The organism is Arthrobacter sp. FX8 (assembly GCF_026723805.1).
In the GTDB taxonomy this organism is placed as follows: domain Bacteria; phylum Actinomycetota; class Actinomycetes; order Actinomycetales; family Micrococcaceae; genus Arthrobacter.
In genome coordinates this window covers 458,757-571,272 of sequence record NZ_CP113505.1, presented here as the reverse complement: position 1 = coordinate 571,272, position 112,516 = coordinate 458,757, and the positions used below count along the sequence as shown (strand labels likewise).

At 66.4% G+C, this 112,516-nt stretch carries 103 protein-coding genes, 8 pseudogenes and 1 riboswitch (2 of these 112 only partly in view); of the genes and pseudogenes, 56 read left to right on the top strand and 55 right to left on the bottom strand.

Annotated elements, in window-relative coordinates; translation table 11 throughout:
• Positions 1–1,219, bottom strand: the 5' portion of a protein-coding gene (locus OUO20_RS02620) for an ABC transporter substrate-binding protein (RefSeq protein WP_268002800.1). Its footprint begins 83 nt before the window's first position; 1,219 of the gene's 1,302 nt are visible here — the first part of the coding sequence; its start codon is at positions 1,217–1,219; its stop codon lies off the left edge, out of view.
• A gap of 304 nt (positions 1,220–1,523) precedes the next feature.
• On the opposite strand from OUO20_RS02620, the pseudogene OUO20_RS02615 reads away from it, so the two are divergent.
• Positions 1,524–3,811, top strand: a pseudogene (locus OUO20_RS02615) (hypothetical protein).
• 45 nt (positions 3,812–3,856) lie between these two features.
• On the opposite strand, the gene OUO20_RS02610 reads toward OUO20_RS02615, so the two are convergent.
• From OUO20_RS02610 to glyA, 10 genes and pseudogenes are all read right to left on the bottom strand, one after another.
• Entirely contained in the window at positions 3,857–4,828 is a 972-nt protein-coding gene (locus OUO20_RS02610) for a YihY/virulence factor BrkB family protein (RefSeq protein ID WP_018770222.1), read from the bottom strand.
• A gap of 58 nt (positions 4,829–4,886) precedes the next feature.
• Positions 4,887–5,591 (bottom strand): 2'-5' RNA ligase family protein, encoded by a 705-nt coding sequence (locus tag OUO20_RS02605; RefSeq protein ID WP_268002799.1) that lies wholly within the window; start codon positions 5,589–5,591, stop codon positions 4,887–4,889.
• Positions 5,592–5,595: 4 nt separating this feature from the next.
• Complete coding sequence (gene trpS / locus OUO20_RS02600; RefSeq protein WP_018770224.1) at positions 5,596–6,639, bottom strand: tryptophan--tRNA ligase; 1,044 nt, start codon at positions 6,637–6,639, stop codon at positions 5,596–5,598.
• A gap of 15 nt (positions 6,640–6,654) precedes the next feature.
• Positions 6,655–7,406, bottom strand: a pseudogene (locus OUO20_RS02595) (exodeoxyribonuclease III).
• 91 nt (positions 7,407–7,497) lie between these two features.
• On the bottom strand, positions 7,498–8,061 hold the full coding sequence (locus tag OUO20_RS02590; RefSeq protein ID WP_134164567.1) for a hypothetical protein: 564 nt from the start codon (positions 8,059–8,061) through the stop codon (positions 7,498–7,500).
• A gap of 77 nt (positions 8,062–8,138) precedes the next feature.
• Entirely contained in the window at positions 8,139–8,984 is an 846-nt protein-coding gene (locus tag OUO20_RS02585) for an ABC transporter permease (protein ID WP_144600486.1), read from the bottom strand.
• Positions 8,981–9,865 (bottom strand): ABC transporter permease, encoded by an 885-nt coding sequence (locus OUO20_RS02580; protein ID WP_268002797.1) that lies wholly within the window; start codon positions 9,863–9,865, stop codon positions 8,981–8,983. The genes OUO20_RS02585 and OUO20_RS02580 overlap by 4 nt, the downstream gene beginning before the upstream one ends.
• Positions 9,858–10,798: pseudogene (locus OUO20_RS02575) on the bottom strand (ABC transporter ATP-binding protein). The gene OUO20_RS02580 and the pseudogene OUO20_RS02575 overlap by 8 nt, the downstream one beginning before the upstream one ends.
• Positions 10,799–10,959: 161 nt before the next feature.
• Positions 10,960–11,861, bottom strand: a pseudogene (locus OUO20_RS02570) (bifunctional methylenetetrahydrofolate dehydrogenase/methenyltetrahydrofolate cyclohydrolase).
• Positions 11,862–11,864: 3 nt separating this feature from the next.
• A complete protein-coding gene (gene glyA / locus OUO20_RS02565; RefSeq protein WP_018770231.1) occupies positions 11,865–13,163 on the bottom strand; it encodes a serine hydroxymethyltransferase in 1,299 nt (432 codons plus the stop codon).
• A 146-nt stretch (positions 13,164–13,309) separates the two neighbouring features.
• Positions 13,310–13,395, bottom strand: a riboswitch (ZMP/ZTP riboswitch).
• Positions 13,396–13,438: 43 nt separating this feature from the next.
• Here glyA and purU point away from each other — a divergent pair.
• Positions 13,439–14,299 (top strand): formyltetrahydrofolate deformylase, encoded by an 861-nt coding sequence (gene purU, locus OUO20_RS02560; protein WP_268002796.1) that lies wholly within the window; start codon positions 13,439–13,441, stop codon positions 14,297–14,299.
• A gap of 115 nt (positions 14,300–14,414) precedes the next feature.
• A complete protein-coding gene (locus OUO20_RS02555) occupies positions 14,415–14,933 on the top strand; it encodes a gamma carbonic anhydrase family protein (RefSeq protein WP_018770233.1) in 519 nt (172 codons plus the stop codon).
• A 16-nt stretch (positions 14,934–14,949) separates the two neighbouring features.
• Here the strand turns inward: OUO20_RS02555 and OUO20_RS02550 are convergent, their stop codons facing one another.
• Both OUO20_RS02550 and OUO20_RS02545 read right to left on the bottom strand, forming a co-directional pair.
• Positions 14,950–16,686, bottom strand: a complete 1,737-nt coding sequence (locus OUO20_RS02550) for a flavin monoamine oxidase family protein (RefSeq protein WP_268002795.1) — start codon at positions 16,684–16,686, stop codon at positions 14,950–14,952.
• On the bottom strand, positions 16,683–18,113 hold the full coding sequence (locus tag OUO20_RS02545) for an amino acid permease (protein WP_018770235.1): 1,431 nt from the start codon (positions 18,111–18,113) through the stop codon (positions 16,683–16,685). Before OUO20_RS02545 ends, OUO20_RS02550 begins: the two co-directional genes overlap by 4 nt.
• A gap of 214 nt (positions 18,114–18,327) precedes the next feature.
• Here OUO20_RS02545 and OUO20_RS02540 point away from each other — a divergent pair.
• Positions 18,328–19,946 (top strand): annotated as a pseudogene (locus tag OUO20_RS02540) (PucR family transcriptional regulator ligand-binding domain-containing protein).
• A gap of 6 nt (positions 19,947–19,952) precedes the next feature.
• Here the strand turns inward: OUO20_RS02540 and OUO20_RS02535 are convergent.
• Complete coding sequence (locus tag OUO20_RS02535) at positions 19,953–20,810, bottom strand: nitrilase-related carbon-nitrogen hydrolase (protein WP_056393439.1); 858 nt, start codon at positions 20,808–20,810, stop codon at positions 19,953–19,955.
• A 239-nt stretch (positions 20,811–21,049) separates the two neighbouring features.
• Here OUO20_RS02535 and OUO20_RS02530 point away from each other — a divergent pair, with 239 nt between their 5' ends.
• The 4 genes from OUO20_RS02530 (at position 21,050) to OUO20_RS02515 (ending at position 26,406) form a co-directional block, all read left to right on the top strand.
• Positions 21,050–22,240: an ROK family transcriptional regulator gene (locus tag OUO20_RS02530; protein ID WP_018770238.1), complete on the top strand. Its 1,191-nt coding sequence runs from the start codon at positions 21,050–21,052 to the stop codon at positions 22,238–22,240.
• 131 nt (positions 22,241–22,371) lie between these two features.
• The gene (gene mmsA / locus OUO20_RS02525) at positions 22,372–23,934 is read left to right on the top strand and encodes a multiple monosaccharide ABC transporter ATP-binding protein (protein ID WP_018770239.1); all 1,563 of its coding nucleotides are present in this window, start codon (positions 22,372–22,374) and stop codon (positions 23,932–23,934) included.
• Positions 23,935–23,978: 44 nt separating this feature from the next.
• Positions 23,979–25,265 (top strand): multiple monosaccharide ABC transporter permease, encoded by a 1,287-nt coding sequence (mmsB, locus tag OUO20_RS02520; protein WP_018770240.1) that lies wholly within the window; start codon positions 23,979–23,981, stop codon positions 25,263–25,265.
• Positions 25,266–25,311: 46 nt separating this feature from the next.
• Entirely contained in the window at positions 25,312–26,406 is a 1,095-nt protein-coding gene (locus tag OUO20_RS02515) for a substrate-binding domain-containing protein (protein ID WP_026265927.1), read from the top strand.
• A gap of 172 nt (positions 26,407–26,578) precedes the next feature.
• Here OUO20_RS02515 and OUO20_RS02510 read toward each other — a convergent pair whose 3' ends face one another.
• A complete protein-coding gene (locus OUO20_RS02510) occupies positions 26,579–27,613 on the bottom strand; it encodes an AAA family ATPase (protein ID WP_056393433.1) in 1,035 nt (344 codons plus the stop codon).
• Positions 27,614–27,758: 145 nt separating this feature from the next.
• Here OUO20_RS02510 and OUO20_RS02505 point away from each other — a divergent pair, with 145 nt between their 5' ends.
• The 7 genes from OUO20_RS02505 to OUO20_RS02475 all read left to right on the top strand — a co-directional run bounded on the left by OUO20_RS02505 (position 27,759) and on the right by OUO20_RS02475 (position 36,150).
• Positions 27,759–29,219 carry an ABC transporter permease gene (locus OUO20_RS02505; RefSeq protein ID WP_268002794.1) on the top strand — a complete coding sequence of 487 codons (1,461 nt, stop codon included), beginning with the start codon at positions 27,759–27,761 and terminating at the stop codon, positions 29,217–29,219.
• Positions 29,220–29,221: 2 nt separating this feature from the next.
• Positions 29,222–29,929 carry an ABC transporter ATP-binding protein gene (locus OUO20_RS02500; protein WP_018770244.1) on the top strand — a complete coding sequence of 236 codons (708 nt, stop codon included), beginning with the start codon at positions 29,222–29,224 and terminating at the stop codon, positions 29,927–29,929.
• A 121-nt stretch (positions 29,930–30,050) separates the two neighbouring features.
• Complete coding sequence (locus tag OUO20_RS02495) at positions 30,051–31,121, top strand: Gfo/Idh/MocA family protein (RefSeq protein WP_268002793.1); 1,071 nt, start codon at positions 30,051–30,053, stop codon at positions 31,119–31,121.
• 208 nt (positions 31,122–31,329) lie between these two features.
• Positions 31,330–32,298 carry a hypothetical protein gene (locus tag OUO20_RS02490; RefSeq protein WP_268002792.1) on the top strand — a complete coding sequence of 323 codons (969 nt, stop codon included), beginning with the start codon at positions 31,330–31,332 and terminating at the stop codon, positions 32,296–32,298.
• A gap of 88 nt (positions 32,299–32,386) precedes the next feature.
• Positions 32,387–34,075 carry a hypothetical protein gene (locus OUO20_RS02485; protein ID WP_268002791.1) on the top strand — a complete coding sequence of 563 codons (1,689 nt, stop codon included), beginning with the start codon at positions 32,387–32,389 and terminating at the stop codon, positions 34,073–34,075.
• A gap of 282 nt (positions 34,076–34,357) precedes the next feature.
• Positions 34,358–35,641 (top strand): serine/threonine-protein kinase, encoded by a 1,284-nt coding sequence (locus OUO20_RS02480; RefSeq protein WP_026266154.1) that lies wholly within the window; start codon positions 34,358–34,360, stop codon positions 35,639–35,641.
• Positions 35,638–36,150, top strand: a complete 513-nt coding sequence (locus OUO20_RS02475; RefSeq protein WP_018771791.1) for a hypothetical protein — start codon at positions 35,638–35,640, stop codon at positions 36,148–36,150. Before OUO20_RS02480 ends, OUO20_RS02475 begins: the two co-directional genes overlap by 4 nt.
• Positions 36,151–36,243: 93 nt before the next feature.
• Here OUO20_RS02475 and OUO20_RS02470 read toward each other — a convergent pair whose 3' ends face one another.
• A complete protein-coding gene (locus OUO20_RS02470) occupies positions 36,244–38,463 on the bottom strand; it encodes an NADP-dependent isocitrate dehydrogenase (RefSeq protein WP_144600502.1) in 2,220 nt (739 codons plus the stop codon).
• Positions 38,464–38,791: 328 nt separating this feature from the next.
• On the opposite strand from OUO20_RS02470, the gene OUO20_RS02465 reads away from it, so the two are divergent.
• Together OUO20_RS02465 and OUO20_RS02460 are read left to right on the top strand one after the other, a co-directional pair.
• Positions 38,792–39,757 (top strand): trypsin-like serine peptidase, encoded by a 966-nt coding sequence (locus OUO20_RS02465; RefSeq protein WP_018771793.1) that lies wholly within the window; start codon positions 38,792–38,794, stop codon positions 39,755–39,757.
• Complete coding sequence (locus OUO20_RS02460; protein WP_166673078.1) at positions 39,741–39,914, top strand: hypothetical protein; 174 nt, start codon at positions 39,741–39,743, stop codon at positions 39,912–39,914. Before OUO20_RS02465 ends, OUO20_RS02460 begins: the two co-directional genes overlap by 17 nt.
• A gap of 60 nt (positions 39,915–39,974) precedes the next feature.
• Here OUO20_RS02460 and purH read toward each other — a convergent pair whose 3' ends face one another.
• Entirely contained in the window at positions 39,975–41,660 is a 1,686-nt protein-coding gene (purH, locus tag OUO20_RS02455; RefSeq protein ID WP_018771794.1) for a bifunctional phosphoribosylaminoimidazolecarboxamide formyltransferase/IMP cyclohydrolase, read from the bottom strand.
• Between the two features lie 143 nt (positions 41,661–41,803).
• Here purH and OUO20_RS02450 point away from each other — a divergent pair, with 143 nt between their 5' ends.
• A complete protein-coding gene (locus OUO20_RS02450) occupies positions 41,804–43,429 on the top strand; it encodes an MFS transporter (RefSeq protein ID WP_268002790.1) in 1,626 nt (541 codons plus the stop codon).
• 860 nt (positions 43,430–44,289) lie between these two features.
• On the opposite strand, the gene purN is transcribed toward OUO20_RS02450, so the two are convergent.
• Positions 44,290–44,883 (bottom strand): phosphoribosylglycinamide formyltransferase, encoded by a 594-nt coding sequence (gene purN, locus OUO20_RS02445; protein WP_268002789.1) that lies wholly within the window; start codon positions 44,881–44,883, stop codon positions 44,290–44,292.
• Between the two features lie 39 nt (positions 44,884–44,922).
• On the opposite strand from purN, the gene OUO20_RS02440 reads away from it, so the two are divergent.
• On the top strand, positions 44,923–45,354 hold the full coding sequence (locus tag OUO20_RS02440) for a hypothetical protein (RefSeq protein ID WP_056393416.1): 432 nt from the start codon (positions 44,923–44,925) through the stop codon (positions 45,352–45,354).
• Positions 45,355–45,368: 14 nt separating this feature from the next.
• Here the strand turns inward: OUO20_RS02440 and OUO20_RS02435 are convergent, their stop codons facing one another.
• On the bottom strand, positions 45,369–46,685 hold the full coding sequence (locus OUO20_RS02435) for a cell division protein PerM (RefSeq protein ID WP_268002788.1): 1,317 nt from the start codon (positions 46,683–46,685) through the stop codon (positions 45,369–45,371).
• Between the two features lie 434 nt (positions 46,686–47,119).
• Positions 47,120–47,974, bottom strand: coding sequence for a PRC and DUF2382 domain-containing protein (locus tag OUO20_RS02430; protein WP_018771801.1), 855 nt, complete (start codon positions 47,972–47,974; stop codon positions 47,120–47,122).
• A gap of 257 nt (positions 47,975–48,231) precedes the next feature.
• On the opposite strand from OUO20_RS02430, the gene OUO20_RS02425 reads away from it, so the two are divergent.
• Together OUO20_RS02425 and OUO20_RS02420 are read left to right on the top strand one after the other, a co-directional pair.
• Positions 48,232–49,389, top strand: a complete 1,158-nt coding sequence (locus OUO20_RS02425) for a glycosyltransferase family 4 protein (RefSeq protein WP_268002787.1) — start codon at positions 48,232–48,234, stop codon at positions 49,387–49,389.
• The gene (locus OUO20_RS02420) at positions 49,386–50,756 is read left to right on the top strand and encodes a UDP-glucose dehydrogenase family protein (RefSeq protein WP_268002786.1); all 1,371 of its coding nucleotides are present in this window, start codon (positions 49,386–49,388) and stop codon (positions 50,754–50,756) included. The genes OUO20_RS02425 and OUO20_RS02420 overlap by 4 nt, the downstream gene beginning before the upstream one ends.
• 18 nt (positions 50,757–50,774) lie before the next feature.
• Here OUO20_RS02420 and OUO20_RS02415 read toward each other — a convergent pair whose 3' ends face one another.
• Complete coding sequence (locus tag OUO20_RS02415; RefSeq protein ID WP_056393407.1) at positions 50,775–51,638, bottom strand: HAD family hydrolase; 864 nt, start codon at positions 51,636–51,638, stop codon at positions 50,775–50,777.
• 276 nt (positions 51,639–51,914) lie between these two features.
• Between OUO20_RS02415 and OUO20_RS02410 the strand changes: the two genes are divergently transcribed.
• From OUO20_RS02410 to OUO20_RS02395, 4 genes are all read left to right on the top strand, one after another.
• Entirely contained in the window at positions 51,915–52,184 is a 270-nt protein-coding gene (locus OUO20_RS02410) for a GlsB/YeaQ/YmgE family stress response membrane protein (RefSeq protein WP_056393405.1), read from the top strand.
• Positions 52,185–52,387: 203 nt separating this feature from the next.
• A complete protein-coding gene (locus tag OUO20_RS02405; RefSeq protein ID WP_018771806.1) occupies positions 52,388–54,520 on the top strand; it encodes an EAL domain-containing protein in 2,133 nt (710 codons plus the stop codon).
• Between the two features lie 356 nt (positions 54,521–54,876).
• A complete protein-coding gene (locus tag OUO20_RS02400; RefSeq protein WP_268002785.1) occupies positions 54,877–57,657 on the top strand; it encodes a response regulator in 2,781 nt (926 codons plus the stop codon).
• The gene (locus OUO20_RS02395; protein WP_268002784.1) at positions 57,654–58,562 is read left to right on the top strand and encodes a GGDEF domain-containing response regulator; all 909 of its coding nucleotides are present in this window, start codon (positions 57,654–57,656) and stop codon (positions 58,560–58,562) included. The genes OUO20_RS02400 and OUO20_RS02395 overlap by 4 nt, the downstream gene beginning before the upstream one ends.
• 119 nt (positions 58,563–58,681) lie before the next feature.
• On the opposite strand, the gene OUO20_RS02390 is transcribed toward OUO20_RS02395, so the two are convergent.
• Complete coding sequence (locus OUO20_RS02390) at positions 58,682–58,948, bottom strand: hypothetical protein (RefSeq protein ID WP_268002783.1); 267 nt, start codon at positions 58,946–58,948, stop codon at positions 58,682–58,684.
• A 241-nt stretch (positions 58,949–59,189) separates the two neighbouring features.
• Here OUO20_RS02390 and OUO20_RS02385 point away from each other — a divergent pair, with 241 nt between their 5' ends.
• Positions 59,190–59,741 (top strand): dihydrofolate reductase family protein, encoded by a 552-nt coding sequence (locus tag OUO20_RS02385; RefSeq protein ID WP_018771810.1) that lies wholly within the window; start codon positions 59,190–59,192, stop codon positions 59,739–59,741.
• A gap of 2 nt (positions 59,742–59,743) precedes the next feature.
• Here the strand turns inward: OUO20_RS02385 and OUO20_RS02380 are convergent, their stop codons facing one another.
• Complete coding sequence (locus tag OUO20_RS02380) at positions 59,744–60,094, bottom strand: DUF3846 domain-containing protein (RefSeq protein ID WP_018771811.1); 351 nt, start codon at positions 60,092–60,094, stop codon at positions 59,744–59,746.
• Positions 60,095–60,148: 54 nt separating this feature from the next.
• Positions 60,149–61,093, bottom strand: coding sequence for a homocysteine S-methyltransferase (gene mmuM / locus OUO20_RS02375; protein WP_268002782.1), 945 nt, complete (start codon positions 61,091–61,093; stop codon positions 60,149–60,151).
• 117 nt (positions 61,094–61,210) lie between these two features.
• On the opposite strand from mmuM, the gene OUO20_RS02370 reads away from it, so the two are divergent.
• The 3 genes from OUO20_RS02370 to OUO20_RS02360 are packed head-to-tail and all read left to right on the top strand — an operon-like array spanning position 61,211 to position 63,213.
• Complete coding sequence (locus OUO20_RS02370) at positions 61,211–61,660, top strand: hypothetical protein (RefSeq protein WP_018771813.1); 450 nt, start codon at positions 61,211–61,213, stop codon at positions 61,658–61,660.
• A complete protein-coding gene (locus tag OUO20_RS02365; RefSeq protein WP_056393397.1) occupies positions 61,657–62,406 on the top strand; it encodes a cyclase family protein in 750 nt (249 codons plus the stop codon). The genes OUO20_RS02370 and OUO20_RS02365 overlap by 4 nt, the downstream gene beginning before the upstream one ends.
• 30 nt (positions 62,407–62,436) lie before the next feature.
• A complete protein-coding gene (locus OUO20_RS02360) occupies positions 62,437–63,213 on the top strand; it encodes an IclR family transcriptional regulator (RefSeq protein ID WP_268002781.1) in 777 nt (258 codons plus the stop codon).
• Positions 63,214–63,220: 7 nt separating this feature from the next.
• On the opposite strand, the gene OUO20_RS02355 is transcribed toward OUO20_RS02360, so the two are convergent.
• On the bottom strand, positions 63,221–63,994 hold the full coding sequence (locus tag OUO20_RS02355) for an IclR family transcriptional regulator (protein WP_018771816.1): 774 nt from the start codon (positions 63,992–63,994) through the stop codon (positions 63,221–63,223).
• A 153-nt stretch (positions 63,995–64,147) separates the two neighbouring features.
• A complete protein-coding gene (locus OUO20_RS02350) occupies positions 64,148–65,515 on the bottom strand; it encodes an amino acid permease (protein WP_442781124.1) in 1,368 nt (455 codons plus the stop codon).
• Between the two features lie 362 nt (positions 65,516–65,877).
• Between OUO20_RS02350 and OUO20_RS02345 the strand changes: the two are divergent.
• Positions 65,878–66,929 (top strand): annotated as a pseudogene (locus OUO20_RS02345) (homoserine dehydrogenase).
• Complete coding sequence (locus OUO20_RS02335) at positions 66,922–68,340, top strand: aldehyde dehydrogenase family protein (protein WP_268002778.1); 1,419 nt, start codon at positions 66,922–66,924, stop codon at positions 68,338–68,340. Before OUO20_RS02345 ends, OUO20_RS02335 begins: the two are co-directional and overlap by 8 nt.
• On the opposite strand, the gene OUO20_RS02330 is transcribed toward OUO20_RS02335, so the two are convergent.
• Complete coding sequence (locus tag OUO20_RS02330) at positions 68,324–68,839, bottom strand: Lrp/AsnC family transcriptional regulator (RefSeq protein ID WP_018771820.1); 516 nt, start codon at positions 68,837–68,839, stop codon at positions 68,324–68,326. The genes OUO20_RS02335 and OUO20_RS02330 overlap by 17 nt on opposite strands.
• Positions 68,840–68,964: 125 nt before the next feature.
• On the opposite strand from OUO20_RS02330, the gene OUO20_RS02325 reads away from it, so the two are divergent.
• The gene (locus OUO20_RS02325; RefSeq protein ID WP_268002777.1) at positions 68,965–69,600 is read left to right on the top strand and encodes an HAD hydrolase-like protein; all 636 of its coding nucleotides are present in this window, start codon (positions 68,965–68,967) and stop codon (positions 69,598–69,600) included.
• Between the two features lie 100 nt (positions 69,601–69,700).
• Positions 69,701–70,828: a 23S rRNA (uracil(747)-C(5))-methyltransferase RlmC gene (gene rlmC / locus OUO20_RS02320; RefSeq protein WP_268002776.1), complete on the top strand. Its 1,128-nt coding sequence runs from the start codon at positions 69,701–69,703 to the stop codon at positions 70,826–70,828.
• 12 nt (positions 70,829–70,840) lie between these two features.
• Here rlmC and OUO20_RS02315 read toward each other — a convergent pair.
• Both OUO20_RS02315 and OUO20_RS02310 read right to left on the bottom strand, forming a co-directional pair.
• Positions 70,841–71,463: pseudogene (locus OUO20_RS02315) on the bottom strand (FMN-binding negative transcriptional regulator).
• A 19-nt stretch (positions 71,464–71,482) separates the two neighbouring features.
• Complete coding sequence (locus OUO20_RS02310; protein ID WP_056393382.1) at positions 71,483–72,409, bottom strand: DMT family transporter; 927 nt, start codon at positions 72,407–72,409, stop codon at positions 71,483–71,485.
• Here OUO20_RS02310 and OUO20_RS02305 point away from each other — a divergent pair.
• Together OUO20_RS02305 and OUO20_RS02300 are read left to right on the top strand one after the other, a co-directional pair.
• The gene (locus tag OUO20_RS02305) at positions 72,408–73,817 is read left to right on the top strand and encodes an aminotransferase-like domain-containing protein (protein WP_268002774.1); all 1,410 of its coding nucleotides are present in this window, start codon (positions 72,408–72,410) and stop codon (positions 73,815–73,817) included. The two genes, OUO20_RS02310 and OUO20_RS02305, sit on opposite strands and share 2 nt — an antisense overlap.
• Before the next feature lie 131 nt (positions 73,818–73,948).
• Positions 73,949–74,728 carry a hypothetical protein gene (locus OUO20_RS02300; protein WP_268002773.1) on the top strand — a complete coding sequence of 260 codons (780 nt, stop codon included), beginning with the start codon at positions 73,949–73,951 and terminating at the stop codon, positions 74,726–74,728.
• On the opposite strand, the gene OUO20_RS02295 is transcribed toward OUO20_RS02300, so the two are convergent.
• The 3 genes from OUO20_RS02295 to OUO20_RS02285 are packed head-to-tail and all read right to left on the bottom strand — an operon-like array spanning position 74,725 to position 77,653.
• Positions 74,725–75,555, bottom strand: a complete 831-nt coding sequence (locus OUO20_RS02295) for an SDR family NAD(P)-dependent oxidoreductase (protein WP_056393378.1) — start codon at positions 75,553–75,555, stop codon at positions 74,725–74,727. The two genes, OUO20_RS02300 and OUO20_RS02295, sit on opposite strands and share 4 nt — an antisense overlap.
• Positions 75,552–77,072, bottom strand: coding sequence for a GntP family permease (locus OUO20_RS02290; protein ID WP_268002772.1), 1,521 nt, complete (start codon positions 77,070–77,072; stop codon positions 75,552–75,554). The genes OUO20_RS02295 and OUO20_RS02290 overlap by 4 nt, the downstream gene beginning before the upstream one ends.
• 35 nt (positions 77,073–77,107) lie before the next feature.
• Positions 77,108–77,653, bottom strand: a complete 546-nt coding sequence (locus tag OUO20_RS02285; protein ID WP_268002771.1) for a gluconokinase — start codon at positions 77,651–77,653, stop codon at positions 77,108–77,110.
• 192 nt (positions 77,654–77,845) lie between these two features.
• Between OUO20_RS02285 and OUO20_RS02280 the strand changes: the two genes are divergently transcribed.
• Positions 77,846–78,580 (top strand): FadR/GntR family transcriptional regulator, encoded by a 735-nt coding sequence (locus OUO20_RS02280; protein ID WP_268002770.1) that lies wholly within the window; start codon positions 77,846–77,848, stop codon positions 78,578–78,580.
• 57 nt (positions 78,581–78,637) lie between these two features.
• Here the strand turns inward: OUO20_RS02280 and OUO20_RS02275 are convergent, their stop codons facing one another.
• The 6 genes and pseudogenes from OUO20_RS02275 to OUO20_RS02250 all read right to left on the bottom strand — a co-directional run bounded on the left by OUO20_RS02275 (position 78,638) and on the right by OUO20_RS02250 (position 82,953).
• A complete protein-coding gene (locus tag OUO20_RS02275) occupies positions 78,638–79,594 on the bottom strand; it encodes a plastocyanin/azurin family copper-binding protein (RefSeq protein WP_268002769.1) in 957 nt (318 codons plus the stop codon).
• Between the two features lie 438 nt (positions 79,595–80,032).
• Positions 80,033–80,236, bottom strand: a complete 204-nt coding sequence (locus OUO20_RS02270) for a cold-shock protein (protein ID WP_009372930.1) — start codon at positions 80,234–80,236, stop codon at positions 80,033–80,035.
• 201 nt (positions 80,237–80,437) lie between these two features.
• The gene (locus tag OUO20_RS02265) at positions 80,438–80,785 is read right to left on the bottom strand and encodes a PRC-barrel domain-containing protein (protein ID WP_018770411.1); all 348 of its coding nucleotides are present in this window, start codon (positions 80,783–80,785) and stop codon (positions 80,438–80,440) included.
• Positions 80,772–81,182, bottom strand: a complete 411-nt coding sequence (locus OUO20_RS02260) for a hypothetical protein (protein ID WP_268002768.1) — start codon at positions 81,180–81,182, stop codon at positions 80,772–80,774. The genes OUO20_RS02265 and OUO20_RS02260 overlap by 14 nt, the downstream gene beginning before the upstream one ends.
• A pseudogene (locus OUO20_RS02255) lies at positions 81,179–82,404 on the bottom strand (Nramp family divalent metal transporter). Before OUO20_RS02255 ends, OUO20_RS02260 begins: the two are co-directional and overlap by 4 nt.
• Before the next feature lie 42 nt (positions 82,405–82,446).
• Entirely contained in the window at positions 82,447–82,953 is a 507-nt protein-coding gene (locus OUO20_RS02250) for a hypothetical protein (protein ID WP_268002767.1), read from the bottom strand.
• A gap of 192 nt (positions 82,954–83,145) precedes the next feature.
• Between OUO20_RS02250 and OUO20_RS02245 the strand changes: the two genes are divergently transcribed.
• From OUO20_RS02245 to OUO20_RS02235, 3 genes are read left to right on the top strand one after another with little or no spacing between them, the layout of a single operon-like run.
• On the top strand, positions 83,146–83,547 hold the full coding sequence (locus tag OUO20_RS02245; RefSeq protein ID WP_144600557.1) for a TfoX/Sxy family protein: 402 nt from the start codon (positions 83,146–83,148) through the stop codon (positions 83,545–83,547).
• Positions 83,548–83,549: 2 nt separating this feature from the next.
• Positions 83,550–84,815, top strand: coding sequence for a flavin-containing monooxygenase (locus OUO20_RS02240; RefSeq protein ID WP_268002766.1), 1,266 nt, complete (start codon positions 83,550–83,552; stop codon positions 84,813–84,815).
• A 24-nt stretch (positions 84,816–84,839) separates the two neighbouring features.
• Complete coding sequence (locus tag OUO20_RS02235; RefSeq protein ID WP_268002765.1) at positions 84,840–85,664, top strand: alpha/beta fold hydrolase; 825 nt, start codon at positions 84,840–84,842, stop codon at positions 85,662–85,664.
• Here OUO20_RS02235 and OUO20_RS02230 read toward each other — a convergent pair.
• Positions 85,661–86,368 (bottom strand): hypothetical protein, encoded by a 708-nt coding sequence (locus OUO20_RS02230; RefSeq protein ID WP_268002764.1) that lies wholly within the window; start codon positions 86,366–86,368, stop codon positions 85,661–85,663. The genes OUO20_RS02235 and OUO20_RS02230 overlap by 4 nt on opposite strands.
• Before the next feature lie 393 nt (positions 86,369–86,761).
• Here OUO20_RS02230 and OUO20_RS02225 point away from each other — a divergent pair, with 393 nt between their 5' ends.
• The 3 genes from OUO20_RS02225 (at position 86,762) to OUO20_RS02215 (ending at position 88,483) form a co-directional block, all read left to right on the top strand.
• Positions 86,762–87,322, top strand: a complete 561-nt coding sequence (locus OUO20_RS02225) for a hypothetical protein (RefSeq protein WP_056393354.1) — start codon at positions 86,762–86,764, stop codon at positions 87,320–87,322.
• A 13-nt stretch (positions 87,323–87,335) separates the two neighbouring features.
• Entirely contained in the window at positions 87,336–87,662 is a 327-nt protein-coding gene (locus OUO20_RS02220; RefSeq protein ID WP_235509873.1) for a hypothetical protein, read from the top strand.
• 134 nt (positions 87,663–87,796) lie between these two features.
• The gene (locus OUO20_RS02215; RefSeq protein WP_056393352.1) at positions 87,797–88,483 is read left to right on the top strand and encodes a response regulator; all 687 of its coding nucleotides are present in this window, start codon (positions 87,797–87,799) and stop codon (positions 88,481–88,483) included.
• A 15-nt stretch (positions 88,484–88,498) separates the two neighbouring features.
• Here the strand turns inward: OUO20_RS02215 and OUO20_RS02210 are convergent, their stop codons facing one another.
• The 6 genes from OUO20_RS02210 to OUO20_RS02185 all read right to left on the bottom strand — a co-directional run bounded on the left by OUO20_RS02210 (position 88,499) and on the right by OUO20_RS02185 (position 95,563).
• Positions 88,499–90,178 carry a GAF domain-containing sensor histidine kinase gene (locus tag OUO20_RS02210; RefSeq protein WP_018770422.1) on the bottom strand — a complete coding sequence of 560 codons (1,680 nt, stop codon included), beginning with the start codon at positions 90,176–90,178 and terminating at the stop codon, positions 88,499–88,501.
• Between the two features lie 123 nt (positions 90,179–90,301).
• A complete protein-coding gene (locus OUO20_RS02205) occupies positions 90,302–90,715 on the bottom strand; it encodes a hypothetical protein (RefSeq protein ID WP_326498087.1) in 414 nt (137 codons plus the stop codon).
• Positions 90,716–90,717: 2 nt separating this feature from the next.
• The gene (gene mgtA / locus OUO20_RS02200; protein WP_268002763.1) at positions 90,718–93,024 is read right to left on the bottom strand and encodes a magnesium-translocating P-type ATPase; all 2,307 of its coding nucleotides are present in this window, start codon (positions 93,022–93,024) and stop codon (positions 90,718–90,720) included.
• Positions 93,025–93,179: 155 nt separating this feature from the next.
• Positions 93,180–93,860: a class I SAM-dependent methyltransferase gene (locus OUO20_RS02195; RefSeq protein ID WP_268002762.1), complete on the bottom strand. Its 681-nt coding sequence runs from the start codon at positions 93,858–93,860 to the stop codon at positions 93,180–93,182.
• 88 nt (positions 93,861–93,948) lie between these two features.
• On the bottom strand, positions 93,949–94,797 hold the full coding sequence (locus OUO20_RS02190; protein WP_142068195.1) for an esterase/lipase family protein: 849 nt from the start codon (positions 94,795–94,797) through the stop codon (positions 93,949–93,951).
• A gap of 361 nt (positions 94,798–95,158) precedes the next feature.
• On the bottom strand, positions 95,159–95,563 hold the full coding sequence (locus OUO20_RS02185; protein ID WP_134165592.1) for a GerMN domain-containing protein: 405 nt from the start codon (positions 95,561–95,563) through the stop codon (positions 95,159–95,161).
• Between OUO20_RS02185 and OUO20_RS02180 the strand changes: the two genes are divergently transcribed.
• Positions 95,547–95,885 (top strand): hypothetical protein, encoded by a 339-nt coding sequence (locus tag OUO20_RS02180; protein WP_268002761.1) that lies wholly within the window; start codon positions 95,547–95,549, stop codon positions 95,883–95,885. The genes OUO20_RS02185 and OUO20_RS02180 overlap by 17 nt on opposite strands.
• Before the next feature lie 88 nt (positions 95,886–95,973).
• Here the strand turns inward: OUO20_RS02180 and OUO20_RS02175 are convergent, their stop codons facing one another.
• Positions 95,974–96,756 (bottom strand): SDR family oxidoreductase, encoded by a 783-nt coding sequence (locus OUO20_RS02175; protein ID WP_056393343.1) that lies wholly within the window; start codon positions 96,754–96,756, stop codon positions 95,974–95,976.
• A 202-nt stretch (positions 96,757–96,958) separates the two neighbouring features.
• On the opposite strand from OUO20_RS02175, the gene OUO20_RS02170 reads away from it, so the two are divergent.
• Complete coding sequence (locus tag OUO20_RS02170; protein WP_268002760.1) at positions 96,959–98,548, top strand: alkaline phosphatase D family protein; 1,590 nt, start codon at positions 96,959–96,961, stop codon at positions 98,546–98,548.
• 799 nt (positions 98,549–99,347) lie between these two features.
• Here the strand turns inward: OUO20_RS02170 and OUO20_RS02165 are convergent.
• The gene (locus OUO20_RS02165; RefSeq protein ID WP_268002759.1) at positions 99,348–100,238 is read right to left on the bottom strand and encodes an alpha/beta fold hydrolase; all 891 of its coding nucleotides are present in this window, start codon (positions 100,236–100,238) and stop codon (positions 99,348–99,350) included.
• Positions 100,239–100,437: 199 nt separating this feature from the next.
• On the opposite strand from OUO20_RS02165, the gene OUO20_RS02160 reads away from it, so the two are divergent.
• From OUO20_RS02160 to OUO20_RS02145, 4 genes are all read left to right on the top strand, one after another.
• Entirely contained in the window at positions 100,438–101,163 is a 726-nt protein-coding gene (locus OUO20_RS02160) for a hemerythrin domain-containing protein (RefSeq protein ID WP_268002758.1), read from the top strand.
• Positions 101,164–101,171: 8 nt separating this feature from the next.
• Positions 101,172–101,525, top strand: coding sequence for a hypothetical protein (locus OUO20_RS02155; RefSeq protein ID WP_268002757.1), 354 nt, complete (start codon positions 101,172–101,174; stop codon positions 101,523–101,525).
• A 96-nt stretch (positions 101,526–101,621) separates the two neighbouring features.
• Positions 101,622–101,888, top strand: a complete 267-nt coding sequence (locus tag OUO20_RS02150; RefSeq protein ID WP_442781110.1) for a PfkB family carbohydrate kinase — start codon at positions 101,622–101,624, stop codon at positions 101,886–101,888.
• Positions 101,885–102,259, top strand: coding sequence for a GNAT family N-acetyltransferase (locus OUO20_RS02145; RefSeq protein ID WP_442781109.1), 375 nt, complete (start codon positions 101,885–101,887; stop codon positions 102,257–102,259). The genes OUO20_RS02150 and OUO20_RS02145 overlap by 4 nt, the downstream gene beginning before the upstream one ends.
• An 8-nt stretch (positions 102,260–102,267) precedes the next feature.
• Here the strand turns inward: OUO20_RS02145 and OUO20_RS02140 are convergent, their stop codons facing one another.
• Positions 102,268–102,711, bottom strand: coding sequence for a YybH family protein (locus OUO20_RS02140; protein ID WP_268002756.1), 444 nt, complete (start codon positions 102,709–102,711; stop codon positions 102,268–102,270).
• Positions 102,712–102,739: 28 nt separating this feature from the next.
• Entirely contained in the window at positions 102,740–103,180 is a 441-nt protein-coding gene (locus OUO20_RS02135; RefSeq protein ID WP_268002755.1) for a nuclear transport factor 2 family protein, read from the bottom strand.
• A gap of 51 nt (positions 103,181–103,231) precedes the next feature.
• On the opposite strand from OUO20_RS02135, the gene OUO20_RS02130 reads away from it, so the two are divergent.
• Together OUO20_RS02130 and OUO20_RS02125 are read left to right on the top strand one after the other, a co-directional pair.
• On the top strand, positions 103,232–103,564 hold the full coding sequence (locus tag OUO20_RS02130; RefSeq protein WP_268002754.1) for a TetR/AcrR family transcriptional regulator: 333 nt from the start codon (positions 103,232–103,234) through the stop codon (positions 103,562–103,564).
• Positions 103,501–103,872 carry a hypothetical protein gene (locus tag OUO20_RS02125; protein ID WP_268002753.1) on the top strand — a complete coding sequence of 124 codons (372 nt, stop codon included), beginning with the start codon at positions 103,501–103,503 and terminating at the stop codon, positions 103,870–103,872. The genes OUO20_RS02130 and OUO20_RS02125 overlap by 64 nt, the downstream gene beginning before the upstream one ends.
• 30 nt (positions 103,873–103,902) lie before the next feature.
• Here the strand turns inward: OUO20_RS02125 and OUO20_RS02120 are convergent, their stop codons facing one another.
• The 4 genes from OUO20_RS02120 to OUO20_RS02105 all read right to left on the bottom strand — a co-directional run bounded on the left by OUO20_RS02120 (position 103,903) and on the right by OUO20_RS02105 (position 106,156).
• Positions 103,903–104,235, bottom strand: a complete 333-nt coding sequence (locus tag OUO20_RS02120) for a hypothetical protein (RefSeq protein WP_144600577.1) — start codon at positions 104,233–104,235, stop codon at positions 103,903–103,905.
• Between the two features lie 107 nt (positions 104,236–104,342).
• On the bottom strand, positions 104,343–105,338 hold the full coding sequence (locus tag OUO20_RS02115) for a hypothetical protein (RefSeq protein WP_268002752.1): 996 nt from the start codon (positions 105,336–105,338) through the stop codon (positions 104,343–104,345).
• A 161-nt stretch (positions 105,339–105,499) separates the two neighbouring features.
• Positions 105,500–105,904 carry a hypothetical protein gene (locus OUO20_RS02110; RefSeq protein WP_268002751.1) on the bottom strand — a complete coding sequence of 135 codons (405 nt, stop codon included), beginning with the start codon at positions 105,902–105,904 and terminating at the stop codon, positions 105,500–105,502.
• A gap of 45 nt (positions 105,905–105,949) precedes the next feature.
• A complete protein-coding gene (locus OUO20_RS02105) occupies positions 105,950–106,156 on the bottom strand; it encodes a DUF4177 domain-containing protein (protein ID WP_134165583.1) in 207 nt (68 codons plus the stop codon).
• 208 nt (positions 106,157–106,364) lie between these two features.
• Between OUO20_RS02105 and OUO20_RS02100 the strand changes: the two genes are divergently transcribed.
• The 6 genes from OUO20_RS02100 to OUO20_RS02075 all read left to right on the top strand — a co-directional run bounded on the left by OUO20_RS02100 (position 106,365) and on the right by OUO20_RS02075 (position 111,168).
• On the top strand, positions 106,365–107,354 hold the full coding sequence (locus OUO20_RS02100; RefSeq protein WP_018770443.1) for a 2-keto-3-deoxygluconate permease: 990 nt from the start codon (positions 106,365–106,367) through the stop codon (positions 107,352–107,354).
• A complete protein-coding gene (locus tag OUO20_RS02095) occupies positions 107,351–108,553 on the top strand; it encodes a four-carbon acid sugar kinase family protein (protein WP_268002750.1) in 1,203 nt (400 codons plus the stop codon). The genes OUO20_RS02100 and OUO20_RS02095 overlap by 4 nt, the downstream gene beginning before the upstream one ends.
• Positions 108,553–109,557 carry a 4-hydroxythreonine-4-phosphate dehydrogenase PdxA gene (pdxA, locus tag OUO20_RS02090; protein WP_056393322.1) on the top strand — a complete coding sequence of 335 codons (1,005 nt, stop codon included), beginning with the start codon at positions 108,553–108,555 and terminating at the stop codon, positions 109,555–109,557. The genes OUO20_RS02095 and pdxA overlap by 1 nt, the downstream gene beginning before the upstream one ends.
• A 135-nt stretch (positions 109,558–109,692) precedes the next feature.
• Positions 109,693–110,466, top strand: coding sequence for a DeoR/GlpR family DNA-binding transcription regulator (locus OUO20_RS02085; RefSeq protein WP_268002749.1), 774 nt, complete (start codon positions 109,693–109,695; stop codon positions 110,464–110,466).
• A 46-nt stretch (positions 110,467–110,512) separates the two neighbouring features.
• Entirely contained in the window at positions 110,513–110,779 is a 267-nt protein-coding gene (locus OUO20_RS02080) for a type II toxin-antitoxin system Phd/YefM family antitoxin (RefSeq protein WP_026265951.1), read from the top strand.
• Positions 110,776–111,168, top strand: a complete 393-nt coding sequence (locus tag OUO20_RS02075) for a type II toxin-antitoxin system VapC family toxin (protein WP_326498064.1) — start codon at positions 110,776–110,778, stop codon at positions 111,166–111,168. Before OUO20_RS02080 ends, OUO20_RS02075 begins: the two co-directional genes overlap by 4 nt.
• Before the next feature lie 17 nt (positions 111,169–111,185).
• Here the strand turns inward: OUO20_RS02075 and OUO20_RS02070 are convergent, their stop codons facing one another.
• A complete protein-coding gene (locus OUO20_RS02070; RefSeq protein ID WP_268002748.1) occupies positions 111,186–111,665 on the bottom strand; it encodes a nucleoside deaminase in 480 nt (159 codons plus the stop codon).
• A 20-nt stretch (positions 111,666–111,685) separates the two neighbouring features.
• Positions 111,686–112,516: the 3' portion of an NAD(P)H-binding protein gene (locus tag OUO20_RS02065; protein ID WP_268002747.1), read on the bottom strand. The gene runs 60 nt beyond the window's last position; only the last 831 of its 891 coding nucleotides appear in the window; its start codon lies beyond the right edge, outside the window; it ends in the stop codon at positions 111,686–111,688.

Below are 112,516 nucleotides of genomic sequence, written 5' to 3'. Positions count from 1 at the left end.
TGTTGATCCGGGCGGTGATCTCCGAGACGGCGGTTGAACCGGTGGGGCCGATGTACGTTGGGGCGAAATCCATATTGCCGATCTGGTTGATGTACTCCGCCTCCACCTTGCCCTGAGGGGTGAGCATGTCCTGGATGGCGGCGCGCATGTCGGAGTTGCCAGGGATGCCCCGGTCGCTCTGGATGATCCTGGCCGCGGCCGGATTGTTGACCAGGAAGTTCACGAGCTTGGCGGCAGCGTCCGTGTGCTTGCTGCGTGCGGAGATGGTGTAGAACTGCGAGGACTGCAGCCAGATCCCCGGGGTGGGCTTCTCCCCCGGTAGCTTGAGCAGTTTCAGGTCTGCGCCGGAAGCTTTGCTGAGGGCGGTCAGTGAATTGCTCCACGTGAGCATCATTGCGGCCTTGCCCATGCCCATGAGGGTCTGCTCAGTGCTGACATTGAGCTTCTCCACCGTCTCCGAAGCACTCGGAGCGGCACCGGATTCACTAAGCTTCAGCGAGTAGTGGAAGTAGTCCTGCACCGTTTGCTTGCCCAGTCCCAGCTGTCCGTCCTGGGTGTACAGGGATTCGCCGCGCTGGCGGGCGAAGGCGTCCAGGGAGTCATGGGTGAGCACGGTTGCAGTTCCGTAGGTGCCCTGGGGGCTCTTGGCGGTGATGTCACCGGCAATCCTGGCGAAGTCGTCCCAGCTCCAGCTGCTGTCATCTGGCAGCGGAACCCCTGCCGCCGCGAAGACGGCGGGATTGGCCACAATGGCCAGTGCGTTGGCGCCGGTGGAAACGCCGTACTGTTTGCCCTTGACCTGTCCGTTTTCCAGGGCGCCCTGGTCGATCCTTGACAGGTCCAGTGAGCCCTGCACCGTGGTCAGGTCCAGCAACGCGCCGCGGTTTGCGTATTCGGCGGGGTAGGCGCCCCCCATGGTGATGACATCCGGCGCGTCGTTGGCGGCCATCTGGGTTGCGAGCTTGTCGAAGTAGCCGCTGATGTCGCCATATTCCGGCTTGACCTTGATGTTGGGGTTGGCGGCCTCAAACTCAGCAATGGCCTTGTTGGTCAGCTCGGCCCGGCCGGCATTGCCCCACCAGGAAAAGCGGATCTCCACGGGCCCGTCCCCGGCCTTGTTGGACGACGGGCTGGAACAGCCGGCCGTCACGGCCAGGAGGGCTGCGGCTGAGAGGACGGCAAGGGATTTACGGATTGTTCCGGTAGCAGGGCGCGTCATTGGGCAAGCTTCTTCCTTGGTGAGAAGGGTGGGTGAGCGAGAGAAAGCGGTTTCGTGAAACGTATCAACGGCGGGTAAAGCCCGTCAATAGGATCCCGTCATGGTTTCCGTACCGGTTATCGACCTGGAGTTCTCGGTGCACGATTTCACATGGCGGCCCCTTGACAGCGCTGTGGAACCCGCCAAGGATGGAATCGCCAGAAACCGCTTTCTCCCCGGTGCCGCGTTTCCGGGGAGGCGCGCTGGCCATGCCCGGACATTTCGCGGCATCAGTCACCACACACCTGTAAGGAGGGCGTGCACCGTGCACAGCCACGCCAGCACCGTACGGCCGGAGGCCACGACCACGTCCCACCGGCGGCACAAGCAGATTGACAGGAAGGCGCTGGTCCGGCGGCACAACGTTCGTCAGCAAAGTCTTGATCCGCGAAGCCCTGTCTCAGTGGGCAACGGGGAGTTTGCCTTCACCATGGACCTCACGGGCCTTCAAAGCCTGCCAGCCGAGTACCCCGTGGGGCCCCGTGAGGACTCGCTTCCCCCGGGAACGCTGCTGGGCACCCAATCCACCTGGGGCTGGCACTCCATGCCTGGCGGCGATCGTTACAGCCTGGCAGGTTCCACGGTCCTCTACGACTCCCCACGTGGTCCGGTGCCGTACGTGGACATGGTGGGGGACATCGTCAATGACCGCGAGACAGGCACCTCAACGGCCGAAGCATGGCTGCGGGCAAACCCGCACCGCCTGGATCTGGGACGCATCGGTTTCCAGCTGCTGCAGGACGGAACCAGCCGGCCCATCAGCAGCAGCGAGCTTTCCCACGCCAGCCAGATTCTTGATCTTTGGACGGGCATCGTCACCAGCACCTTCGCCATCGCCGGCCACCAGGCCACGGTCACCACAGCCTGCCATCCGGACCGCGACGAACTAGGCATTCGGGTGGAGTCACCCGCGCTGGGTGACGGCCTGGTGATCGGCATCGACTTCCCGTACGGCTCCGAGGCGTGGCACAACGGCGCCGGGTGGGATCTGCCGGGCGCCCACACCACCATCCTCAACGGACCGCAACCTGCAGTGTCCCATGCAGGGGCCAGCAGCTGGACGGTGGACCGCGAACTGGACAACGCGCGCTACCGCGTGGTGATCACCGGCCAAGGCCTGGTCGTGGAACAGACCGGGGCGCACCACCTGCGCATACGGCCGGATGTCCACTCGAGCACCGAGGCGCTGGACCTGTCCATTGAGTTCATATCCGCCGCGGACGGGGACTGTATCCCCCGGGGCGGTGCGGGCCTTTCCAGAGTGGCAGGCAAGGCGGGCGTTGGCCGCCATGCGGGTCCCGCCGTCGGGCCTTCCCCTTCAGCGCCGTCGGTTCCCAGCGCAAACCAGCCCGGCAGCAACGTTGCAGCCGCCTCCATGGACCGTTGGCCCAGGTTCTGGTCGTCCGGAGGTGCCATCGAGCTGGCTGCCACGCCGGACCCACGGGCCAGGGAGCTCGAACGCCGGATTGTCCTCTCCCAGTACCTGACGGCCGTCAACTGCTCCGGATCGCTGCCGCCGCAGGAAACAGGCCTGGTGTGCAGCTCGTGGCGCGGCCGCTTCCACTTGGAGATGCATTGGTGGCACGCCGCCCATTTTGCGCACTGGAACCGGACGGAGCTCCTCCTCCCCTCCCTGCGCTGGTACTCAACGGTGCTGGAAACGTCGCGGGAAACCGCCCGGGCGCAGGGCTTCGACGGCGCCCGCTGGCCCAAGCAGGTAGGCCCGGACGGCAGGGAGAGCCCCAGCCCGATCGGGACGTTCCTGATTTGGCAGCAGCCGCATCCCATCCATTTGGCCGAGCTGCTGTACCGGGCCAATCCGGGCCCTGACGTGCTGGAGGAGTTCGCTGACATCGTGTTCGAAACCGCCGCGTTCATGGCGGGCTTCGCTCATCGCACCCCGAGGGGTTTCGAACTTGGGCCGCCGCTCATACCCGCACAGGAGAGCTATGGGTCCATGCGGGCGAAGATCAAAAACCCGACGTTCGAACTCGCTTACTGGCAGTGGGGCCTCAGGACTGCCGCCGCCTGGCGGGAACGGTTGGGCCTCGAGCCCGTTGCATGCTGGCAGGAGGTTGCTGACGGGATGGTGCGCCCGCGCGTAGTCGACGGCGTCTATGCGGCAATGGACGTGGAGCCCTTCACCATCAGGACGGACCATCCCTCGATGCTCTGCGCACTGGGCGTCCTGCCGCTGACAGACCTGATCGATGAGGCAGTCATGCGGGCCACCCTTGAGGATGTCCTGGCCGACTGGGACTGGACCACCACATGGGGGTGGGACTACCCGGTGATGGCGATGACCGCTGCCCGGCTCGGGGACCCGGAGTACGCCGTCGACGCGCTCCTGCAGGAGGCCGGTAAGAACACAGTCCTGACGAACGGTCACAACCGGCAGACGGACTCCTTGCCGTTGTACCTTCCAGGCAACGGGGGCTCCTTGCCGCGGCCGCGCTGATGGCTGCCGGCTGGGACCACGGCCCGGACCGCCACGCTCCGGGCTTTCCGCCCGGCTGGACCGTTGCGTGGGAAGGTCTGGTGCCGGCCCCCTGACGTCGCTGTGCTGGAGGGCCGGACAATTCTACGGCCGGGCGCGCGTCAGGTTTGGGGCGTGGTTCGGCGTGCGCCGAGGATCGTCTTGCGCGGAGGAGCGTCCGACTCCAGGTCCGCTTCACGGACGGCTGCCCATCCTGCCGAGACAAGGTAGACCTGGCTGACGAGGTTGAACCAGATGAGCAGGCCGATGATGATGGCAAACGGCGCCAGGATGGGATTGCGGCTGGCCCCGCCAAGAAGTTCAGTGCTGAAGATCTGCAGTATGGTGGTGCCCACGGCTGCCAGGCCGGTGCCTTCGACCAGTGCCTGGCGGGACAGCTTGAGCCCCGCGGCCAACCGGAACATGATCAGCGCCGTGACCCAGTTCAGGACCAGCGGGACGACAATTTTGACGGAGGTGGTCAGCGGGCCGGCCAAGGCGTCGCTGAGGTGCAGGAAGTCCGCTACCCAACCCGCCAGCGTGCCGAACACCAGCGATGCACCGCCGCTGATCACCAGGGCCACGCCCAGCAGCAGCAGGGTTCCGGCGTCGCGCAGCTTCATCACGATGGGATTGACGATCAGCGGCGGCAGCTGCAGGACGCCGCGCAGGCCGTCCCGGAGGCCGTTGATCCAACCGAGTGATGTGACCACCGTTACCAGCGCACCGATGACCGCGGTCCAGCCGAGGCCGTTGGGATCCAGCATGTCCTTGGGGTCCACCAGCCCCGGTCCGCCGTTGACTTTCAGTAGGCCCGGTGCGCTGGCGGCCACGCTGCCGATAACGGTGTCCAGCAGCGCCGGCTGGCCGCTGAGGACCAGCCCGGCGATGGAGAAGCCGGTGGCCAGCAGGCCTGTGACGGAGAAAAACATGTTGAAGCCGATGCCGGCGCTCATCAGCGGCCCGTAGTGGAGGGTGTAGTGCCGGAAGGCGCGCATGGGGCGCAGGACGTTCAGGCGGGCGGTGAGCCACTGAACCAAGGCCATCAGGGCACCGAATTTTTTGCCGGACCTGCGCGCCCGGTTCCATTCCATCCGCTTTTGGATGACCTCCAGCTTCAGCCTGGCCTGCTCGGTGGGCAGCGGCTGCTGGTTACCCTGCGTCGGTTGGGGTGTCCGCGGCAGCGTCCGTGAACCGGGTGCCGGCGTTGTTGTCAGTTTCGGTCCCAAAGTCCAGCTCTTCCCGTAGCTGCCAGATGCCGTCGGCATCGTGCTCGTAGAGTCCCATGCTAACCACAGGGAAGGTGGCCTTGTAGTTCTTCAGCACCGTTTCGGCCTCGTCAAGGCTTTCCGGGGCGACGTCGTGGGCGATGGTGACGTGCGGATGGTAGGCAAAGGGCAGTTCACGGTGGAGTGGGCCCTGCTGGAGCCTGCGGTGCAGGTCCACGCAGTGCTCGAACCCGTCCTCCACATTGATGAAGACTACGGGGGAAACGGGCCGGAAAGTTCCGGTCCCGGCGATGGTCACCATGAACGGGCTCTGGCAGCGGGCCACTTCGCGGACATGCCGGAGGGTCGCTTCCCAGTCCTGGGTGGGGGTGGTGGTGACCAGCGTAATGTGGGCCGGTACCACGTCCGCCAGCGGGTCACCGAACGACGCCCGCCAGCGCTGCAGCTCTTCGGCGATGTCTGATGGAAAGCCCAGGATGACGCCCACGCTGACCTCTTCGCTGCGGGCCACCTCATGGTTCGCCGCCGCATTCCGGCCTGGCTGGTCTCCCAAGCGGTCAGCCAGGGTCTGCTCCACCTGGCCGGCAGAGCAGGCACCTCCCCTGGCGGTGACTTTTCCCGAAGACATGGCGCTAGCGGACTCCCGCGAGGCTGAGGGACGGCAGGAAGCCCATGCGCTCGTAGACCTGGGCCAGGGTGACGGAGGCGATCTCGCGGGCCCGCTCAGCGCCAAGGGCCAGCAGCCGGTCAAGCTCGGCGGGATCTGCCATCAGCTCATTGGTCCGGTTGCGCAGCGGGGTGATGAAGTCCACCACGACTTCGGCGAGGTCTACCTTGAGGTGGCCGTACATCTTGCCTTGGTACTCGGCTTCAAGCTCCGCCACGGACTTGCCCGTCAGCGAGGAGTAGATGGTCAGCAGGTTGGACACGCCGGGCTTTTCCTCAGGGTCGAAGCGGATGTCCGTGCCGGCGTCGGTCACTGCCGACTTGATGCGCTTGGCTGCGATCTTGGGATCCTCCAGCAGCTGGATGGCACCGTTGGGCGACTCCCCCGTCTTGGACATCTTGGCGCTGGGATTCTGGAGGTCGTAGATCTTGGCGCTTTCCTTGACGATCGTGGCCTCCGGAACCGTGAAGGTGTGGCCGAACCGGGTATTGAAACGCTGCGCCAGGTTCCGCGTCAGTTCCAGGTGCTGCCGCTGGTCCTCGCCGACGGGCACGAGGTCGCTCTGGTACAGGAGAATGTCCGCGGCCATCAGGGTGGGGTAGGCGAACAGGCCCAGTGTTGCGGAGTCCGCGCCGGACTTCTGGGTTTTGTCCTTGAACTGGGTCATCCGGGAAGCCTCGCCAAACCCGGTAATGCAGTTCAGCGCCCACGCAAGCTGCGCATGCTCGGGAACATGGGACTGGACGAAGAAGATGCTCTTGTCCGGGTCGATGCCGGCCGCGATGTACTGGGCAGCCACAATGCGGGTCCGCTTGGCCAGCTCGGCGGGGTCGAAGTCCACTGTGATGGCGTGCAGGTCCGGGATGAAAAAGACGGCGTCGTACTCCGCCTGCATGTCCACCCAGTTGCGCACGGCACCGATGTAGTTGCCCAGGTGCAGGGAGTCGGCGGTGGGCTTGGCACCGGAAAGGATGCGCTTCTTGGCAGTGGAGGAAGTCTGGCTGGTCATGGAAAACTTTCGGGCTTAGAGCTGGTAATCCACTACCAGCGGGGCGTGATCGGAGAAGCGGGTGTCCCAGGAGGCTGCACGGTCCACGACAGCCGAAATGGCGGAGGCCGCCAGTTCGGGGGTGGCCATGTGGTAGTCGATGCGCCAGCCGGTGTCGTTGTCGAATGCCTTGCCGCGCCAGGACCACCATGTGTAGGGCCCGTCGACATCCCCGGCCAGGGTCCGGTGGACGTCATGCCAGCCGATCTCCTCACCGAAGAACCGGTCGAAGTAGGCACGTTCCTCCGGCAGGTGCCCGGCCTTCTTGAGGTTGCCCTTGGAGTTCCTGATGTCACGGGGGTGTGCGCCACGTTGAGGTCGCCCACCACCAGGGCGTGGTCGCTGTGCTTGGTCAGTTCCGGCAGGCGGGTGCTCATGACGTCCAGGAAACGGAACTTGTCATCCTGCTTGGGCGTCCCCACTTCACCGGAATGCACATAGGCGCTGGCAACCGTGAGCTGCACGGGGTTCCCTGCGGCGTCGGGGACGCGGAAGTCGGCTTCAACCCAGCGCCCGGCGGTGGCGAAGTAGTCGTCCCCGATGCCGTTCCTGGTGGCCAGGGGCTCCTGGCGGGAGGCAATGGCGACGCCGGCACGGCCTTTTGCTTCCGCTTCCGCGTGCAGGATATGCCAGTCCTCCCCCAGCAGTTGCCGGACGACGGCGTCAGGGGCTCGGACCTCCTGCAGGCAGAGGATGTCCACTTCCCGCGGCTCAAGCCAGGCCGCCATACCGTTCTTGTAGGCAGCCCGGAGGCCGTTTACGTTGACGGATGCGATGCGAAGGTGGTCCTTGTTCAATGCCGAGCTCACCCGCTCCACTCTAGTCGATGATGGTTCCGGTCACCGGCTCCCCGCTGCCGCCGGAGGACTTGATCATGTCCCGGGCGTTGGTGGCTGTGATCTCGATGGTTTCAAGTGCGCGGTTGATCGTGTCCTGGTTGGCGGCGGCGCCCTTGGCCCGCTCCTCCTCCACCACGCGGACCTGCACCTGGACGATCTTGAAGGAATGGTCCAGCTTCAGGTCGCGCACCTCGTCTGCCTCGGAACGTTCGTAGACCACCCGGGTGCCGCCGTGGTCGGCGGAGGTGCGGGCCGGTACGCGGCCGGTGGCGGTGTTGAAGGCGCTCTGGGCTTCGGACAGCTTTGCGCCCGCTTTCCTGGCGGCCCGCTGGATGCTGAAGACCACGAACGCAGCCAGTGCCAGCCAGAAGGCGGCGATGATGGCGACAACCCAGCCCACCACGTCGTTCTGGTTTGCGGCGAAGATCACGGCCACAATGAACGCCGTCACCAGGACCATCAGGCCCGGCCCGCTGATCCGGAACATGGAAAAACCGCCCCGGGCGGGTTTGGAAGATGACGAGGAGCTGCCCAAAGTTCGCATGCAGCCATTGTCTCAAACGGCGGACTGTGCTCCCGCCGCCTTCCACCCCCGGCGAACAGGGCAGCTGGCCGGGCAGGCTATTTCAGGAACAAACTCCGCAGGCGCAGCGTGGTCAGCAGCATGCCGACGGCGGTCATCACCAGGTAGTAGCCAACATGCAGTGGCGTGGCAGCCGTAAAAGTGCCCACACTGATCTGCCGCAGCAGTTCCACCCCGTGCCAGAGCGGCATGGCCTGGATGAACCACTGGATGGGCTGTGGGTAGACGCTGAGCGGGTAGAACGTGGCGCTGAACAGGAACATGGGCAGCAGGATGAAGTTGATCCAGTCCATCTGCTGGAAGGTCTTGAGGAAGCTGGTGATGCCCATGCCCAGGCTGGCGAACCCAAAGGCGATCAGCACCGAGGCGGGGATCATCAGCAGTGCCCAGGGCGTGGTGATCAGTCCCATGATGCCCATGACCGCAGTGAAGCCGGTGGCGTAGAGCATCCCCCGCAGCAGGGCCAGGAAGATCTCGCCAAGCGCCACGTCCAGCGGGCCCAGGGACGTATACAGCATGCCCTGGTAGAGCTTGGCGAAGTTCATCTTGAAGAAGACGTTCCAGGTGGAGTCATAGACGGCGCCGTTCATCGCGGAGACGGCCAGCAGTGCCGGTGCGATGTAGGCCGCATAGCTGATGGTGGTTCCGTTGGGTCCCTGGACGCTGCCAACGATGGCGCCCAGTCCCACCCCCATGGAAAGGAGGAACAGCACCGGCTCGAAGAACCCGGACAGCATCACCAGCCAGTTGGTGCTCCGTGTGGCCATCAGCCCACGGGCAATGACTGCCCTGGCATTGCCTGAATACAGGGGCCCGAAAGTGCGGCTGCGGGCTTGCTCCGCGGCGCTCCGGGAGGCGCCGGCGGGACCGGAAAATGTGCTCACTGGCCCATCCTCAGGGCAAACCGGCGCCGCGTCAGGACCCAGCCGGTGACTGCCAACCCCGCCAGGACGGCCGCATGGAGCACGCTGAGGATCGCCGGTTCGCGGTATCCGAAGCTGAGCACCCGGCCCAGTTCGGTGCCATGCCAGATGGGCGAAATCCAGCCCACCCAGCGGACCGCCAACGGCAGGTTGTCCAGCGGGAAGAACGTCCCGGAGAACAGGAAGAGCGGCATCACGATGAACCGCATCACCAGTGCGAACTGCCCCTTGTCTTCGGTGATCGATGCGGAATATGCCATCAGCGGCAGCCCGAAGGCCAGCCCTGTCAGGGTGGCCACCAGTATCCCGGCCCAGCCCCAGCCCGACGGCGAGGCACCGAACAGTGCCACGGCCGCGAAGTAGATGGCCGACTGCAGCACCAGGCGCAGCGTCACGGCCATGACCTGCCCGGCGGCGATCTGCTGCGGCGTCAGCGGCGACGCGTGCGGGCCGTAGTAGACCCGGCGCCATTTGAACCCTGCCATGACGGGAAAAGTGAACTCGTTGGCTGCCGTCATCACGGCGGCGGACACCAGCAGCGCCGGGGCGATAAAGGCGAGGTAGGACACGCCGCCAAAGGCCGCGTTGCCGGTATCCACCAGGGTGGCCAGTCCCACCCCCATGGCGAAGAGGTACGCCACCGGTTGGCCCACGCTGTACATCAGGATGGACCAGCTGTAACCCTTCATCACCCGGAGCACCTGCTCGGCATAGTAGAAGGAGCCCCAGCGCCGCGCCCTTGCCGCCGAAACCGCCGGCGCATGCGCGCGCAGGCCGCCCGGCTGCGCGGCCCCTCCCTGCCCTCCGGTCGGCTGCCGCCCGGACGCCTGCCTATCAGTCAATGAGGCTCCTGCCGGTGAGCCGAAGGAACACATCCTCCAGCGACGACCGCCGGACCAGCGATGTCAGCGGCCTCAGGCCGCGGGCCGACACCTGCTCAAGGGCTGACTCGCCGTCGTGCGCGTACATCAGCACCCGGTCCGGCAGCACCTCAAGCCGTTCCCCGATGCCTTCCAGCCGGGACGCGATTGCGGCGTTCCGCTCGGAACCAAACCGCAGTTCCACCACCTCCCGGGTGGAATGCCCGCGGATCAGCTGCGCGGGCGAGCCCTCGGCCATGATCCGGCCCTTGTCCACCACGATCAGCCGGTCGCAGAGCTGCTCGGCCTCATCCATGTAATGGGTGGTGAGGATCAGCGTGACGCCCTGCTCCTTGAGCCGGAACAGGCGGTCCCACAGGATGTGCCGGGCCTGGGGATCCAGGCCCGTGGTGGGCTCGTCCAGCAGCAGGATCTGCGGCTCGTTGATCAGGGAACGGGCGATGGTCAGGCGGCGTTTCATGCCGCCGGAGAGCGCGTCCACCTTGGATCTCGCTTTGTCCGTCAGCTGTGCGAACTCCAGCAGTTCATCGGCCTTGGGCCTGAGGTAGCTCATGGGCAGGCCGAAGTAGCGGCCGTAGACCAGGAGGTTGTCGCGGACGCGGAGTTCCTCGTCCAGGTTGTCCTGCTGCGGAACCACGCCCAGGTGGGCGCGTACCTCGGGTCCGTGCGTGTCCGGGTCCAGGCCCATGATGGTGAGCCGGCCGGCGGACCGGCGGGTCACGCCGCCGATCATCTTCATGGTGGTGGATTTGCCCGCCCCGTTGGGCCCCAGGAGGCCGAAGGACTCCCCGCTTGCACGGTGAACGAGATGCCGTCCACGGCGGCCACGTCGCCGTAGGTCTTGGCCAGGTTTTCGGCGGAGATGACGGTGCCGGACGGCGGGCCCCCGGTCATCGTGCCGGAGGGGGTAAGGGCGTGGTTGTGCACCTGTGCAGACTAGTGGAGGCGCGGCGCAGGTGGAAGTGTGCTTGCAGTTACGTTGAAACGGACGACGGCGGCACGGCGCCTTCCCTGCGGAAGGTACCGTGCCGCCGTCGTGCACTTAGTGCCGGGGACTAGTGCGCGTTGGCTGCCGCGCGTTCGGCGGCCTCCACCACGTTGGTCATCAGCAGCGCCACGGTCATGGGACCGACGCCCCCGGGGTTCGGCGAAATCCAGCCGGCCACATCGGCGGCGGCGGGATCGATGTCGCCGTAGACGCGGCTCTTGCCGGTGTCCGGATCGGTCTCGCGGGTAACGCCGACATCCAGCACCGCCGCGCCCGGCTTTACGTCCGCGGCCTTGACGATGTGCTTCACACCGGCCGCGCCCACGATGACGTCCGCCTGCCGGAGCAGTTCTGACAGGTTCCTGGTCCCGGTATGGGTCAGGGTCACGGTGGCGTTCACCTCGCGCCGCGTGAGCAGCAGGCCGATTGAGCGGCCGATCGTGACGCCGCGCCCCACCACCACAACGTGCTTGCCTGCCAGGCTGTATCCGTTGCGCTCCAGGAGCTCGATGACCCCGCGGGGGTGCACGGCAGCGGCGTGGTGATCTTGTTGTTGACGTTCAGCACAAGCCGGCCAAGGTTGGTGGGGTGCAGGCCGTCGGCATCCTTGGCGGGATCGATGCGCTCCAGGATGGCGTCCGTGTCCAGGTGCTTGGGCAGCGGCAACTGCACAATGTAGCCGTGGCAGGCCGGGTCCGCATTGAGTTCGTCAATGAGGGCCTCCACCTGTTCCTGCGTGGCATCGGCCGGAAGCTCACGCTGGATGGAGTTCATCCCGATCTGCTCGGACTGCTTGTGCTTCATGGACACGTACAGCTGCGAGGCGGGGTCCGCTCCCACCAGCACAGTGGCGATGCCGGGCGTGACGCCCTTGGCCTTGAGTGCGGCCACGCGTTCGGTCAGCTCGGCCTTGATGGCGGCGGCGGTAGCCTTGCCGTCAAGGATCTGTGCGGTTGTGGTTTCAGCCATCGGTTACCACTGCTCGTGCTGCGGGTAGAGCGGGAAGTCGGCTGCCAGTTTGTCCACGCGGGCCTGCAGGGCCTCGACGTCGGTGCTGGTGCCTGCCTTGAGGGCGGTGGCAATGATCTCGGCCACCTCGGTGAATTCGGCGGCACCGAAGCCGCGGGTGGCCAGGGCCGGGGTGCCGATGCGCAGGCCGGAGGTGACCATCGGCGGGCGGGGGTCGAACGGCACGGCGTTGCGGTTGACGGTGATGCCCACCGAGTGCAGCAGGTCTTCTGCCTGCTGGCCGTCCAGCTGCGAGTTGCGAAGGTCCACGAGCACCAGGTGGACGTCCGTGCCGCCGGTGAGGACGGAGACGCCGGCCTCTGACACGTCGGCCTGGTTCAGGCGGTCGGCGATGATCCGGGCGCCTTCCAGGACGCGCTCCTGGCGCTCCTTGAATTCCTGCGTGCCGGCAATCTTGAAGGCCACGGCCTTGGCGGCGATGACGTGCATCAGCGGCCCGCCCTGCTGGCCCGGGAAGACGCTGGAGTTCAGCTTCTTGGCCCACTGTTCCTTGGCCAGGATCACACCCGAGCGGGGCCCTGCCAGGGTCTTGTGCACGGTGGAGGTGACGACGTCGGAGTGCGGCACCGGGCTCGGGTGCAGTCCGGCGGCCACCAGGCCTGCGAAGTGTGCCATGTCGGTCCAGAGCAGCGCGCCCACTTCATCGGCGATGGAACGGAAGGCAGCGAAGTCCAAGTGGCGCGGGTAGGCGGACCAGCCGGCGATGATGACCTGCGGCTTTTCGGCGATGGCCTGCTCGCGGAGCTTGTCCATGTCGATGCGGAAGGTGTCTTCCTCAACCTGGTAGGCGGCCACCTGGTACAGCTTGCCGGAGAAGTTCAGCTTCATGCCGTGGGTCAGGTGCCCGCCGTGGGCCAGGGAAAGGCCCAGGATCTTGTCGCCCGGGGTGATCATGGCGGAGAGGGCGGCGGCGTTGGCCTGCGCGCCGGAGTGCGGCTGGACGTTGGCGTATTCGGCGCCGAACAGTGCCTTGACCCTGTCGATGGCCAGCTGCTCTGCGATGTCGACGTATTCACAGCCGCCGTAGTAGCGGCGGCCCGGGTAGCCCTCGGCGTACTTGTTGGTGAGGACGGAGCCCTGGGCTTCCATCACGGCGCGGGGCGCAAAGTTTTCGGAGGCAATCATCTCCAGGGTGCCGCGCTGGCGGCCGAGCTCCTGGTCCAGCACTGCTGCAATTTCGGGATCGAGCTCAGCCAACGGCTGGTTGCTCACGGCTGTGGTTGAGGTGGCTGTAGTAGTCACGGAGAACTCCTGGCTAGGGATATGGGCACTGCTTAGGTCAGGCTACCGGGTGGCGCACTTTCGCACCGCGTTGATGACAGGGCGTGAAAGCTCGGCATGGCGCTGCTGCGCTGACGCGGGTGCAGCCCCATTTCCGGCAAAACATGACCCTCGGCCCAGGCGTACGATCCGTGGTCTTCGTGATTGCCGCTCCCTGGTGGTTAGCCACCCAACGCCAGTTGCGACCATCCCAGCCTACCAAAACCGGCGCCCCCGGCGCGGGTAGGCTATTACGCGTGAATGAAGAGCAGCTGAACCAAGCGTACGTTGTAACCCTGTCCTGCCCGGACCGTCCCGGAATCGTCCACGCGGTGGCCGGAGCGCTGCTGGTGGCGGGGTGCAACATCACGGATTCGCAGCAGTACGGCAGCCCTTCAACCGGGAACTTCTTCATGCGCGTTGAGGTGACCACGGCAGCCCCCAAGTCGGAGCTCCATGCCGCGCTGGAGCCAGTGGCGGAGGCCTTCTCCATGCAGTGGAACCTCAATACTGTTGGCGACAAGGTGCGCACCCTGGTTATGGCCAGCACTTCTGCCCACTGCCTCAACGACCTGCTGTTCCAGCAGCGCTCGGGCACCCTGCCCATTGAGATTCCCGCCATTGTGTCCAACCACCAGGATCTCGCCGGGCTGGCCGAGTTCTACGGCATCCCCTTCCACTACATCCCGGTGACCAAGGACACCAAGGTGCAGGCGGAGGACAAACTTCGCGCCATCATCGCGGAGCACGATATCGAGTTGACCGTGCTGGCCCGCTACATGCAGATCCTCTCCAATGAACTCTGCACCGAGCTGACCGGCAAGGCCATCAACATCCACCACTCGTTCCTGCCCTCCTTCAAGGGCGCCAAGCCGTACCACCAGGCACATGCCCGCGGCGTGAAGCTGATCGGTGCCACGGCTCACTATGTGACGGCCGCCCTGGATGAGGGGCCCATCATCGAACAGGAAGTCATCCGGGTGGACCACGCCCGCACCCCTGAGCAGTTCGTGCAGATGGGCCGCGACGTGGAGGGGCGCACGCTGGTCCAGGCCGTGCAGTGGCACGCCGAGCACCGCGTGCTCCTGGACGGCAACCGAACAGTGGTCTTCAACTGACGGTGGTCTTCAACTGACGCGCTCTTCAACTAGGTAGCAGTAGATGCCGTTTTGGGGCCTCAAAACGGCATCTACTGCGAGTCAGTTGGGTGCAGGGGTGGCTTAGGGTGAAGCCATGGCTCCTCTGTACCCTTTCGCCGGAAATTCCCCGGCTGTCCATGACTCAGCGTTCGTAGCCCCGTCGGCCTCGATCATCGGCAACGCCAGCCTGGGACCGGATTCCAGTGCCTTCTACGGCGTCTCCGTCCGCGCCGACACCGCGGCCATCACCGTGGGTGCCGGCAGCAACCTGCAGGACAACGTGGTGCTGCACGCCGACCCCGGCTTCCCCTGCACGGTGGGCGAACGGGTCAGCGTGGGGCACGCCGCCGTCGTCCATGGCTGCACGGTGGAGGACGACTGCCTGATCGGCATGGGCGCCACCGTCCTCAACGGCGCCGTGATCGGCGCCGGCTCGCTGGTGGCGGCCGGCGCCGTCGTGCTTGAAGGAACGGTGGTTCCGCCCCGGTCGCTGGTGGCGGGCGTGCCCGCCAAGGTGCGCCGCGAACTCACGGATGAAGAGTTCGACGGCGTCCGCGCCAATGCGGCGCGCTACGTGGAACTCGCGGCGAAGCACCGCGAGCTCCACGCCTGACCCAGTCCGGCCTGGATCAGTCCAGGCTGATGGGCCCGAACTCGTCCAGCAGGTCGCCCGGGCCGGGGTTGCCCGGCGCGGAGGACCCGCCCAGGTGCTTCACCACGCCCCACACCGCGTTCAGCCCCGTGGTGACGGCGCCTTCCGCCCAGCCGGCGGTGAAGGAGACGTCGTCGCCGGCCAGGAAGATGCCGCGCTGGGACTCCGGCAGTTTGTCCTGCTTGAAGTGGGTGAACAGCCTCTGCTGGTAGCGGTAGTGGCCGGGGAGGTTGGCTTTGAAGGCACCCATGAAGTTGGGGTCCGCCTCCCAGGACACGGTGATGGGCTGGCCCACGATGTGCCCTGCGATGTCCACTCCGGGGTAGATCTGTTCGAGCGAGTGCAGCATCAGTTCCACGCGTTCGTCGGCGTCCAGGGCCAGCCACTTCAGCGCGTCGTCGTTCCAGGTGTAGGAGAGCAGGATGACGGCGGGCTGGTCCGGGCCGTTGTCCAGCAGGTAGGTGGCGCGGTTCAGCCTGTCGGTCAGCGTCATGGACAGGACCTCGTTGCCGGTGTCCGGGTCGATGTCCTTCCAGAACGGCCGGTCCACCATGACGAACGTCTTGGAGGACTGCATGTAGTGCGAGCGCTCCATCGCGGTCCACAGCTCGGCCGGGAACAAGGCCTCCTCCGTGTGGATCCGGGTGGACAGCAGCCAGGACTGGCAGGTGGTCACCACCGCCGGGTAGCTGGCCTCGCGGCCCCAGCGTTCACGGATCCGCAGGTTCCCGTCCGGGTCGCGGCTGATCCTTCCCACGGCACCGCGGGGCGATCCGGAGTGCAGCGAGGAAAGGGAGGTGCCGGCGGGCCAGTGCACCATGTCCGACGGCGCGTGCTGCCAGAGTGCCTCGGGCAGGCGCTGTGCTCCCCCGCGGATCAGCCGGTGCTGGTCGTCCGCGTCGGTGTAGACCACGCGAAGGATTTCCAGGATGGAGTTGGGGAAGTCGGTGTCCCAGCCGCCGGTGCCGAACCCCACCTGGCCAAAGGCCTCCCGGTGGGCGAAGCCTGCCTTCTTGAAGGACTCGCTGGCTGCGATGAAGCCGTAGAAGGTCTGCTCGTCCATGAGCGGCAGCAGTTCGTTCCAGAGGTCCTTGATGCGGGCCATGTCCCGGGCACGGATGGCGTCCTGCATTTCGACGAACTTGGCGCCGTCATTGACCGCGGCCTTCCAGGCGTCGGCCACCTCGCGGAAGAACGGCGGAAGGTCGCCCGGCTTCTCCGCATAGTGCTTCTTGCCGGCCAGCTCGATCACGGTGCTGGACGTGGCCTCGGCGAGGGGGTTTGGGAACTCCTGGGTCTCCAGGCCCAGCAGGTCCACGTAATGGTAGAAGGCCTTGCCCGATACCGGGAAGCGCATCCCGCCCAGGTCCGCCACCACTCCGGGCGCTGCGGGGAAGGCGGCGGTGCGGAGCCGCCCGCCGATCTGGTCCGCTTCATAGACCACGGGCCGCAGTCCCAGTTTCATCAGTTCATAGGCGGTCACCAGGCCGGAGAGGCCGGCGCCGATAACGGCAACTTCCGTGCCGTAAAGCTCCGGCGGGACGGAACCCAGGCCATCGGGGTGGGCCAGGTAGTGGTCGTAGCTGAACGGAAAGTCGGGGTTCAGCATGGTGATGGGGGCCGCGTTTCCGGCGATGCCCCGTCCGGCGGCGTCTGCGGGAGCCGCTGAGGTGCTGGAGGGGTCGAAGGCCGGCAGTTCGGTTGCGGTTGTCATGATAGTTCTGCTTTCACAGGTTCCTGGCGTGGGGCCTTGGCGGTCAGTTCACGGTAGTCGAGCTCACTGAGAGCCGCTACCTTCGAGTTCCGGCGTCCATAGCCGAAGTAGATGGCGATCCCCACCAGCATCCAGGCACCAAAGACAACCCAGGTATCGGCTCCAAGGTTGGCCATCAGGTAGGCGCACATCAGCGTGCCCAGCACGGGAGTCAAGGGATACAGCGGCACCCGGAAGCTTCGCTTGAGGTCCGGCCGGTTGCGCCGCAGGTAGATGACGGCGACATTGACCAGCGCGAAGGCGAACAGGGTTCCGATGCTGGTGGCATCGGCGAGGGCGCCGAGCGGGACCAGGCCCGCGGTGAGTGCGACGGCGGTGCCGACAATCAGGGTTCCCGCGGCCGGGGTGCCGGTCCGGGCGGAGACGCGTCCAAAGACCTCGGGCACCAGGCCGTCCCGGGACATCGAGAGCAGGATGCGGGTTTGGCCATACAGGACCGTGAGCACGATGCTGGCGATCGCAAGGACAGCGCCGACCGAAAAGACCAAGGCGATCCACGGCTGGTTGGTGGTCTCCTCCAGGATCTGGACCAGGGCGGCTTCGGTGCCGTCGAACCAGCCCCAGGGCCGGGCACCGATGGCGGCGACGGCCACGAGGACGTAGATGCTGGTGACGATCACCATGGACAGCAGGATGGCGCGGGGAAGATCGCGTTTGGGGTTCCTGGCCTCTTCGCCCGCAGTGGATGCCGCGTCGAAACCGATGTAGGAAAAGAACACCCGGGAAGCGGCCGCGGACACACCTGCGGCACCCATGGGAAGGAGCGGTTCGAAGTTGCCGGCGTTGAAGGCAGTAAAGGCAACAGCGCAGAAGAACAGCAGGATGCCGATCTTGATGATGACGACGGCGGTGTTGATCCAGGCGCTTTCACGGGCGCCGCGGACCAGCAGGACCATGGCCAGCACCACGATGGCCACCGCTGGGATGTTCACCAGTCCGCCGTCCCCGGGCGGCTGCGACATGGCATCGGGCAGCACCTGGCCGAACGCTGCCAGCGCCTCGTTGACGTACTGCCCTGCCCCCACAGCTACGGCAGCGACGGAGACGGCGTATTCAAGGACAAGGCACCACCCGCAGATCCAGGCCATCCCCTCGCCCATAGTGGCGTAGGAGTAGGAGTAGCTGGAGCCCGCCACGGGGACCAGGCCTGCCATTTCGGCGTAGGACACCGCGGAGAGCAGCGCGGCCAGGCCGGCGATGACGAAAGAGATCCAGATGGCCGGGCCGGCCAACGGAACCGACTCGCCAAGGATCACCAGGATGCCGGTCCCCAGGGTGGCGCCCACGCTGATCATGGTCAGGTGGAGGATGCCGAAACTGCGAACCAGTCCAGTGCCGTCCTGGCCTGTTCCGGCCTCGCTGACCATCTGGCCGATCGGTTTACGGCGCAGCAGCTGTGTCCGGAGGCTGGGCCGCACGCCGCTTGGCACAAGAGTTTGTTCGGTGGTCACAGGCACAGTCACCGTTGACGTCCCTTCAGAGTAGTTGTCGGTTTCCCCTTCCCAAGGTTGGCATGTGAGCCAACTCTCAGCGCGGTGCAAAATGACTTATAGTGATCCACCATGAGACTTAATGCACATGATGTCCGCTGAGCCGGCCACGTCAGGACGGCTGAGCTTCGTCACCCTCCAGCAGTTCCTCGACCAGCTGCCGCCGCTGTTGACAATGCTTCACGACGGCGGCAGCGGCGGCCGGCTGCTGCGGTGGGTTGAGCCCAGTGAGCTGGAGGACCCCACGCCCTACCTTCCGGAGGGGAATTCCTGCTCACCGCCGGCCTCCCCTTCCTTGGTGACGGGGGATCACCCGCCAGCGTGGACGCCTATGTCCGCCGGCTGGTGGAGGCCAAGGTGGCGGCCCTGGGCTTCGGGATCAGGCCGTACTTCGACGCCGTCCCGGAGGTGGTCCTCGACGCGTGCCGGCGGCACAACCTCACCTTGTTCGAGGTGCCCGAGTCGCTTCCCTTCGCGGCGATCGGCCTGCAGTTTTCCCAGCTCCTGGAAACCGACAACGCCAGGGTCTTCCGGCAGCTGGCAGAGACCAACCGGCAGCTCATGCGCGCCGTCCTCTCCCCCAAACCGGAGCACGAACTGCTGGCTGCGCTGGTCCAGCGCGTGCCCGTGTGGGCCGTGATGGTGGGAGCGGACGGCCGGGTCCGGGCCCGGGGCACCAGCGCCGGCGGGAGCACCGCCGTCGAACTTTCCCTGCTGGAACCCATGCTGGAACGGCTGCTGTCCGGCCGTGGCCCCCGGGTGGAAATGGACGGCTTTGACCAGCCCGGCTCGGCGCTGGTGGTGGGCCATCCGCTGCGGAGCACCAGGGACGCCAACCTCGGTGCCCTGATCCTGGGCTCGGACGATCCGCTGACCCCCGCCCAGAACAACGTGGTCCAGTCCGCCGTCGGACTGCTGGAGCTGCTGGTCCGGCAGCGAACCAGTGGCTCGCTCGCCCCCAGCCAGCTGGCCACCGCCGTCCTGCTGCACCCCGAGAGCCTCACCACCGGCGGGAGCAAGCACGTCAACGGGCTCAAGGACCTGCTGGCGCAGAGCCTGTCTTCCACCCGGTCCGCGCCCATCCGCGTGCTTCAAGGCGTCAAGGTGGATGCCCCGGAGTGGCCGGCGGGAGACAGCCCCGTCAGGGAACTGCTGCAGTGGCGGCGCATGTTCGACACCAAGCTGGTGGAGATCACCGACTACGGGTTCGCCGCGCTGACCCGGCTCAAGGTGGACGACGCGCTGCTTGCCGACGTCGAGAGGCTCGGCTGGCGCCTGGTGATCGGCGAACCCACCGAGCTGACTAGCCTTCCCGCCGCGTACCAACGGGCCACGTCCCTGCGCAGCCGGGTCCAGCGAAGTGGACAGAGCCTGCGGGCCGACGAGGTGTCCTGGTCGGTCACGGGCCTGCTGGGCCGTGAGGCCGGAACCTTGCTGGCCGAGCGGCTCCTCCATCCTGTCCTGGCGCTCGAACCGGACCGGCGCGATCCGCTGCTGGCCGTCCTGCGTGGCTGGCTTGGCGAAAACGGCAGCTGGGATGGTTCCGCCAAGCTGCTGGGGCTGCACCGCAACAGCGTGCGGCGGCAGATCGGCGTCATTGCCGACCTGCTGGGGATGGACCTGAACCAGGCGCAGGTGCGGGCTGAGCTCTGGATTGCGCTGCAGTACACCGAAGGGCTGACCGGCGGGGCGGCGGGAAACGGCGCCTGAAGGCAGTTATCCGCCCTGCTGGCCTGCTTCCCGCGCCAGGCCGGCCTCCCACTCCCGGTAAAGCTCCGGCCGGCGTTCCCGCAGGTACGGCACCTCGTCCCTGGCTGCGCGCACCGCATCAGGGCCTATCTCCGCGAAAAGCACTGCAGGGGTGTCCGCTGCTTCGGCGAGGAGCCTGCCGTCGGGTCCCGCCACCACGCTTCCGCCGCCGAAAGTGTAGGCGTCCTCGACCCCACAGTGGTTGGCATAGGCAACATAAAGTTGGCTTTCCAGCGCCCGCGCCCGGATGAGTACCTGGGGCACGGCCTCGTAACCGGCCGACAGGGCAGTGGGGACCAGGAGCAGTTCCGCGCCGCGGGCCGCCGCTGCCCGGGCGGCCTCGGGGAACTCGATGTCGTAGCAGATCAGCAGGGAGGTGCGGACACCCTCGAAATCCACGACGGCGGGAGGTTGCGCGGCTGCCACGAACGCCTTGCGTTCCTCATTGCCGAACAGATGCACCTTGGCATACCTGAGGAGTTCGGTGCCCGTGGCATCAACCAGGGTCGCTGTAATGTGCCACGCGGGGCTGCCGGCGACCCCAGCGCCCGCACCGTCCCCAGCCGCTTCGGCGGGCAGGCTGTAGACAAGGGCAATCCTGTTACGGCGGGCGATATCAGCCAGCCGTTCGCGGACAGCGGGAAAGGTTGCCGGGTCCAGGTCGCCGCGCACCCGCAGCGGGGCGTAGCCCACGGGGAAAAGCTCCGGCGTCAGGAGCAGGTGGGCACCGGCACGGGCAGCCCGGGTGGCGGCGTCGTCGATGGTCCGAAGGTTGGCCTCGACGTCCAGGACCACGGCGTTCGCCTGCAGGACGGACAGCAGCATCGTTACCACCTTCTGTATCCCCGTCCATCTGAAATGGCTGGGCCCGACTGATCTCTCGTTCCAGCCTAACCAGCCGCCAGCGGAGGATTGTGGGTCGTTTGGACCCGGGCGCCCGCGCGCCGGGACGGAATGCACAGATGCCGCGGAGGGTACTCATGACGGCCGATTTCCTGCATGCCCGTACAGGCCATGCGTTAACTTCTTGACTACAAGAGCAGCGATAGGGCAATCTTCTTAGCATGTCCGCAACCACGCGCTCAACGAGGAGCAAGCCCAAGAATCCGGGGTCCCAGTCCGCCCTGCGGCAACTGAACCAGCAGCGGATTATTGAGGCACTCATGGGCGGCCCGTCCACGCAGGCGGAGCTCGCCCGGCAGACGGGGCTCTCCACCGCCACCGTCTCGAACATCGTCAAAATCATGCTTGACTCCGGCCTGGCATCCACAGAGCCGATAACCAGTTCAGGGCGCCGGGCGCTGAATGTGCGACTGAACAGCAACGGCGCCGTGGCGGTCGGCATCGACTTCGGCCGGCGGCACCTGCGGGTGGTCCTGGCCTCGCTCAGCTACCACGTCATCGCTGAAGAATCAGTGCTGCTCCCGCTGGGCCACCAGGCGGATGAGGGCATCCATGCAGCGGTGGAACTACTGGAGAAACTACTCCGGGAAAGCGGGGTGGAACGCACCTCCGTGGTGGGCGCCGGCGTCGGTATTCCGGGCCCCATTGACCGGCGGACCGGGACCGTGGCCCAAGGGGCCATCCTTCCCGAATGGGTGGGCATCAACATCCTTCAGCACCTGGAGGAAACGTTGAGAATCCCCGTATTCGTTGACAACGACGCCAATCTGGGCGCATGGTCCGAGGTGACCTGGGGGCAGCACTCCGGCGTCAGCAACCTGATGTTCCTGAAGATCGGTTCCGGCATCGGCGCCGGCTTGATCCTCAACGGTTCGCCGTACTACGGCAACGTTGGAATCACCGGCGAAATAGGCCATGCCACCATCCACGAACAGGGCCTGGTGTGCCGCTGCGGCAACCGTGGATGCCTCGAAACCATAGCATCCACCACCACCATGATTGAGCTCCTCAGCCGGGGCGAGGACCGGCCATTGACGCCGGCGGATATTGTCCGCAAGGCCCTGAACAGGGACTCCGCCACCCTGCGTGTGGTGGACGATGCGGGACTGGCGGTGGGCCGGGCGCTGGGCAATGTTGCGAACCTGATCAACCCCGAGGTGATCGTGGTGGGCGGGCCGCTGGCAGGCCTGGGGGACATACTCCTGGACCCAATCCGGAGGGGGCTGATCCGGCATGCGGTGCCGGTCATCGGGGAGACCACCACCCTCACCATGTCCTCCCTGGGTGACCGGGCAGAGGCCCTCGGCGCGGCCGCCCTGGTCTTCCAGCATGCCGGGATCCGCAAGCCGTAGACCACATCGTTACCCAGCAATTGCGTTAAAGACTTGACGACAACAGCTGTGATCCAGTTTACTTTTGGTTCAGACGGCCCTGCGCTTTGCCGGCCGGACAAAGAAGTCATTGCATTGGAGGGTTAGGGTTCATGACGTCCCAGACCACGCATACGGATCCGATCATTCTCGAGATGCGGTCCATCACCAAGGAATTCCCCGGCGTTAAAGCCTTGTCGAACGTGAGCCTCCGGGTTAAGGCCGGCGAGATCCACGCCATCTGCGGCGAAAACGGCGCCGGCAAGTCCACCCTCATGAAGGTCCTGTCCGGCGTTTACCCGTACGGAAGCTACGACGGCGACATCGTCTACCAGGGGCAGGTTCAGCACTTCCGGGACATCAGGGCCAGCGAACACGCCGGCATCGTGATCATCCACCAGGAACTCGCGCTGATCCCCGAGCTGTCCATCATGGAAAACATCTTTCTGGGCAACGAACCCACAAAGCGCGGGGTGATCGACTGGGCTGAAGCCCGGCTGCGGTCCCTGGACCTCCTGGCGCGCGTGGGCCTGCGTGATGACCCCGACACCCCCATCAAGGAAATCGGCGTCGGCAAGCAGCAGCTGGTGGAGATCGCCAAGGCCCTGAACAAGTCCGTGAAGATCCTTATCCTGGACGAGCCGACAGCCGCCCTGAACGAGTCGGACTCACAGCACCTGCTGGACCTGATGCTGGGCCTGAAGGCCAAGGGCATTACCTCAATCATCATTTCCCACAAGCTCAACGAGATCGAGCAGATCGCCGACTCCATCACCATCATCCGTGACGGCCAGTCCATCGAGACCCTTGACGTCAAGGCAGACGGGGTTGACGAGGACCGGATCATCAAGGGCATGGTGGGACGCACCCTCGAGTCCCGGTTCCCGGAGCACACGCCCAAGATTGGGGAAGTGTTTTTCGAGGTCAAGGACTGGACCGTGGGCCACCCGGCCATCCAGGACCGCCTCGTCTGCAAGGGATCCAGCTTCTTTGTCCGCCGGGGCGAAATCGTCGGGTTTGCCGGCCTCATGGGCGCAGGGCGGACCGAACTGGCACGCTCCGTCTTCGGCCGGTCCTACGGCAGGTTCATCAGCGGCCACATCTACAAGGACGGCCGCGAGGTCACCCTCAAGAACGTCCGGCAGGCCATCGATGCCGGGCTGGGCTACGTCACCGAGGACCGGAAGTCCCTGGGCCTGAACCTGCTCGACGACATCAAGACCACCACGGTTGCGGCCAACCTGAGAAAGATCAGCCACAACTACGTGGTGGACCCCAACCAGGAGTTCACGGTTGCTGAGCAGTACCGCAAGTCGCTGCGCACCAAGACGCCGTCCGTGGAGGAAGGCGTGGCCAAGCTTTCCGGCGGCAACCAGCAGAAGGTGGTGCTCGCCAAGTGGATGTTCACCGACCCCGACCTGTTGATCCTGGACGAGCCCACCCGCGGCATCGATGTCGGGGCCAAGTACGAGATTTACGGCATCATCCAGCAGCTGGCCAACCAGGGCAAAGGGGTCATCGTCATCTCCTCGGAGCTCCCCGAACTCCTGGGACTGTCTGACCGCATCTACACGATCTTCGAAGGCGCCATCACGGGCGTCCTGAACAAGGACGAGGCCACTCAGGAAAGCCTGATGAAACTGATGACCTCCGCCGCGCCCCGAAAAGCCGCCTGACCCACTGGCCATTCCAGAACCTTCCGGACACAAGGACTGACACCATGAACGCCCTCAAAAAGCTGTTTGGCGGAAACACCCGCCAATTCGGCATGATCTTCGCCCTGGTGGCCTTGATCATCTTCTTCCAGATCGCCACCAGCGGCCGGACCCTCACCCCCGGCAACGTCATCAACCTCTTCAACGGCAACTCCTACATCCTCATCCTGGCCATCGGCATGGTGCTGGTGATCATTGCAGGACACATCGACCTGTCCGTCGGCTCTGTCGCGGCCTTCGTCGGCGTCACCGTGGCCCTTGCCATCCGTGACTGGGGCATCCCCTGGTACGCAGGGGTCCTGCTGGGTCTGCTGCTGGGCGCGGTGATCGGCGCCTGGCAAGGCTGGTGGACGGCGTACGTCGGAATCCCGGCGTTCATCGTGACGCTGGCCGGCATGCTCCTGTTCCGTGGTTTCAACCAGTTCGTTGGCAAATCCAACACCATCCCGGTCCCCGCCGATTTCCAATACCTTGGCTCCGGCTACCTCCCCGAGGTGGGGCCCAACTTGGGCTACAACAACCTGACCCTGCTGCTTGGCCTTGCCGCCGCCGTCTTCGTGGTTGTCAGCGAGCTGCGGTCCCGCTCCAGGGCCAATGCCCTCGGTGCCGAAGTTCCCGAAATGTGGGTTACGGTCCTGAAGCTGGTCCTCGTCTGCGCCGCCATCCTGTACGCCACGTACCTGTTCGCCACGGGCCGCCCTGGTACTTCCTTCCCCATCCCCGGCCTCATCCTGGCCGTCCTTGTCCTGATCTACGGCTTCATCTCCTCCCGGACGATCATCGGCCGCCACGTCTACGCAGTGGGTGGCAACCGCCATGCGGCAGAGCTGTCCGGCGTCCAGTCCAAGAAGGTCAACTTCCTGGTGATGATGAACATGTCCATCCTGGCCGGCCTGGCCGGCATGATCTTCGTTGGCCGTTCCACTGCATCGGGTCCCTTCGACGGCGTCGGTTGGGAACTTGATGCCATCGCCGCAGTCTTCATCGGCGGCGCGGCCGTTACCGGCGGCGTGGGCACGGTGATTGGGTCCATCATCGGTGGCCTGGTCATGGCCGTCCTGAACAACGGCCTCCAGCTTCTCGGCGTCGGTGCAGACCTGACCCAGATCATCAAGGGCCTGGTGCTCCTGATCGCGGTCGCATTCGATGTTTACAACAAGTCCCAGGGCAAGACGTCGATCATTGGCATGCTGACCAGGAACTTCAACCGCTCCTCCGGCGGCGGCCCCAGCAACCCTCTTCAGCCCGACGAAACCACCTCCACCAAGGAAGCGATCGCCAGGGAAGCCTGAGCTCTGCGACCTGACCTTTTAACACCAAATAGAGAGAGAACCAACAATGCGAATGATTGGTAAAGCAGGAAAGGCCGCGGCAGTCGCTGCCATCGCAGCACTGGCGCTGACGGGTTGTGGACGCTCCGAGTCCGGTGGCGGCTCCAGCGGCAGCGCAGGCGGATTCCCGCAGGACTCGTCCATCGGCGTGGCATTGCCCCAGAAGACCAGTGAAAACTGGGTTCTGGCAGAGAAGCTCTTCAACGACGGCCTCAACGGCGCCGGGTTCAAGGCCGATGTCCAGTTCGCCAACGGCGGCGTTTCGGAGCAGCAGAACCAGATCAGCGCCATGGTCACCAAGGGTGCCAAGGTCATTATCGTGGGCGCCATCGACGGCTCCCAGCTGGGAACCCAGCTCAAGCAGGCCAAGGACAGCGGCGCCACCATCATCGCCTACGACCGCCTGCTGCTGAACACCGAGAACGTCGACTACTACGTGGCCTACGACAACTTCAAGGTCGGTGTCCTCCAGGGCCAGGCCCTGCTCGACGGCATGAAGGCCAAGAAGCCGTCCGGTCCGTACAACATCGAACTGTTTGCCGGTTCCCCTGATGATGCCAACGCCAAGGTGTTCTTCGACGGCGCCATGAGCGTCCTGAAGCCGAAGATCGACGACGGCACCCTCAAGGTCCTGTCCGGCCAGACAGGTTTTGAGCAAGCTGTAACCCAGGGCTGGAAGGCAGAGAACGCCCAGCGCCGTGCCGACACCTTGCTCACGGGCAGCTATGGCAGCGCAACCCTGGATGGCGTGCTCTCCCCCAACGACACCCTGGCCCGCGCCGTCCTGACCTCGGTCAAGGCAGCTGGCAAGCCGATTCCGGTCATCACCGGCCAGGACTCCGAGGTTGAGTCCGTCAAGTCCATCCTGGCGGGCGAGCAGTACTCCACCATCAACAAGGACACCCGCAAGCTCGTTGAGCACGCCATCACCATGGTCAAGGACCTTCAGGCAGGCAAGAAGCCGGAGATCAACGATGACAAGTCTTACAACAACAAGGTCAAGACCGTTCCGGCATACCTGCTGGAGCCGGTCATCGTGACCTCTGCCAACGTCAAGACGGCCTACAAGGACGATCCCGTACTGGGCCCGATCACCAAGTAGCACAGGGCAGAAACAGCCGGTACACCCGGGGGCCGGAAGCCCGGCCCCCGGCTGAACTGCTCCCCGTAAGTTGGACTGAAGATTCAGTTCCGACTTACGGGGAGCAGTTTCGTGTTTAAGGGCAGTCCGCTGTCCGGGGAGCAGCCCGAAGCCGCGGCGCCGGCAGATCCGGTCAGACCAGCCAGCGCCACCAGCGTGGCTGCTCCTGTTCCGGCGTCGGTTCCGGCTCCGGCTCCTCGCCCAAGGCCAGTGCGGCCCCGACGATGTCGTCCGCGGTGAGCGTCATGACGGCCTCACGATCGAGCGCGTCAAGACTTTGTTCCTCGTCGAGCGACAGCCGCAGCGCCTGACGGTTGAGCGCCTGCTCGAACAATGTGCGGGCGAACCGCGCGTTGCCGGAGTCCTCGCCCGCGTGCAGCCCGGTGAAAATGCGGCGCAGCATCTGGTCCGCACCCGGCTCCAGCCTGTACTCGTGCTGGGCCAGCATCCGGTGGAAGATCGTCTGGAGTGCGTCGACGGAGTAGTCGGGGAACGTGATTTCACGGGCGAACCGGGAGCGCAGTCCGGGGTTCGAGAGCAGGAAGGACTCCATCAGCCGCGGGTACCCGGCCACAATCACCACCAGGCGGTGGCGGTGGTCCTCCATCCGCTTGAGCAGGACCTCGATCGCCTCGGGGCCGAAATCCATCCGGCCGTCCTCCGGGGCCAGCGCGTAGGCCTCGTCAATGAACAGGACGCCGTCCAGCGCGCGCCGGATCACCCGGTCTGTCTTGATGGCGGTGGTGCCGACGTACTGCCCCACCAGGCCCGAACGGTCGACCTCGACCAGATGGCCTTTCTGCAGCAGGCCGACCGCGCGGTACATCTCGGCCAGGAGCCGCGCCACGGTGGTCTTGCCCGTGCCCGGGTTTCCGAGGAATACCAGATGCTGTGATGTGGCCACCTCCGGCAGGCCGTGCGCCTTACGGCGGGCCTGGACCTGCAGCAGTGCGACGAGCGCCCGCACCTGTTCCTTCACTGTCTCCAGTCCGACCAGGGCGTCGAGCTCGGCCTGCAGCTCGGACAGCGGCCGCGCCGGCCCGGGCCTCGCAGCCATGAGATCGCCCACCAGGTCGTCGACGCGCTCCGAACCGGGCAGCTTGAGCTGATCGGCCAGACGGCCGATGGTTTCGCGCAGGTCGTCAAGCGGATTGCGGCTGGCAGCCATGCATCCACTGTAGTACCAGCACTCGATTCCCGGCCCTGCCCTTCACAGCCCAGACACAGGTGGGGCCGGATTGCTGCACAGGATGCCCAGCGAGGGTTGATGCGAAGCCGGCCCTCCGCGCCGGCACCTGAGTCATAGGAGTAACGTGAGCGTCCTTGCCCGAAGCGTAGGCAATGCCTTCAGAAACAAGGTCCGCACCGCAGCTGTTGTCGCGGTGCTGGCCGTCGCCATTGGCCTTGCCCTGGCCATGCTGGTAGCCAACCAGGCGGTCGGGGCGAAAGTGCAGGAGCTCAATGAGTCCGTCGGCACCGTCCTGACCGTCAACCCCGCCGGCGGGCAAGGTTTCGAAGGCGGCGGTGAGCCGCTCACCACCAGCCAGGCAGCCACGGCCGCCGGCGTGCCCAACGTCAGTGCCGTCGTCGGGACATCCTCCCTGCGGCTGCGCAATGCCACCGAAGCGGCCGCACAGGCCGCGGCCGGGCAAACGGGACAGACCGGGCAGGCAGGGCCCGGAGGCCAGAACGGGCAGGGAGGCCCCGGCGGCCAGGCGGCAGCCACACTGACCACCAGCCTCACGGCGGCGGTGGACGCAGGCACCCTTGGCAACCGCAACCAGCAGGCCAACGGAAGCACGGGCTCCACCGGAACCACGCAGCAGTCCGTCCGGTCCCTGCCGATCACCGCCACCGGCATTGGCGCCGAAGTCGACACCACCGGCAAGGCGCTGAACATCACGCAGGGCTCCGGGCTCGGCGACTACTCGGCAGCATCCACCAGTGCCCTGCTGGGCACCACCCTGGCAGGGAAGAACAACCTCACGGTTGGCTCCACCTTCACCATCAACGACCAGACCTACACGGTCTCGGGATTGTTCGACGCCGGCACCACCTTTGGCAACAACGCTGTGTATGTCACCCTCCCCACCGCCCAGACCCTGGCAGGCACACCGGGTGAACTGTCCAGCATGATCGTCACGGTCAACTCCATGGACAACGTGGCCAGCACCAAGACGGCCCTGCAGACGGCTCTCGGCACGGACAAGGCCGATGTCACCCAGGGCCAGAACCTGCAGACCGCGGTCAGTTCGCTGGACAGCGTCAAGAACATTTCCTTCATCGCCTTCATCGCCGCCCTGGGCACCGCAGGGCTCATCATTCTGCTCATCATGGTGATGCTGGTCCGCGAGCGCCGCCGGGAAATCGGCGTGCTGAAGGCGATCGGCGCGCCCAACCGCACCATCGGCCTGCAGTTCGTCCTCGAGGCACTGGTCCTGGCAGCCCTGGGCAGCGCCGTCGGTGCCGCCATTGCATCGTTCGCCAGCGGCGGCATCGCCTCGGCACTGATCAGCAGCAACACCACCAGAACCACCGCCGCCACGGGCCGCGGTGTCCCGGGCGGGGCCGGTGGTGGCGCGGGCTTCCCGGGCGGCCAGGGCGGACCCTTCGGCGGCGCTTCCCAGCTGTTGAACTCCGTGACCGCCAGCGCCTCACCGGGGGTGATCGCCGGTGGCATCGCTGCTGTGTTCGGTGTCGCCATCATCGGCGCCCTGGTTCCCGCGCTGCTCACCGCGCGCATCCGTCCCATCGAAGTCCTGCGAGGAGAATAGCCATGATAGAAGTCAAGAACCTGGTCCGCACCTTCAACTCCGGTGACCGCACCATCAAACCGGTCAACGACGTCAGCTTCGCCCTGGACCAGGGCACCCTGGCCTCGATCGTGGGCAAGAGCGGCAGCGGCAAGAGCACCCTGTTGTCCCTCCTTGGGGCACTGGACAAGCCCACCAGCGGAGACGTCGTCGTGGACGGCGTCAGCCTGGCGAGCCTGCCGGACAGCAAGCTGACGGAATACCGCCGCCGGGACATCGGATTCGTGTTCCAGCAGTTCAACCTGATCCCCAACCTGTCCGCCGTGGACAACGTCATGCTCCCCATGGAATTTGCCGGGGTGCGCAAGGCCGCCCGGCTGGAGCGCGCCAGGGAATTGCTGGAGCAGGTCCAGCTGGATCCGTCCAAGCACGAACGGCGCATCAACCGGCTTTCCGGCGGCGAACAGCAAAGGGTGGCCATTGCGCGGGCCCTGGCCAACGAACCGAAGCTCATCCTCGCCGATGAGCCCACCGGCAACCTTGACGAACAGACCGGCGACCACATCATCGAACTCCTCAGCTCGCTGAGCCGCGACCACGACACCACCATCCTGGTGGTCACCCACGACCGGGCCCTGGCGAACAAGACGGACCGCCGCTTCCGCCTCCAGCAGGGCAAGCTGACGGAGGAACCGGTCCGCGGCCGGACCGCCGTCGCCGCTTCCGCCTGACCTCAGCCAAGGGGCCAGCGGTGGGGGGACATCCCGTCCCCCACCGCTGGCCCCTTTATTGCTTGTCCCCGTCGCCGGCACGTCCCCGGTCCTCACCCGCCGCTGTGACAGGATTGCAGCTATGACTGCTCCCATCGCCACGCCATGGCTTTCCAGCCAGCCTGACCAGGATCCCCGCTCCGCCACCGGGACTCCCCTGCGCTGGGGAATTATTGCAACGGGCAGCATCGCCCGCGCCGTGTCCCAGGATCTCGCGCTGCTTGAAGACGCCGAGCTGTACGCGGTCAGCTCCCGGGCACAGGACAGCGCGGACGCTTTTGCCGTGGCCTATGACTTCGCAAAAGCCTATGGTGACGACGGCGGTGTCCCCGGCTACCAGCGGCTCCTCGCCGATGACGCCGTGGACGTTGTCTACGTCGCCACGCCGCACGCGCAGCACCACGAGATGGTTCTCGCCGCCCTCAACGCCGGCAAGCACGTGCTCTGCGAGAAGGCGTTCACCATCAACGCCCGGGAAGCATCCGAGCTCATCGATGTTGCCCGCAGCCGAGGTCTCTTCCTCATGGAAGCCATGTGGAGCCGGTTCCTGCCCTCGATGCAGCGGGCGTTCCAGATCGCAGCTTCGGGTGAACTTGGCGACATCCACTGGATTACCGCGGACCTGGGCTTCCCCGCCCCCTACTCCCCCACGGCCAGGTTGTGGGCGCGGAAGGACGGCGGAGGGGCGTTGCTGGACTTGTCCGTCTACCCACTCCTGTGGGCGCTGGGCACCCTTGGCTTTCCCCACACCGTGAGCGCCACGGGCTTCGTCAACGACGACGGCGTGGATTCGCAGAACGCCATGACCCTCGGCTACGGCCACGCGGCCCAGGTCCAGCTCACCTCCTCACTCCTGGCACACGGTCCGCGCACGGCGACCGTCGCAGGGAGCCTGGGCTTCCTGCAGAGCGTGGGCTCCATCAACAACCCCCGCGAACTCCTCATCACCAAGGGGTGGGAAGACCGCCGGACGGAAACCTTCGACGTTGTGGGCAAGGGGTACACCTACGAGCTGCGCGAAGTAATGCGGTGTGTCCAGCAGGGAGTGACGGAGAGTCCGGTGATGCCGCTCGAAGACACACTGAACACCATGCGGCTTTTCGATGGCGTTCGTGCCCAGCTCGGTGTGACCTACCCCAACGACGGCCATTAGCAAGAGGCGCCGCGAAAGATGCTCGACGCCGGCAAGGCGGCTTTCGCGGTGAGGTTGGGGCATATGACTTCCTGCTTTCGCCCTTGACACCTTCAGTGCTTGTTCCCGCCCTTTGTAAAATCCCTTTAGCAAAGTCTGGACTTGCGGCAACAAGGAGTCATAGGCTTTAGCCAGCATTGATTGCACAGCTCACTGGGGGGTGGTACGCATGGCTAGCATGAGTTCGCCATGGCGTGCCCTGCGACCAGCGCTCCTGGCCGGAGCAGCCGCTGTTACTTGGCTGGCGCTTTCGTCAACTTCAGCATCCGCCGACGCCGGGCCTGACTCCCCTTCCCTGCTCGGCAGCGTCACCGGCTCGGCCTCATCCTTGGCCTACGAACTTGCGGACACTGTTTCACTGGCTCCTGCTGCCTCCCCGGCCGGACCTGCTGCAGGCCCTGGACTGGTGCAGCCTGTCGTAGCCCAGGTCGCCGGCGTTGCCGACAAGCTCATTAACTCCGTTCCCGTGCTGGAGCAGGTGATTCCGGCGGGAACCCTTTCCACTGTCTCCGCTCCCGTTGGGGAGATCGCCGACACAGTGACGGCCGGGGTGGTGCAGGTTGTTGTAGCCCCTGCAGCCGAGGCCGTCCCGGTACTTGAACCGGCGCTGCAGCCCGTTGCCGATCTCCTGACCGGCACCGCTCCACTTCCGCTTCCCGCCCCGGCCGTTGACGCCGTGCCGGCAGATCTTCCTTCCGGGGTTGTCCCTGGCCCCGCGGCAGCTCAGCCCGTGGCCTTGGAAATCCTTCCGGATGGGGCCGGAACGGGGCTGGAACCGGGGCAGGAATCGGATGCGTCGCCCACGGCGCCGGTTGCCGGCGGCAGCGCGGCCTTGGCAACGGTACGCAGTGCAGCCCTGGCCAACACGTTCTCCCCGTGGGCTGGCATGTCTGTCCCGGCTGACCCCGCGTCGGGGCAGTCCCTTCCCGTCGAGCCGGCACCGCTGCCTGCCCAGGTTCCTGCCGCACCGGGATCCGGCACCGGCAGCGCTGGATCATCCGGCGGTTCATCCGGTGCCGCAGCATGGCTTAGCCCTGCCTATTTTGGTTTTGAGCGCCCTGGCGCTGTTCCCGCCGGCGAGGCCTCCGAGCACGCCCCTGCGCCGGTGTCGTTCGACCCCGGTTCTTCCCCTGACTAGTTGAGGCCGTCTGCCCCCAACGGGCAGCACGTGGCTTTACGGGCAGCTGATAAGCGCCCGAACTACCTCAACTTCAGGAGTAACCATCATGAACTGCACCCTTCGCAGGGGGCTGCTTAGCACCCTCTTTGCCGGCGGCCTTCTGGCCTTCGGCTGCGCTGCCGCAAACGCAGCGGACACCACCAGCGGGACGGATCTTTCCGCTTCCGCCCTCATCTCGGCGGCGGCGCCCGCTGACTCGACGTCGTTGGGCCTGCTGGGTGACCCAACGCCGGCCGGCTCAACAGGCGTCGCCGCCGCAGTGGACGTAAACCTCGGCCTGGGAAGCACCGGCACCGGGACCACGGACGCCACCACGGCAAACCTCGCCGTCGACGCAGCCGCAGACCTGGGACTCGCCGGCACTACCGACCCCACAACAACCGGCACCACCGACCTGGCCGCCGGAGTGGACGTAAACCTCGGCCTCGGAAGCACCGGCACCACCACGGACGCCACCACGGCAAACCTCGCCGTCGACGCAGCCGCAGACCTGGGACTCACCGGCACCACCGACCCCACAACAACCGGCACCACCGACCTGGCCGCCGCAGTGGACGTAAACCTCGGCCTCGGAAGCACCGGCACCACCACGGACGCCACCACGGCAAACCTCGCCGTCGACGCAGCCGCAGACCTGGGACTCACCGGCACCACCGACCCCACAACAACCGGCACCACCGACCTGGCCGCCGCAGTGGACGTAAACCTCGGCCTCGGAAGCACCGGCACCACCACGGACGGGACCACGGACGGCACCACGGCAAACCTCGCCGTGGACGCAGCCGCAGACCTGGGACTCACCGGCACCACCGACCCCACAACAACCGGCACCACCGACCTGGCCGCCGCAGTGGACGTAAACCTCGGCCTCGGAAGCACCGGCACCGGCACCGGCACCACGGACGGCACCACGGCAAACCTCGCCGTGGACGCAGCCGCAGACCTGGGACTCGCCGGCACCACCGACCCCACAACAACCGGCACCACCGACCTGGCCGCCGCAGTGGACGTAAACCTCGGCCTCGGAAGCACCGGCACCGGCACCACGGACGGCACCACGGCAAACCTCGCCGTGGACGCAGCCGCAGACCTGGGACTCGGCGGCGTGAGTGCCGGCGATACCAGTGGGCTCGGCACTACCGTTGAGGCAGTTCTCGACCTCACCATCGGTGGCGTCACCAGCAGTGATACATCGGGTGGAGTCGACGCAGGCATCGACCTCGGAGCCGGTGTGGACACCGGAACTGCGGACGCTGGCGGCTTGGATGCCGTTGTCGACCTTGGCATTGACCTGGGTATCGGACTCGGTAATGACAGCGGAACCAGCACTCCGGGCACCAACACACCCGGCACCACTGACCCGGGAACCACCACCCCGGGAGACGGCACCACCGGAGACACCGGCACCCTTGATCCCGGAACCAGCACTCCGGGGTCAGGCGACCCTGCCGGCAACGGCGGCTCGACTTCCGGCAATGACTCCACAAGCGGTACTGGTACTGCAGGAAGCGGCAACTTCACCGCTGCACCGGCAGGCTCCACCGCAGTGAGCGGGGCCATCGCCCCGGTCACCACACCGCGGAGCACTCCGACTGGCGGCAATCCTGCCCTTGCCAACACCGGCTCAGCCCACACCCGCCTGGCCAACACCGGCTGGGACGGAGCGCTGGTTCCCCTGGCACTGGTTCTTCTGGCAGGCGGACTCCTGATGCTCCGCAAGCGCAAGGTGTCCTGAGGCCTGAGTCCTGTAAGGAAACCGCCCGCGCACGCGCCTGAAGCGGCAGCACCCGGCGGGCTGACGAGAGGAGGACACCCACCGAACAACCAAGTCACAGTACAAAACATGTCATCAGCACACATGTCCTTGTAGCCAATGGTCCGGCGGCGAACGTGTTTGAAATCGCCGCCGGGCCGTCGGCGTGTCGCAACGCGAAACCCTAGGTCAATCGCTGGTTCCGCCGTCCCGCCCGTATAATTTGAGGTACGACAGTGCCGCAGCGCACCGGGAGGAACGGTCATGGTGGCGGAATCGCCTAGCTCCATCAAGAATGAAGTTGTCGGCGGTCGCTATCGTTTAGGTGAGGTCATAGGCCGCGGCGGGATGTCGTCGGTGTACTGCGCACGGGACGAAAAGCTGGGCCGTGACGTGGCGTTGAAACTCTTCGCCCCGCAGGCTCCGGATGCGGACGAGCTTAAGCGGCAGGAAGCCGAAATCCAACTTCTGGCCACCCTGAACCACCCCGGCCTGGTGACGCTCTTCGACGCCGGAATCGATGACCGCATTCCGGACGAGCCCCGGCCCTTCCTGACCATGGAACTCGTCGAGGGCCAGGACCTGCGCAGCCGCATCAGGCACAGCCGGGTACCCCTGGAAGAGCTGTCCGTGATCGGAGCCGGCATCGCCGACGCTCTGGCGTACGTTCATGGCCTGGGCATCATCCACCGCGATATCAAACCGGGGAACATCCTCCTGGTCCAGATCCGCCCGGGTGAGCCGCTGCGGCCCAAGCTCACGGATTTCGGCATCGCCAGGATCGCGGATTCCACCCGGCTCACGGCCACGGGCACCATGGTGGGCACGGCTGCCTACCTCAGCCCCGAGCAGGCCCTTGGCAAACCCCTTTCGTCAGCCACGGATATCTACTCCCTTGGACTGGTGCTGCTTGAGTGCATCAAGGGCACCGTGGAGTACCCCGGCAGCGCAGTGGAATCCGCCGTTGCCCGGCTCCACCGCGCCCCGGAGATCCCCGACGACGTTCCCCCGGAATGGGCGGACCTCATCCGTTCCATGACTGGCATCGAGCCGCTGGAACGCCCTGCGGCCGCCGACATCGAAACGGCACTCCGCCAGGCACTGGTCTCGCCGGCTTCAACGCCGGGAGAACTGGCACCGGAAACCACGCGGGTGCTTCCCGCCATGCCCTTCCACCCGCCCTCGATCACCGCTGAAGAATCGGTGGATGATGTGCGCGAGGCAGCGGCCTCTACAGAGGCTGCCGATCCCGCATCAGCCGCCCAACCTGCTGCATCGCCGGCTGGTTCCGGAGTGGCAACGAGCGGAGTGGCAACGGCCGGAGTGGTTGCCGGTGCATCCGCAGGCAAGGCTCCCCGCACACCCCGCCTCTCCCGGAACCAACGGATATGGCTGGTCGTCGTGCTTGGTGTCCTTGTCATTGCTGCAGCCGTGGCTGCGGTGATGATGAGCATCTCGGCCCGGCCCGCCGACGTCGTCCCTTATCCCACCGTGACCGGCGTCCTGGGCGACCATCTGCAGGAGCTGCAGAAAAGCGTGGAGCCGTGACGCCGCGGCAGACAATCCCGGGCCGGCTGGTCCTGGCTTTCTCGGCGGCCTTTCTGGCGGCAGGCTACCTCAGCGCCTGCGCGGCGCCGGGAAACGGCCTTCAGCGCGAAGCTGCGGCACAGCTCCAGGCACGCGTGCTGGAAGTGACGCAGGCGTCGTCCCAAAACGATCCTGCGTCGGCACTGAAGGCACTGGAAGGCCTTGAAGCCGACCTCACTTCACTGCAGGCAAAGGGCAAGGTCTCGGAGGAACGGCGCCGCAGCATCACCACCGTGGCCTCCGCTGTCCGGGCAGACCTGAACGAGGTTGTCGCCGCACAGCAGGCTGCGGCCAAAGCCGCCGAGGATGCCCGGAACGCCGCGCAGGCAGCTCAAAGCCCATCCCCCACCGCCGAGGCACCCGCGCCCCAGCCGGCTCCCGCCCCGGCACCGGCCCAGGGCAACGCGGGCGGCTCCGGCGCGGACACCGGCAAGAACAGCAACGCCGACAAAGGCAAAGGCAAGAACTAGCCCGCCCATACTATAAAGAGCACAAAGAGAGGCGGTGTCCGGAACGATCCGGCCACCGCCTCTCTTTGTCAGCTGCCGCAGCAGCGGCCGGTGCTAGGCCAGGCCGGCGATGACCTGATTAAGGGTGGCGGAAGGACGCATCACCGCGGAGGCCTTGGCATCCTCGGGGCGGTAGTAGCCGCCAATGTCCACGGGTGAGCCCTGGACCTCGGCCAGCTCGCCCACAATCGTCTCCTCCTTGGAGGACAGCTCCTTGGCGACGGAACCGAAAGCGGCGGCCAGGTCGGCGTCGTCCGTCTGCTTGGCCAGCTCCTCCGCCCAGTAGCGGGCCAGGAAGTAGTGGCTGCCGCGGTTGTCCAGCTCGCCCACGCGGCGGCTCGGGGACTTGTTCTCCAGCAGGAACGTGCCGGTGGCGCGGTCCAGGGTGTCGGCCAGGACCTGCGCGCGGGCGTTGCCCGTGGTGGTGGCCAGGTGCTCGAAGCTGACGGCCAGCGCCAGGAACTCGCCCAGGCTGTCCCAGCGGAGGTGGTTTTCCTTGAGCAGCTGCTGGACGTGCTTCGGCGCGGAACCGCCGGCACCGGTTTCAAAGAGTCCGCCGCCGTTCATCAGCGGAACGACCGAGAGCATCTTGGCGCTGGTTCCCAGCTCCAGGATGGGGAACAGGTCCGTGAGGTAGTCGCGGAGCACGTTGCCCGTGACGGAGATGGTGTCCTCGCCCTTGCGGATGCGTTCCAGGGTGAAGGCGATCGCCTTGACCGGGGACATGATCTGGATGTCCAGGCCGTTGGTGTCGTGGTCCTTCAGGTACTCGTTGACCTTGGCGATGAGGTTGGCGTCGTGGGCGCGTTCCTCGTCCAGCCAGAACACGGCCGGGGTCTGCGAGGCACGGGCGCGGGTGACGGCCAGCTTGACCCAGTCGCGGATGGCGGCATCCTTGGTCTGGCAGGCGCGCCAGATGTCGCCCTCGGAAACCTCGTGTTCGATCAGCACGTTGCCCGAGCCGTCCACGATCTGGATCCGGCCGGCTTCCTGGATCTCGAAGGTCTTGTCGTGGCTGCCGTATTCCTCGGCTGCCTGTGCCATGAGGCCAACGTTCGGCACAGTGCCCATGGTGGTGGGGTCGTAGGCACCGTTGGCGCGGCAGTCATCGATGACCACCTGGTAGATGCCGGCGTAGGAGCTGTCCGGCAGGACGGCCAGGGTGTCCGCTTCCTTGCCGTCCGGTCCCCACATGTGGCCGGAGCTGCGGATCATGGCAGGCATGGAGGCGTCCACGATGACGTCGCTGGGGACGTTCAAGGTGGTGATGCCCTTGTCCGAGTCCACCATGGCCAGGGCGGGACCGTCTTCCAGGCCCTTCTTGATCAGGTTCTGCACGCCGTCGCGCACATCCGCGGGAAGGTCCTCAAGGCTGCTCAGGATGGCGGCAAGGCCGTTGTTGGGGCTGATGCCGGCTGCCGAGAGCTGCTTGCCGTAGGTTTCGAAGAGTTCGGAGAAGTAGGCCTTGACCACGTGGCCGAAGATGATGGGGTCCGAGACCTTCATCATGGTGGCCTTCAGGTGTGCGGAGAACAGCACGCCTTCTTCCTTGGCGCGGGCCACCTGGGCCTTCAGGAATTCATCCAGGGCGGCGGCGCGCATCACAGTGCCGTCGATGACCTCGCCGGCCAGGACCGGGAAGGCCTTCTTCAGGACCTTCACCGAGCCGTCCTCGCGGACCAGCTGGATGGCGATGGTGCCCTCGGACTCGATGACCACGGACTTCTCGTTGGACCGGAAGTCATCCTGGCCCATGGTGGCCACGTTGGTCTTGGAGTCAGGGGTCCAGGCGCCCATGGAGTGCGGGTTCTGGCGGGCGTAGTTCTTGACTGACAGCGGGGCCCGGCGGTCCGAGTTGCCTTCGCGCAGGACCGGGTTCACAGCCGAGCCCTTGATCTTGTCGTAGCGCGAGCGGACGGCGGTTTCCTCGTCGGAGGAGGGGTTGTCCGGATAGTCCGGCAGCGCGTAGCCCTGGCCCTGCAGTTCGGCGATGGCGGCCTTCAGCTGCGGGATGGAGGCACTGATGTTGGGCAGCTTGATGATGTTGGCTTCCGGCGTCTTCGCCAGCTCACCGAGCTCAGCAAGGGCGTCACCGATCTGCTGCTCGGGGGTCAGGTAGTCACCGAACTGGGCGATGATGCGGCCGGCGAGCGAAATGTCGCGGGTCTCCACCTCCACACCTGCTGTCGAAGCGAACGCCTCGATGATGGGCAGGAACGAATAGGTAGCCAGCATCGGCGCTTCGTCGGTGTGGGTGTAGATAATCTTGGACATGCGCGGGCGTCTCCCTGTGGGTCGGCTTGGTTGTGAAAATTCGGTCTATTTCACCATGTACAACTTACCCGAGGACACCAGTTTGAAGCGTACCGGAGGCCCAGCGTTACCCCTGCCGTGGGCAGGATTACAGCGATGGAGAACGGCCGACGGCGGCAGGAAACCGGGTGCCCGCCGCGCCCGGGCACCCGGCCACCAGGGCTCCATCCCGGGACAATGCAGGCCATACATGATACGTCACTACTATTTACAAATCTGTCATGGAGGGATAAATTCGCAGGGTCACACTTGGCATTCCCACGCCTTTCCCCGTTCAGACAGGACAACAATGACAAGCACCAGGTCTCTGGCTTCCGCCCTCCTGAGCCTCTCCGCGGCCGCCGTTCTGGCTTTCACCAGTGCAGGTGCCGCCACCGCAACACCAGCAGCGGCGGACGACCACACGAATCCGTCCGTTACCAGTGCTGTCCTTGACGCGGCGGGTGCTGCCGACTACTGGACACCGGAGCGGATGCAGAGCGCCATCCCCGGCGACACCCTGGCCGGCAAGGCACTGGAACGCGGCAACCGCTCCAGCGCAGCCGTCGTGGAGAAGGGCAAACCGTCTTCCACCAAGGGCACCAAGAGCACCGGCAGCACTGCCAAGAGCGAAACGCCGGTCAGCCACATCGGCAAGGTCTTCTTCACCCTGGGGGGCGCCAACTATGTGTGCTCCGGCAACGCTGTCTCATCGACCAACGGCAGCACGGTTGCCACAGCGGGACACTGCGTTAACGAGGGGCCTGGAGCGTACGCCACCAACTTCGTCTTTGTTCCTGCCTATGAGAATGGCGCAGCACCGTATGGCAAGTGGTCTGCACGGGCCCTGTACGCGCCGAGCCAGTGGGTCTCAAACGGTGACATGACGTACGACACCGGCTTCGCCGTCATGAACCCCCTGAACGGCAAGAACCTCACCGCTGTGGTCGGAGGCTCGGGCGTGGCCTTCAACCAGGCCCGGGGCCTGACTTACAAGTCCTACGGCTACCCCGCCGCTGCCCCGTACAACGGTGAGACCCTCAAGAGCTGCACCGGCACGGCAACCAATGATCCGAACAACCCGCAGTTCAACAGCCAGGGCATCCCCTGCGACATGACCGGGGGTTCCTCAGGCGGCCCGTGGTTCATCGGGACCAGCTCCGATGGCGTGCAGAACTCCATCAACAGCTACGGCTACAACCGTTCTGCCGTGATGTACGGCCCATACTGGGGCTCAGTCATCCAGGCAACCTACGCCAGTGCAGCAAAATCCTAAGGAACCCGGGCCCGACGAGGATCCTGTCAGCCACGTTGACCTGACCCAGTCACACGAGGAAGTCCTCGAGTACTGGACAAAGCAACGAATGGCAGAGGCCAAGCCCCGGGAGATCCAACTTCCGGAGCCCGGCCCCGGTTCAGCTGACCAGGACTAAGCCGGCACAACGACGACTGCGCCCGCCCCCTTTGCTCAGGGGCGGGCGCCGTCGTTTGTCCTAGTGGAAGAAGTGGCGGGCCCCGGTGAAGTACATGGTGATGCCGGCCGCATTGGCTGCCGCGATCACCTCTTCATCGCGCACGGATCCGCCCGGCTGCACGACAGCGCGGACGCCGGCGTCGATCAGGATCTGGAGGCCGTCGGCGAACGGGAAGAACGCGTCGGAGGCAGCCACGGCGCCGCGGGCCCGCTGCGGTGCGCCGGCAGCGCTGGCGTTGGAGGCACCGCCGGCACCTTCGACGTCGGACTCCACCGTGACGCCCAGCGTGTTGGCCCGCTCCACGGCCAGGCGGCAGGAGTCGAGCCGGTTGACCTGGCCCATGCCGATGCCCACAGCTGCGCCGTTCTCGGCGAGGAGGATGGCGTTGGACTTGGCGGCCCGGCAGGCTGTCCACGCGAAGGCAAGGTCCGCGAGGGTCTTCTCGTCCGCTGCTTCACCGGCTGCGAGGGTCCAGTTGGCGGGGTTGTCGCCATCGGCGTCCACCTTGTCGCTTACCTGGACCAGCATGCCCCCGGAGACCTGGCGGAACTCCGTGGGGTAACGGCCGTAGCCTTCGGGAAGGGCGAGCAGGCGGATGTTCTTCTTCTTGGACAGGATCTCCACGGCTTCCGGCTCGAAGCCGGGGGCGATGACCACTTCGGTGAAGATGTCCTTGACGGTGTTGGCCATGCCTGCGGTGACGGGGCGGTTTGCGGCGATGACGCCGCCGAACGCGGAGACGGGGTCGCAGGCGTGGGCCTTGGCGTGCGCGTCGGCGATGGGGTCTGCGGCGTCCTTGGAGCCGACGGCCACACCGCAGGGGTTGGCGTGCTTGATGATGGCGACGGCGGGCTCGCTGAAGTCGTAGGCAGCGCGCAGGGCGGCGTCGGCGTCCACGAAGTTGTTGTAGCTCATGGCCTTGCCGTGCAGCTGGTCCGCCTGGGCGATGCCCACCGGGGCGGCTTTGTCCACGTACAGTGCAGCCTGCTGGTGCGGGTTTTCGCCGTAGCGGAGGACCTCGGAGCGTTCCAGGGACAGGCCGGCGTAGGCGGGCCAGTCGATGACGCCGTCGCCGTCCTCGTCCAGGAACTGGCTGGCGGTCCAGGTGGCAACCGCGTTGTCATAAGACGCGGTGTGGGCGAAGGCCTTGGCGGCGAGGCGGCGGCGGGTCTTGAGGTCGAAACCGCCGGCGGCGGCGGCCTCCACCACCTGGCCGTAGAAGGACGGGTCCACCACAATGGCGACGGCGGCGTGGTTCTTGGCGGCCGAACGCACCATGGCGGGGCCTCCGATGTCGATCTGTTCGACGACGTCATCCTGGGCGGCGCCGGACTTGACGGTCTCCACGAACGGGTAGAGGTTCACCACCACCAGGTCGAAGGCTTCGATGTCCATGCTGGCAAGGGTTTCCATGTGGGCCGGAACGCGCCGGTCCGCCAGGATGCCGCCGTGCACACGCGGGTGCAGCGTCTTGACGCGGCCGTCCAGCATTTCGGGGGAACCGGTGACTTCCTCCACCTCCTGCACGGGGATGCCCGCGGCGGCGATCTTCTTTGCCGTGGAGCCGGTGGAGACGAGCTTCACGCCCGCTGCGTGCAGGCCCGTGGCGAGCTCCTCCAGACCGGTTTTGTCGTAAACCGAGATCAGGGCCCGGCGGATGGGTACACGGTCAATGGATACGCGCTCATGCTGCGTGAAGCTCACAAATGTCTCCGTCTTATCTCGCGGTACAGGGCCGCGGTTGGTGGGGATAGGGCCAGTTTATCGCGAAGGGCGCGGTTGCCCGGCGTGGACGCCGGAGTGTGAACGGGCTGGGGCCGGGCTAAAGTTTTGGACAGGAGGCGGCGATGAATACATACACCACTGTGCCCAGCGGCGAACAGGTGGTCCAGGAACTGCCCTGGCGATGGAAAGTCCAGGGCAGGATCTTCCTGATCGGAGGCCTCGGCTTCATGTTCGATGCCTGGGATGTAACCCTGAACGGCATCCTGATTCCGCTGCTGTCCAAGCACTGGTCCCTTTCCGCGGGGGAAGCGGCCTGGGTGGGCACGGCGAACCTGGTCGGCATGGCGCTGGGCGCCTTCATCTGGGGAACCATCGCGGACACCGTTGGGCGCAAGAAGGCCTTCACGGCAACCCTCCTGCTCTTCTCCGTGTTCACCGTGTGCGGCGCCTTCGCCCCCGACTTCATCTGGTTCTGCGCCTTCCGGTTCCTCGCGGGATTCGGCCTGGGCGGCTGCATTCCCGTGGACTACGCACTGGTGGGTGAGTTCACGCCGCGGAAGCAGCGCGGCAAAGTGCTTACGGCCATGGATGGCTGGTGGCCAATCGGCGCTGCCCTGGCGGGATTCGTCTCGGCCGGGCTGGTGGCCCTTTACGGCGACTGGCGGCTAACCATGCTGGTGATGGTCCTGCCGGCGCTGCTGGTTTTCTGGGTCCGGCGCAGCGTGCCCGAGTCCCCGCTGTTCCTGATCCGGAAAGGCCGGCGGGAGGAAGCGGCCCGGATCATCGACGGACTGGTGGAAGCAACCGGGGCAGAACCGCGTGCCTACAGCCTTCCGGACGCCAGGGATGTCCCGCGGCTCTCCGCCGGCAGCGCCTGGACGCAGCTGCGCTCAGTGTGGCAGTTCAGCTGGAAGATCACCGCCGCCGCATGGTCCCTGTTCTTCAGCATCCTGCTGGTTTACTACTTGTCCCTGACCTGGATGCCGCGCATCCTCATCGGCGCAGGGTTCGCCGAGTACAAGGCTTTCGTCACCACAGCCTCCATGGCCGCCGTCGGCTTCCTTGGCGTGGTGGTGGCAGCGCTCCTGGTGGAGCGTGTGGGCCGCAAATGGATCCTGGCCATCACCGGCCCGCTGTCCGCTCTTACGCTGGTGATTGTGGCTTTCGTGGTGGACATCCCCACGGCCGCGGTGTTCTGGCTGCTGGTGTTCGGCTTCGTGGTGCAGGTGGCCATCCCCGTGCTGTATGCCTACGTGTCCGAGCTCTATCCCACAGAACTGCGCGGCACCGGCTTCGGCTGGGCATCCACGTTCTCGCGCCTCGGCGCAGGTTTTGGGCCGCTGATCTTCGCGAACTATTTCTGGCCGGAACTCGGGCTTGCAACGTCGTTTGCACTGGCGGGAGCCCTGGTACTGGTCTCCGTTTTGTGGATGGCGTTTTTCTCCCCGAAACCCGCCAGCGCCGGCTGCAGTAGACGGCTCCCAACTGACTCGCAGTTGCTGTCGTTCTCGCACGTCAAAACGGCATCAACTGCGAGCTACTTTGGTACCCAGCCTCTGCTGAGAAGCGCCCCGCGCACTTTCGAGAGGGCGGACAACGCCTGGTTTTGCATGTGGCGCTTTGAGATCCTCACGAGCAGCCATCCTCCTCGGCTGAAATCCTCCTCGCGGTCGATATCCCTAACGATCTGTTGTGGCTCGGAATGGCCGTCGCCGTCGTATTCCACCGCAATCCTGTACTCCGGATAGCTCAGGTCAGGCTGACGAATGACGCCGGGGCGAAGTTCGATGGGCATGTTCAGCATCGGCTCAGGCAGGCACGCGGCGTTCAGGGCAAGCCGAAGCCGCGTCTCCGGCGCCGAGTCCGAACCAACCCGCGCCAACTCCAGGGCAAGTCTTGCCTTCCGGATGCCGGGTGTACCTTTGTGTCGATCCAACATGTCGGACAACTGCCCAAGGGTACAAAACGGCTCCGTCCTGATTTCGAACGCAGCCCTCGGCACCCGCAGAAGATGGTCCGCCACTACTGTCAGCTCCTCAACGCTCATCCTTCGGGCATTGTCCAGCCATGTCCGGGGCCTGCTGGTTACCAGCACCCCTTCCACATGCACGATCTCGTCGTCGAAGAACTGTCCTACGTGGCCGACAACGCCCTTGCGGCGGGGAATAGCCATGGTGTCCGGACGGGAAATATGGATCAGCGGGTCCTCTTGACCGGGCAAAAAACCAGGAAAACTCCAGAACGTGAAGGCCGTGGCGTGGGACACCGCCGAAAACGAAGTGATCCTCGTAAACGGCCTCAACGCTTCAGACAGGGCCGTGCCCTCTCGACCCTGGCCCGAGCCGTCTTGCGGGACCCTGATGCCGCGGCTGGGTGCGTCCAGCTCTCCGTGGCGCAGCCGCCTAAGAGTTACGCCGGCGTCGACCGCTTCCTGGCACGTAAACGGCACCCGGGCGATCTCGGCGGGAAGTGGACGAGGCGTCTTCACGCGACCATAGTCGCAAACGCTTCTGCCATCTGCCGGAGTTATCCACAGCCAGCGGCGGCGATGATTAAGTGACTCGCAGTTGTTGTCGTTTTGACGGGTCAAAACGACAACAACTGCGAGCTAGTTGGGAGGCTGGGGGGACGTGAACGAGGGGTCTGCGGCGAGGGCCGCCAAGGTGGAGACCAGGAGCCGCCGCTCCACCACCTTGATGCGTTCGTGCAGCGTTTCCTCGGTGTCTGAATCCTCGATGGTCACGGCCTCCTGGGCAATGATGGGGCCGGTGTCCACGCCCGCGTCCGCCCAGTGGACGGTACAGCCCGTGACCTTCACCCCGTATGCCATCGCATCCCGCACGCCATGGGCCCCTGGGAACGCCGGCAGCAGCGCCGGGTGCGTGTTGAGGTACCTGCCGTTGAACGCGTCGATGAAACCGGGGTTGACAATCCGCATAAACCCTGAAGACACCACCACGTCCGGCTTGTAGGCGGCCACGGCTTCGGTCAGCGCGGCATTCCAGTCGGCACGGTCCGGGTAGGCCTTGAAGTCCACCACGAACGTGGGGATGCCTGCGGCAGCGGAGCGTTCGACGCCGTACGTTCCTTCGCGGTCAGCGCCCACCGCAGCGATTTCCACAGCGAGCCCGCCCGCCTTGACGGCGTCGATGACTGCCTGGAGATTGGACCCGGTGCCGGAAACGAGGACGACGATACGCATTGGTCCAGCTTAGGTGCAGGCTCGCGTACGCTGGAAAACATGAACAGCGAACCGGGCCGGAGCGGGCAGCAGCAGGTCAGGCCCCCGCTCAGCGAGGCGGCAAAAGCGTCCCTCGCCAAGACCCAGACCCTGTTCCGGATGTTCGTGGTCTCGGTGCTCGGCGCGTTCTTCGTCTACCAGCTGGATGTGGGCTACCTCTGGCTGACCACGGTGCTCACCGCCTCGGGCCTGGTCCTGGGAATTGTCCTGCTGGTCCGTGCAGTCCGGTTGAAGGAATCCAAGCTGATTCTCTTCGGCACCATTTCCGGCCTGGTGGTCGCTGCCGTCATGGTGCTGCTGATTGTCACCACCATGGTCCTCTTTGACCAGGTCCGCGAGTACCAGGCCTGCCTTGGCCGTGCGCTGACGGACCGGGCCACCCACGCCTGCATGGTGCAGTTCCAGGACGTCCTGCCCACCAAGGTGCGCTAGGCCCCGCGCAGGTCCTAGTGGACCAGTTCCGCGTCCCGTTCAACAGCCGTGCTTTTCTCGCGTTCCAGCCATGGTCCGGCCGCGTAGCCAATCACGACGCCGGCAGCCACCTCGGCGGCCACCCACAGTCCCGTCCACAGCGGGTCAGGTCCAATGGCGGTCAGGCGGCCCACCCCGGCTGAACCCCTGGCAACCCAGGCCAGGCACAGGGTCAGCAGCCCCGCGGCCACGCCGGCCAGCGCGCCAAGGGCGAAAGTGGAAACTGTCGCCGTGAACCAGCGGGCGTGGACCTTGATGGCAAGCCACTCATCAAAGTGGTTCTCTCCCTCCCGGAGGAACCACCACCCCGCCATGACACCGGCCAGCACCGGAACGATCATGGCCACGAAGGCGTAATCCAGGGGGCCCGAGGGGATGGCGGCCAGGACGGGGATGGACGGAAGCGGACCCACGGCGGTGCCCAGCGGACCCACCTGGGAGCCCACGCCCATGGCGAAGCCGGCACCGGATGTCCAGGCGAGGGCGAAGACCACAAGGTTGGGCAGGAAGCCGAGCTGCGCGATGGTGAGGGCGGCACCTCCCACCGGGCCGGCGTCGAGCGCTTCATAGACAGACACCACAAGGTTCCAGTGGATGAACAGGTCAACTGCGAGCAGCGCTGCTGCCAACGCAAGCGCGGACACCACCGCAACGAATCCTGCCTTGGCCACCGACGCGAAGTAGGAACCGGCCCAGCGTGAATGCTGGCTGGTGCGCGAAATCCAGTCCACCGCGTCAACGCCGATGAGCCGGCTCCAGGATCCTGCTTCCCTGCGCGCGCCGATCACCATGCCCAGTCCGTACGGAACCAGGGGAACCAGCATGGCGTACCAAAGATTGATGACGACGTCGGCATTGCGGCAGACGAACCCGGTGGCGGCGCCGAAAGCCCCGTAGACCACCCAGGATCCAAGCAGCGCCTGCCACAGCTGGTCCGTGTAGGAAGCACGGGCCAGCCGGCGGCCAGCCCGCCAGGCAAGGAGGAACGGGAGCAGGGTCAGGCCCAGGGGAATCAGGCTGAGGACGCCGGTTCCGCCGTGCGTGGCCGCCTGCGGTCCCGCGCCCGCCAGTTCCAGCGGCACGCCGTGTACCAGGAGCCAGGACTGGCCTGCCAGCCGGGCCAGGACCTCGAACTGCCCGTTCTGGAAACCGGCGGTGGCCCAGACAGCCACGATGGGCGCCACCACCACCAGCGCGGAAATGATGGCCGCCTGCGCCGTTTCAAGGGCTCCCTGCAGCCACAACGGCATGGGAAGGCCACGGTCTCCGGTCTGGTCAGCGCGCAGTTTCATCGTGCTCCATGGTGTCACGCCGCGTGGGCTCTGCCCGCGAACGACAGGCTCCACGGGGGCGCGGATGATCAATCAAATGACCGCGACGCCGGCGCTTTTTCCTGGAGGCCGCCGTAAAATTGGTAGAAACCAACACCCGCTGCCCCGCCGAGGGCGTGCTGCGATTTCTGCTGGCCGCCGCCGTCACCCGGCGCCAGTTCGATGACCCGGATTCCGTAAACCGGGAAAACAGGAGCCGCGAATGAGAGATGAACCGTAAGTTCTGAAGATATTCGTCCTACTGGCTGGTGCAGCCACGTTTATGCGCGGCTGCACCAGCGTTTAAAGTGCGGCGCCGGGAGCCCCCAAGTAGGCTCCCGGCGCCGTTCACCGTGTCAGGGCCGCTGTTTCAGCCAGCCTGCCCGCGGAACGTAGGGACGAGTCCCCCGCACCTGTCAGCGGCGGCTGCCGCCGTCTGTTTCGATGTTTTCCTTGCGGACTTCCTCGTTGACCGTGACGTCGTCGCGGACAACATCCTTGTCCAGCCGGACCCGCTCCACGGGGACGGCTTCCTTCTCCACCACCGGGCGCTCCTCATGGAGGACCACTTCGTGCTCTTCCTCGCTGATGGCCGGTCCGCCCATGGCGGCACCGCGGTTGGCGTCCGTGATGGGCTCGCGCTCAATGCGGACTTCTTCGCGCTCCACCGGGATGGTCTTGGTGACGTTCTCGGTTGTGACGTACTTGCGCAGCCGCGCGCGGCCGGTAGCCTCACGCTCCGTGCCCACGTGAAGCTGTTCCTCCGACCGCGTCATGGCGTCATCGGTGGTGGGGCCGGAGGTGTCGTGGCCGACGGTTCCCCGTGTGGTGTCGCGGTCGGAGGTGCCGTGGCCTGCCGCCAGGCCTGCCGTGGGGGTGCCGGCGTTCAGGTCGGCGTCGCCCTGCAGGTCAACGTCCCGGTCAGTGCCGGTGGTCGCCTGCGTGTAGGTCCGGGCACCGCGTTCGTAGTAGGTGTAAAGCCGGTCCTCTTCCTCGGGGGTGAGGTGGCCGTCCGCGTCCACGCGGGGCGCGTCCTTGACGTGCTCCTTGGTGTAGGGGACTACCAGGTCGTCGTCCTGGTGGCGTGCGCCTTCGACCGGGATGAACGATTCGGAAGTGCCGAAAAGGCCGGTCTTGACCGTGACCCAAGTGGGCTCACCCGTGTCGTCGTCTGCGTACAACTGGCCAATCGAACCGATCTTCGTACCATCGGAACCGACGACGTTGCCGCCCTTGGTGAGCAGGTTTTCAAGATTTTCCCTGTTGAGCATGACTCTCCTTGGATGTGTCGTTGCACTGGGTCTGCCAGCAATGGATGTCCTTGCGCGGGATGTCTCCGACGCCCGGTTTCCGCCCCGGCTGCTTGAGGCTCTGCGCTGACTACCCCCTACCGTAAGCATGCTTAGCATCGAATGCCAAGCCTACTTAGTAATTTTTTTCGGGACTGGGTCCAGTTGTTCACCGGGCCTTTGCCTCCGGGTAACGCCTACTCCCCCGCCATTTCAGGGAGGCCGCGCACGGTTGAGGGGTGAGGATCGCAATCGTCGCCGAATCATTTCTGCCGTTGATGAACGGCGTCACCCACTCAATCCTGCGGGTCCTGGACCATCTGCAGGAGCGGGGCGACGACGTCATGGTCATTGCCCCGTCCGCGCACGACGGGGAGGCCGCAGTCCACGTCAACGGCGCCGAGGTCCACCGGCTTCCAGCGGTTCCGCTGGCAGGCTATACGAACGTGCGGGTGGCCGTGGGAGGTGTGTACCGGGTCAAGCGAATCCTTGCCGAGTACGCGCCCGATGTGGTGCATCTTGCCTCGCCGTTCGTGCTGGGCTGGCGCGCCGCCCAGGCTGCCGCGCAGCTGGGCATTCCCACCGTGGCGGTCTATCAGACCGAGGTCCCCAGCTATGCCGCCCGGTACGGTGTGCCCTTTTTGGAGAACTGGGCATGGAACCGGGTGGAGAACATTCATTTACTGGCCACCCGAACCCTGGTGCCCTCCACGTTCGCGCTGAACCAGTTGCGCGGCCGGGGCATTCCGCGGGTGCGGATGTGGCGCCGCGGCGTGGACACCGCGCGGTTTTCACCGGAAAAGCGCGACGGCGGGTGGCGGGCTTCGGTGGCCCCGAACGGTGAACGGATCATCGGCTACGTGGGCAGGCTCGCCGTGGAAAAACAGGTGGAGGACCTGGCCGCCCTCTCCGGCCTCCCCAACACCCGGTTGGTGATTGTGGGCGACGGGCCCCAGCGCACGGCGTTGGAGACGGTACTCCCCGGCGCGGTGTTCACCGGGTTCCTGGGCGGCGAAGAACTGGCCCGGGCGGTGGCGTCCTTCGACCTGTTCGTCCACCCCGGCGAGTTCGAAACCTTCTGCCAGACCATCCAGGAGGCCATGGCATCGGCTGTTCCTGTGGTGGCCACGGGGCGGGGCGGTCCGCTGGACCTGGTGGAGAATTCGCGGACCGGGTGGCTTTACGAACCGGGCGACCTGGCGGCCATGCGCGCCAAGGTGCAGGACCTGGTGGGCGACGACGCCAAGCGCCGGGCGTTCGCGGCGGCAGCCCACGCGTCGGTGCAGGACAGGACCTGGCCGGCGCTGTGCGCCGAACTGGTGCAGCACTACCGGGACGTCACCGCGGCGGTTCCCGGTCCCCCGCGGAAGGCGTCAAAGGCAGGAGCACCGTCATGAGGATTTCTGTAATAGGCTGCGGCTACCTGGGCGCTGTCCACGCGGCGGCCCTTGCATCCATGGGCCACTCGGTGGTGGGCATCGACGTCGATCCCGGCAAGGTGCAGCAACTGGCGCAGGGGGTGGCGCCATTCCACGAACCCGGGCTTGACGAGCTGCTCCAGGACGGCCGCGCTACCGGAAGGCTGCGGTTCGCCACCGACCCGGCAGAGGCAAGGGGCGCGCAGGTTCATTTCCTGTGCGTGGGGACGCCGCAGGACAAGGCGTCCGACGCCGCCGACCTCACCTTCGTGGTCTCCGCCCTGGAAAGCCTGCTGCCGCACCTGGCCGCGGGCGCCGTCGTCGTGGGCAAATCCACCGTGCCGGTTGGCACCGTGGACATGCTGCGCGGCATCCTGGCGCGACGGCCCGACGTGCTGCTCGGCTGGAACCCCGAGTTCCTGCGGCAGGGCACCGCCATCAAGGACTCGCTGGTGCCGGACCGACTGGTTTACGGCGTGGAGGGCGGCCGGCCCGCTGCCTTCAACCCGGCAACAGGTGCGCCCCTGGGGGTGGCGGCAGCACTGGATGCCGTCTATGAACCGCTGCTGGCCGCCGGGATCCCCCGCCTGGTCTGCAGCTTCGCCACGGCAGAGCTGATCAAATCGGCCGCGAACGCGTACCTGGCCACCAAGGTCAGCTTCATCAATGCAGTGGCAGGGCTGTGTGATGCTGCCGGCGCGGACGTGACGGAGCTCAGCGCGGCGATGGGGCTGGATCCGAGGATCGGCAGCAGGTACCTGCACGCGGGGCTGGGATTCGGCGGCGGCTGCCTGCCCAAGGACATCCGCAGTTTCCGCGCACAGGCCGCCACACTCGGCGTGCCCGCCGTGGAGGACTGGATGCGGCTGGTCGATTCGGTGAACGTTAGCCAGCGTGAACGCACTGTCGGCCTCGCCAGGGAGCTGTGCGGCGGAGCGCTGGCCGGACGCTCGGTCACTGTTTTGGGCGCCTCCTTTAAGCCTGATACGGACGACATCCGGGATTCGCCGGCGCTGGATGTGGCGGACCGGCTGGCCGCTGCCGGGGCGCACGTCACCGTCACCGACCCCAAAGCGGTCAATCTTGCCTGGCGCCGCTACCCGCGCCTGCGCTTCGAGGCGTCCACCGGGCGGACACTCCAGGATGCCGAACTGGTGCTGCTCCTCACCGAATGGGACGAGTACCGGCGGCTGTGCCCCGCCGTCACCGGACAGCTGGTACGACGGCGGGTGGTCCTGGACGCGCGGAACGTGCTGGACGCGGCAGCGTGGCGGGAGGAAGGCTGGCTGGTGCGCGGCCTTGGCACCTCCGCCGGCACCTTGGCCACGGCAGGCGCGGTGGGCTGACGCCCGACAGTGGACGGCCTAGCCGAGGAGCCCCAGCTCAGCGAAGGCCAGGGCCACGCCGTTGCCGGCGGGTGCGGCAGTGGTCCTGTCCGCCACGGCAAGGACGGCGGGGTGGCCGCCTTCCACGGCGATGCCGACGGCTGCGTACTCAAGCATTTCGATGTCGTTGGCGCTGTCGCCGATGGCAATAATGTCGGCCCGGTCCAGGCCGAGCCGGGCTTCCACCACCTGGATGCCCACCGCCTTGTGCGTGCCGGCCATGAAGATTTCCCCTGCACGGTCGCCGAGCGCTGACAGGGAGCTCGGGATCAGCCCAACCTCCGGCCCGAAGGCCTCCAACAGGCGGGTCAGGGGCACCGGTGCATCGAAGCAGGAGATCTTGGCGTAGGAGGTGGCGCGGAGGTCATCGCCGTAATGCATTGGCCCCAGGATGTCCTCGAGCGGATCCACGTCCGTGCTGAGCACTCCGTCGTGGCGTGGACGCCCGGCGAAGATGGGGCCCAGCACCTCCCTCAGCCGCCGGTCCACACCGGTGCGGCCATGCAGGGCTTCCGGGGCCTCCAGGATGTAGGCGGCGTTGTGGGCATCCAGGGCCTCAACGATGCGTGCGGCCAGGCCGGGTTCAAAACGGGCATCCTTGAGGATCTCCCCGTTGACCTCCACCCTGGCGCCGGCGCCTGTGATGGTGCCGTCAAACCCAGCGTCCAGGATATGGCCGGGGACCATGGACAGCGGGCGTCCGGTACAGACAAAGACGAGGTGGCCCCGTGCCCGGGCGGTCCGCACCGCGTCCACGTGGGCAGCCGGAGCCAGGCCGTGGTCGGCGTAGGTTCCGTCGATGTCGAGGAAGATGGCACGGGGCCTGGCGGTCTGGCTGGGCATGCCTGCGCTCCTTGGTCTGTTCGGGGACTTGCCATCCTATCGGCGGACGCCAGGCAGGCCGCACCCGAGAATGAACGGTTCACGGGATGCCAAAGCCAGTCCATACGGCGGAGAACCAAGGACCGTCAGGACACCGATTGATAAAAGCACGGCATTCCGCCTGAAACTGACAGTCATCCTGTGATATTCAAGGCCTTGCACAGTAGTAAGCCTGCTGATTGAATGATGGAACCGGAAATGGGGGCCCGGCACAACTTACTGACAAGGAGTGGCAACATGGGCATTATCGGATTTCTCATTTTGGGCCTGATTGCTGGAGCCATTGCAAAGGCAATCCTGCCGGGTCGCCAGGGCGGCGGCTGGGTAGTGACCCTGGTCCTCGGCGTCGTCGGAGCCATTCTGGGCGGCTGGATTGGATCGCTCATCTTTGGCGGCGGACTGGCCGAATTCTTCGACCTCAGGACCTGGCTGCTGGCCATCCTCGGCTCCATCGTCGTTCTGTTGATCTACGGAGCAGTCACCAACCGCAGCAGCCGCCGGGTGTAGCCGCAGCACCTGTTCACCTAAACAAGAAGCGCCGGACTCCCCAAAAGGAGGACGGCGCTTTCTCTGTTCCACGCCGCCTAATTTGCCTTCCCTGGTGCGCACCCAATTCCTGCCATTGGCCTTTATGATGGCGAAGGGGTGGTGTAATGACCAGTTTTATGGGCCGTGGCGATGATGTGGCATTACAAACTTTTGGCGTGGTCATGGATGCCAGCCCGGACGCACTGCTGGCTTTGACCGCGGACGGTATTATCCTTGCGGCCAATTCTGCTGCGTCAAGGCTCTTCGGCTTACCGAAGGAAGCTTTTGCGGGCCTGGACCACCGCCCACTGATTGCCGAGGATTTCCGCGACGAGGTAGGCCAGTTGTTCCTCCAGCTCCTTGCAGAGCCGGAAGGGCATCCGCTGCCCCGCGAGATCAGGGGACTCCGTCACGACGGCAGCGAGATCCCCATCGAAGTGGCGGCCGCACTCCTCCCCCAGCCAACCGCGGACCACGCCCGCGCAGAGCGCGGACCCGAAGGGCAATCGGAAGAACGGGCAGGGCAATCCGGAGCGCGGCTGCTGCTCTCCGCCCGTGGCACGGCACACCGCAAGGCGGCGGACGAGGATCTGCGCGAGGCCATGTCCTTGTTGACGGCCACCCTTGAATCCACTGCCGACGGCATCCTGGTCATGGGCAATGACGGCAGGGTGGCTGGGTTCAACGAACAATTCCTTGCCATGTGGCGCATCCCGCCCGAGTTGATGGAAGCGGACAGCGGAGAACCGGCCATGCAGCTCATCGTGGAGCAGGTGGCAGACCCAGCGGCCTTCACCGCCCGGCTGGGCGAACTTCAGGAAGACCCGGCCGCCGAGAGCCACGACGTGGTCGAGTTCAGGGACGGCCGCACCTATGAAAGATATTCCCGCCCCCAGCGGGTAGAGGAAAAGATCGTTGGACGGGTGTGGAGCTTCCGCGATGTCACGCCCCGGCGAAAAGCGCAGGAGCAGGCGCACAGGGCCATGATGGACCTGGCCGTCCAGGCCGAAAAGCTGCGGGCCATGGCGTTCCAGGACCCCCTGACCGGGCTCGCGAACAGGGCCGTGTTCAACGACGCCCTGGCCGAAGCACTTCAGGAAGCCCGGCTGAAGACGGTGGATGTCCTGCTCCTTGACCTGGACGACTTCAAGGAGGTCAACGACATCCTTGGCCACCAGGCGGGTGATGACATGCTCATCGAAGTGGCACGCCGGCTTCGCGGCTGCGTCCCTACAGCTGACGTCGTTGCACGATTGGGCGGGGACGAGTTCGTGGTGCTGTTGACGGCGTGCCCGGATGCCGACGCCATCGCGGCGTGCATCGTGCGCTGCCTGCACGTCCCCGTGACCATCGACGGCACTGTCCTCCGGCCGAGCCTCAGCCTGGGCCTCGCCTCGTTGGGGCAGGACAGCGTTGGGCCCTCGGAACTCCTGCGGCATGCCGACATTGCCATGTATGCGGCCAAGGCGGCAGGCAAGAACCGGTTCCTCCGCTTCCACCCGGACATGATGCAGGCACTGGTGCAGCGCACCCACATGGAGGGCGGGCTGCGGCTGGCTGTTCCGCGCGGCGAAATCACCGTGGATTTCCAGCCGATCGTGTCGCACCGCATGGGGCAGGTGGTCCAACTCGAGGCGCTGGCCAGGTGGGACCGCGGCGGCGAGCGGGTGCCGCCGTCGATCTTCATCCCCCTTGCCGAGCGCACCGGGCTGATCGGCGAGATCGGGGCCGAGGTAATGGCCTCCGGCATGGTGCAGCTGGCGCGATGGCTCAGCGAGGATCCGGCGCGGTCCCTGGCGGTGAACGTCTCCGGGGTCCAGCTCCAGGAACCGGACTTCGCCGAGACCGTCCTAAGGCTGGCGGCAGCCAGCGGCGTGGCCCCCTACCAGCTGGTCATGGAAGTTACCGAGAGTGTGTTTTTCGACGCCGACTGCAGCCTGATCCGGCAACTCAGCACGCTGCGGGACGCCGGGGCCAGGGTGGCACTGGATGATTTCGGCACCGGCTACTCCTCACTGGGCCGGCTGCAGGATCTGCCCGTGGACACGGTCAAGATCGACAAGTCATTTGTGTCCATGGTGCGGACCGGCAACGAGCGCCTGCCGATCCTCAGCTCCATGATCAACATGGCCCACAGCCTGGGGCTGACCGTCACGGCTGAAGGGATTGAGACGGCGGCGCAGGCGGATTACCTGGCCGCGCTGGAGTGCGATTCGCTGCAGGGTTACCTGTTTTCCTTGCCGGAGCCAGGCGAGCGGCTTGGCCACGCATTGCAGAACGCGGAGGAAGCCCTCAATGCCTTGAAGGGGCGGTAATTTTCCGGCCCATTCCAAGGATGCGCGGGATATTATGAGGGGGCGTCTCCGCCGTGGTCTCCGGCGGCTCCGCCCCTGTTTTGGGGCATTGGGCGCAATTAGGGGGAAGGGGTCTCCGTGTCCCAGTCTGGTCTCTTGGAACACCGTGTCAACAGCGGTAGGTCGCGGCTGTGGCCGCGGATCGTGGCGGCAGCGTTGGTCCTCACTGGACTCGGGGTGTTTTTGGCAGTGAACAGGGGCACTCCGGCCGCCCTTGTTACCGGCGACTTCCTCATTTTGGCCGCGTCCCTGGTGGCCGGGGTGAGCTGTGCGCGAGCCGTGGCCGAGGGGGTGCGAACGCGAAGGCCTGGACCTATATGGCTGCGGCGTCCTTCGTCTGGGCAGCCGGAATGGCGCTCTACGCGTTTTACGGCCTTCTGAACGACCATGTTTACCCCTTTCCCTCCCTGGCAGACGCCCTGTTCCTTGGCTACTCGGTGCCCGCTGTCGTGGCGCTGTTCTCGTTCAAGCGGCGCGCCGGCACTCCCGTGGCGCTGTTTCGGGCGATCATGGACGCCGCCGTCATTGCCGGCTCGGTGCTTGTGGTCAGCTGGTACACGGCCCTTGGCCCCGCCTTCAACGCTGTTGGGGATCCACTGACACGCCTTACCGGGATGGCCTACCCCGTGGTGGATCTGGTGATCACGTCCCTGGTACTGGTCCTGGCCATGCGGCGTCAGCCGGGCGAGCGCCTGCCCTGGCTCTGTTTCGGTGGCGGCCTGGTGGTGCTGGCCGTTACGGACAGCATTTACGTGCGCATGACGTTCGACGGCGTGACGGGAACCACCGGATCACCGCTTGCCTTGGGTTGGATAGGCGCCTTCCTCATCATCGCCATGGCTCCTGCTGCACCGTACGTGGAGAACACAGGCCCGGACCGGAAGGGGTACACGCTTGCACTGGAACTGCTCCCATACGTTCCCCTCCTCCTGGCTGTACTCCAATTCGCCGGCCCGCACCTGCAGGAGCTCGATCCGTTCCTTCTCGTAGTGGGAGCCACTGTCCTTGCCTCCGTGCTGGTCCGTCAGGTGCTGATCGTCTTCGAGAACATCAGCCTGACCGGCGGACTCGAGGATGAAGTGGCTGCCCGCACCGTGGAACTTGAGGCGGCCCGGGAGGCGGCGTTGGAATCCAGCCGTCTCAAATCCGAATTCCTGGCTACCATGAGCCACGAAATCCGCACTCCGATGAACGGGGTAGTCGGCCTAACCGGGCTCCTTCTGGAAACCGGGCTGGACGAGATGCAGCGTCAGTACGCCCAAGGGGTTAAGGGTGCGGGGGAATCGTTGCTGGCCCTTATCAATGACATCCTCGATTTCTCGAAGCTGGAGGCCGGAAAGGTGGACCTGGACGTCCGTCCCTTCGACCCCAGGGTCCTCGTCGAAGAGGTGGCCGCCCTGCTGGCCGAACCTGCACTGGCCAAGAACCTGGAGCTGATCGCCTACTGTGAGCCTGACGTTCCTGCCCGTTTGCAGGGCGACTCCGGCAGGATCCGGCAAATATTGCTCAACCTTGCCTCCAATGCCGTGAAGTTCACGGCATCCGGGGAGGTCTCCATCCGGGTCACGGCCAAGGACCCGGGCTACGGCCCGGGAAGCACCGCGGCAATTGAGTTCGAGGTCCGCGACACCGGCATTGGCATCAGCCCGGAAGACCACGGCAAATTGTTTGAATCCTTCTCGCAGGCGGATGCTTCCACCACCCGCCGCTACGGCGGTACGGGTCTTGGCCTGGCCATCTGCAGGCGCCTGACCGCTGTGATGGACGGTGCCATCGGGATGGACAGTGCGCCGGGCCAGGGCAGCACATTTTGGTTCCGGCTGCCGCTGCCCATAGCACCCCCGTCCACGGATCCTGTGCCGGCCGCCGGATTCCTCACCGGTCTCCGCGTCCTGGTGGTGGATGACAATGCCACAAACCGACTGGTCCTCGAATCCCAGCTCCGTGGCTGGCGCCTTGAACCGCAATCCGTTCCGGACGCGACGGCCGCTTTGGAAGTGGCCCGCGCCGCGCGGCAGGCCGGGACACCCTTCCATTTCGCCGTTTTGGACTACTGCATGCCCGACACGGATGGCCTGGAGCTGGCCCGGCGCATCAAGGCCGACGCAGCACTTGCGGCTATGGAACTGATCATGCTGACCTCGACCATGCAGGTAGACCCGGCAGAGATTGCCGCCGCGGGTGTGCGTGAGTGGCTGATGAAACCCGTCCGCAGTTCCGAGTTTTACAACCGGCTGGTCCGCCTGATCTCGACCCGCGAGCCCACACCGGAATCCTGGAGCCGCCCAAGGCCCGCCCGAACCGCGCAGGCTGGGCGCGGCACGCCGCGCCGCGGGCAGATCCTGGTCGTTGAGGACAATGAGGTGAACCAGTTGGTGGCACGCGCAACAGTCGAAAAGTTCGGCTACGCGGTGGATGTGGTGTGCAACGGTGCCGAAGCGGTGGCGGCCGCGGCCGCGACAAGATACTCCGCCATCCTGATGGATTGCCACATGCCGGTGATGGACGGCTTCGAGGCAACCCGCGAGATCCGCCGCCTGCCCTCTGCAATCCGGGTGCCCATCATTGCCATGACCGCAGGCGCCCTCGATGGAGACCGGGAACGCTGCCTCGCCGCGGGCATGGACGATTACCTGTCAAAACCCGTGGACGCGGCTGCCCTGGAAGCTGCGTTGTCCCGCTGGGTTCCCGTGCAGCTCCCGCAGCCTCTTGCTGTCACCGGAGGTCCTTCCGCCGGAAGCCCCGGGCCCGCACTGGACCCGAACCGCCTCGCCGTCCTTAGGGACCTGGGCCAGGATGACGGAGGGGCATTGTTGCGGGCAACGCTGGAGGCGTTCCGACGGGAGAGCCAGGTGCGCGTGGCGGCGCTTCGCGCAGCGGTTCCTGGCGACAGCCAGGTCCTGGTGCAGGCTGCCCACGCCCTGAAGGGGTCCGCGGCAAACATCGGAGCCTCCGGCGTGGTTTCGGTCTGTGCCGAGCTCGAAGAGCTGGGCCGCAACGGGCAACTGGGCAACGCCGAGGGACTCGTCAGCCGGCTCGAGGCTGAACTGCAGCGGTTGGACGCCGAACTGGAGGCCGCAGTGAAGGGGGACCATTGAGAGTTCTCGTAGCGGACGATGATCCGGGGTCGCTCCTGGTGGCCAGGGCCGCCGTCGAACGTTCGGGGCATGACTGCATGACGGCTGCGGACGGTGGCGAGGCATGGGCCCTGTTCCAGGCACACCGGCCGGATGTGGTGGTCACCGACCGGATGATGCCCGTGATGGACGGATTGGAACTCTGCCGGGCCATCCGTGCAGAGGAGCCTGAGCTGTACACCTACATCGTGCTGCTGACCTCGCAAGGATCGCGCGACGACGTTCTGTCCGGGCTCGAGGCCGGCGCCGACGACTACGTCATTAAGCCGTTGGACCCCTTTGTCCTGCACACCAGGCTCCTAGTGGCGTTGCGGATCACCACGCTTCACGCGGACCTCGCACACTACCGGAAAGTCCTCTCGGAGCAAGCGCGCACCGATCCCCTGACCGGACTTCACAACCGGTTGAAACTTTCAGAGGACCTGGAGCAACTGCACGCCCGGAGCGCCCGCCATGGCGAGGGGTACAGTGTGGCGCTGTGCGACGTGGACAATTTCAAGAGCTACAACGACCTCTACGGTCACCAGGCCGGCGATCTGGCCCTTCGGGCGGTGGCATCCACCCTCGCGGCAACGGCACGACGGACTGACGGTGTCTACCGGTTCGGGGGCGAGGAGTTCCTGCTGGTGCTTCCCCGACAGGGCGTGATCGGGGCCAGGGCCCTTGTGGAACGGGCGTTATGCGCCGTACGTGACCTGGCCATACCCCATGCCGGCGACCCATCGGGCCAGTTGGGGTTCAGCGCTGGAGTCTCCGGGTTCTCCGCGGGGCATGTGGTGAGTGCCGAAATGCTGCTAAATGAAGCCGACGCAGCCCTTTACGCGGCAAAGGCCGCAGGGCGGAACCAGGTGATGCTCGCACCGTAGGCGCTATGCTGCCTTTTTCCCGCCAGACTTCTTCTGCGGGGCCTTCTGACCGGACGGCCGCTGCTCAGCAACGGCTGCCGCATTGGCGGGTGTTTCTGCCGGCCGGCCAGCGTACGGCGTCACGGCCGTTGCGGAAGCAGCAGGTTCAGCGTGCACATCGGGTGCGGCGGCGCGGTTGCGGCGCCAGCGGCGGACCAGGTCGACGGCGGCCAGCAGGCCTGCGAGGGGGTCAGCACAGCTGCCGCGTAGACGAACAGCATCCAGGTCAGGGTGGTGAGCGGTGGCTGGTTGTTGTTAAGCAGGGACAGTCCGCCCAGCGTGCCAACAACCCAGAACAGCACTACGGCCGTCAGGACAGCGCCGGCAGGAAAATACTGGTTGGTCACGACTTTTTCAGGGTTTCCATGCACTTCCTCCTGCCTGGCCGGGGGACGGCGAAAGCCGCTCAAAAACAAGTATGGGGCCCGGCCGGCGCGAAACCGTGCAAGACGACACGGCGAGTGATCAAGCTAACGTAACCATCCGCCGTCGTCCGAATTCCCGGGCCAAAATAAGGTCCGGCGCCCTTCCCGGAAAGGCCCTGGGCGCATACCGTAATGCCTGTCCGCTCGAAAACTGGAGGTTCCCATGCGCAAAGTCACTGCCGGCCTGTTCCACTCCGTGGACGGGGTGGTGTCCGAACCCTTCAAGTTCCAGTTCGACAGCTTCGACGACGAACTCGGCGCGGGCCTGACCAAGATGATGAACACCGTGGATACCGTGGTCCTGGGCCGCGTCAGCTACCAGGAGTGGGCTGGTTACTGGCCCACCGCCTCGGCAGACCAGGACTTTGCCGCGTTCATCAACCCGGTGGAAAAGTTCGTTGCGTCACGCACCCTGACCGGGCAGCTGGAATGGCAGAACTCTCAGTTGATGGACGCTCCGCTTGAGGAGTTCGTTGCCGCCTTGAAGGACCGCGACGGCGGCGAGATCGCCGTGTGCGGGAGCATCTCGGTGGTGCGGCAGCTGCTGTTCGCCGGGCTGTTGGACTCGCTGCAGCTGATGACGCACCCGGTCATTGCCGGCAGCGGCCGCAGGCTGTTCCAGGACGGTGACCCGCTGACCCGGCTGGTGTTGCTTGACCAGTCCACCACCAGCAAGGGCAACGTGCTGAGCACCTACGGGGTCCGCGGGGACTAAGCCTACGCGGCCAGCGGGGCCCCGAAAAGCTCCTCCGCAAGCCGGGACAAGTGGTCCGGGATGTCCGCTTCGGCCCCGTGCTCGCCGCGGCCGAGGAAGACCGCGGTGCCACGGATCCCGTCAAGGTCCAGGCCGCATTCGTGCATCAGCTGCCCGGCGCGGAAGTTGACCGGCAGGAGCATGGTGACGCTTTCGGCGTTGAGGTAGACATGCCAGTCGCCGCGGATCACCGACTCCAGCGGACCGCCCACCAGGGCTTCCAAGGCCTGCAGGTCTGCCGGCACCTGCTCGATGCGCATGGGCTCGGAATTGCCGGCCGGTACAACAAGTGCTGTGTAAGTTCTGTTGTTCATCGTTCATTTCTCCTTAGGTTTTAACACCCGTGGAGACGGCAGTGTTCCCGGTAACTATGCCTTCCCGGCCACCGCTGCGATGTCGGCGGGCGTGGTCCGGCAGCAGCCGCCCACGATGCGGGCACCAAGCTGCCGCCACCCAGGGGCACCTGTGCCGAGGCTGGAGGGAGCACCGCTGCCGGAAGCCGCCCGGTCCTGGCTCCACGTCTTTGTCACGGGATGGTAGGTCTCCCCCGAATTGGGATAGGCCAGCAGCGGCTTGTCCGTGTGCAGGCCCAGTGCTGCGAGCGCGGGAGCGACCAAGTTGAGCGGGACGCAGTTCACACCCACGGCGGCGACGTGGGGCTGTCCGTCAAGGAGCCGGGCCACGTCGGCGAGCGGGGTTCCGTCGCTGATGTGCCCGCCGTCGCGCAGGGAAAAGGAGAACCAGGTGTCGACGCCGTGTTCCCGGCTGAGTGCCAGGAGGGCTTCGGCCTCAGCGAAGGAAGGCAGCGTTTCCAAGGCCAGGAGGTCCACGCCGGCGTCCACCAGCGCGGCGATGCGGGGGCCGTGGAAGTCCTGGAACTCGTCTGCGGTGAGGGCGTAGTCCCCCCGGTACTCCGAGCCGTCCGCAAGGTAGGCACCGTAGGGACCCACGGAACCGGCGACCAGCAGCGGCCCGGCGTCCGGGTGGTCCTCCAGATGCTGCCGCCGCGCTTCATCCGCCAACCGGGCGGACAGCGCAACGAGCTCCAGGGCTTCCCGTTCGCCCATCCCCCGCGCCGCAAACCCCCGGGGCGTGGCCTGGTAGCTGGCGGTGGTGGCGATGTTCGCGCCGGCGGCGAAGTAGTCCCGGTGCACGTCCCTGATCAGCTCGGGCTGTTCCAGGAGGACCTTGGCGGACCACAGTGCGTCGTTCAAATCGCAGCCGCGGGCCTCCAGTTCGGTGGCCAGGGCGCCGTCAGCTACGAGGCCTGCGCCGGCGTCAAGCAGGGTGGACAGGGAACGGCGGCTAGGCATCGCACCTCCGGTCGATTGTTGGCTGTTTTGTTCATTATAGGCAAGTTTCCATGCTTGTAATGCATATCACTGTGTGCCACGATGACTGCAGCAACGACCATTACAGGAGGAATATTCGTGAGTGTGCACCTGAACAGTGTCCGCAAGCTACGGGTCCACTGGCCCATCAGTGCGGAAACCTTCGGCCGGATAGCCGCCGGAGACGCCAACGCCGTCCAGCAGGATCCGGGGCTGGCAGAACTCCTGCACACTGTTGGGCATTACCCGGACCTCGGTGATTTCGGGAACTACAAGCACGTCTTCGAATCCGGCATCGGATTCGAAGGATTCTCGTGCGGCGAAGGGGCGTCGCCCACGCTTGGCAGGGTGGGCGAGCAGACCCTCTCCCCCACGTTCGTCTTCACCACCTATTTTGATGCCACCCTGGACGAGGCCGTCCTGGAACGGGTTATGCAGGAACTGGTGGCCATCCACCCGTGGGAACTGCCTGTCATCGAGGTGACCGGTCCCGTGAGCGTGGCCGGTGGGCTGCACCGTAAAACCCCCTCGGCGGCGGCAGCATCATGACACTCACCACCACTGCCGCCTGGCCCGCGCTTCAGTCCGCCCTGGCAGGCAGGACGTTCACGGACCTCACCCATGCCTTCCATCCAGGCCAGCCCCGTTTCGCCGCCTTTCCGGACGAAACCCGGGAGGCTCTTTTCGACCTTGAAAGGGGCGACGGGTTTACGGCCCACCGGTATTCGATCGTTGGCCAGTGGGGCACGCATGTGGATCCGCCTTCCCACTTCATCCGGGGTGGACGCACCCTTGACCGGATTCCAGTCCAGGACATGATTCTTCCCCTTGTGGTCCTGGACATCACCCGGCGGGTGGAACGGGATCCGGATGCAACCCCCACCCTGCAGGATGTGCACGGATGGGAAGACCGGAACGGAAGAATCCCGGCTGGATGCTTCGTTGCCCTGAGGACCGGCTGGAGCTCACGGTGGCCGGACGGAGATGCCATGGCCAACAAGGATGCGGACGGAGTCAGCCACACTCCCGGGTGGTCCCGTGAGGTGCTGTCCTTCCTGGTGGAGGAACGCTGGGTTTCGGCCATCGGGCACGAGCAAACGGACACCGATCCGGGGCTGGCAACCTCGCAGGGGGACTTTAGCCTGGAAACCTACATCCTGGCGAAGGACCGCTGGCAGATAGAACTGATGGCTGATTTGTCCGGCCTCCCTGAATCGGGTGCCGCAATCGTGGCCAGCTGGGCCAAACCCTCCGAAGGGAGCGGCTTCCCGGCCCGCGTCTTCGCCATCTCCTGACCCGGGCGGGCGGTCCTCTAGACTCGGACCATGTCGAGGACTTCAAGCATGGGACGTGGCGTCATGGCCGTCCTGGCGGCCGGGGAACGCCACTTGCGTGGCCTCCCCGGCGGCACGGTTGCAGAGATCGCTGCGGACCTGGGCAGGGACCGAAGCCAGGTTTCCAGGAGCCTGCGGACAGCTGAACAGGAAGGTTTCCTGCGGAGAACCCCCGAACGCACCTTCGCCCTGGACTGGAGCGTCCTGACCGACGCCCTCCTGCTGACCCGGCGCCGGCTGGCAACCGACGGGACCGCCGCCCTGGAACGCCTTTCGAGGGAGACCGATGAGGGGTGCTTCCTGGGGGTCCTCAGCGGCAGGAGCACCGTAACGGTGGGCGAAAGCGTCCCGGCGAGCAGCCAGCTGGTGGGCTCGTGGCTGGGCCGGCCCTACCCTGCCTACTGCAGCGACGCCGGGCAGGCACTTTTGTGGGAGACTCCGGACGATGAGGTCCGCAAAATCTTCGCGGGCGTCCAGTTCCAGCAGCACGGCCCGAACACCCCCGCGGACGTCGAGGATTTCCTGGCACGGCTCAGGGACGCACGGGTCCGCGGCTACTCCATCGTCGACGAGGAAGCGGAGCCCGGGCTCTACTCACTGGCCGCACCCATCAGGGATTTCAGGGGCGACGTGGTGGCGGCCCTGCAGGTGGTGGGCCTGAAGGGCCGCCTTGAACCCAGCCGGTCCCGGCACGCCGAAGCGCTCGTCCGCCAGGGCCGCTGGCTGGAAGGCATGCTGGGATGGCGGTCTCCGGACAGCAACCCCTAAGGGCCGCCTACCCTTCCGGCCCGGGATGGACCGAACCGAGCCTTGCCGCGGCCTCCGCGAGCACATCCGCCAATTCCCCTGCGCGGGGTCCAACGTCCGGCTGCCCGCCCAGCACACTCAGCGAAGCGACGATCCCACCGCCCGGATCCCGGACAGGCACGGCCACCTCCACGATGCCGTGTTCGAATTCCTCCGTGGCGACAACGAAACCATGGGGCTTGTCTTTGGCCATGAGTTCCCAGGCCTCCGCGCTGGAATGCGGGGCGCCGGGACCACCGACGCCGACAAAGTTCACGTCGGAAAGCAAAGCTTCAAACCCGCGCCGCTTATGGTCCCACAACAGCGCCCTGCCCGATCCGGTACACCACACAGGCGTCACCATGCCGGGCTGGACGAAGCTGCCGGCCTGCGAATCGTTGCTGGACGCCAGGAGCAGGATGACCCTGTAGCCGTCGCGGACCGAGACCCGGGCGCGCAGCCCGGTAGTGGCCACCAGCGCCTCCAGTTCCGCCGCCGCATGCCGGATCCACCCCGTATTGAGGGTGGCCGCAAGGCCGAAGAAGCCCGTCCCTACGCGGAACGGGCCGCGTTCGCGGCGCTCCAGCAGGCCAAGCTCACAAAGCTCCTGGGTCAAACGGGAGACGCGGCTTTGGTCCATGTCCAGCTCGGCGGCCAACTGGGAGACACCCATAAGCTGCTTCCCCGTCTTTTCCCGGTCAATGACCAGGCGCACTATCCGCAATCCCTGCGCCAGCGACGCCGCCTCCGGGGAGTTATCCACCCTGCTGCTCCTTCCGACCGGCAACCAGCCTATCCTCACACGTTGCGGCACCGCCCAGCGGGAAACACCAATCCCCCGGAAGCAACGCAGTCCCGGGCACGGCGATGGCCTGGCGCGGACGTTCGGCCGTCCGCGCCAGGCCATGGAAACGGTTCAGCCCTGCGCTGTCTTTTCGGCTGCGGCCCGGCGCCCGTACCTGATGTGGAAGTAACCGTAGCAGGCGGCGACGAAAGGAATCCCAAAGTACAGCGCCGCCACTTGGGCCGGATCGAAAGCGATGCCGACCAGTGAGACTGTGCAGAGAGTGAATGCCAGGACCGGGACCAGTGGGAAGAGCGGCGCGCGGTAGGACAAGGTGGACACGTCCCCGCCGTTCCGGACAAAAGACCGGCGGTGGAAGAAATGCGAGGCGGTGATGGACATCCAGACTCCCACCACTGCGAATCCCGCTACCGATACCAGCACCAGGTACACGGTTTCCGGAGCAACCACGCTGCTGATGAGTGAGGCCAGCCCTCCGAGCATGCTCACCGAGAGCGCGGTCATGGGAATGCCGCGCTTAGTCAGCTTCTTAAGCGCCCGGGGTGCGTGGCCTTCGTCGGCCAGGGAGTACAGCATCCTGGCGCACGAGAACAGGCCACTGTTGCCTGCAGACAGCAGCGCCGTGATGATGACGAAGTTCATCAGATCGGCGGCAAAGGGAACACCCGTCGCCGTGAACACCGTCACGAACGGGCTTTCGTCGAGCCCAACTTCCTGGTACGGGATCGTGGCGGCGATGACGGCGATGGCTCCGACGAAGAACACCAGGAGGCGGATGACCGTACTGCGCATCGCTTTGGGAATGCTGGTGGCGGGATCCTTCGTCTCCCCTGCGGCGACGCCGATCAGTTCAGAGCCTGAGAAGGCATAGAAGACTGCGAGCGCCGTCACCAGAACGCCGGTGAAACCGTTGGGAAACAGCCCTCCCTCGGTGTTGAAGTTTTCGAACAGGAAGGGATGGTTGCCCGATGCGCTGAGCGGGTGGAAGCCCAGGAGGGCTGCCCCGCCCTGGACGATGAGCCCGATGATGGCGCCCACTTTGATGATGGCGAACCAGAATTCCGACTCGCCGAAGAACTTGGATGACACGGCGTTGAGGCCGAACAACGTTGCGGCGAAGATCAGGCACCAGACCCAGACGTCAACGCCCGGGAACCAGCGCTGCATCAGCAGGCCCGAGGCTGTGAACTCCGATCCGATGGCGACCGCCCAGCACAGCCAGTAGAGCCAGGCGGTGGCGAATCCCGTGGCGGGACCAATGGACCGGGAAGCATAGATATGGAACGCACCGGAGACGGGGTAGGCGATGGCGAGCTCCCCCAAGCAGGCCATGACCAGGTAAACCACGAAGGCACCGACGAGGTAGGCGAGAACGGCACCCAGCGGGCCGGCCTGGGAAATGGTGTAGCCCGAGCTGAGGAACAGGCCGGAACCAATCACGCCGCCCATGGCGATCATGACAAGGTGCCGGGGACCCATGGAGCGGCGGAGCCCTGATTCCGTTGACGGCGGTGCGTCCGGCTCCGGCTTGAGGGTGAGGGGGTCGAAGATTCCAAGTGGTGCCTCCAGTGGGGGATGGTCGGAAGGACGGCCGCGGTTCGGGTGCCGGTCCATGAAAGCTCTAAGCGCGTCGACAGTGACGAAAGTAACACAAACTGGCATTTCTAGTCATCAAGACCATATTCAAATGCGAATGTTGCACGTTTATTGCTGTTACCCCGTATGTCGATTTGCCCTTCAGATGGTCGTTTCGCCTCCCCGGCGGAGCGTTTGGACATGCCTCAACGGACACCCGGTGGGCACAGGATGGGAGCAACAACAACCACCTCAAGGGAGCAGCAATGACCACCTACGACATCGCGCTGATCGGGTTCGGCGGCGTCAACCGGACCCTGGCCGAACTGATTGCCACCAGAGGGGATGCGCTTGGCCGCACCCTCGGCTTTGACCTGCGGGTGGTTGCCATTACGGACCTTGGGCTGGGTTCCCTGGTCCAGGACGGGGGGATCGATCTTGACATGGCCTTGGGCCTGGATCCCGCCGTCGCGACATTTGCAGCGTACGGCGGGTCAGCGGACCCGGACAACGAGCGCGTGATCCGGACCTGCTCCGCAGGGATCATTTGCGAAGCAACGTTCACCAACCCTGCAGACGGCGAGCCTGCGGCTTCACACGTTCGCTGGGCGCTGGAGTCGGGAAAGAGTGTCTGCACCACCAACAAGGGTCCGGTCGCCCTGCATGGCCAGGAGTTGAGCCGGCTCGCGAAGCTTAAAGGGCTGCATTTCGAATTCGAGGGCGCGGTGATGAGCGGGACACCCGTCATCCGTTTGGCCAAACAACTGTTCCCCGGACTGGCGCTCAATGGCTTCGAGGGCATCCTCAATGGCACCAGCAACTATGTCCTGGGCAGGATGGAAGAGGGCCTCAGCTTTGAGGAATCGGTCCTCGAAGCCCAGAGCCGGGGGTACGCAGAGGCAGATCCCACGGCCGACATCGAGGGCCACGACGTCCAACTGAAAGTCCTAATCCTGGCCAATGAGCTGCTGGGGGCGGACATCACGCTGGCGGATGTGCAGCGCCAAGGGATGTCAACGCTGTCGCCCGAGGACATCAGGCGCGCCAGGAACGAGGGGCGGCGGTGGAAACTGGTGGGCTCCGCGCGGCGGAACCTGGATGGAAGCATCAGTGCCGGAGTTGCCCCCGTGGCGCTCCCCTGGCCCACGACCTCGCCGGGGTTTCGGGTGCCAACAATGCAGTGTCGTTCAACACCGATCTCCTCGGCCCGGTGACGGTGTCCGGACCCGGGGCCGGGCGGGTGGAGACAGCGTACGCCCTGCTGTCCGACATCATCGCCATGCACGCCGCACGGAACCAGGTGGCTGCAGATGCGTGAATCAACCCTTGCACCGCTGGATCACGCAACGGCCGCGATCCGGGAGGTGCTCAGCCCCTACGACGGCCGGGTGGTGGGAGCCGTGGCCCTGACCAGGGCGGAGTCCGTGGACGCGATTATCCGGGCTGCCAGGTCCGGGGCGGCGCAGGCACGCGCGTTGTCCCGCCATGCCCGGGGGAAGCTGCTGGACGCGGCTGCCGCACTAATCGACGCGCGCCACGCGGAATTCGCCCAGACCATCACAGCCGAGAGCGGCAAAACCATCCGCCAGGCACGAAAGGAGGTGCGGCGGGCAGTCAACACCCTGCGCCTGTCCGCCGCGGAGGCACGCCGGAACGCCGGCGAGATCATTCCCTTTGACTCCTATGAAGGCTCCGAGGACCGCATGGGGTGGTACGCACGGGAACCGCTGGGCATCATTGCGGCCATCACCCCGTACAACGACCCCCTTAATCTGGTGGCACACAAGGTGGGCCCGGCAATCGCCGGAGGCAACGCCGTCATCCTCAAGCCGTCCGCGCTGACGCCCCTGTCCGCGCAACTGCTTGCCGAAGTCTTCGCCGAAGCCGGCCTGCCTGCCGGCGTCCTCACAGTGGTCCACGGGGACAGGGACGTGGCGGAGGCGATCGTGCGGAGCCGGGAGGTCCGCATGGTGTCCTTCACCGGCGGATTCACGGCCGGCGAGGCCATTGCCAGGACCGCAGGCCTGAAGAAGCTGTCCATGGACCTTGGCGGGAACGCCCCGGTCATCGTCATGGACGATGCCGACTTGGATGCTGCCGTTTCAGCCTGCGTCTCCGGAGCCTTCTGGGCAGCCGGACAGAACTGCGTGGGGGTTCAGCGCATCCTCGTGGCCGCCTCCCGCTACCACGAGTTCCGTCGGCGCTTCCTGCAGGAGGCGTCGCGGCTGGTGGCGGGCGACCCCGCCGAGGAAGCCACCGACGTCGGTCCCATGATCAGTCCCGCCGCCGTGGATCAGCTCCAGGCCAAGATTGAGGCGGCGGTTGCCTCCGGCGCCGTGGTCCTCGCCGGCAACACCAGGGTAAACAACGTGCTGCATCCGACGGTCCTGGAGAGGGTGCCCGCCGGCAGCAGGCTGTGGACGGAGGAGGTGTTCGGGCCGGTCGTCATGCTGCAACCCTTCACAACCTTCGACGAAGCCGTGGGGACCGCCAACGCCATCGACTTCAGCCTTCACGCCGGGATCTTCACCGGCTCGCTGGACACGGCCCTGGACGCCGCGGGCCGCATCGACGCAGGCGGCGTCATGGTCAACGACTCATCGGACTACCGCTTCGACGGCATGCCGTTCGGGGGATCCAAGTATGGCGGCCTGGGCCGCGAAGGCGTCCGCTTCGCCTATGAGGAGATGACCCAGCCGAAAGTGGTGTGCATCAAGCGCCAGGGCTGATCACCGGAAACGGAGCCTGGTCGAGAGCGTTTCCCGGCTGGGCCGGCTTCGCTGCCGCATCCCGCCGGATGTAGTTGGACAGGGTCATCGCCGTCACGGTGTCCGTCACGCCGGGCGTGGCCGCTATCTGCTCCCAGATCTCCTGGATGCGTTCAAGCGACCGTGCTTCCACCCGCACCAGCAGGTCGAAGTCGCCGCTGACCACATCGCACAGGACCACCTCCGGGATCGATTGCAGCACGGCGATGACGTCCGATCCGCGCACCCTGTCCTTCCGGTAGACCATCAGGAAAGCAGAGACTGTGCCGTGCCCCGGGGCGCCGGTCACCACGGTGTAGCCCTGGATGTAACCCTGCCGTTCCATCCTGTCGATGCGTTGCCGGACCGCATTGCGGGACAGCATCACCTTTGCAGCCAGCTCCGCGTGGCTGACCCGGGCATTGCGGGTCAGCTCCGCCAGGATGCCCTGGTCGATCCGGTCAAGACTCGCCCGATCCATGTTTCACCCTTCACTGCATGACGTCACAACAGCAGACACGAGTCGGCCCGGCTCCAGAACGAAAGCACACAGAGATGATACTTCGGCAGCAGCCGCTGCAGAGTCAGCGGAGAGCCTTCAGCTGCGTGCTGTTGGACATGGACGGGACGCTGCTGGATTCGGCGGCAGGCGTGACGGCGAGCGCCGCCCGGGCGCTTGCCGCCGTGGGGGCCGCTGTGCCACCGGCCGGGGACCTGGTCCGGCTGGTGGGGCCGCCCATGCTTGAGTCCTTCCGCGAGCACCTGGGACACGATGAGGTCCTTGCCCGGCTGGCGCTGCGGCATTACCGGAAGGCTTACGCGGATCACGGTGCACACCAGTCCGTTCCGTACACCGGGATCAGGGAACTGCTGGAACAGCTCCATCGTGCGGGCGTACCCATGGCGGTTGCCACCTCGAAGGCCGAAGACCAGGCGCTCCGGATGGCCCGCCTGTTTGGGATTGACCATTACTTCTCCGCCGTCTGCGGCGCATCGGACCAGGAAGCCAGGTGGAGCAAGGCAGATGTCATTGCCGAAGTGCTGGACAGGCTGAGGGCAGCCAAGGTGGATGTCGCTGCCCCGCTCATGGTGGGTGACCGCAGCTACGACGTGGCCGGGGCAGCCGTCCACGGCATTCCCACCGTCTTCGCCGGTTGGGGCTACGGCTCTGCAGGGGAAGAAGCAGGAGCCGCCTTCGTTGCGCCCTTCCCGGATGGGGTGCTGCCGGTTGCGCTGCCCTGACGGTACAGCCCTGAAAGGTACGACGCCGGCACTTCCCCAAGTGCCGGCGTCGGACCTGCACGTCGTGGCGGGGAAGGCAACCGGGTAAACTTGTCCGGTCATGCGCTGTTCCTACTTTGATGCCGGTACCTGCCGCTCCTGCACCCACATGGGCGTGCCCTACGGTGAGCAGCTGGCCGGCAAACAGCTGCACTGCCAGACCCTCCTGTCCGGTCACACCGAACTCGAATGGCTGCCGCCGGTGGCCAGCCAGGAGTCCGGCTTCCGCAACAAGGCCAAGATGGTGATCGGCGGGACCGCTCAGAATCCCACCATCGGGATCCTGGACGCCGATGGCCATGGCGTGGACCTGCGCAAGTGCGGCGTCTGCTCACCCGGCCTGCTCGCCTGTTTCCCCGTGCTGGCGAATTTCATCCGCCGGGTCCGTCTGACGCCCTATGACGTTCCCCGCCGGACCGGTGAACTCAAGCACGTCATCCTCACCGAATCCCCGGACGGCGAGGTCATGCTCCGGCTGGTCCTGCGCTCGGACCAGGTGGTGCCGCGCATCCGGAAGCACCTCCCGGACCTCCTGGCCGCCCTGCCGCAGGTGAAGGTGGTCTCGGTCAACCTGCATCCGGAACACAAGGCCGTGCTGGAAGGCGACCGGGAGATCCTGCTGACCGGCGAGTCCACCCTGAACATGCGGGTCAACGACATCAACCTGCACCTCCGCCCGCAAAGCTTCTTCCAGACCAACAGTGAGATGGCCGCGGCCCTGTACCGCCAGGGACGCGAGTGGGTCAACGAACTGGCGCCGGCCTCGGTGTGGGACCTGTACTGCGGCGTGGGCGGGTTCGCCCTGCACAGCGCCGCACCGGCCCGCACCGTCACGGGCATTGAAACCAGCAGCGAAGCGATCGTGTCCGCCCGCCTCAGCAGTGACGAGGCAGGCCTGAAGGGGATGGAGTTCCAGGCCGGGGACGCCACCGCGTTTGCCCTGGCCAGCAAGCAGTCGCCGGACCTGGTGATCGTGAACCCGCCCCGGCGCGGCATCGGCAAGGAGCTCTGCGGCTGGCTGGAAGCCTCGGACGTGCAGCACGTCGTGTACTCCAGCTGCAACGCGCAGTCGCTGGCCCGGGACCTGGCCGCGCTCCCGTCGTTCACCGCCCGGCGTGCCCGCGTCCTGGACATGTTCCCGCAGACCACGCACTACGAGGTGATGGTGCTGCTGGAACGGGCGGCTTAGGGCCCATAGGCGTCAGATCCGGCGCGCGCGTTCGACGGCGGCCGCGCCGGCTTCACGCCCCCGGCCCGGAGACCCGCTGCCACTCCTTCAGCATCGGTGTCGGAGCGGTTCTGGCTCAGTTTTTCCTTCGCCTCGATCCGGCTGATCACCAGCTCTACGCCCACGATCGCCCGCAGTTGCCCGGCAATGAACTTCTCCGGCGCGTCGTCCACGGCCCAGGGGTCTGCCCGGCCGTCCTCGTGCAGTCCGGTCAGGTGCCGGACATGCCATGCCAGCCAGCCGGCGTCGTCATGGAAAACCAGCTCGCCGTACACGTGCGCGGTGCTGTAGTTCCAAGTGGGGACCACGCGCCCGTGCTCGGCCTTGGCGGCGTACCACGACGGCGAGATGTAGTCGTCGGGGCCCTGGATGATGGCCAGCGCCTCTCCGGCCGGCGCGGTGGACCACTGCGGGTTGGTGCGCGCCATGTGGGCCTGCAGCGCGCCGCGCTCCCCCACCGCCGGGTTGAAGGCGAAGGGCAGCAGTGTTGCCAGCAGGCCGTGGTCCGTCATGGTCACCAGGTTGGCGGCGCCGGGAGTCGTGAGGAGGTGCCGGACGGCATCGGGGCCGGCAGCAAAGTGGGCGGGAATGTACATGGGAAGTCCTTTCAGCAGTTCAGGGGGCCGGTTTGAGCCGGACGCGGACGGCCGCAGCGGCACAGAGGATCACGGCGAGGGCGCCGATCAGGGTGGTCCAGGTGAGCGCCTCCCCCAGCAGCAGCGCGGCCCAGCCGATGCTGAGGACGGGCTGGAGCAGCTGGATCTGGCTCACCTGCGCCATGGGGCCAATGGCCAGCCCCCGGTACCAGGCGAAGAAGCCAAGGAACATGCTGACCACGGCGAGGTAGGCGAAGGCAGCCCACTGGACGGGTGTGGCCGACGGCGGCTGGTCCAGGACTGAAACTACGGCGAGGACCAGCATGGCCGGCGCGGCAAGGACCAGCGCCCAGGCGATGGTCTGCCACGAGCCCAGCGTGCGCGCCAGCAGGCCGCCCTCCGCGTACCCCACCGCGGCGCAGGCCACGGCGCCGAGCAGCAGGAGGTCCGCCCAGTGCAGGTGCCCCACGCCGCCTGACTGGAGGAAGGCGAAGGAGATGGCTGCCAGCGAGCCGAGCGCCATCACCACCCAGAAGGCGGCCGGGGGCCGCTCAGCGGCGCGCAGGACCGCCACCGTTGCGGTGGCGGCCGGCAGGAGGGCGATGACCACGGCTCCATGTCCCGCCGGTACGGCAGTGAGGGCATAGGACGTCAGCAGCGGAAAGCCGACGACGACGCCGCCCGCCACGAGCGACAGGCGCAGCCAGGTGCGGGGCGGGGGCAGCCGCTGGCGGGTGATGGCAAGTGCTGCGATGGCGAGGGCAGCGGCCACGACGGCCCGGCCGGAACCGATGAGCAGCGGCGGGATGCCTGCCACGGCCACGCGGGTGAACGGAACGGTGAAGGAGAAGGCCGCCACGCCGAGCAGGCCCCACCAGATTCCGGTGGCCTTTCGCGGCGATATCACTGGGCGATTCAGGACAGTAGCGCTACTATGTTCTTTCATGAATAACGATAGCAGTTCGCGGATCGTTGCGGCACTCCGGCAATGGGTCGGCGGCGCGGGTCCGGGGGCCCGGCTGCCGTCCACCCGGCAGCTCGTTGCCGAGTACCAGGCCAGCCCGGTGACAGTGCAGAAGGCGCTGCAGGCGCTGACCGCCCAGGGGCTGATTGAAAGCCGGCCCGGCGTTGGAACGTTCGTGCGTGCCGTGCGCACCGCCCGTCCGTCCGACTATGGCTGGCAGACGGCTGCGCTGCGGTCGCCGTCGTCCCCGCTGCCGTCGTCGTCGGGCACCATGCGCAACGTTCCCGGCGATGCCATCTGGTTCCATTCCGGCTACCCGGACCGCGAACTGCTGCCGGAACGGCTGGTCCGCGCCGCGCTGGCCCGGGCTGCCCGGGGCGACGCCGCACTGTCGCGGCCGCCGGCGGCGGGCATGCCGGAGCTGCAGCAATGGTTCGCGCAGGAACTGGGGTCGGCCACCCCGGTGGGAATCACGCCTCCCACCCCGAATGATGTGGTTGTGCTGCCCGGAAGCCAGAGCGGGCTCAGCTCCATCTTCCGTGCGCTGGTGGGCGCGGGACAGCCGCTGCTGATGGAGTCGCCGTCGTACTGGGGCGCCATCCTTGCCGCCGCGCAGACCGGGGTGCGGGTGGTTCCGGTGCCCACCGGCCCGGACGGGCCGGATCCCGCGGACGTGGACCGCGCCTTTGCCGAGACCGGGGCGCGGGCGTTCTACGTGCAGCCCAACTATTCGAATCCCACGGGCGGGCAGTGGGCGGCAGGGCGCGGCGACGAGATCCTGGACGTGGCCCGCCGGCACGGCGCCTTCCTGGTGGAGGACGACTGGGCACACGATTTCGGCATCACCTCCGACCCCGTTCCGCTGGCAACCCGCGATGATTCCGGGCACGTGGTGTACATCAGGTCCCTGACCAAGAGCGTGTCCACCGCCATCCGGATTGCTGCCGTGATCGTCCGGGGACCGGCGCGCGAACGCATCCTGGGCCAGCGCGCCGCCGAGTCGATGTACGTCAGCGGGCTCCTGCAGGCCGCCGCGCTGGACGTGGTGACGCAACCCGGGTGGCAGACCCACCTGCGGAGCCTCCGGCAGCAGCTCCAGTCACGCCGCGACCTGCTGGCCACCAGCATCCGGGAGCACCTCCCCCAGGCGCACCTCGATGTCCTGCCGAAGGGCGGCCTGAACCTGTGGTTGCGCCTGCCCGACGCCACGGATCTGCCGCGCCTGGTGCGGGACTGCGAGGATGCCGGCGTGATCATAGCCGCCGGCACGGAGTGGTACCCGGCCGAACCCGCCGGAGCCTTCATCCGGCTCAACTACTCGGGTCCGAATCCGGGCGCCTACCCGGAGGGTGCGCGGCTGATCGGTGGGGCGCTGGCCAGGCAGGGCTGACCTCCGCACAACCGGGAGCTTCAAGGTTGGTGCAGGAATACATCAAGATTTGCGCTTAAACCGTTCCGGCCATCCCGGCGTAGCTACGCTGGCCGTGCACATCGCATCCAGCACACGCACTTGGGGGAACCATGCCTGCCGTCCAACGCTTTTCCGCGCCCCGCACCCGCCGTCGGGAACCCGCGCTGACCCCAGGAGCCGCCGGGCGGAAGGGCCCGCACAAGGTGCTGGGCGCCGGGGCCGCCGCCGTCGTGCTTCTGCTGACCGGGTGCGGTGCACCCCAGGCCTCCCTGAGCGCCGCTGCCGGACCCGCCAGCGAATTCGCCACCGCAACGCCCATTGCCGGTACGCCGTGCACCGCCGCAAACGGGCAGCAGGTTTCGGCCGGCACCACCTACGTCTGTACCAAGGACGGGTCGGGCAGGCTGGTGTGGCTGGAAGCCGCGGAGTCCAAGCGCGTCACGGAGAAGCTGGCAGCCGCTGCCGCAGCGAAGGCGGCCGCCGACCAGGCCGCGGCGGAAAAGGCAGCCGCCGAGAAGGCGGCAGCTGACAAGGCCGCTGCCGACAAGGCCGCCGCTGACGCAGCCGCTGCAGAAGCTGCCGCCCGGCAGGCCGCCGAGGCGAAGGCGGCGCAGGATGCTGCGGCAGCAAAGGCCGCCGCCGAAGCAGCCGCGAAGGCGGCAGCGCCGCCCGCTCCCGTTGCGCCTCCGGCCCCTGTTGCCCCGGCCGTTCCGGGCACCAATCCCGGCTGCGACCCGAACTACTCAGGGTGCGTCCCCATTGCCTCGGACGTGGACTGCGCCGGCGGAAGCGGCAACGGACCGGCCTACGTCAGTGGCCCCCTCCAGGTTATTGGCAGGGACATCTACGGGCTGGACGCCGACCACGACGGCGTTGCCTGTGAGCGTTAGGGCTGGACGAAGGCCTTGACCAGCTCATCACTCTTGTCCCACAGCCCGCGCGCCAGTTCGGCGTCGTAAGCCTGCGGGTTGGCCTTGGCCAGGGCGCGCTTGGCGTAGTAGGCCCCGGAGATCCAGTCCGTGCCGGGGGTGCCGTTGATGAGCCACAGCATGGTGTCGGCACCCTGGTCCGGGCTGAGCATGAAGCGGTTCAGCAGGGTCTTGTAGGCATGCCGGAAGTGGCTGGTGGAATCTGCCGCGAAGTTGGTGCGGACAACGCCGGGGTGGAACGCCGCCGTCGTGATTCCCCGGTCATGGAAGCGGCGGTGCAGCTCGGACGTGAAGAGGATGTTGGCGAGCTTGCCCGTCCCGTAGGCGCGGTAGGTGCGGTACCCCTGCTCGGCCTTGAGGTCGAAGAGGTCCATCTTTCCCGAGTAGTTTGCGGCGCTGGCGGTGTTGATGATCTTCGCGTTGCTGGCCGCCAGCGTGTCCATCAGCAGGGTGGTGAGCAGGAACGGCGCCAGGTGGTTGACCTGGAACGTCAGTTCGTTCCCGTCCACCGTGAGCGTTCGCTTGCCCATCATGCCGCCGGCGTTGTTCGCCAGGACGTCAATGCGGGGGTACTTTTCCTCAAGTTCCGTGGCCAGGGTCCGGACCTGCGAAAGGTCGGCGAAGTCGGCGAGGTAAAAGTCTGCACCAATCTCCTCCGCCAGGGCGCGGGTCTTTTCAGCGGAACGTCCGACGACGACCACCTGCTCCCCCGCCTTTGCCAGTGTCCGGGCGGCCGCAGCGCCGATGCCGTCGCTGGCGCCGGTGATCACGATGGTGCGAGGAGTCAAGGGGTGTCCTTCGGTTGGCGGGTGGCGCGCATGGAATGCACGCCATGGGGAACAACGACGGCGGGGCGGCCGGTGTTCCCACCGGCCGCCCCGCCGCCAAACCCTGCGTGGCCTTTAGCCCCTATACCGGCCACCATGAAGATGACCGCGGCGACGGCGAAGCCCATCACGCCGATCAGCGTTTCCATCACGGTCCAGGTCTTCAGGGTGGTCTTGACGTCCATGCCGAAGAAGCGGCCAACCAGCCAGAAGCCGGAGTCGTTGACGTGTGAGACCACTACTGAGCCCGCAGCCACGGCGATGACCAGCGCCGCCACCTGCATGCCCGTCAGCCCCGCGGTGGCCACTGCCGGGGCGATGAGGCCCGCGGTGGTGGTCAATGCGACGGTGGCCGAACCCTGGGCGATGCGCAGGATGGCGGAGATGAGGAAGCCGGCCAGGATCAGCGGGATGCCCAGGTTGCCCAGGACAGAAGCCAGCGCCGCGCCGATGCCCGAGGTGCGCAGGACGCCGCCGAACATGCCGCCGGCGCCGGTAATAAGGATGACAGAGCAGACCGGGCCCAGCGAGGACTCAAGCAGCTTCTCCAGGGCACCGGCGTGGGTTCCGCGGCGGGCTCCGAGGACATACATGGCCACCAGCACGGCGATCAGCAGCGCCACCGGCGTTTCACCCACGGTGCGAAGGAGCTGGAACCACTGTTCCTTCTTCACGGCGTCGGACAGCACACCGGAGGAGGCCAGGGTGTTCAGGCCGGTGTTGAGGAAGATCAGGACCAGTGGCAGGAGCAGCAGGCCAATGATGGTGCGGAACCGGGGCGGGTGGGACTCGGCCTCCGCGCTGGCGTGGCCCAGGATTTCCGGCACGGGCAGGACCAGCTTCTTGCCGGTCCAGAGGCCATACAGGTAGGCCGTGACGTACCAGGTGGGAATGGCGGTGATGAGGCCGGCGATCAGCACCAGGCCGATGTTGGCGTCAAAGAATGCAGCGGCCGAGACCGGCCCCGGGTGCGGCGGCAGGAAGATGTGCATGACCGAGAACGCGCCGGCGGCCGGAAGTCCATACCGCAGCACGCCGCCGCCAAGTCGGTGGGCTACGGCGAAGACGACGGGCAGCATGACCACCAGGCCGGCGTCGAAGAAGATGGGGAAGCCGAAGATCAGGGAGGCCAGGCCCAGGGCGAACGGTGCCCGTTTCTCGCCAAAGACGCCGATCAGGTAATCGGCCAGGACTTTGGCGCCGCCGCTGGTTTCCACGATGCGGCCGAGCATGGCGCCGAGGCCGACGAGCAGTGCCACGGTACCCAGGGTGGTGCCGAAGCCGTTGATCAGGACCGGAACCACCTGGTTGGCGGGGATTCCGGTGGCGAAGGCGGTGGCGAGGCTGATGAGGATCAGTGCCACCAGCGCGTGCATCTTCAGCCGGATGATGAGGAACAGCAGCACAAGAATTGCCGCCGCGGCGATGAGCAGCAGGGGGCCTGCACCCATCGTCTGGGTCCATCCTTCGATGGTCATGGTTCTCCTTTGAAACAGGGTTGGGGACTACGGGGTCAGGACGCTTTGGGCGCCTGGCCGGCGGGGAGGTTCAGGGCCCGGACGACGGCGGCGACCAGCTCTTCGGGTGAGTGCGAGATATCGAGGCGGAGGCTGCCGCCGTCGAGCTCTTCCTGGCTGAGCGGTTCAAGGGTGGCCAGCTGGCTGGGCAGCAGGGCGGGCGGCATGAAGTGGCCCACCCGGCCCTGCATCCGCTGGCTGATCAGGCCCGCGCCGCCGTCGAGGTGGAGGAAGATGACACGGCCTTCGGCACCGGCGAGCAGCTCCCGGTAGCCGCGCTTGAGCGCGGAGCAGGTGAGGACGGTGCTCTTGCCGGCGGCGGCCTGCGCGGTCATCCAGCTGCGGATCTCATCGAGCCAGGGCCAGCGGTCCTCGTCCTGGAGCGGAATCCCCTGGCTCATCTTGGTGATGTTCGCTTCTGGATGGAACTCATCCGCTTCGGCGCAGGCCCATCCCAGCTGCTGGGACAGTGCGGCCGCCAGGGTGGATTTGCCGGAACCGGCAACCCCCATGACCACCAGGTGCGTGGCTGGATACTGCATGTCATACCTCCGGAGAAGACGTCTTTGGCTTTCGAAGAAGCTCGCTGCGGGTCCGGTGTTCATCGGACCAAGCGATAAGGTATCACCTTTTTGAGTAATAGATACTATCTATTCGTGTCACAAGTCATACCTTTGCCGAGTTGGGGGCTATTCTTGAGGGGCGCACCGGCGCGTAAGGGAACGGGGAAAAGAATGTCGACGGCGACAGTCCAGGACGGCGATGAAGTGCACGACGGCGGGCCTGCCCCAGCCACGCAGGGCCGGGTTATTGAGGCAGTGGGGGTAGCCATAGCCTCCGGGAAGCTGGCCCCGGGCACCCGCCTCACCCTTGAAGGGCTGCAGCACGACTACGGCATCTCCCGGACCGTTGCCCGGGACACCATGAAGGTTCTGGAATCGATGAACCTGGTGTATTCGCGGCGTCGCGTGGGCATCGTGGTGCAGGAACCGTCCCTGTGGAATGTGTTTGACCCCAACCTGGTGCGCTGGCGGCTGGCCTCGGACCGGCGGGACCTGCAGTACAGCAGCCTGACCGAGCTGCGCATCGCCGTCGAACCCATCGCGGCCGCCGGGGCGGCACGCCGGGCCAGCGCAGCAGAACGTGCCCAGCTCGTGGCCCTGGCCGCTGACCTCCGCAAGCTGGGCGAGGCTGGTGATCTTCAGGCCTTCCTGGCCGCCGACATCGCTTTCCACAAGCTGCTGCTGCGAAGCTGCGGCAATGAAATGTTCCGTGCGCTGGAAGGAATGATCGCAGAGGTCCTGACCAGCCGGACCCGGCAGGGGCTCATGCCGTTCAAGCCGAGGAACGAGGCGCTGAAGGCGCACGAGGACGTGGCCTCAGCCGTGGCCGGCGGTGACACGGCGGAGGCTGAACGGGCCATGCACCACATCCTCGATGAGGTGCGGGAGGCCATGGGGCTGCACTGACCCGGAAAACGCCGGTCCGGCCGGGGCAACCGCCCCGGCCGGACCGTGTAGCCGGCGTTAGTCGACCACTCTCACCTTGCCCACCATGCCCATGTAGTCATGGAGTGCGCAGATGTACTCGAACGTTCCTTCGGACTTGAACGTTACTTCGAATGTGCCGCCACCGGGCGGGATGATGCCCGAACTAAGGTCGCCGCCGGTGAAATGCTCCGGGTCGCCGGACGGGGCGAAAATGTTCGCCGGTTCAGTGCCGAAGGTGACCGTGTGGGGTGCGCCCATGCCGTCATTGACGAACTCCACCGTCTCGCCCACGTGCACCGTCACGGTGGGCCGCACAAACCGCATGACCATGGCCACGCCGTCGTCACCGCCTGCCATCACCTTGTGGTTGGATGCTTCCTGTGCCAGGGATGCGTCCAGTTGGTGCCCGTCCCGGAGGATGGCCCGCTCCTGCGCCCGTGATGCCTTGTCGTAGTCAGCCTGGCTGTACGGGTAGTCGGTGCCCCGGTCGCGCACGTGCACGGTCCCCTTCATCATCGTGCCGTGGACCAGGCAGTAGTAGGTGAAGTTTCCTTCCCGGGGGAAGGACAGGGTGTAACTCCTCGCATCCGGGAAGCCAGGGACGTCCACGTTGGCCAGGATGCCGGAGTTGTAGTACGACTTTCCGTCGTAATAATCCTTTCCGCGCTTCTGCAGCTCATCGTCGCTGAACGGATTGAACGGCTGCAGCGACTGGCCTGCCGCCAGGAACGTCACGGTATGTATTTCTGCGGAGTTTGCCTGCCAGGTGATGGTGTCCCGCTCATTGATGTAGATCTCTGAGGGAAGGAAGGCCATCCCCTGGATCTCCTGGTCGCTGGACTCAGAGCCCACCTGTACCTGCCAGGTCCGGTGGCCCCCTCCGTCGGCTGACGCGGGGCCGGCTGCAGCCAGGGAGGCGAACAATGCGACAGCGAATGCCACAATCAATGCCAGCTTGTTGGATCTCGGTGTGATTCCCCGATAGTGCTTCATGGCGATGCTTTCTTGAACGGCGATCTGTTAAATGCCGATTTGCAGCTGCGGCCGATTCAAACCCATTGCATGACTGGCCCAACCGGCCACTGTTTTTTCGGAGTGAAGGTGCCGGCTGCCGATGCCGGGGAGCGCGGGCAGCCAGTGCCGGCCGGTGATCGGGGCCGGATATGCACCACCCCAACTGGTGCCGCGCAGGTTCAATTCTCTTCCCAGCCAAGGCGCTGGTTCTGCACGTCAGAGGCGTGCGCAGTACAAGAGTGCTCCTGCAATTCACATTTGTCGAGACGGTTCTTCCAAGGAAGATGCCCGCCCAACGCTCAGCCCTGGGGCAGGCCCGACCCGGGGAACTGGCACACACGGGTTAAACAAAAGCAGGGCCTGCCGATAAACGGCAGGCCCTGCTTGGAAACCTAACGGTCCCGGAACTCTAAGGAATTAGAGAGCCTGGATGTTGGTGGCCTGGGGACCCTTGGGGCCCTGCTCGGTGTCGAAGGAAACCTTCTGGTTCTCTTCGAGGGAGCGGAAGCCGTTGGAGTTGATCGCGGAGTAGTGCGCGAAAACGTCCTGCGAGGAGTCGTCCGGGGAAATGAAGCCGAAGCCCTTTTCAGCGTTAAACCATTTGACGGTACCAGTAGCCATTATTTTTGTCCTTCGTGAAGGTGGAGGGAAAATCCCGACTTTCGGGCCCTCCGGCGTGGGGTGTTCAAAAACCGCTACTTCAGAAGAACACGGACTTTCGACCGCGCGTACTGCCTGAACTACCAACTGCATAAACACAACAACAGTCTCAACACTACAGGAGTTTCCGCCCACACCTAATCCCGCACCTGTTGGGCGCCGCTAAACCTGGCCGCCGCCTTCCAACGCCGTGCTGTAGCGGGTGTACCCCGGCCGGAGCCGGACTGAGTGCGGCCCCACCATCGATATGTCCTCCCACAGCACCAAAAACGAGCCGCGGTGCCGCCACCGGAGGATCCGGGCCAGCAGCCAGGGCCGGGTGAGGCCGTTCCGCTCGTAGCCCAGGAACGATGCGACACTGTGCGGGCTGACCACCAGCCCCAGCAGCCGCGGCTCCGCCATCAGCTGGTGCGGGGCTCCGTCCAGCACGAAACGGGCGTCGGCAACGCGGCCCAGCCGTCCGCCGTCGGCATCGTGGACCGGTGTGCCCAGCAGGTCACCGAGGATCATGGCGGCCTCCCGGTATCCGCGCAATGATCTTGTCCCGCACCCAACGTTCCACCCAGCTGGCGTCCAGCGGCTCCCCGCTCACGCCAAGGCGCACCACCACACCGACTTCCGCCACGTCCTTCCACGGGATGCGGATCAGCCGGGACGACGGCGGCCTGCCGCCAAAGATCCGCGTGCCCAGGACCGCGCCGGTCAGCAGGGCGGTGATGGCCGGCGGTGCCGTCCCCGCCGGAATCTCCACGTCCAAATCAGGCCCGCCCACCTCAAGGTCGTCCACGGTGGTGACCGGGACGCCGTCGTGGTCCAGGACCTGCCGGTCCATGAGGTGCAGTTGCGCGTCCAGGATGCGGCCGCTTACGCGCGGAACCGGCGGCAAAGGACCGGATGACGATGTCATGAGCCGGCTCCTGTCACAATCATGAGCGGGATGGCGGCAAGCGAGGCCACCAGGATGATCACCAGGTAAACCATTCCCAGCACGTTCACGGCCCGCCCGTTCACATGCTCGCCCATGTACTGGGGATCATTGGCCACGATGAGGACCGGCAGGTACGTGAGCGGCAGGGCGATGGCGGAGAACACCACCGAGTATTCGGTCACCAGCACCGGGTCCACGCCGGTGGCCAGGACGGCCATGCCCACCAGGAGGCACACCATCATCGACAGGTGGAACCGCGCGGCCTCCGCCGGCCGGCGGAACTTCCCCCAGGACCAGCCAAAAACTGGGCCAGGGTGTATCCGGACGAGAGGGTGGTCTCCAGGGCGGCGCCGAACGTGGCGGCCACAATGCCCACCAGCACAAACGCCAGCCCGACCTTCCCGGCACCCTCCGCCACGGGCAGGACCACCTGGGACAGCGACGTCACCGAAATACCGGCGGGCAGGAGGACGACGGCGGCGCACCCGGCGATCGCCACGGACAGCAGGCCGCCCAGCGGGAAGCCGACCAGGACGTTGGTGCGCTCCTGCAGCAGGTCCTTCACGGTCCAGCCTTCCTCGACGGCCCCGGAGGAGAAGAAGAAGACCTCATAGGGGGTCATGGCAGCGCCGAACAGCGCGATCGCGTAGTAGCTGTAAGTCCATACCGTTTCCTGCGCCGGCACGGCCGGCGCCAGCTGCCCGGCGAGCGCACCCCAGTCCGGCTTGAGCAGGAACAGCGCCACCGCAAAGACAATCAGCGTCAGCCCCAGCAGGCCCGTGACGTTCTCCATGATGGAGAACCGCACCCGCCAGATCACCAGCCACACTGCCACCGCGGCCACGGGAATCCACAACAGGTAATACACACTGCTGGCCAATTGCAGGGCCAGGGCCACGCCGCCGATCTCCGCCGTGACCGTCATGAGGTTGATTAGGAACGATGCCGAGAGGTTGGCCAGCCCGGCCCGGGGCCCCAGGCGTTCGCGGATCACTTCGAACGTGGCGCGGCCGGATGCGGCCGCCACCCGGCCGGACATGTTGGCGAAGAGGCAGATGCCCAGTACGCCGACGGCCACCACCCACACCAGCGACAGGCCGAAGCGGGAACCGACAACGGCGTTGGTCACCAGGTCCCCGATGTCCACGAACCCGCCGATGGCGGTGAGGATCCCGAGCGCGACGCCGAGGAGCCGCTTCACGGTTCCGCCCTCATTGTGACCCCACCTTGCCTTCGAGCTGCTTCAGGGCGTCCTGCGCGTCCGCGAGCGCCTTGTCACCGTCCGCGAGGGAGGGGCGCCGCCGTCGTTCCCTGCCAGGGCGGCGCGCGCCACGGCGAACCCCGCGGCGCAGTGGTCCAGCACGTCCAGTGCCCGCTTCTGGGTTTCGCGGTCCTCCTGCGTTGCCGGCGAGAGGTTGAGGACGGTGTTCCGGCTCCCCTGGACTTCTTTTAGCTCATCGTCGAGGGCGGTGGAGGTGGCGGCGCGGGTCAGCTTGCCGGCCATATCCTGCCGGAGCGCGATCCGGGCTGTGGCCACCGCGGATGAGCTGTCCTTCACGGCGGTGGCCACCGACTGGCTGGTGCCGCCGCTGCAGCCGGTGAGGAGGGCGAGCGCGGCGAGGGCAACGAACGCGAGCCGGGGTGCGGTGGCGGGACGGTTGGCCGGGCGGCACCGGATTCCTGCAGCCGGGGCGGAGGCCGGCGTGTTCAGCACCGTTGCCTCCAGCCCCCGGGACAATCCCGGATCCATGCGACCTGGCGGGGCAGCCACAAAATAGTTGCCTTGAGCTATATATAGCACTCCGCCGGGGAGTTTAACCTGCTCAGGACGGGATTTATTGCCGGCTGGGCGCATGCATCCCGTACCCTCGACCCCGCCTCCGAATAGGCATATCCTGCATCCAGATCCTGCGGATACACCCTGCCACCGGGAGATGAAGCCATGGAGATGCCCAAAGCCACCGAGGAAGACAAAGAGCGGTTCCGGCGCGTGGTTCCCGACCATCCGGGGGTGGTGGTGAAGCCGATGTTCGGCAACCTTGGCGCGTTCGTCAACGGCAACATGTTCGCCGGGCTGTTCGGTTCCACCATCGGCGTGAAGCTCTCCCCGAAGGACAAGGAGGTGCTGGAGTCGTCCGAGCGGACCGTGCCGTTCGGGCCGGCCGAGCGGCCCATGGGCGGATACACCGGGCTGCCGGAAATGTGGAATGAAGAGGGCGACGGCGATGACACCCGGGCGCGGGCCTGGGCCGGGAAGGCGCTGGACTACGTCGCGTCCCTGCCGCCCAAAGAGCCCAAGGAACCTAAAGCCCGTGCGTCCAGGACCGCAAAGGCGGCGCAGTAGCCATGTCCGCCCCCGCGGTTTCCCGCCATGAGACCAACACGGTGGTAGTGGGCGCCGGACAGGCAGGCCTGGCCACGAGCTACTGGCTGTCGCAGCGTGGCGTGGAACACCGGATCCTGGAGCAGCGGCCCGCCCTGGGCGGCGCCTGGCAGGACCGGTGGGATTCCTTCTACCTGAACACCCCCAACTTTTCAGTCTCCCTGCCGGGGAAGGCCTACGACGGACCCGAACCGGACGGGTTCATCGCCCGGGACGCCACCATCGACTTCTTCCGCCGCTACGCCCGGGACATCCATGCCCCGGTGGAGCTGGACACGACAGTGACCCGGATCGCCCCGGCGGATGCCGGGTTCACCCTCGAAACGGACCGGGGCACCTGGACCGCCCGGAACGTGGTGCTGGCCAGCGGCGCCTTCCAGCGCCCACGGACCCCGCCTGCCGCCGTCGGCCTCTCCCCCGGAGTCCTGCAGCTGCACAGCCACGACTACCGCAACCCCGCCCAGCTCCCGGAGGGCGCGGTGCTGGTGGTGGGCACCGGGCAATCGGGCGGCCAGATTACCGAGGACCTGCTGGACGCCGGCCGCACCGTGCACCTGTCCGTGTCCAGCTGCCCGGAGGCGCCCCGGCGGTACCGGGGGCAGGACATCTTCCACTGGATCGTGGAGGTGAACGTCCACGGCCCGGAGTACGGCATCAACGCGCTCCAGGTGGACGGGCTGCCCTCCCCCGCCGGACGCTTCATGTGCAATCCGCTGCTGTCCGGCAACGACGGCGGCCACAGCGTGCACCTGCGCGAACTGGGCCGCCGCGGCGTCCGGCTGCACGGCCGGTTCGAGGGAATCGACGACGGCGTCCTCGTCTTCACCGACGACCTCGCCGAGCGCCTGGCACTGGTTGAGGCAGGCTTCGGGCAGCGGCTGGGACGGCTGTCCGATGCGTACATCAAGGCTGCCGGGATCGACGCTCCGGAGGCGGACGTGCCGGAGGAAGACCACTGGCTGCCCGCAGAGCCAGGCGCCCGGCTGGACCTTAAGGCGGAAGGGATCACCTCCATCATCTGGTGCACGGGCTACGCACTGGACTTCAGCATGCTGGACCTTCCCCTCCTGGACGAATGGAACTACCCGCGCCACACGAAAGGCGTGACGGAGCACCCGGGCCTGTACGCCGTCGGGCTCCCCTGGCTCACGCGCCATCTCTCCGCCACCCTCGTGGGGGCGGGCCCGGACGCCGAGTACGTGACCGGACATCTGGCAGCGCGCCGCTGACCGGCGCCGGCGAAAGACAATGCCATGGAACCGCTCCGCGTGATCCTGCTTCCCGGCAGCGTCCTTCCCGCCGGCCCCGCCTACGGCGCGCTGCTGCAGGTCCTGGGACCCGGAGTGGACGCCATCGCCAAGGACCTGGAGCTCTACGCCGGGGATGCCCCGCCGCCGGGATGGAGCCTGGATACAGAGGGGGACGGCGTGCTCCGCGAGGCCGACGCCCATGGCTGGGAAACCTTCCACCTGGTGGGGTATTCCGGCGGCGGAGCTGCCGCGTTGGCCCTCGCCGCCTCACATCCCGGACGGCTCCGCAGCCTGGCGCTGCTTGAGCCGGCCTGGGCGGGAAACTGGGACTGGAGCCCTGCCCACACCGAACTGTGGCAGCGTTACGGCCAGTTGTCCGCCCTGCCGCAGGACGAGTTCATGCCGGCCTTCATGAGGCTGCAGGTAAAGCCCGACGCCGTCCTGCCGGCACCGCCGCCCGGCCCGCCGCCGCCGTGGATGGCCAAGCGGCCGGCAGGCATCAACGCCTTCCTCCAGGCGTTCAACACCTATGACCTGGACCGCGGCCGCCTTGCCTCCTTCACGAAACCTGTGCTGTTTGTGCTGGGCGGCATGAGCAGTCCGGACGAGCAGGGCGACAACGCCGCCCGGCTGGCCCGCGTCTTTTCCGATTACATGCTGGAAGTCTTCCCGGGCCGCCACCATTTCGACCCCCGCACCGGGCTGAGCCGCAGAGGGTCGCCGCACTGCTGCGTGGGCACTGGACCCGGGCGGAGGCGGTCCTCTGATGGCCCGCATGGGCTCACCGGCCGGCCCACCGGCCCGCTGGCGGCCCGCTGGGCCCCTTAGCCTGCCCGGGGCCCGGGGCCGTGCGTCTTCTGCCGTCCGTCGCGGTGGGCGACGTAGGCGTAGACCATCAGCGTGATTCCCGCCAGGATCATGATGGCCGGGAAGGCGAAGTCCAAGGAAATGAACACCACCGTGGCCTGGAGCGCAAAGATCAAACCCATGACCGTCAGGACCGCCGCGGGGATCAGCGGCCAACTCATCCTTTCGGTGGGGTGGTCGGCAGCGTGCCCGGAGCTACGGACCGGGACCAGGGAGAGCGCGCCGAAGGTGGCTGCCAGGCCCAGGAACAGGACGGCCGCGGTCGGCATGCCCTGCAGTTCCTGCGGGAGTGCCACGATGACAGCAAGCGTCAACATGACGCCCGCCGGGATCAGGGCCCACCAGTTGGTGCGCTCGCGGAGGAACACGGCGGCGAACCCGCCACCCATGAAGAGGAAGAGGAAAGATGCACCCCATGCGCCGTTGGTGAGCTGCGTGGTGGTGATGACCGCTGCCAGGCCCAGGAACACGGACCCGGGGATGGCCGCCCACCAGTTCTCCCGGCGCTGGACGAACAGGGACAGGAACAAAACCCCTATGGCCGCGAAGATCAGCGGTGCGACAAAAGCTGCCGTGTCCATGACGCCGAGCCGGTCCAGCAGTAAGAGCCCACCCAGCCCAATAAGGACAAGGCCTGCAATGATGCTTGCGTTCGCCGATTTCACCGTGTGCCTCCCGGATCCGGCAGGTGGCCTTACGCCGCCCTGCTGATTTCAGGCTAGGGCCGGCCCCGCAACCGGAAACAGGGCACAAAGCCCCCGCCTTCCATGGGAACCAAGCCTCCAAACCTTCCACGCGGGAATCTGTACCCGTCCTCCCCCATGACGGGACTTTCAGCCCTACATCGGGAGCCCAGACCCTTGGCATCCTTGTAGGGGCGCCGTCCGGGCGAGGCCGGAGTGGCTTTCCCCTGACGCCCCTCCCTATAGACCCAGTTCCCTTGCACACAGTTCACTTGCACACACTTCCCTTGCCGCTGAGGCATTCCCGCAGTGTCACCGCAGATGATGCCCCCGCAGGCACATGCTGCAAGCTCGCTGCACTTTGAAAGGACCAGCATGCCTGACATCCGCACGCTCCGTCCCGCCCTGAAAACGCCACTGGAGCCCGCGCGGCTGTCGCGGGAGGACGCCTCCCGCCGTCGGGCGATGCTCCTGCATCCTGCCAAGTTCAAACCCTCAACATACCCGGGCAGCGAAGCCGGCGGGAGGGCCGGGGAACTCAGCAACAGGTTCGAATGCCTTCATGCGGACCTGGTGGGCCGCGGTTTGGCGGAGAAGGATGCGCGGACGGAAGTGGCCCGGATTGCGGCCCGGGAGGTTTGGGACGGGTTTGCCGCCCAGCTGCGCCGTCACCGGGCCGCGGGCCGGCAGCTGGACGCAAACGTGCTTGCTGTCGCACTGGCATCAATGCAGGGCATGACGCTCGCGCTGCTCCGGCACCAGGGCGACCTGGGATACGCCATCCGTGCCGTGTCCACCGCCCTCCGCCGCCTCCGCTACAACGGTGGCCTGCTGGAGCGCCTGCACCCGCATGGCAGCCCGGCCTTCACTGACGCAACCATCACCCTCCAGTCATTGGAGGCGTTTCTCGCCCGCCCGCAAACCAAAGCTGCCTGATCAGGGAGGCACCGTGGCAACTTCTGAAGAGTACAGGGCCGTGTACGGTCAGGAAGCGCCTGGCGGCCAGGCCCCAGCGGAAATTGGCGATGGCGGGTGCAACATCATTTTCAAGGACAACGGTGCCGTCGTGGGACGCTGGAGTTCCTGGGAGAAAGCCAGCGTGGCACTCAACCGGCTGCAAAAGCTTTCAGGCTGGCTTGAGTACCGGCTGGAGGAATCGCACCGGTGGGTCAGGGCAAAGGGGGCCGGAGACACCATGAGGTGCTCTGGCTGCAGCGCCCTTCGCCAACTTCAGGAGGCAGCCGGGCCATTGGCTCCCCGTGGCTTCGGCTGGTGACGAATCAGGAACGGACTTTTGGCCCTGCTGGCACAGCAGAGGGACGCGAAATGATTGAACGAGGATCCTTCCGACCGGGGCGGCTGCATCAGACGGGCAGCCGGGGAGGGCGTCGAATCAATGAGAGCGTCGTCATGGAAACACCCGCAGAACCCCGGGATGTCTTTCAGTCCCCAGCCGGGACCGCCCGGATCTTCATCCTCAATGACCATGAACTGGTGCGGCGGGGCCTGAAGGACCTGCTCGAAAATGATGGGTTCACGATTGCCGGCGAGAGCGGATCCGCCGCAGAGGCCCGGCGCCTGATCCCCAGCCTGAAACCCGATATCGCTGTGTTGGACGACAGGCTGCCGGACGGAACGGGGATCGAGGTCTGCCGCGACCTCCGCGCCACGGCCCCAGGGGTCCGATGCCTGATCCTGACCGGCTGGGACGAACAGCATGCCGTGCGGGCGGCGGTGCTGGCGGGCGCGTCCGGGTACGTCCTCAAGCAGGTGAGCAACAACAACAATCTGGTGGACAGCATCCGCTGTGCCGCCGCCGGCGCATCACTGTTCCGGCCGGAGGTCCGGGAAAGGGTTGCCGAAAGCCTGTACGCAGCCGCCTCTGCCTCTTGGCTGCAAGGCCTCACAGGGAGGGAGCGGAACGTGCTTGCCTTCATGGCCCGCGGCCTGACAAACCGGCAGATCGGGCAGGAGCTGGTGCTCCCCGAAGATGCGGTGGTTGGCACTGTGTCCTCGGTACTGCAAAAGTTGGGATTCCGGCGCCGCAGCCCGTTGATCCCGGCTCCCATCCCGCGCGCGTGGGAAATGCTGTCCTGAGAGGGCACGCCACCGTCAGGCCGGAAGGGGCACCCGCCAGGTCACGCTGGTGCCTTGGCCGGGGGCGCTCTCAATGGTGCAGGTCCCGCCCAGCCGGCTGGCCCGGCTCTTCATGTTGTTCAATCCGCTGATCCGGCCGGGATCGGCAAATCCGCAGCCATGGTCCTGGACGGTGAGGACCACGTCGCCGTCCTGAACGGCGAGGAGGACGTAAATTTCTTCAGAGCCCGAATGCCGCACGGCGTTGCTGACGCTTTCAGACAGCACCGGCAACAATTGTTCGGCCACGTCCTCGTCCACGATGTCATCCACTGGGCCCGAGAGCTGGATCCTTGGCAGGAAGCCACCGGCGTTGGCTGCTTCCTGCACGGCGCGCAGGACGCGGCCGCTGAGGAGTTCCCGGTCGGGTTTCCTGGCCTGCAGTGAGTAAATCGTGTCGCGGAGCTGGTGGATGCAGTCATCCAGTTCAGTGGTGATATCGGCGATGCGGCGCTCATGGGCAACGGTGTCGGAGGTGTAGCGGCGCAGGCCTTGGATACTCAACCCGGCTGCGAACAGCCGCTGGATGACCAGGTCGTGCAGGTCCGCCGCAATCCGCTCGCGGTCGATGAACAACGCGTGCTCTTCCCGCAGCTGGTTTGCCTTGAGCAGGTCCAGCGTCAGGCCGATCCGCGAGGCAAACACGGCGCTCTGCTCAACATCCACGTCCGTGTAGCGGCTTCCAACGGTCCCCCGGGCCAGGATCAGCACACTGTCCCGGTGTCCGTCACTGTTGCTTCCCAGGGCGGCAACCAGGACCGGCCCGAGTTTCTCTGCCAGCTCATGGTCAAATACCAGGGACGGGTCTGCCAGCGCCCTGGACTCCCCGCTTTCCAGGACTTCGGATAACACGTCAGAGGCTGGCAATTCCTGGCCGCCAGGCATCGATTGCACGCCCACCGATGTACGGCACCTGACGGTTCCGTCCCCGCCCGCGGATGCGATTACCCCCAGGACCGAAGCGGAGGCCTTAACGGCCCGTTCCGCGATCATGTCCAGGTTTTCGGTATCCGAGCGTGGCCGGTCCTTCAGGCAGTCACTGACCTCCATGCCCGCCTCAAGCCATTTTTGGCGCCGCTTGCTGTCATCGAACAACTTGGCGTTTTGGATGGCCACGCCGGCAGCAGAAGCAAGGGCTACAGCCAGGTCTTCGTCTTCACCCGAAAAATCCTGCCCGCCGATTTTTTCCGTCAGGTACAGGTTCCCGAAGACCTCGTCCCGGACACGGACCGGAACACCCAGGAACGTGCCCATCGGCGGGTGGTTGGCGGGGAATCCAACGGCAATGGGAAGTTCGCCGAGATCGTGGAGCCGCAGTGGTTTGGGTTCGCGGATCAGTTCACCAAGCACTCCGTGGCCGGTTGGAAGGTCACCGATGAGGCGGGCTCCCTCGTCATCAATGCCTACGGTGATGAAGTGGCTGAGCTGCTGGTCATCACCGATGACGCCCAGAGCCCCGTAGCGCGCTCCCACCAGTTCGCAAGCAGACTGCACCACCCGGTCAAGCACCGCTTCCAGGCTGAGGTCTTCGGTCAGGGACACCACTGCACCGAGCAGGCCTTCAACGTGTTCCTGTGCCCGGACAAGGTCATCAGCCCGTTCTACGAACTCCCGCAGAAGTTCCCGGGTCCGCCGCCTGATCGGTTCACGCCACATGAGAGTACACCCCAAAGTTCGAACAGCATGATCCAAGGCGGCCTTCATCACCCTGCTTTGAACATCTCAGCGAAAGCCCCAGCTTCTCTCTCCTCCATGCTAACCCCGGCGTCGCCACAAGGGTTATGGGTTACGGACAGATCTCCCCTGCCGCGCCTTGCGCCGCCCAAGCCTTGGCACGCCTGAGGGGACCGCGGGCTTAGGGACCTTGACCGGGATGCTGTACCTGGAGGCCCTGCGGGCGATGTGGTGCGTGGCGTGCCGGCGCTTGACGGGAGGTGGCGGGGCGGGCAGCTGCTGGGCGCTGCGGGCAAAGAACCATCGTTTGGCCAGTTCCACCAGGACCAGATACACCACCACCATGCCCAGCAGGGCCAGGAAGAACGGGACAGGCAGCGGGTCGAAGCCGAGCAGGCCGGCCAACGGCGAGAGCGGCAGGAAGATTCCCAGCGCCACCACGCCGAGCGACGCGGCAATCAGGCCGGCTGACGGCCGGCTGCGCAGGAAGGGAACACGCCGTGTGCGGATGGCGAAGATGATCAGCGTCTGGGTGGCGATGGATTCGATGAACCAGCCGGCCCGGAACTCCCCGGCACAGCGGTGAACACGAACAGCATCAGAGCGAAGGTGGCGAAGTCGAACAGCGAACTGATGGGCCCGAAGAGAAGCATGAACCGCCGGATGAAGGCGATGTCCCAGTGGGACGGCGCCCGCAGCTGCTCCTTGTCCACCCGGTCCCCCGGAATAGCCAGCTGCCCGGAGTCATACAGCAGGTTGTTCAGCAGGATCTGGCCCGGCAGCATGGGCAGGAAGCTCAGTACCACGGAGGCTGCTGCCGCGCTGAACATGTTGCCGAAGTTGCTGGACGTGCCCATCAGCACGTACTTGATGGTGTTGGCGAAGATCCGCCGCCCCTCCATCACGCCGTCCGCCAGCACTCCCAGGTCCTTGTCCAGGAGGACGACGTCGGCCGCGTCCTTGGCAACGTCCGTTGCCGTGTCGACGGAGATGCCGATGTCCGCCTTGTGCAGTGCCAGGGCATCGTTCACGCCATCGCCCATGAAGCCCACGGAGCCGCCGCTGAGGCGCAGCAGGCCGATGATGCGCGCTTTCTGTTCGGGCGAGACGCGCGCAAAGATGGTGGCTGTCCGCACGGCGGCGGCAAGGTCGGCGTCGGACATCTGCTCAACCTGGGCACCGGTGAGGGTGCCGCCGGAGATCACGTCCAGGTCGGCACAGACTTTCTCCGCCACCTTGGCATTGTCCCCGGTGGCGATCTTTACCGAAATACCCAGGGCCTCCAGCAGGTCCAGGGACTGCCTGGCGTTGGTCTTGGGCCGGTCCAGGAAAACGAGGAACCCGGCCAGCGTCAGCCCATACTCATCAGCCGGGGCCAGCTTCTCCAGGTCTGCAGCCGGACGGGTTGCCACGGCGACCACCCGGGAGCCGGCGTCGAACTGCTCGTCCAACAGCCTCTGCACCGCGGGTGGGGTTGGCCCACACAGGGCGAGGACGTCCTCGGGGGCGCCCTTGGTCACCAGGCGGGCGGGGCCGCCGTCTTCACGGACCAGAGCGGTGGTGCGGCGGCGCTGGTGATCGAAGCCGATCATGTCCAGGCGCTGATGACGCTTCGGTTCAAAGGCGGCGGCGCCGGGGCTGTCCCAGAGGGCGGCGTCCAGCGGGTTCTGCCCTGCCGGGGCTGCATTTCCTTCCGAGTAGTCGGCCTCCGTGGCGAGCAGGCCCAAAGTGAGCAGGTCGTCTTCGGAAACGTCCTGCGTCACCGGAAGCGCGCTGGTGAAACTGATCCGCCCCTCCGTCAGGGTGCCGGTCTTGTCCGTGACCAGGATGTCCATGTCCCCCAGGTCCTCGATGCACACCAGCCGCTTGACCAGCACTTTCCGCTTGGCCAGCTGCCGGGTACCGGTGGCCAGGGACGTGCTCACCACGGCGGGAAGCAGCTGCGGGGTGATGCCTACGGCGATTGCCAGCGAGAACAGCAGGGATTCAATGAGCGGGCGTTGCAGCAACAGATTGGCCACGAAAATCAGCGTGGTGAGCACCATCGCCACCTGCAGCAGCAGGAATGAAAAGCGCCTGAGTCCCAGCTGGAACTCGGTTTGCGGCTGCCTCTCCCCCAGGCCCAGCGCGATGCGGCCGAACTCAGCCCGGCCACCGGTGGCCACCACAACCCCGGTGCAGCTGCCGGACTGGATCACCGTGCCCATGAACACGCAGGAGGCGAGGTCGCCCAGTGCCGCGCCTGCGGCCACGGGAGCGGGGTCCTTGGCGGCGGGCTGGGACTCGCCCGTGAGGATGCTTTCATCGCAGAGCAGGTTGTTGGTGGCGAGGAGCCGGATGTCGGCGGGGATGATGGCACCCAGGGAGAGATGGACGACGTCGCCCGGCACCAGGGCGGTAACGTCCACTTCCCTGGTGGTTCCGCCCCGAAGGACCACGGCGCGGTGGGTGACACGGTCGTGCAGCGCCTCGGACGCCCGCTCCGCGCGGAATTCGTTGGTGAAGCCAAGGCCCACGCTGACCAGCAGGATCACGCCGATGACGATCGAGTTGGTTGCGTCACCCAGGAACAGGGACAGCCCGGCGGTGACCAGCAGAAGGATGAGGATGGGGCTGGCGAACTGCCGGCCCAGCACGGCCCAGGCGTTGGCGCGGTGCGTGCGGACGGCATTGGGGCCAAGGCTGCCAAAGCGGGCGGCGGCTTCCTCCTCCGCCAGGCCGTCCGGGCCGGAGGCCAGGCGCGCCAGCGTCTGTCCGGATGTCAGGCTCGCGGCGTCAGTGATCGGCAGCTGGAGGGAGCTCCGCTCCCGGACATTGAGCTCTGTCATGCCGCATCCGTTCGGACGTTTGCTTTCGTGGCGTTAGCTTAGGGCAAGGGTACGACGGCGTGGCCGCGCCAAGGGCCCAGGGTCGAGGTTGGCCAGGCGGACAGGGGACTTCAGGCGCTCAATGACATATCAGTGCGGCGTGCCAGCGGGGCACGTCAACCCGGCGGTCCGGGGCTAGTGGCCGTGCCCAGGATGTGGGCAAGCGGAGGGTTCAGCCGCTGCACGGCGAAGCCGAAGCGCTGGTTGTCCTGGACCGTGAAGCCTGCTGCGGTGATGGCGGCCAGAGTGTCCCGGTTGAGGTGGCATCCGCCCATGAACCGACCCCAAAGCGGGGTCAGGACGTCTTCTGCCCTGGCCAGGACCGGGTGCCGGGACCGGACATGCTCGTAGTAGGCCAGTGTTCCGCCCGGGCGCAGGACGCGGCGGATCTCCGCAAGCACGGCGGCCTGGTCCTTGACGCTGCAGAGAACCAGGCTGGCCACCACGGCGTCGGCGCTGCCGGTCTCCGCGGGGATGTTCTCTGCGGCGGCGGCAACCACCGTTACCGGGACGCTGGCCGTGGCGGCCTGTTTCTGCGCCAGGGCCCGGAGGTAGTCATCGGGTTCCAGGGCCAGGACGCGGGTGACGGCGGGAGGGTACAGCGGGAAGGAGGAGCCGGCCCCGGCCCCGATTTCGATGACTGATCCACGCAGGCCGGCCAGGGCGCGGCGGCGGTGGTCGGCTGCCCCGCGGCGGTCCATGCCACCCACGGCCCGGGCAAATGCCCGGGCAAAGAATGGATGCTGCAGCGGGGCCGGCCCCACCCCGCCCTCCGTGCCGCCAGGTGTGCGGTCCATCCGGATACCTCCTTGGGACTGTCTGGCTCTCATCATGGCACGGCGCCTAGGTGCCGGGGCCGGGCGCGGCTGGTAAAGGCGGTCCGGGCTACAGGCAGCTGGGCTGGTACGCGGGGTCCGCCGGGCCGGAGGCCTGGCCCAGCGCGTTCGCCACAAACTGGTGCACCACGGGATCGTTGGGTGTCTGGTCGTGTTCGAAGACATCGGCAGGACACTTGTCCTGGATGGTGATGTTGGTGACCTGCCTGGCCGGTCCCGCCAGGAACTGGCTGTTGTAGGGAATCACCACTTCGTCATAAACGGTGGAGATCACGGTGTACGACGGGCCGGCGACGGTATCGCCCTTGGCGTTGAGTTCCTGCATGAACGCCGACCCGGCCTGCTGGTCCGCGCATGCTGCGCAGCCCAGGGTGGTGTAGGCGGGATCCGGGACGGCATCCGGCGGCGGCACGATCAGGCCCTGGGTGCCGTGGTTGGATGGCGCAATGCCCACCAGGTGGTGGACGTACTTGGCGCCGCCCAGCAGGTGCATGTAGTAGCGCGGCATCATGCCGCCCTGGCTGTGGCCCACCAGGTCCACTTTCGGCGCACCCGTGGCGGCGCGGACGGCATCAACGAACGGGGCGAGTTCCTTCGCGGAGTCGGCCACCGGGGCGGTTGCGTAGACGCCGTTGGTCTCGCCGTAATTGAGGGCGAAGACGCAGTATCCGGCGCTCTTGAGGTAGGGCGAAAGCGTGGACCAGTTTTTCGCCATGCTTTCGAAGGTTCCGGGCACCAGGACCACGGGGTAGGGGTGTTCGGCGGAGGGCTTGCAGGACCAGTCGTTGGCGCCCGGCGGCGCGATGTCCAGGGTGTCGGCCTGGGCGGGAGCCGCGGAGAGCGAGCCTGCCAGGACGGCGGCTGCGGCGACGGACAGGGCGCGTTTCAGCAGTGACATATAAACCTCTTTGTTCGCGTGTCAGCATGGGTTTCCGCGGCCCGAGGTGCCTGCGGCGGTGTGCCTGCCGGTGCCCGGGGTGCGGTCCTAGACATGCTAGGCAGCCTGGACCTGCAGGTGGACCCGCCTGCACGAACGTGCGGGGAATTGGTCCGCGTCCGGCCCACCGCAACCCGGCCGGCCCCAGCACGCCGGGATATTCATTGTTACTGGTGAGTAGCTATTAAGGGCGGCCGAGGCCCCGTGGCCTTTGGAGCCGGCACCGTTCCGACAGCACCGCGCCAACTGCACGAATGTGCAGATGGCGTGAGACTCTCGGCCGGGCGTACAGGTCTGCCGCCGTACGTTCTGCCCAGGATCGCTACTTGAGGCTCAGTACCTCGTCGATGGGACGGCCGTTGACGAACACCTGCGCGCTGGTGGCACCGGATGCCGTCATGGCCGTGTATTCCAGTTGGGCCTTGGCGCGTGGGATGTCGCACACACCGCCGAGCATGAACTGCCCGGAAAGCCAGATGGTGATGGTGCTGCCGTTCAACTCGCCACCCAGATAGGTCAGGCTCGACTGGTACAGGACGTTGACGAGCCCGGACAGGCCGATGTCGCGGCTCTTGTTGGCCAGCAGGGTGTTGATGCTGGGGCCCACCTGGTCGGTGAAGCGGACGGGGGCCGTAGCGGTGGCCACCAGGCTGTCACCGCAGCCGATCGCGGGCCCGGAGACGCCGTTGTCACCCACGGCCACGTAGTAGATGGTCAGCGGGGCCACCTGCTCGGGCAGCCCGGTGGGCGTCGGTTCCGCCGTGGGCGGCGGGCTGGCAGGAGCGGACGACGGCGGAGCGGCGGCTGACGTGGTGGGCGCGGCTGAGGTGCTGGGAGGGGTGGTGGGGGTGGCCGATGCGGTGGGGCTCGCCGTCGTGCTTGGGGACGCGCCGCTGGGGCTGGCGCTGCTGGCGGTGGGGCTGGGGACCGGGGAACTGCTGGAAGGGGCCGGGGCGGGAGGGCCGAAGCACCCCGTAAGGAGCAGCAGGCTGCTGAACCCGAGAATGCTGAGTGCCGAAGGCCTGGGCCTGGTCATGACGCCCCCTTGACTGCTCGCCCCGCGGTTGCGGGAACCACTTTCAAGCTACGCCTGAGGGTTAGTCCAGAACAGGGACTAAAGTCCGAGTCCCCGGAGACTCACCACACCGAGTCGCCGCGCAGGACAACATCGCTGCCGCCGTCGACATAGACGATCTGCCCGCAGAGGTGCGTGTTCTCCTCGCTGTTGAGCCAGGCCAGCAGGCGGGCCACCACAATGGGCTCGGCGATGCCGTTCAGCGGCATCGGGACCACTTCCAGCAGCGACCTTCGTTCCTCTTCGGTATCGATCAGGTCCGCCGTCATTGGGGTGGCGATGACGCCCGGCGCCACCGCGTTCAGGGGGATCCCGGTGCCGGCCCACTCTGCCGTTGCGGCCTGGCGGCGGACCCAGCGGGAGAGCGCCAGCTTGGTGGAGGCGTAGATGAGCTGGCCCGTGGTCGCTGGTTCCTTGGCCATGACCTCGGCGCGGGCCATGGCCGCCGGTTCATCCCCGGCGGCCAGGAGTGCAACAAGCTCGCTGTCGCTGGCCAGGAGGGCGGCCATCGATGAGACCGCGACGGCGCGTGGCGCGTCCGACCCCACCAGGAGGGGCCGGAGCCGTTCCAGCGTTGCCACCGTCCCGAAAAAATTGACGGCCACGGTGGCGGGGGCCGGAACGGCGAGGCCGGCATTGGCGTAGATGGCATCGATCCTGCCGCCGCTGACCTTCCTTACCGCATCCGGCAACGCGTCGCGTCCCTCGGCGGTGGACAGGTCCGCCACCACCTCGGCATCGTGGAGATCCAGCCCGATGACGCGTTCGCCGCGCTGCTCAAGCAGTTCCCTGGTGGCTTTGCCAATGCCGGAGGCTGCGCCGGTGACGACGGAGGTGCGGGGCATGATGTCCTCTTTCCCTGGCTTCTTAGGGTTGTGAGCCACTCTGCCTGCGACCCCGCGTCGGGGCCAGAGTCCAAAGGCCCTGCGCCGCATCCCGCTCTGGCTCCAGCGTCGGCGGATCCATCAACAGGTTTTGTCACGCCGTTAACCGGCCATTCATATCCTCCTCGAAACCTGTCCAACAGCTGGAAATAGCGTGGAAGCCATGGACAACATCTCCCGCAGAACGCTCATCTCCGCCGGCATCGGAGCCGGCATCGTCGCCGCACTGCCAAGTGCCGCCGTCGCCGTTTCCACAGCGGACGACGCCGGCCTTCGCACCGATCCCTTCATGCTCGGCATCGCATCGGGCGAGCCGTGGCCGGACGGCTTCGTCCTGTGGACGCGCCTGGCCGTGAACCCGGTGGCGGAGGACGGGCTGGGCGGCATGCCGTCGCGCCCGGTGGCCGTGCAGTGGGAAGTGGCCGAGGACCAGGGCATGCGGAAGGTGGCGGCCCGCGGCGTGGAGCAGGCACGCACCGAGACCGCGCACTCGGTGCACGTGGAGCTGCGCGGCCTGCAGCCGGGCCGCGAGTACTTCTACCGGTTCCGCACCGGCAAGTACGTCAGCCCCGTGGGCCGCACCCTCACCAGCCCTGCCCTGCACGAGACGCCCGCCGCGCTGGCCATGGCGATCGCCAGCTGCGCGCAGTATGAGCACGGCTACTTCACCGCGTACCGGCGCCTGGCGGAGGACCACCCGGACCTGGTACTGCACCTGGGCGACTACCTTTATGAATACAAGAAGGGCAGCTACGTGATCGGCGGAGGGAACCCCCGTGACCACGAGGGCCCGGAGACCGTCACGCTGGAGACGTACCGGCAGCGCCACGCCCAGTACAAGGCCGACGCCGACCTGCAGGCAGCGCACGCAGTCGCACCCTGGGCGGTGGTGTGGGATGACCACGAGGTGGACAACAACTGGGCGGACGACGTTCCGGAGAACCAGGACGCCGCCCAGTTGAACGACAGCGTGGAGCACTTCCGGCAGCGCCGCGCCGCAGCCTTCCAGGCCTACTACGAGAACATGCCGCTGCGCCCGTCCTCGCTCCCCGCCGGGCCGGACATGAAGATCTACCGCCGCATCCAGTGGGGCCAGCTCGCCAACTTCCACATGATGGATACACGGCAGTACCGGGACGACCAGCTTGCCGGCGACGGCTGGAAGAAGAACGTCACAGAGCGGCTCGCCGAAAACCGGACCATCACCGGCGCCGAGCAGGAGAAGTGGCTGCTGGACGGATTCAGGAACTCCACGCAGCGGTGGGACATCCTGGGCCAGCAGGTCTTCTTCGCCGAGCGCGACCGGAACAAGGCACCGGAGATCGACGACGTTTCCATGGACGGCTGGGACGGGTACGCGGCCTCCCGCCGCCGCATCACCCAGGGATGGACCGACGCGAAGGTGCGCAACGCCGTCGTCCTCACCGGCGATGTGCACCGCCACTGGGCCAACGACGTGAAGGTGGACTACAAGGACCCCGCCTCCCCCGTAGTGGGCTCGGAACTGGTGTGCACGTCCATCACCTCCACGGGTGACGGCACGGGCTCCACCACGGACGCCACCATGGCCTGGAACCCGCACCTGAAGTTCTACAACGACAACCGCGGCTATGTGAACACGCGCATCACCAGGGACTCCATGACGGCGGACTTCCGCGTGCTGGACCACGTGACGACGCCGGGCGCACCCGTTGCCACGAAGGCCTCCTTTGAGATCCGCGACGGCGTGCCGGGGCTGCAGGCGCGGGCCTGACGCCTCGCGGCGGGCGTTTGCGTGACTTTTCTGCGTGGCCCGGGCGGCGGGACCTTCGGCACTTTGCGTGCCGGGGGTCCCGTGGCATGTTGCGGCTATGGCCGGACTGCGATATTTGCGACGGACGGACGGCGGAGCTAATCGGCGCAGGCGCCTGCAGCTCCTGGCGGCGTCGCTCGGCGTACAGATCACGGCATATCTGCTGTGGCGTCCGGCCATGCTGCGCTGGGGAACCGAGGGCACGGAAGCCGTGGAGCGGCTGCCCGGCGACGAGCTTGAGCCCCAACCGGTGATCCAGAGCACCAGGGCCATCAGCATCGACGCCCCGCCCGAGCGCGTGTGGCCGTGGATCGTGCAGATGGGAATCTACCGCGCCGGGTTCTACACGCATGACCGGGTCGAGCGTGCCCTGTTCCATGCCCGGTACGTCGAGGGCAAACAGTCTGCAACCCGAATCCACCCGGAACTGCAGGACCTCAAGGTGGGCGACAAGGTACCGTATGGCGGGGGCGTGTACGCGACCGTCACCGCGCTTGAGCCCAAGCGGCACCTGGTGGCGGGAGAACAGTTCATCCTGCGGCCCCTGCCGGGGAACCGCACCCGGTTGATCATCCGGTACCGCGGCAAGGGGTACCTGAGCGCCGCGGCGCGCGGTGCCGGGCCCGACGCTCCCATGGCCACCCGGGCTTTGGCCTTCACCCTCCAAAACGTTCCGGGCGCGATGCTGCTGGCACGCGCCGTCGACCTTTTCATTGGCGACCCGCTGCACCACTACATGGAAGTTGGCGTGCTCCGGGGGTCAAGCAGCGCGCGGAGTCCTGAAGAACTCCATAGCTCTGCCGGAGACCAGTTCCGGCCGGTGGTCGGCGATGAAGTGCCCCTCACCCGGGACGATCTCGGTGGTGACGTTGCCGCCCCGTCCGCGGCGGTGGCCCATCCGTTGCAGGGTGGCCGATGGTTCCATGGATCCGATAAGGACGAGGGTGGGGACCGTGAAGTCGCGCCGGCCGTACACCCCGAAAATGATCTTCAGGAAGGCTGGCAGGATGGTGCCGCGGTAGAGTGCCGAGCCCGCTCTTGCCCTGGCAGGCTTTGCGGCTGCTGCGTCGTAGAGGTTCATGTCCGCCTCGGATACGCCCCCTGCGGGTTCAAATGCTGTGAAGAGGTGCTGCATCACCTTCCGGCTCCGCTGGATCCGCGGGCCGATAAATGGAACGGCCAGGGCGAAGGCGTGCCACAGCTTGGGAAAGACCAAAACCAGCCGGGCATTGGGCCTGATGTGGACGTCGGGGGCACCTGTAACGATGAGTGCCTCAACAAGATCAGGCCGCTGCATGGCGAGTAGCTGCCCCACGATGGCACCCCAGTCGTGGGTGAGGAAGCGGGCTCGGCTCATGCGAAGCTTTGCCATGAGTCCGATGACGTCCTCCACCAGCAACCCGGCTGAGTATCGGCCCTGTGGTGCATCACTCCAGCCGAAACCCCGCTGGTCCGGCGCGATCACCCGGTAATGTCTGGCCAGCAAGGGCATCACGCCGTGCCATTCCCACCAGTTCTGCGGGAAGCCGTGCAGGAGAACCAGGGGATCCCCGCTACCTGCCTCAGCGATGTGCAATCGGATGCCGCGGATGTTCATCCATCTGTGCGTGACGCCATCAAGTTCCGGCATCGCAGCGACCTTGCCTTCCATGAACTTAATTTACTACTTAAGTAGTACCGGTGTCAGGACCTGCCGCGCAGCCCCTCCGGGTGCACCCGGCCCTGCGCGCATTAAGGCCTGGTCCGTCGCCGTCGTACTTCTGCAAAGCCGTTGTGCGCCGTGGAGCCCGGGGCTAGGATGCTCCCGGGGAGAGGTCCTTTGTCTCGCGAGACTGGAAAGGGCCACGCACATGACCGACTTCTTCACAATGCAGCCCGACGAGACGGCGCCTCCCCTGCCGACGGGACCCGTCCTGTGCGCGGGGACGGCAGCGATGCGGCGCATCCACCGGTTCTTCCTCTGGGCCTACGGCGAGGCGCCGGGACTGGTGCGCTCCGCCGCCGCCGGCGACACTGCCCGGGCAGCCTACGTGGGCGAAGTGCTGGGCAACTTCGACAAGGTGCTGCATATCCACCACGAAGGCGAAGACCTCCTGATGTACCCGCAGCTGAAGGAGCGGGCACCGGCATGCGCGCTGCATGTGGGGCAGATGCTTGAGCAGCACAGGCAGGTGACGCAGAGGCTGGAGGCCATCGAGCCGGTCCGGCTGCGCTGGATGCAGACGGCGGATGAGGAGTCCGGCGCGGAACTCGCCGCCCGCTATGAAGACCTGTCCGGCGTCCTCAACGTACATCTGCGCCGCGAGGTCACGGAGATGATGCCGGTTGCTGACAGGGTGATGACGGAGAAGGAAGCTGCCGCGGTGGGGCAGCACGGGATCCAGGAACTCGACAAGAAATTCCTGGTGGGCTACCTCGGCATGGTGCTGGCCACCAACCCGCCGGCGGACCGGAAAGAACTGTTCAAGGAGATCCCTCCCCCGGTCCGGCTCGCCTACCGCCTGGTGGGACGGCGGATGTACCGGAAACAGTACTCAACGCTGTTCCCCGGACGCCCGGTTCCCGAGACGCTGTAGGCGTTCTGTTGCGGCGCCAAGCTGCGGTGGCGGCGGTCAGGGCCGTCCACACGCTGGCGTGGTTCTCCATCGAGTCCTGCGTCATCTACGTGCTCTACACCGGCCTGGCCGGCCGCACGGACAGGCGGGTGGGGTGGGCGGCCGCCGTGGTTGCCGCCGAATCACTGGTGTTCGCCGGAAACGGGTTCCGCTGTCCGCTCACCGGACTCGCGGAGCGCTACGGCGCCGAGCGCGGCTCCGTCACCGACATCTACCTGCCGCGATGGTTCGCGCACAACCTGCCCGCCATCCACGTTCCGCTCCTGGTGCTGATGGTGTACCTCCATGCCCGGAACCTCCGGCACGGGCGCCCGCCGGGCTGAAGTAAGCCGCACTGCCTCCACGACGTCGCTGGCCCCCAGCAGATGCGTCGTTGCCTGGACCGCATCCCAGCGTCCGAAATTTGCCGGGTCCAGGAAGTGCTCCCAACTCCGCTCGAGATCCCTCCGTACGTCTGCCGGCCACTCCCTGAATCCCTTGCCCAGAGAACCTGCACCATCGGCGCCGGGGACGCGTTCTGCGCCGCCCTGGTCCTGGCGCTGCAGCGGGGCCTGGACTACACCTCGGCACCTTCTGTTGCCAACTTGGTGGGTGCCGACGCTGTCGGCGACCCTTCCTCCCAGCCCGATTTGGAACGGCTGGGCTACTATCTGGAGCGGATTGCCCCGGCCGTGGACGCACGGTGAGCGTGGCACTGCGGCGGGCGGCGCCGTCGGACCTTCCCGAGGTCATGCGCATCACCCGGGACGCGTACCTCCGGGCCGGGCACTTCGCGGCGGACCATCCCTACATGGGCGTGCTGGAAGACGTGGAGCACCGCGCCGCCCATGCCGAGGTGTGGGTGGCGGAGTCCGCCGGGAAGGTGGTGGCAGCGGTGACGCTGACATTCGCCGGCCAGCCGTACATCGGGGCCATCAGCATCACCAGCGCCACGTTCATGGAGCGCGCGCACGCCCTGTACGGGTCGCTGGGCTTCCGCCGTGCGCCGGAGCGGGATTGGCATGTGCCCGGCGAGGACGTGCTGCTGTGGGTGTTTACGCTGGAACTCGGTGGCTGAGCCCCCCGCTAAACCCTCGTGGCCAGCTGGGAGTCTTGATCTGCCAGGAAATCAGAATGCCGGTGGACGATCCGCCAGGCACCCTCTTCGCGGCGGTAGATGTGCGTTGTGCGCATCGTGTAGACGGCGGGGATGCCATCCACCACGGCGCTGCTGTGCTCAAGGCCGACCGTGTAGGCGAGGCTTCCGCTGGCACCCGCGGCGACGAGCTCGAACTCAGATCCGGCAGATCCCGTAAACCGGCGGGCCTCCTGGTGGAACTTGGGTTCGAGGTCCGCCCAGCCTGCTCCGGAGATGTGTGCACCGAACAACGTCACGGGGGTCCGGTGTGACCACAGGGCCAGGCGGGGTGCCACGTCTCCCCTGTGCAGCGCCAGCGTCATGTCCCGCTGCTTTGGCAGGATCTCCGCCAGGAACGCGTCCGTTTCCTTGTGCATGGCTTCTTTGCGCATGACTTCCTTGTGCATGGCCCGCCCGCCTTTAGGTGCCGGTCCGGGCGCCAGGCAAAGGAACGCTGGCCTCCCCCGGCGGGAAGTCCGCATGCCGGTGCACGATCCGCCAGTTCCCGTCCTCCCGGCGGTAGACGTGCGTTACCCGCAAGGTGTACTGGAGCGGTGTTCCGTCGACGGTGGCGGAGGTGTGCTCGTAGCCCACGGTGTAGGCGAGGTCGCCGCTTGCTCCGGCAGCGATGATCTCCAGGTCGAAGGAGTCTGCGTGCGTGAACCACGAGGCCACGCTGTGGAACATCGGCTCCACCTCGGCCCAGCCGGTGCCGCTGAGCCGCGCCCCGAAGAGCGTCACAGGATCGTCCTGCGACCAAAGCGCGATGCGCGGGGCGACGTCACCGTTGTGGATGGCGGCGTCCGCGGCCCGCTGCCGGGGAATCATTTCGGCCAGGAATGCATCCGTTTCGGTGGACATGACCAACTCCATTACAGTCATACTGTTTTGAATACAGTTATAATGCATCCAATGGAACGGAAGATCAAGAGGCAGTACGATTCCCGTCGCCGCCGGGAGCAGGCTGCAGAAACCCGGCGGACCATCATCGCGGCGGCGAACGAACTCTTCATTGCCCAGGGATACGGCCAGACCACCATCAAGCAGGTGGCCGCGCGCGCCGGCGTCTCCGTCGAGACCGTATACGCCACGTTCGGCACCAAGGCGTCGCTGCTCAGGCACGTTTGGTATGTCGATTTCCGGGGGATGAAGCGGACGTGGCGCTCTATGACAGGGAGGAGATGCAGTCCATCCTGGCCGAGCCGGACCTGTCGGAGAGGATCCGCCGCCACGCCGTCTTCGTGACGGCGAGCAACCGCCGCATCTTTCCGCTCCTGGACGCGCTTACCGGAGCTGCTGCGAGCGAGCCCGACGCCGCCGCCATGCTCGCCGAGTGGGCGGACCGGCGCCTGGACGTGGCCACCCGCTACGCTCACGCCGCGGCTGCGACCGGCCAGCTGGGCGTCAGCGAGGAGGAATGCAGGGACGTGCTGTTTGCCACCATGGACGGCACCCTGTGGGCCCAGCTGGTGGGGCAGCGCGGCTGGAGCGACGAGAGGTTCTCAACCTGGCTCGCCGCGACGTGGATTGGTGCGCTCGTCCGGGCAAAGTAGCGGTCAGGGCTTCAGCCGGCGGTCAGGGCTTCAGCCGGCCGGTTTCCCTGCGGATCCTCCGGCGCGGCCTTTCCTCCGGAGCATGAACCTCGCAGTGAGCGCCGCGATGAGGCCGGCGAGAGTCACCAGCTGCACTTCGTCGAAGGACAGCCCGTCAATGTTCGGCTGCAGCTCCTCCTCGGTAGCCCAGCCGAACCAGGCTTCGCTGACCAGGATTCCGGCAACGAAATAGGCCAGGGCCGCGTAGAGCCAGAGCCAGCGGGTCACGTGCCTGCCGACAATCAGGTGGGCCACCAGGCCGAAGGCGAGCGACATGGCCGCCAGCAATAACAGGCCGGCAATTCCCAGATCCCACTGCGGCACGGCGAGCCACCTCCCTGCTCCGCACTTCCTGCCATCCAGTCTCATTGCCAGGCGTCGGTGGATGTAGAGGCGAAGGTCACCGGGGTTCTATCTCCATGGGTGCAGCCCTAGGGTGCGGAGCGGGCTCCCGAGTCCTTGCTGGAGCCGGTGGTGGGGACGAAGTTCCAGTCGAAGGACCCGTCGCCGTGCAGAGTCAGCCGGAGGAAGCCGCGGGTGTCACTGAAGCGCTTGGCGATGTATTTTGGCTTGCTGATGAACGGGCGCGTATCGATGCCTCCGGTGGACACCTGGAATGCCGTCATCCCGTCATTGACGCACTTGTCCGCGTTGTTCACCGGGCAGGACCGTTCGTAGTTGTGCTGCGACCCCGACAAAGTCAGCCGGACCCTGTACTTCCACATCAGGTCGATCCACGGCTTCTGGTCCCCGGCCCGCCCGTGCTCCTCCGTATCCGAGGTGAAGTAGGGCTCGTGGTACACGACAGCCAGGTACTTCCCCGCCTTTTGGGCGGCGGCGAGGTCCTTGTCCAGCCACGAGGTTGCAGCCGAAGCTTCCGCTTTGTCGTACCGCCACAGCGCGGACGACAGGAAGGCGAAGTGCCAGTTGCCGAAGTCCTTCGAGTACGGCTCGCCGTTCGGGATGAACCCGCGCTCCTGGTTGATCGCCGCCTTCTCGGGAGATCCCGGGCATTGGCCGTTCATGAACTTCGCCAGGTCTTCGTTGCGGCCGGGTTCCCAGTCGTGATTGGGCGCGGACACCCAATACAGCTTGGGTTTGGTGCCGCCCCACAGCGGTGTCCAGGTCTTCACGTAGTTGTCGCAGTATCCGGTCTCGTACTGGAAGTCCCCCAGCCCCAGGAACGCGTCAATCTCATTGTTCTCCACAAGCTTGGTTATCGCCGCGCCGTTCCGCCCGGACGGGCTGTCAGGGTCAACGTTGTCGGCGGGGTTCATGTCGCCCACCGCGGCGATATGGACATCGGGCCCGGGAGGCGCGGGCTCCGGCGGCTTCGGCGTGCAGGCCGTGGCAGAGAGCGCCAGCAGGACTGCGGAAACTGCGGCTACATGCCGGAAGGGTTTGTGGCGAGGGAGTGCTTGCCGCATCCCGTATCCCCTTTCGAGCAGCGAAACCGCAGGTCGGCGTGCATTAGGCAGCCACGCGCACCGGCACCTTGATCCTCCTTACGCGTTGGACCGGCTGTCAAGGGTGGAGTGCTGTGAATCCTGCGGGGGCGGTGCCCAAGAATGCCGAAGGCCTTTCCCAGCTATCCCCGTTGTCGGCGGGCCCGCGCCCAGATAACCTCAGCAACGCCGCCCAGGGCCAGTGGGAACGCAACGACGGCGGCCAGGAAGCGCATCAGGTTGCAGGGCTCCGCCAGTGCCGCCCAGCCCACGAGCACACCCGGCAGCCCCACGCAGACAGTCACCCAGGCGGGGTTGCCACGACGGTGCGACCAGATGGCGGCCGCGATCGACATCACGCATCCGCCGTAGGTGAAGCGGTTACCGACCCAGGACTCCTCCATCTCCGCCGGAGTGGGCAGCCAGAAATAGAAATCGGCGCGCACAATCCCATAGCCGATCAGGACCATCGAGGCGAGGACGAGCAAAAGCCACCCAATGGTTCCGGTCCATCGTCGGCGGGCCTCCCGGACAGCAGCCTGACTCATCGCGGCGGGCTATTCAGGGGTCGCGGCTCGATTGGAGGTGTGGGCTTACGCCAGGCTCTCGAAGACCATCGTTGCCTGGATGCGGTCACCGCCGCCAAGTCCCTTGCTCCCGCTGCTGGACGTGGTGATGGTGTGGAGCCGGTAGCCCTTTGCGGCCTGGTCGTTGATGGCTTTTTCCAGCGAGGTCAGGTTGCCCGAACCGGTTCCCCACAGTTTCTCCTTGAGGATCACCTGCATGACGACGTACTGCATGGCGCTGCTTCCTTCCGACGCTGGTCAAGTGGCAGCAATGCTACTCGCGGGAAGCGTGAGACATCGGAACGCCGCGATGCCGGCCTCCAACGTGCTGCGCGGTTCACGCAAGGTAGCTTGCGCTAAACGCGCAATGCGGCATATGATCTACATCATGCTTCGAGCTGACTGCTCGGCCCCTCTCCCCCAACAACAATGAGGTTGATTCATGTCTGTCCCAATCAAGGCCACCATGGAAAAAGTTCCCGGCGGCATGATGCTGATTCCCCTGCTGATCGGTGCCCTTCTCGGCACCTTCGCCCCGGATTCCGCCAAGTTCTTCGGCTCCTTCACCGGCGCACTCTTCACCGGTGGCACCACCATCCTTGCGGTCTTCTACGTCTGCATGGGCGCCAGCATCGATATCAAGGCCACCCCGTACATCCTGAAAAAGGGCGGCGTCCTCTTCGGCAGCAAGGTCCTGTTCGCGATCATCATCGGCGTCATCGCCGGCAGGTTCCTGGGCGAACTACCCATTGACGGCGGGATCCTGTCGGGCCTTTCTGTCCTGGCCATCCTGGCGGCCCTCAATGACACCAACGGCGGAATGTACATGGCCCTGATGGGCCAGTACGGCAAGCCCAAGGATGTGGCGGCCTACTCCGTCATGACCCTGGAATCCGGCCCCTTCCTGACCATGGTGACCCTCGGCGTCGCCGGGCTGTCCGCCTTCCCCTGGCAGGCCCTCGTGGGTGCCATCATCCCCCTGCTCCTCGGAGCCATCCTGGGCGCCCTGGATCCGGCCATGCGCAAGTTCCTGTCCTCCGCGGCCCCCGTCCTCATCCCGTTCTTCGCCCTCGCGCTGGGCTTCGGCCTGAACCTGGGACAGGTTGTCAACGCGGGACTGCTGGGAGTCGCGCTCGGCCTGTTCGTCCTCATCGCCGGCGGCGCCGTGCTCTTCCTTGCGGACAAGCTGACCGGCGGCTCGGGCATTGCCGGCCTGGCGGCAGCCACCACGGCCGGCAACGCAGCCACCGTTCCCATGCTGGTGGCGGCAGCCAATCCGGCCTACGCTCCCGCAGCCGGCCCCGCCACCGTGCTGGTTGCCGCCTCCGTGGTGGTCACCGCCATCGGCTGCCCCCTCATGGTCGCTTGGTACGCTAAGCGCCTGAAAGCCAAGCAGACCGTGGAGACTCTCGAGGTGTCCCCAGCAGTATGAACACCAACGCAGCCATGCGCTGGGCAATCATTGCCGACGACCTGACGGGAGCGGCGGATGCGGCCGCAGCCTACGGGCCCACGCACAGCAGTTCCGTCATCCTCGACATCGACAGCGCTTGGCCCGACGCCGAGATCCTCTCGATCAATACCGAGAGCCGCTACCTGCCTCCCGCGGACGCAGCCAAGGCCGTCACGACGGCGGCCGGCCGGGCCCTGGGCCAGCACCGGCGGGTCTTCAAGAAGATTGATTCACTGCTGCGCGGCAACGTGGGCGTGGAAGTGGCGGCAACACTGGCGCGGCTCACCCAGGGCCGCGGCAAAGGCCTGGCCGTTGTTGCCCCCGCGTTCCCGGGCACGGGACGGACCACCCTCGGCGGCATCGTGCACGTCAACGGTGTTCCCAACACCGCAGGGGACTTTGACGGGGACATCGCCGCGGCACTCGCCGCCGGAGGCCTCACCGCCGAAGTCGCCGGAACAACCGGACGCACGCCGGAGGAAATCGCGCGGCACCTGCGGGACGTGCAGGAACGCGGAATTGACGCCGTCGTACTGGACGCCGTCTCCGACGATGACCTCAAGGCCATCGCGGCTGCCGCGGACCTGCTGGACTTTCCCGCCCTCCTGGCGGGCTCGGGCGGCCTGGCAGGGCACATCGCGGACCGGGAAGAACGAGCCTCTGCGCAAAACGCGCAGGTTCGGCTCGTCAGCCGGACCCTGACCGTGATCGGCAGCTACTCCGCCCTTGCCCGGCAGCAGATTGGTGAGCTGGTCGCGGCCGGGGCTGAACACATCACCCTGGAGCACGCCACCCTGGACGGCACCGCGGTTCCGCGCCTGGTTGCCCAGGCGATGGCGCGGACAAACGTGGTGCTGACCCCGGACCCCATGGGCGCCGTGGACAAGTCGCAGGCACTTGTTGTGGCGGCGGCCCTGGCCCGTGCCACCGCGTCGGGCATCGGGCACTGCGACGCCCTGGTCCTCACCGGCGGGGAGACGGCCACGGCGGTCCTGAAAGCCCTCGGCGCCGGCAGCTTCACCGTCCTCGGAGAGATTGAGCCCGGCGTCGTGATGAGCCTGCTTCCCGGGTCACTTCCCCTGCTGGTCACCAAGGCCGGCGCCTTCGGCGACGCCGGGACCCTGGCCCGGACCACCAACTTCCTTACTGCCACCACGACTGAAATGAGTATCAAATAATGGGACGCCCGATTGTTGCCATCACCATGGGCGATGCGGCCGGCATTGGCCCGGAAATCATCGTCAAAGCGCTTGCCGACGCGGAGCTTCGGTCAAAGGCGCGGATGCTGGTCATCGGCGACCTCCGCCGGATGCGGCTGGCAGCGGACATCGTCGCCAGCCCGCTGACCCTGCGCCCGGTCCTGGAGCCGTCCGAGGCTTTGTTCGAGGAAGGCACCATCGACGTGCTGGACATCGACTGCATCCCGGAGGACCTTGCCTGGGGCGAGCTCTCCGCCGCCGCCGGACACGGGTCCTACCTCTTTATCGAGAAGGCAGTCCAGCTGGCCATGGACCGGCAGGTGGACGCCATCTGCACCGGGCCGCTGAACAAGGCGGCGCTGCACGCGGCCGGGCACAAGTTCCCCGGCCACACCGAACTCCTTGCCGAACTGACCGGCACCGAGGAAGTGTCCATGATGCTGACGGCGCCCAAGATGCGCGTCATCCACGTGACCACCCACATCGGCCTGATCGATGCGATCGCCAAGATCAACGGCGACCTGGTGTACCGGACCATCAAGCGGGGCTATGAACTGCTGCGCGCGTCCGGCATCGAGAACCCGCGGATCGCCGTGTGCGCCATCAACCCGCACGCGGGCGAGAACGGGCTGTTCGGCTACGGCGAGGAGGCGGAGAAGATCCAGCCGGGCATCGAGAAGGCCCAGGCGGACGGGATCGACGCCTTTGGCCCGCTCCCGGCGGACACCCTTTTCTTCCTGGCCGGCCGCGGCGACTTCGACCTGGTGGTGGCCCAGTACCACGACCAGGGCCACGGCCCCGTCAAGGTTTTGGGCCTGGAGAACGGCGTGAACATCACGGTGGGCCTGCCCGTGGTGCGCACGTCCGTGGACCACGGCACGGCGTTCGACATCGCGGGCAAGAACATCGCGGACCATGAGTCGCTGCTGGAGGCACTGCGGCAGGCAGTTGACCTGGCGCCGTCGCGCGACGAGGCCCCCTAGCCGCACGGAAGAATCGGCCGGTCAGCGTAATATTGCTGACCGGCCGTTTTGCCGGCTCCTGGCTGCGGAACTTGCCGGAGCCGGAACTAGCATGGTTAGCACTGCCACCGCCATGCCCACGGGAGGAGACCGGGAATGCTCAGCGCAAACGCGCGGCGCGAGGAGATCTACCACCTTGCCGTGACCACCGGCCTGGCCTCCGTGGAGGAACTCTCCGCCCGGTTCCAGGTGACAGCCTCCACCATCCGCCGCGACCTGGCGCTGCTGAACGGACAGGGCCGGCTGGCCCGCACCTACGGCGGTGCCATGGCACTGGGCGCCCACCCCGAGGCGTCGCTGCGGCAACGCACCGGCGAGGCGTTCGAGCAGAAACACGCCATCGCCCGCTGGGCGGCGGCCGTGATCCGGCCCGGGGAAAACATCCTGCTCGACGCCGGCTCCACCGTGGGTGCCCTGGCCCACGAACTGCGCGGGTTCGGGAAGCTCGCGGTCACCACGCCGGGCATCAACACCATGCAGGAACTGGCCGAGTCCGAGGGCATCGAGGTGGACTGCCTGGGCGGCCGGCTGCGCAGCCTTTCGCAGAGTTTTGTGGGTCCGCTGGCGGAGGCGGCGCTGGAGCGGATGAGCTTTGACCGCGTGTTCCTGGGCGCCGACGCCGTCACGGCCGAGGACGGCATCTGCGAAGCCGACCATGCCCAGACCCGGCTCAAGGAGCTCATGGCCCGGCGCGGCCGGGAAGTCTATGTTTTGGCCGACTCCTCCAAGCTGGGGCTGCGCCCCTTCCACGCCTGGGTGCGGCTGGCGCTGCCATGGACTTTGGTGACGGACGACGGCGCCGACCCCGCCCAGGTGCAGAAGTTCCGGGACGCAGGGGTACAGGTTGAGGTGGCTGCGGTCAGTCGTTGAGTCCTAGGCTTCGAAGCGAATGCTACGATTGCTACGGAGGTGTGCCATGACAACAATCCCCCACCGCGAGCTACGGAATCAAAGCAGCAAAATCCTGGAGCGGGTGAAAAACGGCGAAACCATCGATGTCACGAATAACGGCGAAGTTGCCGCCACCCTTATCCCGCCTGCAGCCTCACCCTTCGAGCGTCTGCTCCTGTCCGGCAGCGTGCGGCAGGCCGCGGAAAGCCCGGTCGACTTCCAGTTGCTCCAACGCGTGACGTCTGATGTGGGCACGGCCGACATAATCGCCGACCTCCGCGGCGACCGGTGATTCTGTACGTCGACACGTCGGCGGCCCTGAAACTGGTGGTCGAGGAACCTGAGTCCGGTCCCACTGCGGAGTTTCTTGCAACGGCGGCGCAGCGGGGTGACCGACTTGTTGCTTCGATGCTCCTTCACACGGAGTTGCACTGCGCCGCCAACCGCCGCGGCCTGCCGCCGGAACTGGTCAACGCGGTGTTGACCGGAATCAACCTCGTGGACCTGACGCGTTCAGACCTCCTGTACGCGGCCGCACTGCCAGGTAAATTGCGCAGCGCGGACGCGATCCACCTCGCGGCTGCGATCAGGCTTGAAGCAGACCGGTTGATCGCCGTCGACAAGGAACTGCTGGGGGCAGCAACCCGAGCAGGACTTCACACGATCTCCCCGGGCAGCTAACCAGCTGCCCCGCACCCCTACTCCGCGATGTCCTCGGCCCACAGCTCCGGGTGGCCGGACTGGAAGGTGCGCATCATCTCCACGCAGCGCTGATCGTCCAGGACCACCACCTCAACCCCGCGTGACCGCAAAAGCCCCAGTTCGCCGTCGAACGTTTGTGCCTCCCCCACCACCACTCGGGGGATCTTGAACTGGATGATGGTTCCCGCGCACATGGCACAGGGTGCCAGCGTGGTGTAGAGCGTGGTGTCCCGGTAGCTCCTCTGCCGGCCGGCGGCGCGCAGCGCGGACATCTCCCCGTGCGCGATCGGATCGGCGTTCTGGACCCGCTCGTTATGCCCGCTGGCAACCAGCACGCCGTCCCGGGCGAGCGCCGCCCCGATGGGGATCCCGCCCTCGGCCAGGCTCTTTTGGGCGGCCTGGTAGGCGGCTTCGAATGCGGGGTGGGCGGCGCGGTCCGGTTCCGGCGCGGCGGATTCATGCTGCTCATGGGTCATGGCGCCATTGTTGCACGCGGCTAGGCCAGAGATCCCGGAGCGCCGGACGCCTCGAGGACCTGCTGCAGCCCGGTGACCGGGATGTCGGGAAACTCGGCCCGCGCTGGACCAAACTCGAACGCCGCCGCCCCCGATTCCTCCCAGGCCGCGGCACCCGCCACCCGGGCAAGGAACGGTGAAAACGGCCTGGCCGCCACGGACAGCAGCCGGACGGCGGCGGCCGGAACCCGCTGGATTGATCCACGGCCGGCCCGGGCAAGCAGAGCCTCCGCCACCTCATTTGCGGTGAGCGTCTGCGAGCCCCATTCGATGACGCGGTTCCGCAGCGCCGGGTCGCGGAGGGCACGGACCACGACGGCGGCCGCGTCCCGGACCGAGGTATAGGTCACCGGGGCGGACCCCGAGCCGAACACGGGCACCTTGCCCTTCGACTCAAGCGGCGCCGTCATGATCTCCAGCCGCTGTTCCAGGAGGGCGCCGATCCGGACGATCGTCCAGTCCATGCCCGACGAGCGCACGGCGCCCTCGGCCGCGGCTTTGCAGCGCAGGAAATCAATGGGCCCGTCCGCGGCAGCGCCGGGCATGGACATCATCACCACGTGCCGCACTCCGGCCGCGGCCGCCGCGCGGACCAGCCGGATGGCGCCGTCACGGTCGACTGCACGCGGGCTGGAGTCCTTGATCCCGAACCCCGACGCCGCGAACACCACCTCACTGCAGCCAGCCACCGCTTGCCTGCAGTCCGCGTCAGAGCCGAGGTCCCCGCGGAGGAGTTCGACGCCGTCGCCCATCTTTTGCGGGAAGGGCTGGGACTTGCCCCGGGCCATGATGCGGACCTGTTGCCCTGCGGC

What these genes read in the sequence shown, in the direction of transcription:
- OUO20_RS02610 (WP_018770222.1), bottom strand. Translation starts at nt 4,828, where the DNA reads ATGGAATGGAACCGGGCGCGCAGGTCCGGCAAAAAATTCGGTGCCCTG.
- OUO20_RS02605 (WP_268002799.1), bottom strand. Translation starts at nt 5,591, where the DNA reads ATGTCTTCGGGAAAAGTCACCGCCAGGGGAGGTGCCTGCTCTGCCGGC.
- trpS (WP_018770224.1), bottom strand. Translation starts at nt 6,639, where the DNA reads ATGACCAGCCAGACTTCCTCCACTGCCAAGAAGCGCATCCTTTCCGGT.
- OUO20_RS02590 (WP_134164567.1), bottom strand. Translation starts at nt 8,061, where the DNA reads ATGCGAACTTTGGGCAGCTCCTCGTCATCTTCCAAACCCGCCCGGGGC.
- OUO20_RS02555 (WP_018770233.1), top strand. Translation starts at nt 14,415, where the DNA reads ATGGCTCCTCTGTACCCTTTCGCCGGAAATTCCCCGGCTGTCCATGAC.
- OUO20_RS02550 (WP_268002795.1), bottom strand. Translation starts at nt 16,686, where the DNA reads ATGACAACCGCAACCGAACTGCCGGCCTTCGACCCCTCCAGCACCTCA.
- OUO20_RS02545 (WP_018770235.1), bottom strand. Translation starts at nt 18,113, where the DNA reads ATGGTCAGCGAGGCCGGAACAGGCCAGGACGGCACTGGACTGGTTCGC.
- OUO20_RS02535 (WP_056393439.1), bottom strand. Translation starts at nt 20,810, where the DNA reads ATGCTGCTGTCCGTCCTGCAGGCGAACGCCGTGGTCCTGGACGTCGAG.
- OUO20_RS02530 (WP_018770238.1), top strand. Translation starts at nt 21,050, where the DNA reads ATGTCCGCAACCACGCGCTCAACGAGGAGCAAGCCCAAGAATCCGGGG.
- mmsA (WP_018770239.1), top strand. Translation starts at nt 22,372, where the DNA reads ATGACGTCCCAGACCACGCATACGGATCCGATCATTCTCGAGATGCGG.
- mmsB (WP_018770240.1), top strand. Translation starts at nt 23,979, where the DNA reads ATGAACGCCCTCAAAAAGCTGTTTGGCGGAAACACCCGCCAATTCGGC.
- OUO20_RS02515 (WP_026265927.1), top strand. Translation starts at nt 25,312, where the DNA reads ATGCGAATGATTGGTAAAGCAGGAAAGGCCGCGGCAGTCGCTGCCATC.
- OUO20_RS02510 (WP_056393433.1), bottom strand. Translation starts at nt 27,613, where the DNA reads ATGGCTGCCAGCCGCAATCCGCTTGACGACCTGCGCGAAACCATCGGC.
- OUO20_RS02500 (WP_018770244.1), top strand. Translation starts at nt 29,222, where the DNA reads ATGATAGAAGTCAAGAACCTGGTCCGCACCTTCAACTCCGGTGACCGC.
- OUO20_RS02495 (WP_268002793.1), top strand. Translation starts at nt 30,051, where the DNA reads ATGACTGCTCCCATCGCCACGCCATGGCTTTCCAGCCAGCCTGACCAG.
- OUO20_RS02490 (WP_268002792.1), top strand. Translation starts at nt 31,330, where the DNA reads ATGGCTAGCATGAGTTCGCCATGGCGTGCCCTGCGACCAGCGCTCCTG.
- OUO20_RS02485 (WP_268002791.1), top strand. Translation starts at nt 32,387, where the DNA reads ATGAACTGCACCCTTCGCAGGGGGCTGCTTAGCACCCTCTTTGCCGGC.
- OUO20_RS02480 (WP_026266154.1), top strand. Translation starts at nt 34,358, where the DNA reads ATGGTGGCGGAATCGCCTAGCTCCATCAAGAATGAAGTTGTCGGCGGT.
- OUO20_RS02470 (WP_144600502.1), bottom strand. Translation starts at nt 38,463, where the DNA reads ATGTCCAAGATTATCTACACCCACACCGACGAAGCGCCGATGCTGGCT.
- OUO20_RS02465 (WP_018771793.1), top strand. Translation starts at nt 38,792, where the DNA reads ATGACAAGCACCAGGTCTCTGGCTTCCGCCCTCCTGAGCCTCTCCGCG.
- OUO20_RS02450 (WP_268002790.1), top strand. Translation starts at nt 41,804, where the DNA reads ATGAATACATACACCACTGTGCCCAGCGGCGAACAGGTGGTCCAGGAA.
- purN (WP_268002789.1), bottom strand. Translation starts at nt 44,883, where the DNA reads ATGCGTATCGTCGTCCTCGTTTCCGGCACCGGGTCCAATCTCCAGGCA.
- OUO20_RS02440 (WP_056393416.1), top strand. Translation starts at nt 44,923, where the DNA reads ATGAACAGCGAACCGGGCCGGAGCGGGCAGCAGCAGGTCAGGCCCCCG.
- OUO20_RS02435 (WP_268002788.1), bottom strand. Translation starts at nt 46,685, where the DNA reads ATGAAACTGCGCGCTGACCAGACCGGAGACCGTGGCCTTCCCATGCCG.
- OUO20_RS02430 (WP_018771801.1), bottom strand. Translation starts at nt 47,974, where the DNA reads ATGCTCAACAGGGAAAATCTTGAAAACCTGCTCACCAAGGGCGGCAAC.
- OUO20_RS02420 (WP_268002786.1), top strand. Translation starts at nt 49,386, where the DNA reads ATGAGGATTTCTGTAATAGGCTGCGGCTACCTGGGCGCTGTCCACGCG.
- OUO20_RS02415 (WP_056393407.1), bottom strand. Translation starts at nt 51,638, where the DNA reads ATGCCCAGCCAGACCGCCAGGCCCCGTGCCATCTTCCTCGACATCGAC.
- OUO20_RS02410 (WP_056393405.1), top strand. Translation starts at nt 51,915, where the DNA reads ATGGGCATTATCGGATTTCTCATTTTGGGCCTGATTGCTGGAGCCATT.
- OUO20_RS02405 (WP_018771806.1), top strand. Translation starts at nt 52,388, where the DNA reads ATGGATGCCAGCCCGGACGCACTGCTGGCTTTGACCGCGGACGGTATT.
- OUO20_RS02400 (WP_268002785.1), top strand. Translation starts at nt 54,877, where the DNA reads ATGGCTGCGGCGTCCTTCGTCTGGGCAGCCGGAATGGCGCTCTACGCG.
- OUO20_RS02385 (WP_018771810.1), top strand. Translation starts at nt 59,190, where the DNA reads ATGCGCAAAGTCACTGCCGGCCTGTTCCACTCCGTGGACGGGGTGGTG.
- OUO20_RS02380 (WP_018771811.1), bottom strand. Translation starts at nt 60,094, where the DNA reads ATGAACAACAGAACTTACACAGCACTTGTTGTACCGGCCGGCAATTCC.
- mmuM (WP_268002782.1), bottom strand. Translation starts at nt 61,093, where the DNA reads ATGCCTAGCCGCCGTTCCCTGTCCACCCTGCTTGACGCCGGCGCAGGC.
- OUO20_RS02365 (WP_056393397.1), top strand. Translation starts at nt 61,657, where the DNA reads ATGACACTCACCACCACTGCCGCCTGGCCCGCGCTTCAGTCCGCCCTG.
- OUO20_RS02360 (WP_268002781.1), top strand. Translation starts at nt 62,437, where the DNA reads ATGTCGAGGACTTCAAGCATGGGACGTGGCGTCATGGCCGTCCTGGCG.
- OUO20_RS02350 (WP_442781124.1), bottom strand. Translation starts at nt 65,515, where the DNA reads ATGGGTCCCCGGCACCTTGTCATGATCGCCATGGGCGGCGTGATTGGT.
- OUO20_RS02335 (WP_268002778.1), top strand. Translation starts at nt 66,922, where the DNA reads ATGCGTGAATCAACCCTTGCACCGCTGGATCACGCAACGGCCGCGATC.
- OUO20_RS02330 (WP_018771820.1), bottom strand. Translation starts at nt 68,839, where the DNA reads ATGGATCGGGCGAGTCTTGACCGGATCGACCAGGGCATCCTGGCGGAG.
- rlmC (WP_268002776.1), top strand. Translation starts at nt 69,701, where the DNA reads ATGCGCTGTTCCTACTTTGATGCCGGTACCTGCCGCTCCTGCACCCAC.
- OUO20_RS02305 (WP_268002774.1), top strand. Translation starts at nt 72,408, where the DNA reads ATGAATAACGATAGCAGTTCGCGGATCGTTGCGGCACTCCGGCAATGG.
- OUO20_RS02310 (WP_056393382.1), bottom strand. Translation starts at nt 72,409, where the DNA reads ATGAAAGAACATAGTAGCGCTACTGTCCTGAATCGCCCAGTGATATCG.
- OUO20_RS02300 (WP_268002773.1), top strand. Translation starts at nt 73,949, where the DNA reads ATGCCTGCCGTCCAACGCTTTTCCGCGCCCCGCACCCGCCGTCGGGAA.
- OUO20_RS02290 (WP_268002772.1), bottom strand. Translation starts at nt 77,072, where the DNA reads ATGACCATCGAAGGATGGACCCAGACGATGGGTGCAGGCCCCCTGCTG.
- OUO20_RS02285 (WP_268002771.1), bottom strand. Translation starts at nt 77,653, where the DNA reads ATGCAGTATCCAGCCACGCACCTGGTGGTCATGGGGGTTGCCGGTTCC.
- OUO20_RS02280 (WP_268002770.1), top strand. Translation starts at nt 77,846, where the DNA reads ATGTCGACGGCGACAGTCCAGGACGGCGATGAAGTGCACGACGGCGGG.
- OUO20_RS02275 (WP_268002769.1), bottom strand. Translation starts at nt 79,594, where the DNA reads ATGAAGCACTATCGGGGAATCACACCGAGATCCAACAAGCTGGCATTG.
- OUO20_RS02270 (WP_009372930.1), bottom strand. Translation starts at nt 80,236, where the DNA reads ATGGCTACTGGTACCGTCAAATGGTTTAACGCTGAAAAGGGCTTCGGC.
- OUO20_RS02265 (WP_018770411.1), bottom strand. Translation starts at nt 80,785, where the DNA reads ATGATCCTCGGTGACCTGCTGGGCACACCGGTCCACGATGCCGACGGC.
- OUO20_RS02260 (WP_268002768.1), bottom strand. Translation starts at nt 81,182, where the DNA reads ATGACATCGTCATCCGGTCCTTTGCCGCCGGTTCCGCGCGTAAGCGGC.
- OUO20_RS02250 (WP_268002767.1), bottom strand. Translation starts at nt 82,953, where the DNA reads ATGGATCCGGGATTGTCCCGGGGGCTGGAGGCAACGGTGCTGAACACG.
- OUO20_RS02245 (WP_144600557.1), top strand. Translation starts at nt 83,146, where the DNA reads ATGGAGATGCCCAAAGCCACCGAGGAAGACAAAGAGCGGTTCCGGCGC.
- OUO20_RS02240 (WP_268002766.1), top strand. Translation starts at nt 83,550, where the DNA reads ATGTCCGCCCCCGCGGTTTCCCGCCATGAGACCAACACGGTGGTAGTG.
- OUO20_RS02235 (WP_268002765.1), top strand. Translation starts at nt 84,840, where the DNA reads ATGGAACCGCTCCGCGTGATCCTGCTTCCCGGCAGCGTCCTTCCCGCC.
- OUO20_RS02225 (WP_056393354.1), top strand. Translation starts at nt 86,762, where the DNA reads ATGCCTGACATCCGCACGCTCCGTCCCGCCCTGAAAACGCCACTGGAG.
- OUO20_RS02215 (WP_056393352.1), top strand. Translation starts at nt 87,797, where the DNA reads ATGGAAACACCCGCAGAACCCCGGGATGTCTTTCAGTCCCCAGCCGGG.
- OUO20_RS02210 (WP_018770422.1), bottom strand. Translation starts at nt 90,178, where the DNA reads ATGTGGCGTGAACCGATCAGGCGGCGGACCCGGGAACTTCTGCGGGAG.
- mgtA (WP_268002763.1), bottom strand. Translation starts at nt 93,024, where the DNA reads ATGACAGAGCTCAATGTCCGGGAGCGGAGCTCCCTCCAGCTGCCGATC.
- OUO20_RS02195 (WP_268002762.1), bottom strand. Translation starts at nt 93,860, where the DNA reads ATGGACCGCACACCTGGCGGCACGGAGGGCGGGGTGGGGCCGGCCCCG.
- OUO20_RS02190 (WP_142068195.1), bottom strand. Translation starts at nt 94,797, where the DNA reads ATGTCACTGCTGAAACGCGCCCTGTCCGTCGCCGCAGCCGCCGTCCTG.
- OUO20_RS02180 (WP_268002761.1), top strand. Translation starts at nt 95,547, where the DNA reads ATGGTCAGCGGGGCCACCTGCTCGGGCAGCCCGGTGGGCGTCGGTTCC.
- OUO20_RS02175 (WP_056393343.1), bottom strand. Translation starts at nt 96,756, where the DNA reads ATGCCCCGCACCTCCGTCGTCACCGGCGCAGCCTCCGGCATTGGCAAA.
- OUO20_RS02170 (WP_268002760.1), top strand. Translation starts at nt 96,959, where the DNA reads ATGGACAACATCTCCCGCAGAACGCTCATCTCCGCCGGCATCGGAGCC.
- OUO20_RS02165 (WP_268002759.1), bottom strand. Translation starts at nt 100,238, where the DNA reads ATGGAAGGCAAGGTCGCTGCGATGCCGGAACTTGATGGCGTCACGCAC.
- OUO20_RS02160 (WP_268002758.1), top strand. Translation starts at nt 100,438, where the DNA reads ATGACCGACTTCTTCACAATGCAGCCCGACGAGACGGCGCCTCCCCTG.
- OUO20_RS02140 (WP_268002756.1), bottom strand. Translation starts at nt 102,711, where the DNA reads ATGCGCAAAGAAGCCATGCACAAGGAAACGGACGCGTTCCTGGCGGAG.
- OUO20_RS02135 (WP_268002755.1), bottom strand. Translation starts at nt 103,180, where the DNA reads ATGTCCACCGAAACGGATGCATTCCTGGCCGAAATGATTCCCCGGCAG.
- OUO20_RS02130 (WP_268002754.1), top strand. Translation starts at nt 103,232, where the DNA reads ATGGAACGGAAGATCAAGAGGCAGTACGATTCCCGTCGCCGCCGGGAG.
- OUO20_RS02125 (WP_268002753.1), top strand. Translation starts at nt 103,501, where the DNA reads ATGCAGTCCATCCTGGCCGAGCCGGACCTGTCGGAGAGGATCCGCCGC.
- OUO20_RS02115 (WP_268002752.1), bottom strand. Translation starts at nt 105,338, where the DNA reads ATGCGGCAAGCACTCCCTCGCCACAAACCCTTCCGGCATGTAGCCGCA.
- OUO20_RS02110 (WP_268002751.1), bottom strand. Translation starts at nt 105,904, where the DNA reads ATGAGTCAGGCTGCTGTCCGGGAGGCCCGCCGACGATGGACCGGAACC.
- OUO20_RS02105 (WP_134165583.1), bottom strand. Translation starts at nt 106,156, where the DNA reads ATGCAGTACGTCGTCATGCAGGTGATCCTCAAGGAGAAACTGTGGGGA.
- OUO20_RS02100 (WP_018770443.1), top strand. Translation starts at nt 106,365, where the DNA reads ATGTCTGTCCCAATCAAGGCCACCATGGAAAAAGTTCCCGGCGGCATG.
- OUO20_RS02095 (WP_268002750.1), top strand. Translation starts at nt 107,351, where the DNA reads ATGAACACCAACGCAGCCATGCGCTGGGCAATCATTGCCGACGACCTG.
- pdxA (WP_056393322.1), top strand. Translation starts at nt 108,553, where the DNA reads ATGGGACGCCCGATTGTTGCCATCACCATGGGCGATGCGGCCGGCATT.
- OUO20_RS02085 (WP_268002749.1), top strand. Translation starts at nt 109,693, where the DNA reads ATGCTCAGCGCAAACGCGCGGCGCGAGGAGATCTACCACCTTGCCGTG.
- OUO20_RS02080 (WP_026265951.1), top strand. Translation starts at nt 110,513, where the DNA reads ATGACAACAATCCCCCACCGCGAGCTACGGAATCAAAGCAGCAAAATC.
- OUO20_RS02070 (WP_268002748.1), bottom strand. Translation starts at nt 111,665, where the DNA reads ATGACCCATGAGCAGCATGAATCCGCCGCGCCGGAACCGGACCGCGCC.